This window comes from Microbacterium sp. KNMS, assembly GCF_053851835.1.
On sequence record NZ_JBSQBP010000003.1, the window covers coordinates 114,367 to 209,140 of the forward strand.

At 69.3% G+C, this 94,774-nt stretch carries 109 protein-coding genes, 1 tRNA gene and 1 other RNA gene (1 of these 111 cut by a window edge); 82 read left to right on the top strand and 29 right to left on the bottom strand.

Annotation, left to right across the window (positions count from 1 at the left end):
* The 10 genes from ACWXWW_RS03000 to ACWXWW_RS03045 form a co-directional block, all read left to right on the top strand.
* On the top strand, positions 1-111 hold the end of the coding sequence (locus ACWXWW_RS03000) for a cell division protein SepF (protein WP_271173260.1). 393 nt of this gene lie to the left of the window's left edge; only the last 111 of its 504 coding nucleotides appear in the window; its start codon lies beyond the left edge, outside the window; it ends in the stop codon at positions 109-111.
* Between the two features lie 37 nt (positions 112-148).
* Positions 149-451 (top strand): YggT family protein, encoded by a 303-nt coding sequence (locus ACWXWW_RS03005; RefSeq protein WP_271173259.1) that lies wholly within the window; start codon positions 149-151, stop codon positions 449-451.
* Positions 452-572: 121 nt separating this feature from the next.
* Entirely contained in the window at positions 573-1,205 is a 633-nt protein-coding gene (locus tag ACWXWW_RS03010) for a DivIVA domain-containing protein (protein WP_455968651.1), read from the top strand.
* A gap of 8 nt (positions 1,206-1,213) precedes the next feature.
* Positions 1,214-1,804: a signal peptidase II gene (gene lspA / locus ACWXWW_RS03015; protein ID WP_455968652.1), complete on the top strand. Its 591-nt coding sequence runs from the start codon at positions 1,214-1,216 to the stop codon at positions 1,802-1,804.
* Positions 1,801-2,724, top strand: a complete 924-nt coding sequence (locus ACWXWW_RS03020; protein WP_421075308.1) for an RluA family pseudouridine synthase — start codon at positions 1,801-1,803, stop codon at positions 2,722-2,724. Before lspA ends, ACWXWW_RS03020 begins: the two co-directional genes overlap by 4 nt.
* A 78-nt stretch (positions 2,725-2,802) precedes the next feature.
* Entirely contained in the window at positions 2,803-6,315 is a 3,513-nt protein-coding gene (dnaE, locus tag ACWXWW_RS03025) for a DNA polymerase III subunit alpha (RefSeq protein WP_271173255.1), read from the top strand.
* A gap of 91 nt (positions 6,316-6,406) precedes the next feature.
* Positions 6,407-7,873, top strand: a complete 1,467-nt coding sequence (locus ACWXWW_RS03030) for a hypothetical protein (RefSeq protein WP_455968653.1) — start codon at positions 6,407-6,409, stop codon at positions 7,871-7,873.
* Between the two features lie 81 nt (positions 7,874-7,954).
* Positions 7,955-9,268 carry a histidinol dehydrogenase gene (gene hisD / locus ACWXWW_RS03035; protein ID WP_455968654.1) on the top strand — a complete coding sequence of 438 codons (1,314 nt, stop codon included), beginning with the start codon at positions 7,955-7,957 and terminating at the stop codon, positions 9,266-9,268.
* Between the two features lie 11 nt (positions 9,269-9,279).
* Positions 9,280-9,762 (top strand): transcriptional regulator NrdR, encoded by a 483-nt coding sequence (gene nrdR, locus ACWXWW_RS03040; RefSeq protein WP_271173252.1) that lies wholly within the window; start codon positions 9,280-9,282, stop codon positions 9,760-9,762.
* Positions 9,763-9,788: 26 nt separating this feature from the next.
* Entirely contained in the window at positions 9,789-10,823 is a 1,035-nt protein-coding gene (locus ACWXWW_RS03045) for a quinone-dependent dihydroorotate dehydrogenase (protein ID WP_455968656.1), read from the top strand.
* A gap of 71 nt (positions 10,824-10,894) precedes the next feature.
* On the opposite strand, the gene ACWXWW_RS03050 is transcribed toward ACWXWW_RS03045, so the two are convergent.
* Entirely contained in the window at positions 10,895-11,464 is a 570-nt protein-coding gene (locus ACWXWW_RS03050; RefSeq protein WP_271173250.1) for a DUF3043 domain-containing protein, read from the bottom strand.
* A 48-nt stretch (positions 11,465-11,512) separates the two neighbouring features.
* On the opposite strand from ACWXWW_RS03050, the gene ACWXWW_RS03055 reads away from it, so the two are divergent.
* From ACWXWW_RS03055 to ctaF, 5 genes are all read left to right on the top strand, one after another.
* Entirely contained in the window at positions 11,513-12,907 is a 1,395-nt protein-coding gene (locus ACWXWW_RS03055; protein ID WP_455968658.1) for a M20/M25/M40 family metallo-hydrolase, read from the top strand.
* Between the two features lie 85 nt (positions 12,908-12,992).
* Entirely contained in the window at positions 12,993-13,358 is a 366-nt protein-coding gene (gene erpA / locus ACWXWW_RS03060; RefSeq protein WP_271173248.1) for an iron-sulfur cluster insertion protein ErpA, read from the top strand.
* Between the two features lie 158 nt (positions 13,359-13,516).
* A complete protein-coding gene (gene ctaC, locus ACWXWW_RS03065; protein ID WP_271173247.1) occupies positions 13,517-14,416 on the top strand; it encodes an aa3-type cytochrome oxidase subunit II in 900 nt (299 codons plus the stop codon).
* Positions 14,417-14,418: 2 nt separating this feature from the next.
* A complete protein-coding gene (gene ctaD / locus ACWXWW_RS03070; protein ID WP_271173246.1) occupies positions 14,419-16,161 on the top strand; it encodes an aa3-type cytochrome oxidase subunit I in 1,743 nt (580 codons plus the stop codon).
* On the top strand, positions 16,161-16,583 hold the full coding sequence (gene ctaF / locus ACWXWW_RS03075) for an aa3-type cytochrome oxidase subunit IV (RefSeq protein ID WP_271173245.1): 423 nt from the start codon (positions 16,161-16,163) through the stop codon (positions 16,581-16,583). The genes ctaD and ctaF overlap by 1 nt, the downstream gene beginning before the upstream one ends.
* A gap of 58 nt (positions 16,584-16,641) precedes the next feature.
* Here ctaF and ACWXWW_RS03080 read toward each other — a convergent pair whose 3' ends face one another.
* On the bottom strand, positions 16,642-17,211 hold the full coding sequence (locus tag ACWXWW_RS03080) for a dihydrofolate reductase family protein (protein WP_455968659.1): 570 nt from the start codon (positions 17,209-17,211) through the stop codon (positions 16,642-16,644).
* A gap of 84 nt (positions 17,212-17,295) precedes the next feature.
* On the opposite strand from ACWXWW_RS03080, the gene ACWXWW_RS03085 reads away from it, so the two are divergent.
* Complete coding sequence (locus ACWXWW_RS03085) at positions 17,296-18,255, top strand: D-2-hydroxyacid dehydrogenase family protein (RefSeq protein ID WP_455968660.1); 960 nt, start codon at positions 17,296-17,298, stop codon at positions 18,253-18,255.
* 67 nt (positions 18,256-18,322) lie between these two features.
* Here ACWXWW_RS03085 and qcrB read toward each other — a convergent pair whose 3' ends face one another.
* The 4 genes from qcrB to ctaE are packed head-to-tail and all read right to left on the bottom strand — an operon-like array spanning position 18,323 to position 22,553.
* Positions 18,323-20,008: a cytochrome bc1 complex cytochrome b subunit gene (qcrB, locus tag ACWXWW_RS03090; RefSeq protein ID WP_271173242.1), complete on the bottom strand. Its 1,686-nt coding sequence runs from the start codon at positions 20,006-20,008 to the stop codon at positions 18,323-18,325.
* Complete coding sequence (gene qcrA / locus ACWXWW_RS03095; protein ID WP_271173241.1) at positions 20,005-21,069, bottom strand: cytochrome bc1 complex Rieske iron-sulfur subunit; 1,065 nt, start codon at positions 21,067-21,069, stop codon at positions 20,005-20,007. Before qcrA ends, qcrB begins: the two co-directional genes overlap by 4 nt.
* A gap of 29 nt (positions 21,070-21,098) precedes the next feature.
* Complete coding sequence (gene qcrC, locus ACWXWW_RS03100; protein WP_271173240.1) at positions 21,099-21,902, bottom strand: cytochrome bc1 complex diheme cytochrome c subunit; 804 nt, start codon at positions 21,900-21,902, stop codon at positions 21,099-21,101.
* A 21-nt stretch (positions 21,903-21,923) separates the two neighbouring features.
* Positions 21,924-22,553, bottom strand: coding sequence for an aa3-type cytochrome oxidase subunit III (ctaE, locus tag ACWXWW_RS03105; protein ID WP_421075315.1), 630 nt, complete (start codon positions 22,551-22,553; stop codon positions 21,924-21,926).
* A gap of 127 nt (positions 22,554-22,680) precedes the next feature.
* On the opposite strand from ctaE, the gene trpD reads away from it, so the two are divergent.
* A complete protein-coding gene (gene trpD / locus ACWXWW_RS03110; RefSeq protein ID WP_455968662.1) occupies positions 22,681-23,745 on the top strand; it encodes an anthranilate phosphoribosyltransferase in 1,065 nt (354 codons plus the stop codon).
* 3 nt (positions 23,746-23,748) lie between these two features.
* On the opposite strand, the gene ACWXWW_RS03115 is transcribed toward trpD, so the two are convergent.
* The gene (locus tag ACWXWW_RS03115; RefSeq protein WP_455968793.1) at positions 23,749-24,654 is read right to left on the bottom strand and encodes a 5'-3' exonuclease; all 906 of its coding nucleotides are present in this window, start codon (positions 24,652-24,654) and stop codon (positions 23,749-23,751) included.
* A 176-nt stretch (positions 24,655-24,830) separates the two neighbouring features.
* On the opposite strand from ACWXWW_RS03115, the gene ACWXWW_RS03120 reads away from it, so the two are divergent.
* Together ACWXWW_RS03120 and ACWXWW_RS03125 are read left to right on the top strand one after the other, a co-directional pair.
* Positions 24,831-26,594, top strand: coding sequence for an acylneuraminate cytidylyltransferase family protein (locus tag ACWXWW_RS03120; protein ID WP_455968663.1), 1,764 nt, complete (start codon positions 24,831-24,833; stop codon positions 26,592-26,594).
* A complete protein-coding gene (locus ACWXWW_RS03125; protein ID WP_455968664.1) occupies positions 26,591-27,868 on the top strand; it encodes a DUF6716 putative glycosyltransferase in 1,278 nt (425 codons plus the stop codon). Before ACWXWW_RS03120 ends, ACWXWW_RS03125 begins: the two co-directional genes overlap by 4 nt.
* Here ACWXWW_RS03125 and ACWXWW_RS03130 read toward each other — a convergent pair.
* From ACWXWW_RS03130 to ACWXWW_RS03155, 6 genes are all read right to left on the bottom strand, one after another.
* On the bottom strand, positions 27,833-28,636 hold the full coding sequence (locus ACWXWW_RS03130) for a hypothetical protein (protein ID WP_455968665.1): 804 nt from the start codon (positions 28,634-28,636) through the stop codon (positions 27,833-27,835). The two genes, ACWXWW_RS03125 and ACWXWW_RS03130, sit on opposite strands and share 36 nt — an antisense overlap.
* Before the next feature lie 44 nt (positions 28,637-28,680).
* Entirely contained in the window at positions 28,681-29,214 is a 534-nt protein-coding gene (locus tag ACWXWW_RS03135; protein WP_455968666.1) for a hypothetical protein, read from the bottom strand.
* Positions 29,215-29,275: 61 nt separating this feature from the next.
* Positions 29,276-32,785: an error-prone DNA polymerase gene (locus ACWXWW_RS03140; RefSeq protein WP_455968667.1), complete on the bottom strand. Its 3,510-nt coding sequence runs from the start codon at positions 32,783-32,785 to the stop codon at positions 29,276-29,278.
* Positions 32,785-34,398 carry a DNA polymerase Y family protein gene (locus tag ACWXWW_RS03145; RefSeq protein ID WP_455968669.1) on the bottom strand — a complete coding sequence of 538 codons (1,614 nt, stop codon included), beginning with the start codon at positions 34,396-34,398 and terminating at the stop codon, positions 32,785-32,787. The genes ACWXWW_RS03140 and ACWXWW_RS03145 overlap by 1 nt, the downstream gene beginning before the upstream one ends.
* Entirely contained in the window at positions 34,395-35,186 is a 792-nt protein-coding gene (locus ACWXWW_RS03150) for a hypothetical protein (RefSeq protein ID WP_455968670.1), read from the bottom strand. The genes ACWXWW_RS03145 and ACWXWW_RS03150 overlap by 4 nt, the downstream gene beginning before the upstream one ends.
* A 130-nt stretch (positions 35,187-35,316) precedes the next feature.
* Positions 35,317-36,465, bottom strand: a complete 1,149-nt coding sequence (locus tag ACWXWW_RS03155; protein WP_455968672.1) for a hypothetical protein — start codon at positions 36,463-36,465, stop codon at positions 35,317-35,319.
* Positions 36,466-36,618: 153 nt separating this feature from the next.
* Here ACWXWW_RS03155 and ssrA point away from each other — a divergent pair.
* Positions 36,619-36,988: a transfer-messenger RNA gene (gene ssrA / locus ACWXWW_RS03160) on the top strand.
* Positions 36,989-37,077: 89 nt separating this feature from the next.
* On the opposite strand, the gene ACWXWW_RS03165 is transcribed toward ssrA, so the two are convergent.
* The gene (locus tag ACWXWW_RS03165; protein ID WP_455968673.1) at positions 37,078-37,695 is read right to left on the bottom strand and encodes a MarR family winged helix-turn-helix transcriptional regulator; all 618 of its coding nucleotides are present in this window, start codon (positions 37,693-37,695) and stop codon (positions 37,078-37,080) included.
* Positions 37,696-37,844: 149 nt separating this feature from the next.
* On the opposite strand from ACWXWW_RS03165, the gene ACWXWW_RS03170 reads away from it, so the two are divergent.
* Together ACWXWW_RS03170 and ACWXWW_RS03175 are read left to right on the top strand one after the other, a co-directional pair.
* The gene (locus ACWXWW_RS03170) at positions 37,845-39,122 is read left to right on the top strand and encodes an MFS transporter (protein ID WP_455968675.1); all 1,278 of its coding nucleotides are present in this window, start codon (positions 37,845-37,847) and stop codon (positions 39,120-39,122) included.
* Positions 39,119-41,593: a glycoside hydrolase family 78 protein gene (locus ACWXWW_RS03175; protein WP_455968677.1), complete on the top strand. Its 2,475-nt coding sequence runs from the start codon at positions 39,119-39,121 to the stop codon at positions 41,591-41,593. Before ACWXWW_RS03170 ends, ACWXWW_RS03175 begins: the two co-directional genes overlap by 4 nt.
* Before the next feature lie 46 nt (positions 41,594-41,639).
* On the opposite strand, the gene ACWXWW_RS03180 is transcribed toward ACWXWW_RS03175, so the two are convergent.
* Positions 41,640-42,305 carry an SHOCT domain-containing protein gene (locus ACWXWW_RS03180; RefSeq protein ID WP_455968679.1) on the bottom strand — a complete coding sequence of 222 codons (666 nt, stop codon included), beginning with the start codon at positions 42,303-42,305 and terminating at the stop codon, positions 41,640-41,642.
* Between the two features lie 135 nt (positions 42,306-42,440).
* Between ACWXWW_RS03180 and ACWXWW_RS03185 the strand changes: the two genes are divergently transcribed.
* Both ACWXWW_RS03185 and ACWXWW_RS03190 read left to right on the top strand, forming a co-directional pair.
* Complete coding sequence (locus ACWXWW_RS03185; RefSeq protein WP_455968681.1) at positions 42,441-43,754, top strand: APC family permease; 1,314 nt, start codon at positions 42,441-42,443, stop codon at positions 43,752-43,754.
* 60 nt (positions 43,755-43,814) lie between these two features.
* Positions 43,815-44,711, top strand: a complete 897-nt coding sequence (locus tag ACWXWW_RS03190) for a D-alanyl-D-alanine carboxypeptidase family protein (protein WP_455968682.1) — start codon at positions 43,815-43,817, stop codon at positions 44,709-44,711.
* Positions 44,712-44,720: 9 nt separating this feature from the next.
* Here ACWXWW_RS03190 and ACWXWW_RS03195 read toward each other — a convergent pair whose 3' ends face one another.
* Genes ACWXWW_RS03195 through ACWXWW_RS03210 form a run of 4 tightly spaced genes read right to left on the bottom strand, consistent with a single transcriptional unit; the run spans position 44,721 to position 49,199 of the window.
* Entirely contained in the window at positions 44,721-45,551 is an 831-nt protein-coding gene (locus ACWXWW_RS03195; protein WP_455968683.1) for a nucleoside hydrolase, read from the bottom strand.
* A gap of 50 nt (positions 45,552-45,601) precedes the next feature.
* Positions 45,602-46,525, bottom strand: coding sequence for a hydroxymethylglutaryl-CoA lyase (locus ACWXWW_RS03200; protein ID WP_455968684.1), 924 nt, complete (start codon positions 46,523-46,525; stop codon positions 45,602-45,604).
* The gene (locus ACWXWW_RS03205; protein WP_455968685.1) at positions 46,522-47,748 is read right to left on the bottom strand and encodes a CaiB/BaiF CoA transferase family protein; all 1,227 of its coding nucleotides are present in this window, start codon (positions 47,746-47,748) and stop codon (positions 46,522-46,524) included. The genes ACWXWW_RS03200 and ACWXWW_RS03205 overlap by 4 nt, the downstream gene beginning before the upstream one ends.
* Positions 47,748-49,199: a GntP family permease gene (locus ACWXWW_RS03210; protein WP_455968687.1), complete on the bottom strand. Its 1,452-nt coding sequence runs from the start codon at positions 49,197-49,199 to the stop codon at positions 47,748-47,750. The genes ACWXWW_RS03205 and ACWXWW_RS03210 overlap by 1 nt, the downstream gene beginning before the upstream one ends.
* Before the next feature lie 106 nt (positions 49,200-49,305).
* Here ACWXWW_RS03210 and ACWXWW_RS03215 point away from each other — a divergent pair, with 106 nt between their 5' ends.
* The gene (locus tag ACWXWW_RS03215) at positions 49,306-50,070 is read left to right on the top strand and encodes an IclR family transcriptional regulator (protein ID WP_421075330.1); all 765 of its coding nucleotides are present in this window, start codon (positions 49,306-49,308) and stop codon (positions 50,068-50,070) included.
* Positions 50,071-50,103: 33 nt separating this feature from the next.
* Here ACWXWW_RS03215 and ACWXWW_RS03220 read toward each other — a convergent pair whose 3' ends face one another.
* Positions 50,104-50,925: an aldo/keto reductase gene (locus ACWXWW_RS03220; protein ID WP_455968689.1), complete on the bottom strand. Its 822-nt coding sequence runs from the start codon at positions 50,923-50,925 to the stop codon at positions 50,104-50,106.
* A gap of 84 nt (positions 50,926-51,009) precedes the next feature.
* On the opposite strand from ACWXWW_RS03220, the gene ACWXWW_RS03225 reads away from it, so the two are divergent.
* Positions 51,010-51,552: an RNA polymerase sigma factor gene (locus tag ACWXWW_RS03225; RefSeq protein WP_324011701.1), complete on the top strand. Its 543-nt coding sequence runs from the start codon at positions 51,010-51,012 to the stop codon at positions 51,550-51,552.
* Between the two features lie 65 nt (positions 51,553-51,617).
* Positions 51,618-52,940: a hypothetical protein gene (locus ACWXWW_RS03230; protein ID WP_455968691.1), complete on the top strand. Its 1,323-nt coding sequence runs from the start codon at positions 51,618-51,620 to the stop codon at positions 52,938-52,940.
* 7 nt (positions 52,941-52,947) lie between these two features.
* Here the strand turns inward: ACWXWW_RS03230 and ACWXWW_RS03235 are convergent, their stop codons facing one another.
* Together ACWXWW_RS03235 and ACWXWW_RS03240 are read right to left on the bottom strand one after the other, a co-directional pair.
* A complete protein-coding gene (locus ACWXWW_RS03235) occupies positions 52,948-53,511 on the bottom strand; it encodes a hypothetical protein (protein ID WP_455968692.1) in 564 nt (187 codons plus the stop codon).
* Positions 53,508-54,344: an inositol monophosphatase family protein gene (locus tag ACWXWW_RS03240; protein WP_455968694.1), complete on the bottom strand. Its 837-nt coding sequence runs from the start codon at positions 54,342-54,344 to the stop codon at positions 53,508-53,510. The genes ACWXWW_RS03235 and ACWXWW_RS03240 overlap by 4 nt, the downstream gene beginning before the upstream one ends.
* A 170-nt stretch (positions 54,345-54,514) precedes the next feature.
* On the opposite strand from ACWXWW_RS03240, the gene ACWXWW_RS03245 reads away from it, so the two are divergent.
* Positions 54,515-54,587: transfer RNA gene (locus tag ACWXWW_RS03245), tRNA-Lys, on the top strand.
* 102 nt (positions 54,588-54,689) lie between these two features.
* Here ACWXWW_RS03245 and ACWXWW_RS03250 read toward each other — a convergent pair.
* The 3 genes from ACWXWW_RS03250 to ACWXWW_RS03260 are packed head-to-tail and all read right to left on the bottom strand — an operon-like array spanning position 54,690 to position 56,765.
* Complete coding sequence (locus ACWXWW_RS03250; protein ID WP_455968696.1) at positions 54,690-55,817, bottom strand: tyrosine-type recombinase/integrase; 1,128 nt, start codon at positions 55,815-55,817, stop codon at positions 54,690-54,692.
* Positions 55,817-56,314, bottom strand: coding sequence for an ImmA/IrrE family metallo-endopeptidase (locus ACWXWW_RS03255; RefSeq protein ID WP_455968698.1), 498 nt, complete (start codon positions 56,312-56,314; stop codon positions 55,817-55,819). The genes ACWXWW_RS03250 and ACWXWW_RS03255 overlap by 1 nt, the downstream gene beginning before the upstream one ends.
* Positions 56,298-56,765, bottom strand: coding sequence for a helix-turn-helix domain-containing protein (locus ACWXWW_RS03260; RefSeq protein WP_455968700.1), 468 nt, complete (start codon positions 56,763-56,765; stop codon positions 56,298-56,300). Before ACWXWW_RS03260 ends, ACWXWW_RS03255 begins: the two co-directional genes overlap by 17 nt.
* 170 nt (positions 56,766-56,935) lie before the next feature.
* Here ACWXWW_RS03260 and ACWXWW_RS03265 point away from each other — a divergent pair, with 170 nt between their 5' ends.
* The 19 genes from ACWXWW_RS03265 to ACWXWW_RS03355 all read left to right on the top strand — a co-directional run bounded on the left by ACWXWW_RS03265 (position 56,936) and on the right by ACWXWW_RS03355 (position 68,797).
* Positions 56,936-57,175 carry a helix-turn-helix domain-containing protein gene (locus ACWXWW_RS03265; RefSeq protein WP_455968701.1) on the top strand — a complete coding sequence of 80 codons (240 nt, stop codon included), beginning with the start codon at positions 56,936-56,938 and terminating at the stop codon, positions 57,173-57,175.
* Positions 57,175-57,369: a helix-turn-helix domain-containing protein gene (locus ACWXWW_RS03270; RefSeq protein ID WP_455968702.1), complete on the top strand. Its 195-nt coding sequence runs from the start codon at positions 57,175-57,177 to the stop codon at positions 57,367-57,369. Before ACWXWW_RS03265 ends, ACWXWW_RS03270 begins: the two co-directional genes overlap by 1 nt.
* 382 nt (positions 57,370-57,751) lie before the next feature.
* Complete coding sequence (locus ACWXWW_RS03275; RefSeq protein ID WP_455968704.1) at positions 57,752-58,282, top strand: hypothetical protein; 531 nt, start codon at positions 57,752-57,754, stop codon at positions 58,280-58,282.
* Positions 58,279-58,833, top strand: coding sequence for a hypothetical protein (locus tag ACWXWW_RS03280; RefSeq protein ID WP_455968705.1), 555 nt, complete (start codon positions 58,279-58,281; stop codon positions 58,831-58,833). The genes ACWXWW_RS03275 and ACWXWW_RS03280 overlap by 4 nt, the downstream gene beginning before the upstream one ends.
* Complete coding sequence (locus ACWXWW_RS03285; protein ID WP_455968706.1) at positions 58,826-58,993, top strand: hypothetical protein; 168 nt, start codon at positions 58,826-58,828, stop codon at positions 58,991-58,993. Before ACWXWW_RS03280 ends, ACWXWW_RS03285 begins: the two co-directional genes overlap by 8 nt.
* Positions 58,993-59,553 carry a hypothetical protein gene (locus ACWXWW_RS03290; RefSeq protein ID WP_455968708.1) on the top strand — a complete coding sequence of 187 codons (561 nt, stop codon included), beginning with the start codon at positions 58,993-58,995 and terminating at the stop codon, positions 59,551-59,553. The genes ACWXWW_RS03285 and ACWXWW_RS03290 overlap by 1 nt, the downstream gene beginning before the upstream one ends.
* A 110-nt stretch (positions 59,554-59,663) precedes the next feature.
* Positions 59,664-60,128: a hypothetical protein gene (locus ACWXWW_RS03295; protein WP_455968709.1), complete on the top strand. Its 465-nt coding sequence runs from the start codon at positions 59,664-59,666 to the stop codon at positions 60,126-60,128.
* Complete coding sequence (locus tag ACWXWW_RS03300; protein ID WP_455968710.1) at positions 60,122-60,445, top strand: hypothetical protein; 324 nt, start codon at positions 60,122-60,124, stop codon at positions 60,443-60,445. Before ACWXWW_RS03295 ends, ACWXWW_RS03300 begins: the two co-directional genes overlap by 7 nt.
* The gene (locus ACWXWW_RS03305; protein WP_455968711.1) at positions 60,442-60,705 is read left to right on the top strand and encodes a hypothetical protein; all 264 of its coding nucleotides are present in this window, start codon (positions 60,442-60,444) and stop codon (positions 60,703-60,705) included. Before ACWXWW_RS03300 ends, ACWXWW_RS03305 begins: the two co-directional genes overlap by 4 nt.
* Positions 60,702-61,250, top strand: a complete 549-nt coding sequence (locus ACWXWW_RS03310; RefSeq protein WP_455968713.1) for a hypothetical protein — start codon at positions 60,702-60,704, stop codon at positions 61,248-61,250. The genes ACWXWW_RS03305 and ACWXWW_RS03310 overlap by 4 nt, the downstream gene beginning before the upstream one ends.
* Positions 61,247-62,284, top strand: coding sequence for a YqaJ viral recombinase family protein (locus ACWXWW_RS03315; protein ID WP_455968715.1), 1,038 nt, complete (start codon positions 61,247-61,249; stop codon positions 62,282-62,284). Before ACWXWW_RS03310 ends, ACWXWW_RS03315 begins: the two co-directional genes overlap by 4 nt.
* A 124-nt stretch (positions 62,285-62,408) precedes the next feature.
* Positions 62,409-63,431, top strand: coding sequence for a RecT family recombinase (locus tag ACWXWW_RS03320; protein ID WP_455968716.1), 1,023 nt, complete (start codon positions 62,409-62,411; stop codon positions 63,429-63,431).
* Positions 63,428-63,919 carry a hypothetical protein gene (locus ACWXWW_RS03325; RefSeq protein ID WP_455968718.1) on the top strand — a complete coding sequence of 164 codons (492 nt, stop codon included), beginning with the start codon at positions 63,428-63,430 and terminating at the stop codon, positions 63,917-63,919. Before ACWXWW_RS03320 ends, ACWXWW_RS03325 begins: the two co-directional genes overlap by 4 nt.
* Complete coding sequence (locus tag ACWXWW_RS03330) at positions 63,916-64,188, top strand: hypothetical protein (RefSeq protein WP_455968720.1); 273 nt, start codon at positions 63,916-63,918, stop codon at positions 64,186-64,188. The genes ACWXWW_RS03325 and ACWXWW_RS03330 overlap by 4 nt, the downstream gene beginning before the upstream one ends.
* 113 nt (positions 64,189-64,301) lie before the next feature.
* Entirely contained in the window at positions 64,302-64,628 is a 327-nt protein-coding gene (locus ACWXWW_RS03335; protein ID WP_455968722.1) for a helix-turn-helix domain-containing protein, read from the top strand.
* A 112-nt stretch (positions 64,629-64,740) separates the two neighbouring features.
* Positions 64,741-65,043 carry a WhiB family transcriptional regulator gene (locus tag ACWXWW_RS03340; RefSeq protein WP_455968723.1) on the top strand — a complete coding sequence of 101 codons (303 nt, stop codon included), beginning with the start codon at positions 64,741-64,743 and terminating at the stop codon, positions 65,041-65,043.
* Positions 65,040-65,435, top strand: coding sequence for an HNH endonuclease (locus ACWXWW_RS03345; protein WP_455968724.1), 396 nt, complete (start codon positions 65,040-65,042; stop codon positions 65,433-65,435). Before ACWXWW_RS03340 ends, ACWXWW_RS03345 begins: the two co-directional genes overlap by 4 nt.
* Positions 65,432-66,124, top strand: a complete 693-nt coding sequence (locus ACWXWW_RS03350; protein ID WP_455968725.1) for a helix-turn-helix domain-containing protein — start codon at positions 65,432-65,434, stop codon at positions 66,122-66,124. The genes ACWXWW_RS03345 and ACWXWW_RS03350 overlap by 4 nt, the downstream gene beginning before the upstream one ends.
* A 78-nt stretch (positions 66,125-66,202) precedes the next feature.
* Positions 66,203-68,797, top strand: a complete 2,595-nt coding sequence (locus tag ACWXWW_RS03355) for a DNA methyltransferase (RefSeq protein ID WP_455968726.1) — start codon at positions 66,203-66,205, stop codon at positions 68,795-68,797.
* Positions 68,798-68,808: 11 nt separating this feature from the next.
* Here the strand turns inward: ACWXWW_RS03355 and ACWXWW_RS03360 are convergent, their stop codons facing one another.
* The gene (locus ACWXWW_RS03360) at positions 68,809-69,102 is read right to left on the bottom strand and encodes a hypothetical protein (RefSeq protein WP_455968727.1); all 294 of its coding nucleotides are present in this window, start codon (positions 69,100-69,102) and stop codon (positions 68,809-68,811) included.
* 56 nt (positions 69,103-69,158) lie between these two features.
* On the opposite strand from ACWXWW_RS03360, the gene ACWXWW_RS03365 reads away from it, so the two are divergent.
* The 29 genes from ACWXWW_RS03365 (at position 69,159) to ACWXWW_RS03505 (ending at position 87,138) form a co-directional block, all read left to right on the top strand.
* Positions 69,159-70,346 carry an AAA family ATPase gene (locus ACWXWW_RS03365; protein WP_455968729.1) on the top strand — a complete coding sequence of 396 codons (1,188 nt, stop codon included), beginning with the start codon at positions 69,159-69,161 and terminating at the stop codon, positions 70,344-70,346.
* A gap of 14 nt (positions 70,347-70,360) precedes the next feature.
* Positions 70,361-70,729 carry a hypothetical protein gene (locus ACWXWW_RS03370; protein ID WP_455968730.1) on the top strand — a complete coding sequence of 123 codons (369 nt, stop codon included), beginning with the start codon at positions 70,361-70,363 and terminating at the stop codon, positions 70,727-70,729.
* 111 nt (positions 70,730-70,840) lie between these two features.
* Complete coding sequence (locus ACWXWW_RS03375; RefSeq protein ID WP_455968732.1) at positions 70,841-71,242, top strand: hypothetical protein; 402 nt, start codon at positions 70,841-70,843, stop codon at positions 71,240-71,242.
* Entirely contained in the window at positions 71,235-71,552 is a 318-nt protein-coding gene (locus ACWXWW_RS03380; protein WP_455968734.1) for a hypothetical protein, read from the top strand. The genes ACWXWW_RS03375 and ACWXWW_RS03380 overlap by 8 nt, the downstream gene beginning before the upstream one ends.
* A complete protein-coding gene (locus tag ACWXWW_RS03385) occupies positions 71,545-72,261 on the top strand; it encodes a hypothetical protein (RefSeq protein WP_455968736.1) in 717 nt (238 codons plus the stop codon). Before ACWXWW_RS03380 ends, ACWXWW_RS03385 begins: the two co-directional genes overlap by 8 nt.
* On the top strand, positions 72,258-72,578 hold the full coding sequence (locus ACWXWW_RS03390) for a hypothetical protein (protein ID WP_455968737.1): 321 nt from the start codon (positions 72,258-72,260) through the stop codon (positions 72,576-72,578). The genes ACWXWW_RS03385 and ACWXWW_RS03390 overlap by 4 nt, the downstream gene beginning before the upstream one ends.
* Positions 72,575-72,802 carry a hypothetical protein gene (locus ACWXWW_RS03395; protein WP_455968739.1) on the top strand — a complete coding sequence of 76 codons (228 nt, stop codon included), beginning with the start codon at positions 72,575-72,577 and terminating at the stop codon, positions 72,800-72,802. The genes ACWXWW_RS03390 and ACWXWW_RS03395 overlap by 4 nt, the downstream gene beginning before the upstream one ends.
* A gap of 139 nt (positions 72,803-72,941) precedes the next feature.
* Positions 72,942-73,220 carry a hypothetical protein gene (locus tag ACWXWW_RS03400; RefSeq protein WP_455968741.1) on the top strand — a complete coding sequence of 93 codons (279 nt, stop codon included), beginning with the start codon at positions 72,942-72,944 and terminating at the stop codon, positions 73,218-73,220.
* A gap of 267 nt (positions 73,221-73,487) precedes the next feature.
* Positions 73,488-73,907 carry a DUF4326 domain-containing protein gene (locus ACWXWW_RS03405; RefSeq protein ID WP_455968742.1) on the top strand — a complete coding sequence of 140 codons (420 nt, stop codon included), beginning with the start codon at positions 73,488-73,490 and terminating at the stop codon, positions 73,905-73,907.
* 622 nt (positions 73,908-74,529) lie between these two features.
* A complete protein-coding gene (locus ACWXWW_RS03410) occupies positions 74,530-74,883 on the top strand; it encodes an SLOG family protein (RefSeq protein ID WP_455968744.1) in 354 nt (117 codons plus the stop codon).
* 330 nt (positions 74,884-75,213) lie between these two features.
* Positions 75,214-75,540: a hypothetical protein gene (locus ACWXWW_RS03415; RefSeq protein ID WP_455968745.1), complete on the top strand. Its 327-nt coding sequence runs from the start codon at positions 75,214-75,216 to the stop codon at positions 75,538-75,540.
* A gap of 246 nt (positions 75,541-75,786) precedes the next feature.
* Positions 75,787-76,143, top strand: coding sequence for a hypothetical protein (locus ACWXWW_RS03420; protein ID WP_455968747.1), 357 nt, complete (start codon positions 75,787-75,789; stop codon positions 76,141-76,143).
* Complete coding sequence (locus ACWXWW_RS03425; protein ID WP_455968749.1) at positions 76,124-77,182, top strand: terminase; 1,059 nt, start codon at positions 76,124-76,126, stop codon at positions 77,180-77,182. Before ACWXWW_RS03420 ends, ACWXWW_RS03425 begins: the two co-directional genes overlap by 20 nt.
* A complete protein-coding gene (locus tag ACWXWW_RS03430; protein ID WP_455968751.1) occupies positions 77,175-77,774 on the top strand; it encodes a terminase in 600 nt (199 codons plus the stop codon). Before ACWXWW_RS03425 ends, ACWXWW_RS03430 begins: the two co-directional genes overlap by 8 nt.
* A gap of 12 nt (positions 77,775-77,786) precedes the next feature.
* Positions 77,787-79,181 (top strand): phage portal protein, encoded by a 1,395-nt coding sequence (locus tag ACWXWW_RS03435; RefSeq protein WP_455968753.1) that lies wholly within the window; start codon positions 77,787-77,789, stop codon positions 79,179-79,181.
* Positions 79,156-80,421, top strand: coding sequence for a hypothetical protein (locus tag ACWXWW_RS03440; RefSeq protein ID WP_455968755.1), 1,266 nt, complete (start codon positions 79,156-79,158; stop codon positions 80,419-80,421). The genes ACWXWW_RS03435 and ACWXWW_RS03440 overlap by 26 nt, the downstream gene beginning before the upstream one ends.
* Before the next feature lie 130 nt (positions 80,422-80,551).
* Positions 80,552-81,184, top strand: a complete 633-nt coding sequence (locus tag ACWXWW_RS03445; protein WP_455968756.1) for a hypothetical protein — start codon at positions 80,552-80,554, stop codon at positions 81,182-81,184.
* A gap of 2 nt (positions 81,185-81,186) precedes the next feature.
* Positions 81,187-81,561, top strand: a complete 375-nt coding sequence (locus tag ACWXWW_RS03450; RefSeq protein WP_455968758.1) for a head decoration protein — start codon at positions 81,187-81,189, stop codon at positions 81,559-81,561.
* The gene (locus ACWXWW_RS03455; RefSeq protein WP_455968759.1) at positions 81,561-82,586 is read left to right on the top strand and encodes a major capsid protein; all 1,026 of its coding nucleotides are present in this window, start codon (positions 81,561-81,563) and stop codon (positions 82,584-82,586) included. The genes ACWXWW_RS03450 and ACWXWW_RS03455 overlap by 1 nt, the downstream gene beginning before the upstream one ends.
* A gap of 55 nt (positions 82,587-82,641) precedes the next feature.
* Positions 82,642-83,043 (top strand): hypothetical protein, encoded by a 402-nt coding sequence (locus ACWXWW_RS03460; RefSeq protein ID WP_455968761.1) that lies wholly within the window; start codon positions 82,642-82,644, stop codon positions 83,041-83,043.
* 3 nt (positions 83,044-83,046) lie between these two features.
* Positions 83,047-83,457, top strand: coding sequence for a hypothetical protein (locus ACWXWW_RS03465; RefSeq protein ID WP_455968763.1), 411 nt, complete (start codon positions 83,047-83,049; stop codon positions 83,455-83,457).
* Positions 83,454-83,879 carry a DUF6093 family protein gene (locus ACWXWW_RS03470; RefSeq protein WP_455968764.1) on the top strand — a complete coding sequence of 142 codons (426 nt, stop codon included), beginning with the start codon at positions 83,454-83,456 and terminating at the stop codon, positions 83,877-83,879. Before ACWXWW_RS03465 ends, ACWXWW_RS03470 begins: the two co-directional genes overlap by 4 nt.
* 12 nt (positions 83,880-83,891) lie before the next feature.
* Positions 83,892-84,353, top strand: coding sequence for a hypothetical protein (locus ACWXWW_RS03475; protein WP_455968766.1), 462 nt, complete (start codon positions 83,892-83,894; stop codon positions 84,351-84,353).
* Positions 84,350-84,772, top strand: coding sequence for a hypothetical protein (locus ACWXWW_RS03480; RefSeq protein ID WP_455968768.1), 423 nt, complete (start codon positions 84,350-84,352; stop codon positions 84,770-84,772). Before ACWXWW_RS03475 ends, ACWXWW_RS03480 begins: the two co-directional genes overlap by 4 nt.
* Entirely contained in the window at positions 84,769-84,978 is a 210-nt protein-coding gene (locus ACWXWW_RS03485) for a hypothetical protein (protein WP_455968770.1), read from the top strand. Before ACWXWW_RS03480 ends, ACWXWW_RS03485 begins: the two co-directional genes overlap by 4 nt.
* Before the next feature lie 3 nt (positions 84,979-84,981).
* Positions 84,982-85,491, top strand: coding sequence for a phage tail tube protein (locus tag ACWXWW_RS03490; RefSeq protein WP_455968772.1), 510 nt, complete (start codon positions 84,982-84,984; stop codon positions 85,489-85,491).
* A gap of 69 nt (positions 85,492-85,560) precedes the next feature.
* Positions 85,561-86,103, top strand: coding sequence for an NUMOD4 motif-containing HNH endonuclease (locus tag ACWXWW_RS03495; protein ID WP_455968774.1), 543 nt, complete (start codon positions 85,561-85,563; stop codon positions 86,101-86,103).
* Positions 86,104-86,188: 85 nt separating this feature from the next.
* On the top strand, positions 86,189-86,875 hold the full coding sequence (locus ACWXWW_RS03500) for a hypothetical protein (protein WP_455968776.1): 687 nt from the start codon (positions 86,189-86,191) through the stop codon (positions 86,873-86,875).
* Entirely contained in the window at positions 86,872-87,138 is a 267-nt protein-coding gene (locus ACWXWW_RS03505; RefSeq protein ID WP_455968778.1) for a hypothetical protein, read from the top strand. Before ACWXWW_RS03500 ends, ACWXWW_RS03505 begins: the two co-directional genes overlap by 4 nt.
* Here the strand turns inward: ACWXWW_RS03505 and ACWXWW_RS03510 are convergent.
* Positions 87,135-87,317 (bottom strand): hypothetical protein, encoded by a 183-nt coding sequence (locus ACWXWW_RS03510; RefSeq protein ID WP_455968780.1) that lies wholly within the window; start codon positions 87,315-87,317, stop codon positions 87,135-87,137. The genes ACWXWW_RS03505 and ACWXWW_RS03510 overlap by 4 nt on opposite strands.
* 32 nt (positions 87,318-87,349) lie before the next feature.
* Between ACWXWW_RS03510 and ACWXWW_RS03515 the strand changes: the two genes are divergently transcribed.
* Genes ACWXWW_RS03515 through ACWXWW_RS03530 form a run of 4 tightly spaced genes read left to right on the top strand, consistent with a single transcriptional unit; the run spans position 87,350 to position 93,329 of the window.
* Positions 87,350-90,154 (top strand): phage tail tape measure protein, encoded by a 2,805-nt coding sequence (locus tag ACWXWW_RS03515; protein ID WP_455968781.1) that lies wholly within the window; start codon positions 87,350-87,352, stop codon positions 90,152-90,154.
* An 18-nt stretch (positions 90,155-90,172) separates the two neighbouring features.
* Positions 90,173-90,934, top strand: a complete 762-nt coding sequence (locus tag ACWXWW_RS03520; protein ID WP_455968782.1) for a hypothetical protein — start codon at positions 90,173-90,175, stop codon at positions 90,932-90,934.
* A gap of 9 nt (positions 90,935-90,943) precedes the next feature.
* On the top strand, positions 90,944-92,083 hold the full coding sequence (locus tag ACWXWW_RS03525; protein ID WP_455968784.1) for a hypothetical protein: 1,140 nt from the start codon (positions 90,944-90,946) through the stop codon (positions 92,081-92,083).
* Positions 92,073-93,329, top strand: a complete 1,257-nt coding sequence (locus ACWXWW_RS03530; RefSeq protein ID WP_455968785.1) for a M23 family metallopeptidase — start codon at positions 92,073-92,075, stop codon at positions 93,327-93,329. The genes ACWXWW_RS03525 and ACWXWW_RS03530 overlap by 11 nt, the downstream gene beginning before the upstream one ends.
* On the opposite strand, the gene ACWXWW_RS03535 is transcribed toward ACWXWW_RS03530, so the two are convergent.
* The gene (locus ACWXWW_RS03535; protein ID WP_455968787.1) at positions 93,326-93,766 is read right to left on the bottom strand and encodes a hypothetical protein; all 441 of its coding nucleotides are present in this window, start codon (positions 93,764-93,766) and stop codon (positions 93,326-93,328) included. The two genes, ACWXWW_RS03530 and ACWXWW_RS03535, sit on opposite strands and share 4 nt — an antisense overlap.
* A complete protein-coding gene (locus ACWXWW_RS03540; protein WP_455968788.1) occupies positions 93,763-93,903 on the bottom strand; it encodes a hypothetical protein in 141 nt (46 codons plus the stop codon). The genes ACWXWW_RS03535 and ACWXWW_RS03540 overlap by 4 nt, the downstream gene beginning before the upstream one ends.
* A 45-nt stretch (positions 93,904-93,948) precedes the next feature.
* On the opposite strand from ACWXWW_RS03540, the gene ACWXWW_RS03545 reads away from it, so the two are divergent.
* Positions 93,949-94,419 carry a hypothetical protein gene (locus tag ACWXWW_RS03545; RefSeq protein WP_455968789.1) on the top strand — a complete coding sequence of 157 codons (471 nt, stop codon included), beginning with the start codon at positions 93,949-93,951 and terminating at the stop codon, positions 94,417-94,419.
* Positions 94,413-94,774, top strand: a 362-nt coding sequence (locus ACWXWW_RS03550) for a hypothetical protein (RefSeq protein WP_455968790.1), incomplete at its 3' end; no start/stop codon positions are given. The genes ACWXWW_RS03545 and ACWXWW_RS03550, both read left to right, overlap by 7 nt.

A 94,774-nucleotide genomic window follows, 5' to 3' on the forward strand; every position in this document is an offset into this window, starting at 1 on the left:
GAGCGCGTCACGAGCAAGGTCTTCCTGCTGTCGCCGGAGAACATCGCCGTCTCGGGCGACGGGGCGATCGCGCACGCCGACATCGAGTCGGCGCCGTTCGCGCAGTCGTGACGGCCCCGCACAGCCGAATCGGGCAGAATCGTACGCTGTGAGCGCACTCGGACTCATCGCGTCGATCCTGAACTTCGCACTGCTGCTGTACATCTTCGTGCTCTTCGGGCGCCTCATCCTGGAGTACATCCCGATGTTCAACCGCGAGTGGCGTCCCAAGGGAGCGGTGCTCGTGCTCGCGGAGATCGCGTACACGCTCACCGACCCTCCGATCAAGATGTTCCGGCGAGTCATCCCCCCGCTTCGCGTCGGCGGGATCGCGATCGACTTCGCGTTCGCGCTCACGATGCTGCTCTGCTTCATCCTGCTGTCGGTGACGCGGACCCTCACCTATCTCTGACCCCTCCCCGGGTCGCGGCTCGGCAACGCCCATGAGCGGCGGTTATGCTGTCAGACACGGACACGTGCCAGGTTCGTTCCCGGCCGCCGACCGAGTACTCATCGAAAGAGGAGCCAAAACCATGGCATTGACCCCGGATGACGTCGTCACCAAGCAGTTCCAGCACGTCCGGTTCAAGGAGGGCTTCGACCCGGACGAGGTCGACGACTTCCTGGATGAGATCGTCGTCGAGTGGCGCAAGACCATCGAGGAGAACGAGCAGCTGAAGGCGAAGCTCGCTCAGTACGAGTCGGGCGAGGCCGCTCCGGCTCCTGCCGCCGCCGAGTCTCCCGCCGCCGAGGCCGCTCCGGCCCCTGCCGCCGAGGCGCCCGCCGCTCCGGCCCCCGCGCAGGAGGCTCCGGCCGCTGCTCCCGCCGTGTCGTCGACCGCCACGAGCGCCGCGAGCATCATCGAGCGCGCGCAGCGCCTGCACGACGAGCACGTCGCCGAGGGTCAGGCCACGGCCGAGCAGATCGTCAGCGAGGCGAACACCAAGGCGAGCCAGATCGTCTCGGAGGCCGAGGCCAAGCAGCGTGAGATCCACGCGAAGCTCGAGAGCGAGCGCAAGACGCTCGAGGGCCGCATCACGGAGCTCCGCCAGTTCGAGCGCGACTACCGTCAGCAGCTGCGCACGTACTTCGAGACCAAGCTCAAGGACCTCGACTCGTCGGCCACGCCCGCGAGCTCGACCCCGGTCTCGGCAATCGGTCTGTAAAGCCCGTCTTGTCGGGCCGACCCCCTCTGCGTGCGGCGGCGGCCGGTACGACGATCGCGATCCTCGCGGTCGTCGTGCTGGCCGCCGACCAGTTCAGCAAGCAGCTCGCCATCCAGAGCCTCGACCCCGGGCGCACGGTTCCCGTCGTCGGCGACGCTCTGCAGTGGCACCTCGTCTACAACCCGGGTGCGGCGTTCTCCCTCGGTGAGGGCGTGACCTGGGTCTTCACCCTCGCCATGGCGCTCGTCGCGTCGGCGATCGTCTGGCTCGCGATCACGCGCATCCGCTCGCGGCTCTGGGCGGTCGTGCTCGGCCTGCTGCTCGGCGGCGTGCTCGGCAACCTCGTCGACCGGGTGTTCCGGGAGCCCGGGTTCGCCGTGGGCCACGTGGTCGACTTCATCCTGACGCCCTGGATGTGGTTCTGGACCACTCCCGCGATCTACAACGTCGCCGACATCTTCATCGTATCGATGATGATCTCGGTCGCGCTGCTCACTCTCGTCGGCATCCGCTTCGACGGCTCGCGCGAGAAGGACCGCGCCGTCGCCGAGGGCGCGCATCCGGATGACGAGGGCGCCGACGCAGGACGGCACGCGTGAGCCAGTCCCGGCGGCTGCCGATCCCCGACGGGCTCGAGGGGACGCGCGTGGACGCGGCTCTGGCGAAGATGCTCGGCTTCTCGCGGACCTTCGCCGCCGAGGTCGCCGAGTCCGGCGGCGTGCAGGTCGACGGCGTCACGGTCGGCAAGTCCGACCGCGTCTCGGCCGGCTCCTGGATCGACGTCGAGTGGCAGCCGAAGGAGGAGCCGCGGGTCGTGCCGGTCGAGGTGCCCGAGCTGGGCATCGTCCACCAGGACGACGACATCGTCGTCGTCGACAAGCCCTCGGGAGTGGCGGCGCATCCCTCCCTCGGCTGGGAGGGGCCGACCGTGCTGGGCGCCCTTCTGGCCGCGGGCGTGCGCGTCGCGACGACGGGCGCCGCGGAGCGCCAGGGCATCGTGCATCGCCTCGACGTCGGCACGAGCGGGCTCATGGTCGTGGCGAAGACCGAGCGCGCCTACACGCTGCTCAAGCGCGCGTTCAAGGAGCGCACGGTCGACAAGATCTACCACGCGGTCGTGCAGGGCCACCCCGACCCGCTGACCGGGACGATCGACGCGCCGATCGGCCGCCATCCGAGCCATTCGTGGAAGTTCGCCGTCACTCCGGACGGCAAGGACTCCATCACGCACTACGAGACCATCGAGGCGTTCCCCGGCGCCTCGCTTCTCGAGATCCACCTCGAGACGGGCCGCACGCACCAGATCCGCGTGCACATGGCGGCGCACCGCCATCCCTGCGTCGGCGACCCCCTCTACGGCGCGGATCCGACGCTCTCGGCGCGCCTCGGACTCACGCGCCAGTGGCTGCACGCGCATGAGCTCGCGTTCGCGCATCCCGGATCGGGGGAGTGGGTGCAGTTCACCTCGGAGTACCCCGCGGATCTCGCCCACGCGCTCGCGGTCCTCCGCGGCGAGTAGCGCCGTCGCCCGCCCTCGGGCGGCGCGCGCCCGACACGCCCCCGGCTCCGTGTCGGACGCCGAACGTAGACTCGAGGCATGGCGTCTGATTCCTTCGTCCACCTCCACGTGCACAGCGAGTACTCGATGCTCGACGGGGCGGCGAAGCTCTCGGCGATGACGCAGGCGGCGGCCGACTACGGCATGCCGGCGATCGCGGTCACCGACCACGGCAACACGTTCGCGGCGTTCGAGTTCTACAAGGCCGCCAAGGCCTCGGGCGTGAAGCCGATCATCGGACTCGAGGCCTACGTCACGCCCGGAACGCACCGCAGCGACAAGTCGCGCGTGCAGTGGGGCTCGCCCGATCAGAAGAGCGACGACGTGTCGGGCTCCGGCGCGTACACGCATATGACGCTGTTCAGCGAGACGACGCAGGGCATGCACAACCTGTTCCGTCTCAGCTCGCTGTCGAGCATCGAGGGCTACTACTTCAAGCCCCGCATGGACCGCGAGCTGCTGCAGACGTACGGCAAGGGCCTCATCGCCACGACCGGATGTCCGTCGGGCGAGATCCAGACGCGCCTGCGCCTCGGGCAGTACGACGCCGCGCGCGCGGCCGCCGCCGAGTTCCAGGACATCTTCGGCAAGGAGAACTACTTCGCCGAGATCATGGATCACGGCCTCTCCATCGAGCGCCGGATCATGAGCGACCTCCTGCGTCTCGCGAAGGACCTCGGCATCCCGCTCGTCGCGACGAACGACTCGCACTACACGCACCAGCACGAGGCCGATGCGCACGCGGCGCTCCTCTGCGTGCAGTCCGGCTCGACGCTCGACGACCCCAACCGCTTCAAGTTCGACGGCGACGGCTACTACGTCAAGACCGCGCAGGAGATGCGCCAGCTCTTCCGCGACCATCCGGAGGCGTGCGACAACACGCTGCTCATCGCCGAGCGCTGCAACGTCGAGTTCAACACGTCGGCGAACTACATGCCGCGCTTTCCGGTGCCCGAGGGAGAGACCGAGGAGAGCTGGTTCGTGAAGGAGGTCGAGAAGGGCCTCCACTACCGGTACCCGAACGGCGTCCCGGAGGCGTCGCGCAAGCAGGCCGAGTACGAGATCGGCATCATCACCCAGATGGGGTTCCCCGGCTACTTCCTCGTCGTCGCCGACTTCATCAACTGGGCGAAGGACAACGGCATCCGCGTCGGTCCGGGCCGCGGCTCGGGCGCCGGCTCGATGGCCGCCTACGCGATGCGCATCACCGACCTCGACCCGCTCGAGCACGGACTCATCTTCGAGCGCTTCCTCAACCCCGACCGCGTCTCGATGCCCGACTTCGACGTCGACTTCGACGACCGCCGCCGTGGCGAGGTGATCGACTACGTCACCGAGAAGTACGGCTCCGAGCGCGTCGCGCAGATCGTCACGTACGGCACGATCAAGTCCAAGCAGGCGCTGAAGGACGCCGGCCGCGTGCTCGGCTTCCCGTTCAGCATGGGCGAGAAGCTCACGAAGGCCATGCCTCCGGCCGTGATGGGCAAGGACATGCCGCTCGACGGGATGTTCAACCCCGAGCACCCGCGCTACAAGGAGGCGAGCGAGTTCCGGACGGTCATCGAGACCGATCCCGAGGCGCGCACGGTCTTCGACCGCGCGGTCGGCCTCGAGGGCCTGAAGCGCCAGTGGGGCGTGCACGCGGCCGGCGTCATCATGTCGAGCGAGCCGCTCATCGACATCATCCCGATCATGCGCCGCGAGCAGGACGGCCAGATCGTCACGCAGTTCGACTACCCCGCGTGCGAGTCTCTGGGCCTCATCAAGATGGACTTCCTGGGGCTCCGGAACCTCACGATCCTCTCGGACGCGCTCGACAACATCCGCACCAACCGCGGCGAGGAGGTCGACCTCGAGCACCTGCCGCTCGACGACCGCGGTGCCTACGATCTGCTCTCCCGGGGCGACACGCTCGGCGTCTTCCAGCTCGACGGCGGCCCCATGCGCTCCCTTCTGCGGCTCATGAAGCCCGACAACTTCGAGGACATCTCGGCCGTCATCGCCCTGTACCGACCGGGCCCCATGGGCGCGAACTCGCACACGAACTACGCGCTCCGCAAGAACGGGCAGCAGGAGATCACGCCGATCCACCCCGAGCTCGAGGAGCCGCTGCGCGAGATCCTCGACACGACCTACGGCCTCATCATCTACCAGGAGCAGGTGATGGCCATCGCCCAGAAGGTCGCGGGCTTCAGCCTCGGCCAGGCCGACATCCTCCGGCGCGCGATGGGCAAGAAGAAGAAGTCCGAGCTCGACAAGCAGTACGAGGGCTTCTCGAACGGCATGAAGGAGCGCGGGTTCGGCGAGGGCGCGATCAAGGCCCTCTGGGACATCCTGCTGCCCTTCTCGGACTACGCGTTCAACAAGGCGCACTCGGCCGCGTACGGCGTCGTCTCGTACTGGACCGCGTACCTCAAGGCGCACTATCCCGCCGAGTACATGGCGGCGGTGCTCACGAGCGTCGGCGACTCGCGCGACAAGCTCGCGATGTACCTGAACGAGTGCCGTCGGATGGGCATCCACGTGCTGCCGCCGGATGTCTCCGAGTCGATCGGCTTCTTCGCGGCCGTCGGCGACGACATCCGCTTCGGCCTCGGCGCGATCCGCAACGTCGGGTCGAACGTCGTGGACGGCATCATCGCCGCGCGCGAGGAGGGCCCCTACACCGACTTCCACGACTTCCTCCGCCGAGTGCCGATGCACGTCGCGAACAAGCGCACGGTCGAGTCGCTCATCAAGGCGGGCGCCTTCGACACGATGGGCTCGACGCGGCGCGCGCTGCTCGAGATCCACGAGCAGGCGGTCGAGTCCGCGGTCACCGACAAGCGCAATGCGGCGGGCGGCGCGATCGGATTCGACTTCGACAGCCTGTGGGATGAGCCAGAGGCCGTGCAGAAGGTGCCGGACCGCCCCGAGTGGACGAAGAAGGACAAGCTCGCCTTCGAGCGCGAGATGCTCGGGCTCTACGTGTCCGACCATCCGCTCGCGGGCCTCGAGGTGCCGCTCGCGAAGCACCGGTCGATCACGATCAGCGACCTGCTCGCCTCCGAGGACCTGCAGGATGGCGACCAGGTGACCGTCGCGGGGCTCGTCACGAGTGCGCAGCACCGCGTCGCGAAGTCGAGCGGAAACCCCTACGGCATGATCACCGTCGAGGACTTCGACGGCGAGGTCACGGTCATGTTCATGGGCAAGACGTACACGGAGTTCCAGCCGATCCTGCAGCAGGACTCGGTGCTGGCCGTGCGGGGCCGCGTGTCGCGACGCGACGACGGGCTGAACATCCACGCGCAGATGGCCTTCGTGCCCGACGTGGGCGCGCTCGAGGTGTCGGGGCCGCTCACGCTGCTCCTTCCCGAGCAGCGTGCAACCGAGCGCGTCGCGCAGGACCTCGCGGAGGTCCTGCGGCGCCACCGCGGCGAGACCGAGGTGCGCCTGAAGATGCACCGCGGGCGCACGGCGAAGGTGTTCGAGATCCCGATGCCCGTCTCGATCACGGCCGAGCTCTTCGGCGACCTCAAGGCGCTCCTCGGGCCGCAGTGCATCGCGTGAGCGACCGCCCGGCGGGCAGGGGAGTCGTGCCCGCGGCCGCGCTGAAGCGCGGCAAGTAGGATCGACCCGCACCTCGACGGAAGGACACAGGGTGAGCGACCAGTACCCCGGCTACACGCCCCAGCCCGAACCGGCGGCGCACGCGCCGCGGGAGACGAACAGCGGGCGCCCGCAGAACGGCGTCGGGCCGTTCACGGCGCGTGAGCTCATCCTCGTCATCGTCGGCGGCCTCGCGCTGCTGTTCTCGTTCTTCTCCATCGTGCGGTTCTCGTTCGTGCCGATCTGGGCATCGGGCCTCGATTGGATCCTCGGCGCCCTCCTGCCCGCCGCCGGCGCGTTCCTCATCCTGCTCCGCCGTCTCGCGCCCACGGCCATCACCCGCGTCGGATCGCTCGGCGTCGACCAGTTCGCCTCGGTCGCGTTCTCGGTGGGCGCGGTGCTGTGGGTGAGCCGCCTCGCCTGGGGTGCGCAGGGCGGCGAGTGGTTCCTCACGTGGGTGCCCTGGCTCGAGGCGCTCCTCATGCTCGCCGGGGTGTTCTTCACGGTGGTCGCCCCGTTCGTCCCGCCCTTCCGCGAGGACTTCGACGGCCGTGAGGAGAGCACCGCGCACCCCGCGGCGCGGAAGGCGCGTCCTGTCGCACGCGCGCCGCGTCCGCAGCCGGCCGCGCAGGGTGGATGGCCCCACGCGCCGGCCGGGCAGGGCGGATGGTCGCAGGCGCCGGGAGCGCAGCAGGGTCAGCACCCCTACGGTCAGCAGTACGCGCAGTCGCCGTACGGGCAGCAGCCCTATGGTCAGCAGGCGTACGGTCAGCAGCCCTACGGCCAGCAGACTTACGGTCAGCCGGGCTACGGCCAGCCCTACGGTCAGCAGCCGTACGGACAGGCGGGCTACGGCCAGCAGCCCCACGGCCAGCAGCCCTACGGCCAGCAGGCCGGTCAGCCGGGTCAGGCCGCATACGGCCAGCAGCACGGTGCCGCGCAGGACGCCTGGGTCGCTCCGGGCGCGAATCCCTACGTGACTCCGGCGGCAGCTGCTCCGGACGACGCCTCGGCGACCGAGTCCGCCGCAGCGCCCGAGGAGCAGTCGGCGCCCGAGGAGCAGTCGGCGCCCGAGCAGGCGTCGGCCGCGCAGCCTGCCGATGAGGGGCTCTACGACACGATCCTCAGCGACGACGAGCCGCGCGGTACCGAGGACGGCGTGCAGGAGACCGAGGTCTTCTCCGACGTCGAGGTCACCGAGCCCGATGCCGAGCAGCCGGCGCCCGCCCCCCATGACGGTGCCGACGAGCTGTCGCGCCTCGTCGAAGGATCCGAGGGCGCCCCGGCGGCCGATGCTCAGACGACGCAGGCCGACGAGCGTCCGACCTCCGCCCAGCCCTTCTGGGCTCTCGTCCCGGTCGAGCGCGACGTCGTGGATGAGAGCGGCGATCCGCTGTTCCGCATCGGTCCCACCGCGTGGGCCCTCGTCCTGGAGGACCGCGGCGACGTCTTCGTCGTGCGCGACGACGACGGCCGCATCGGCTACCTGCACGATGTATCCGGCGTGACGCGCGGCTGATCGCCCTCACCGACGGCCTCTCCTCGCTGCGAGGGGAGGCCGTCTGTCATGAGCACCTCGCCGCCGCGGGATAATCGATGCATGCGCACCATCGACCTCCGCGGCCGCTCGCTCACTCCCGCCGAGCTGCTGGCCGTCGTCCCCCGTGCCGCCGAGGCGCTGCAGACGGCGGCGTCGGTCGCCGTCGAGATCGTCGCCGACGTCCGCGCCCGTGGCGAGGCGTCCCTGCGGGAGCAGGCCGAGAGGTTCGACCGCGTCTCGGGGCACGAGATCCGCGTGCCGGCCGAGCACATCGCCCAGGCGGTGGCGGGGCTCGAGCCCGAGGTGCGCTCGGCGCTCGAGCGGGCCATCGACCGCGTGCGCGCGGCATCCGCCGCACAGGTGCCCGAGGGGCGTGAGACGCGCATCGGGCAGGGAGCCCGCATCATCCAGCGCTGGCAGCCCGTCGCCCGTGCCGGTGTCTACATCCCGGGTGGGAAGGCCGTCTACCCGTCGAGCGTCGTGATGAACGTCGTGCCCGCGCAGGTTGCGGGCGTCGAGAGCATCGCACTCGCGTCGCCTCCGCAGGCCGACCAGGGCGGCCGCGTGCACCCGACGATCCTCGCTGTGGCGGGCCTGCTCGGCGTCGACGAGGTCTACGCCATGGGCGGGGCCGGCGCGATCGGCGCGCTCGCAGCGGGCGTGCCCTCGCTCGGCCTCGATCCGGTCGACGTCGTGTCGGGGCCGGGGAACAACTTCGTCGCGGCGGCCAAGCGCGCCGTCGCTGGCTTCGTCGGCACGGACGCCGAGGCCGGCGCGACCGAGATCCTCGTCGTGGCCGATGACGCCGCCGATCCGCGCCTCATCGCCTACGACCTGGTGAGCCAGGCCGAGCACGACGAGCAGGCCTCGGCCGTGCTCGTCACGACGTCGGCTGCGCTCGCCGACGCGGTCGCGACCGAGCTCGCGCGCATCGCGCCGCTCACCCGCCACGCCGAGCGCGTTGCGACCGCCCTCGCGGGGGAGCAGTCGGCGATCGTGCTCGTCGACGATGAGGTGACCGCTGAGGCGTTCAGCAATGCCTATGCGCCCGAGCACCTCGAGCTGCACCTCGAGGACGCGTCTCGCGCGGCGGCGCGGTACACGAGTGCGGGCGCCGTCTTCGTCGGCGGCTTCGCTCCGGTGAGCCTCGGCGACTACCTCGCGGGGTCGAACCACGTGCTGCCGACGGGCGGGCAGGCGCGCTACGCCGCAGGACTCGGCGCGCACACGTTCCTGCGACCGCAGCAGGTCATCGAGTACGACCGGGATGGCCTCGCCGAGGTCGCCGACGCGATCGTCGCGCTCGCGAACGCCGAAGCGCTCCCGGCGCACGGCGAGGCGATCACGGCCCGATTCGCAGGAACCGCCGAGTAGGCTGACGCGCTATGCACTGCCCGTTCTGCCGCCACGGCGACTCCCGCGTCATCGACTCGCGCACGAGCGACGACGGCCTCTCGATCCGGCGTCGACGGCAGTGCCCGCAGTGCGGGGGCCGCTTCTCGACCATCGAGACCGCGAGTCTCAACGTCATCAAGCGGTCGGGCGCCGCTGAGCCGTTCAGCCGGGAGAAGGTCGTCGCCGGTGTGCGCAAGGCCTGCCAGGGGCGCCCGGTCACGGACGCCGACCTCGCGATCCTCGCCCAGCGCGTGGAGGAGTCGCTGCGGCAGACCGGGCTGAGCCAGATCGACGCGAACGACATCGGCCTGGCCATCCTCGGCCCGCTCCGCGAGCTCGACGAGGTCGCGTATCTGCGGTTCGCGAGTGTTTACCAGGCGTTCGACTCGCTCGAGGACTTCGAGGCGTCGATCGCCGACCTGCGCGCGGACCACGCGCGGCGCCGCAGCGCAGAGGCTCCGTCGGCGAACTGACGGCGGCACCCGATACCCTGGCGGGGATGTATCCCCTCCTCTTCACGCACGTCCTCTCGCGCTTCGACCCCGAGGTCGCGCACCACCTCGCCATGCCCGTGATCCGGGCCATGGGCATCCGCCCGCTCTCCTGGGTGGCGCGGGCTCTCACGCGCCCGGCCCCGGAGCTGCGCGTGAAGGCGCTCGGGCACGAGTTCCCGACGCCGTTCGGCGTCGCCGCGGGATTCGACAAGAACGCCGTGGCCGTGCGTGGTCTCGACGCCCTCGGGTTCGGCCATGTCGAGGTCGGCACCCTCACCGCGATCCCGCAGCCGGGCAACCCCCGCCCGCGCCTGTTCCGGCTCGTGGCCGACCGGGCGCTCATCAACCGGATGGGCTTCAACAACGCGGGCGCGGAGGCGGCCGCGCGGCGACTCGCCCGACTGCGCCGCGGAGGCGCCGTCGTGGGGGTGAACATCGGCAAGAGCCGGGTGGTCGCCGTCGAGGACGCCACGGCCGACTACGTCGCGAGCGCCCGCATGCTCAGCCCGCTCGCCGACTACCTGGCGGTGAACGTGTCATCGCCGAACACGCCGGGCCTGCGCGGGCTGCAGGCCGTCGAGACGCTGCGCCCCCTGCTCACCGCGGTCAAGGACGCGGCGGGGGAGACACCCCTGCTCGTCAAGATCGCGCCCGACCTGCCCGACGACGAGGTCGAGGGCGTGACGCGTCTTGCCCTCGAGCTCGGGCTCGCGGGCCTCATCGCCACGAACACGACGATCTCGCGCGAGGGCCTCATCGCCGATCCCGCGACGATCATCGCGGCGGGCGAGGGCGGCCTCTCCGGCGCTCCGCTCAAGGCGCGCTCGCTCGAGGTGCTGCGGATCGTCCGGTCGGTCGCGACCGATCCCGGCTTCTGCGTCATCTCGGTCGGCGGCGTGGAGACGGCCGAAGAGGTGCAGGAGCGCCTCGACCTGGGCGCGACGCTCGTGCAGGGGTACAGCGCCTTCATCTACGAGGGCCCACTCTGGGCCCGCAGGATCAACCGCGACCTCGCGCCTCTTCGCGCCCCCGGTCGCTGAGCTCCCGGCGCTCCGCGCCCGGAATCGCAGAAGCCCCGGAGCCGACGGCACCGGGGCTTCTGGCATGCATCTCAGACCGCGGGGTACTGGCCCCGCTTGACCTGCGCCTTGGGGAGGCGCATGAAGCGCATCTGCACCGAGCGCATCGCGGCGTACCAGCCGAGGCCCTTCTCGAGCTTGTCCTTGCCGCCGAACTTCTCTGCCGCCTTCGTCTTCACGCGCCGCGACAGGATGATCATGTCGCCCACGGCGAAGAGGATGAAGACCCAGAGCACGATGAACGACCAGTACTGGGTCGCCGGCGACGGGATGAACGTGGCGACGATGACGAGCACCATCATCGGCATGAGGAACTCGCCGAGGTGCCAGCCTGCGTCGGTCCAGTCACGGGCGAACCGCTTCTGCGGGCCCTTGTCGCGCAGGGGGAGGTACTTCTCCTCGCCGTTCGCCATGCCGATGCGGGCACGCTCCTGGCGCGCGCGCAGCTCGGCCTTCGCGGCCTGGCGGGCCTCCTTGGTGTCGGGCACGAGGGGTCGACGGCGAGCCGCCTCGCGCTCAGCGCGGGTCGGGGTGGGGCGCCCCTTCCCGACGGGGGGAGTCGCCTCGGACGCGTCGTTCTCGGCGGGTGGTGTCTTGGCCATGAGGGAACCTCGGAAGTCTCGTCGCGGGATGTACCTAAGATTACCGGCATGACCTCCCAGCTCCCTGCGGAACCCCAGCTCATCGACGCCGCGGAGGGCGGCATCCCCTCGGCGCTCGCCGATCTCGGGCGCCTCGTGCGCATTCCCGGGATCGCATGGCCGGCGTTCGACCAGGAGCAGCTGCAGCGCAGCGCGCAGGCGATCGCGCAGCTCGCGGAGGACACCGGCGTGTTCGACGAGGTCCGCGTCCGCACCGCGGCGATCCCGGAGACGGGGGAGCAGGGGCAGCCGGCCGTGCTCGCGACGCGCGCGGCGCGCAACGGCCGCCCGACGGTCATGCTCTACGCCCACCACGACGTGCAGCCCCCGGGCGACGAGGCGCTCTGGGAGACGCCGCCGTTCGAGCCGACGGTGCGCGACGGGCGCCTCTACGGGCGCGGTGCGGCGGACGACAAGGCCGGCGTCATGGCGCACATCGCCGCCCTGCGCGCCCTGCGCGAGACGTACGGCGATGATCTCGACCTCGGCATCGTCCTCTTCGTCGAGGGCGAGGAGGAGTACGGCTCGCGGTCGTTCACGTCGTTCCTCGCCGATCACGCCGAGGAGATGCGCTCGGACGTCATCGTCGTCGCCGACTCGGGCAACTGGGACGCGGAGACCCCGGCCGTGACGGTATCCCTCCGCGGGAATGCGAAGTTCCACCTCACCGTCCGCACCCTCGACCACGCGTCGCACTCCGGGATGTTCGGAGGGGCCGTGCCCGACGCGATGATGGCGACCATCCGCCTCCTCTCCACGCTGTGGAACGACGACGGCTCCGTCGCCGTCGACGGGCTCGCCGCACGCGAGGCGGAGACGCCCGCCTACGACGAGGACACGCTGCGCAGCGAGACCGGGCTCCTGCCGGGCGTCCAGCCCATCGGGAACGGCAGCATCCTCTCGCGGATCTGGAACAAGCCGTCGATCACCGTGACCGGCATCGACTTCACGAGCGTCGCGGCCGCATCGAACACCCTGTCGCCCGAGGTCACGGTCGTCGTGAGCGCCCGTGTGGCACCGGGGCAGAGCGCGCAGGACGCGTACGACGCGATCGAGAGACATCTTCGCGCCCACGCGCCCTTCGGCGCCGAGCTGGCCTTCAGCGAGATCGACCTCGGGAACGGCTTCCTCGTCGACACGAGCGGATGGGCCGTGGAGACCGCGCGCGGGGCGATGCGCGACGGCTACGGCAAGGATCCGGTCGACCTGGGGGTGGGCGGGTCCATCCCGTTCATCGCCGACCTCGTCGAGCGGTACCCCGGCGCGCAGATCCTCGTGACCGGCGTGGAAGACCCTCACTCGCGCGCGCACAGCCCGAACGAGTCGCTCCATCTCGACACGTTCCGCCACGCCGTGCTCGCCGAGACCCTCCTCCTCGCACGCGCGAACGCGCGCACCGCCTGATCGCGTCGCGCTGAGCCCGCACCCGGCGGGCGGCGGTACCATGGATCGACCCCGCCGCCTGCGCGGCCGTCCCCGAAGGAGCGTCATGACAGACACGACACTTGCGGCCGATGCCGCGACGCGCGCTCACGGCGTGAGCCTCACCGACGCCGCAGCCGCGAAGGTCAAGAGCCTGCTCGAGCAGGAGGGTCGCGACGACCTGCGCCTGCGCGTCGCCGTGCAGCCCGGCGGCTGCTCGGGCCTCATCTACCAGCTGTACTTCGACGAGCGCTACCTCGAGGGCGACGAGACCGTCGACTTCGACGGCGTCGAGGTCATCGTCGACAACATGAGCATCCCGTACCTCGACGGCGCCCAGATCGACTTCAAGGACACGATCTCGGAGCAGGGCTTCACGATCGACAACCCGAACGCATCGGGTTCCTGCGCCTGCGGCGACAGCTTCCACTGAGCCCGCCCCGCGAAAAGCCCCGCGCCACGCCGGAGCGGGGCTTTCGTGTGCCCAGACGGGCCCTGCGAACCGGGGCACGCGCTGGAAGGTTGGCCAGAATCGCATGTGCGGTTGCCCTAGACTTGAAGACGCCCTATCCACGTTCGAAAGGTGAATTCGTGCCGTCGAAACGCCATCTCCGCTGGGCTGCGATCCCCGCGATCGCTGCGGCAGCCGTCGCTCTCGCAGGGTGCACGCCCACGGAACTGCACGGATACCTCCCCGGGTTCGATGAGTCCGGGACGCCCACCACCGACCAGGCGCCCATCATCGCGTCGCTCTGGGTGGGCTCGTGGGTCGCGGCGCTCGTCGTCGGCATCATCACCTGGGGCCTCATGCTCTGGGCGATGGTCGTGTACCGCCGCCGCAAGGGCCAGACGGGGCTGCCCGTGCAGCTCCGCTACAACATGCCCATCGAGATCTTCTTCACCTCGGTGCCGCTCATCCTCGTGCTCGGCCTCTTCGCCTTCACGGCGCGCGACCAGGCGATCATCGAGACGCCGCACGAGGACCCCGACGTGACGATCACGGCGATCGCCAAGCAGTGGGCCTGGGACTTCCAGTACAACGGCGAGGCCGAGGACGGCTCGGACACCGTCTGGACGATGGGCGTCCAGGCGCAGCCCGAGGCCAACGGCGACATCGACCAGGACGAGCTGCCCACGCTCGTGCTCCCGGTCGACAAGCGCGTCACGATCGACCTGCAGTCGCGCGACGTCATCCACTCGTTCTGGATCATCGACTTCCTCTACAAGAAGGACATGTACCAGGGACACGAGAACTCGTGGTCGTTCATCCCGACCCGCGAGGGCGAGTACCAGGGCAAGTGCGCCGAGCTCTGCGGCGAGTACCACTCGATGATGCTCTTCAACGTGAAGGTCGTCAGCGAGGCCGAGTACGAGGCGTACCTCGACGAGCTCGAGGCCAAGGGCCAGACGGGCGACATCACCGACGCCTACGACCGTCTCGCCAACAACCCCGGCACCGGGGCTGCCAGCACCACGGAAGAGGAGCACTGATCATGGCGACCGTCACGGAGCGCCCGACCACGCTGCCTCCCCGCCAGGCCGCTCTCCTGAGCGGCTCGCGCGTGGAGCAGAAGGGCAACATCGTGGTCAAGTGGATCACCTCCACCGACCACAAGACCATCGGGTACATGTACCTGATCGTGTCGCTGCTGTTCTTCGCGCTCGGCGGCGTCATGGCCCTCGTCATCCGCGCGGAGCTCTTCGCGCCGGGCATGCAGATCATCCCGACGAAGGAGCAGTACAACCAGCTCTTCACGATGCACGGCACCGTGATGCTGCTGATGTTCGCGACGCCGCTCTTCGCGGGCTTCGCGAACGCGCTCCTGCCCCTGCAGATCGGTGCGCCTGACGTCGCGTTCCCGCGTCTGAACGCCTTCGCCTTCTGGCTGTTCACGTTCGGATCGCTCATCGCGGTCGCGGGCTTCCTCACGCCGCAGGGTGCGGCCTCGTTCGGATGGTTCGCCTACCAGCCGCTCGCCAACGCGTCGTTCACGCCCGGCATCGGCGGCAACCTCTGGATGCTCGGTCTCGGCATCTCGGGCTTCGGCACGATCTTCGGCGGTGTGAACTTCATCACGACGATCATCACGATGCGCGCACCGGGCATGACGATGTGGCGCATGCCGATCTTCACGTGGAACACGCTCATCACGAGCCTGCTCATCCTGATCGCGTTCCCCGTGCTCGCGGCCGCCATGTTCGCCGCCGCCTCCGACCGCATCTTCGGCTCGCACATCTACGACCCGGCGAACGGCGGCGTGCTCCTCTGGCAGCACCTGTTCTGGTTCTTCGGCCACCCCGAGGTGTACATCATCGCTCTGCCGTTCTTCGGCATCGTGTCGGAGATCTTCCCGGTCTTCAGCCGCAAGCCGATCTTCGGCTACAAGACGCTCGTCTACGCGACGATCGCGATCGCCGCGCTGTCCGTCTCGGTGTGGGCGCACCACATGTACGTCACGGGCGCCGTCCTGCTGCCGTTCTTCGCCCTCATGACGATGCTCATCGCCGTCCCGACCGGCGTGAAGATCTTCAACTGGATCGGCACGCTCTGGCGCGGCTCGGTGACGTTCGAGACGCCCATGGTCTTCGCCCTCGGCTTCCTCGTGTCGTTCGTCTTCGGCGGCCTGACCGGCGTCATCCTCTCGTCGCCGCCGCTCGACTTCCACCTGAGCGACTCGTACTTCGTCGTGGCGCACTTCCACTACGTCGTGTTCGGCACGGTCGTGTTCGCGATGTTCGCCGGCTTCTACTTCTGGTGGCCGAAGTGGACGGGGCGGATGCTCAACGAGCGCCTCGGCTATGTGCACTTCTGGATGCTGTTCATCGGCTTCCACATGACGTTCCTCATCCAGCACTGGCTGGGCGTCGACGGCATGGTCCGCCGCTACGCGGACTACTCGGAGGCCGACGGATGGACCTGGGGCAACCAGCTCTCCACGGTGGGCGCGGTCATCCTCGGCGCCTCGATGCTGCCGTTCCTCCTCAACGTGTGGATCACGGCGCGCACCGCGCCGCGCATCACGGTCAACGACCCGTGGGGCTACGGCGCCTCCCTCGAGTGGGCCACCTCGTGCCCGCCGCCGCGCCACAACTTCACGTCGATCCCGCGCATCCGCAGCGAGCGCCCGGCGTTCGACCTCAACCACCCCGAGGCCGGCGTGCCCGTGGGTGTCGGACCGGCCAAGGACGCGCCTGACGCGCCCGCGGTGGACCTCGCCGATGGGAAGGTGAAGTAATGCGCTCCAACGTCGTCATCTGGTGGCTGCTCAGCGGGTTCTTCCTGCTCTGCGCGGTCATCTACGTCGGGTGGGGGCTCGCCTACTACGGCGGCCACATCGAGTGGGTCGGCGCCGTGGCGCTCCTCTTCACGGCCTTCATGGCCGCTCTGATCGCCTTCTACGTGCAGCTGGTCCACAAGGGCCAGCACGGTGTGGAGCTCCCCGAGGATCGTCTCGACGCCGACATCGACGATGGCGAGACCGAGCAGGGCGAGTTCAGCCCGTGGTCGTGGTGGCCGCTCGTGCTCGGCAGCGCCGTGGCGGTGGGCGCCGTCTCGCTCGCGACCGCGCACTTCCTGATCCCCGTCGCGGCCGGCCTGCTGATCGTCGCCCTCTTCGGGTGGGTCTACGAGTACTACCGCGGCAACTTCGCGCGCTGAGCAGCGCACGCGCCGCAGAGGCCCCGATCCGGTTCGTCCGGGTCGGGGCCTCTTCCGTTCATGCTCGTATCGCCCGAGGCCGATACCGGACGGCGACGGCTCCTGAACCGAACTCCCGTCGGGCCACGGGCTCGAGCTCGATGCGCGCGCGCAGACCGGAGAGCAGGGTCGGTCCGCGCCCGGCGAGCACCGGGTGGACGACGAACTCGTACTCGTCGATGAGCCCCCGATCGGCAAGGGCGAGGGGAAGCCGCACACCGCCGACCCACAGGTCCTCGCCCGGCTCCTCTTTCAGGCGTTGGACCGCGGTGCCGACGTCGCCTTCGAGGAGCTCGGCGTTCCAGTCCACCTTGTCGAGGGTGGTGGACGCGATGTACTTCCGAGCGCCGTCGATGGCCTCGGCGAACGCGACCTCGGCGCCGCCCATCCATCCCGGCCATTCACCGGAGGCCGGTCGTCGCCAGGCGGACTCCATCATCTCGTACGTCACGCGGCCGAAGACGAGCGCATCGGCCCGCTCCATCTCCTCCGTCCAGTACCGCATGGACTCGTCGTCGGGCGGGAGTCCTGCCTCGTGATGGCAGCACCCGTCGAGGGTGACGTTGATCGAGTAGCGAAGCGTTCTCATCTCGGCGCTCTCTCTGCTGCATGGCACGCCCCGGGCCGGGGCGCCCGACGCCGCTCACTCTACGCGCGCGGCTAGGTTCGGAGCATGGGATCTCTTCGCCGACTGGCCGTGCTCGACGACTACCAGCGCGTGGCGGCGTCCTACGCCGACTGGGATGCGCTCCGTGCGCGAGGCGTCGACGTGGTCTTCTTCCACGAGCACCTGGGGGATGACGCCGCTCGCGCCCTGCAGGGCTTCGACGCGGTCGCGGCGATGCGCGAGCGCACGGCGTTCGACCGGGTCGCTCTCGAGCGCCTGCCGGCTCTGCGCCTTCTCGTCACAACCGGGATGGCCAACGCGTCCATCGACCTGGTGGCGGCGCGCGAGCGCGGCATCGTCGTCGCCGGGACTCCCGGCTCCGCGGCCGGTGCTCCAGAGCTCACCTGGGCGCTCCTGCTGGCCGCCCTCCGGAACCTCCCCGTGGAGGACGAGAACGCGCGCAGCGGGGCCTGGCAGCAGACCGTCGGGCGCGAGGCGGAGGGGATGACGCTCGGTATCGTCGGGCTCGGACGCATCGGCTCGCGCATCGCCCGCTATGCGCACGCGTTCGGGATGTCGGTGGCCGCGTGGAGCCCGCATCTCACGGAGGAGCGCGCCGCTGCCGCCGGCGCCGAGCGCGCGTCGACGCTGCTCGAGCTCGCCGAACGAGCGGACATCCTCTCGCTCCACCTGCGGCTGTCCGACAGCACGCGTCTCGTCGTGGGGGAGAGGGAGCTGCGCGCGCTCGGCCCGGACGGACTGCTCGTGAACACGGCGCGCGCTGGCCTTGTCGACACGGACGCTCTCGTCCGCGGGCTGACGGAGGGATGGCTCGGCGGCGCCGCGCTCGACGTGTTCGACACCGAGCCGCTTCCGCACGACCATCCGCTCGCGTCCGCGCCGCGGACCGTCCTCACGCCCCACCTCGGCTACGTGACGAGCGCGTCGTACGAGGTGTTCTATCCCGCGATCGTGGAGAACGTTCAGGCGTTCCTGGATGGCGCGCCCATCCGCGTGCTCGGCTGAGGGATCCGGTGACAGCAGAAGGGCCCCGGATCCGAGGATCCGGGGCCCTTCTGCTGAAGCCGTTGGCTCAGTGCTTGTCGTGGCCCGACTCGAGCTCGCCGTGGGCGTGCCCGTCGCCGTACTCGTGGAGCACGTGCTGCTGGTGCTCGAGCGCCGCGCGGTACTCCGTCTCGGTGACCGGAGCGAGGCGGTCCTCGAAGAACCAGCGCGAGAGGCCCGCGCGGAGCTTCTGGCCAGCCGTGATGCGGCCACGGTCGTCAGGACGGACGACGAGAGGCTCGTACGTCTCCTCCGCGACGAGCTTCCAGCGCTCGTACTCGTTCACGGGCTTGTGCACCTCGCGGTACTCGCCGCCGGGGAGGCGGACGATGCGGCCCGACTCGTAGCCGTGGAGGACGATCTCGCGGTCCTTCTTCTGCAGCGCGATGCAGACGCGCTTCGTGATGAAGTACACGACCACCGGGGCGAGGATCAGCGAGATCTGGAGGAAGAGGATGACCCCCTCCATCGTCAGGCGGAAGTGCGTCGCGATGATGTCCGACGAGGCAGCGGCCCACAGCGTCGCGTAGAAGACCACGCCGGCGGCGCCGATCGCGGTGCGCGTCGCGGCGTTGCGCGGGCGCTGGGCGATGTGGTGCTCGCGCTTGTCGCCCGTGATCCACGCCTCGATGAAGGGGTAGAACATGACGACCACGATGAAGAGGCCGAGGACGACGAGCGGGATGAGGATGCCGAACGACAGCGTGTAGTTGCCGATGACGACGTCGAGGTGCGAGGGGGCGAGACGCAGCGCGCCGTCCGCGAAGCCGATGTACCAGTCGGGCTGGGTTCCGGCCGAGACGGGGGACGGGTCGTACGGACCGTAGTTCCAGATCGGGTTGATCTGCACGAGCGATGCGATGAGCACGATCGCGCCGAACACGATGAAGAAGAAGCCGCCCATCTTGGACATGTAGACCGGCATCATCGGGTAGCCCACGACGTTCTCGTTCGTGCGGCCGGGGCCGGCGAACTGCGTGTGCTTGTTGACGATCATGAGCAGCAGGTGCACGGCGATCAGGCCGATGACGAGCAGCGGCAGGATCAGGATGTGCAGCGTGTACAGGCGGCCCACGATGTCGGTGCCGGGGAACTCGCCGCCGAAGAGGAGGTACGAGGTCCACGTGCCGATGAGCGGGATGCCCTTGATCATGCCGTCGATGATGCGGAGGCCGTTGCCCGAGAGGAGGTCGTCGGGGAGCGAGTAGCCCGTGAAGCCCTCGGCCATCGCGAGGATGAACAGGACGAAGCCGATGACCCAGTTCAGCTCACGCGGCTTGCGGAACGCGCCCGTGAAGAACACGCGGAGCATGTGGATGCCGATGCCCGCCACGAAGACGAGCGCCGCCCAGTGGTGGATCTGGCGGACGAGCAGGCCGCCGCGGATGTCGAAGCTGATGTGCAGCGTCGACTCCATGGCCGCGGACATCGGGATGCCGCGCATCGGCAGCCAGGCGCCGTCGTAGTGCGTCTCGACCATCGACGCCTGGAAGAAGAACGTGAGGTACGTGCCCGAGAGCAGGACCACGACGAACGACCACAGCGCGATCTCGCCGAGCATGAACGACCAGTGGTCGGGGAAGACCTTGCGTCCGAGGGCCTTGACGAAGCCGGACATGCTCGTCCGCTCGTCGATGTAGTTCGCCGTCGCGCCGACGAAGCGTCCGCCGAGGGGCTTCTCCTGCGGCTTGTCAGTGACGGTTGCGGTGCTCAATGACGCTCCCAGAAGCTCGGGCCGACGGGTTCGGTGAAGCCGCTCTTGGCGACGAGGTAGCCCTCGTCGTCGACGGTGATGGGCAGCTGCGGCAGCGGACGCGCGGCGGGGCCGAAGACGACCTTCGCGTGGTCGGACACGTCGAACTGCGACTGGTGGCAGGGGCACAGGAGGTGGTGCGTCTGCTGCTCGTACAGGGCGACGGGGCAGCCGACGTGCGTGCACACCTTCGAGTACGCGACGATGCCGTCGTACGACCAGTCCTTGCGCTCCTCGCTCTCCGTGAGCTGCTCGGGGAGCAGGCGGACGAGGAGAACGATGGCCTTCGCCTTCTCCTCGAGGTAGCCGTCGGAGTGCGACAGCGACGCGAGCGACTCGGGGATGATGTGGAACGCCGACCCGAGCGTGACATCCGACGCCTTGACGGGCGTGCCCTCGGGGTCGAGCACGAGGCGCTCGCCCTTCTCCCACATCGTCTCGTTGAGCAGCTGGACCGGGTCCTTGCCGTCGTTCGGGGCGAGGTTGCGGAAGAGCGTGATGCCCGGGATGATGCTGGCCGCGAGAGCCGCGAACAGCGAGTTCCGGATCATCTTGCGACGTCCGAAGCCGGACTCCTCGTTCGCGTCGGCGAAGGCCTTGACGGCGGCCGCGCGCGTCGGCTCGGAGCCGCGGGTCGTGTGGCGCTCCTCGACGAACTCCTTGTCGCTCATGATCGCCTTGGACCAGTGGATGGCCCCGATGCCGATCGCGAGCAGCGCGAACGCGATGCCGAGTCCGATGAACAGGTTGTTGTTCCGGATGGCCGACATCGTGGCGTTGTCGCCCTCGATGGGGAACAGCATGTAGGCGGCGACCGCCCAGATGCTCGCCGCCACCGAGACGTAGAACAGCGTGTAGATCGTGCGGACCGCACGGCGGTTGGCCTGCGGGTCCTTGTCCGTGATGCGCGCCCGGTGCGGGGGGAGCCCCGGGTTCTTCACGGGGTCGTCGACCGCGACGGCGAGGCCGGGAGAAGGCCGGTAGGCCTTCTCGACCGCCTGCGTGTCGTGCTCGTGTGCCATGTCGCTCTTGTCCTCTTCGTTCGCCATGCTCAGTTCGACTTCGCCGTGATCCACACCGTGATGGCCACGAGGCCGCCGATGCCGAAGATCCACACGAAGAGACCCTCCGCGACGGGGCCGAGCGAGCCGATCGTGAAGCCGCCGGGCGCCTGCTGCTCCTGCTGGTAGAGGAGAGCGGAGATGATGTCGCGCTTGTCCTCGGGCGTGAGGTTCATGTTGTTGAAGACGGGCATGTTCTGCGGGCCGGTGACCATGGCCGCGTAGATGTGCAGGGCGCTCGTGTCCTGGATGTCCGGGGCCCACTTGCCCTGGGTGAGCGCGCCGCCGGCTGCGGCGACGTTGTGGCACATGGCGCAGTTGATGCGGAACAGCTCAGCGCCGCGCGCGAGGTCGCCCTCGCCGTCGAGCACGTGGTCCGACGGGAAGTCGGGGCCGGGGGCGACCGACTGCACGTACTCGGCCATCGCGAGGATCTGCTCCTCGGTGAACTGGACCGGCTTCTGGTCGGCCTGCGGGCCCTGGGCGGCCATCGGCATGCGGCCGGTGGAGACCTGGAACTCGACCGCGAGTGCGCCGACGCCGTACAGCGAGGGGCCGTCGTCCGTGCCCTGCAGGTCGAGGCCGTGGCAGGTGGCGCAGTTCGCCTGGAACAGCTTCTCGCCGTCCTCGGCGGTCAGGCTCGTCTCGGCCGCGGTGGGCTGGCTCGTCGCGGCGACGGCCGCGGATGCACCGGCGTAGATGCCGCCGGACAGGACGAGGCCGATGCCGATGAGGGCTGCTGCGGCGAGGGGGCTGCGACGGCCGTGGGAGCGGCGCTTCTTCTCTCGTGCCATGGGGATGTTGTTGCTCCGCTCTTACTTCAGGAAGTAGATGACCGCGAACAGGGCGATCCAGACGACGTCGACGAAGTGCCAGTAGTACGACACGACGATCGCCGTGGTGGCTTCCTTGTGCGTGAACTTCTTGACCGCGAACGCGCGGCCGATGGTGAACAGGAACGCGACGAGGCCGCCGGTCACGTGCATGGCGTGGAAGCCGGTCGTGAGGTAGAAGGCCGACGAGTACGAGTCGGCGCCATACGGCATGCCCTCGCTGACGAGCTGCGCGTACTCCCAGACCTGGCCGGAGACGAAGATCGCGCCCAGCGCGAAGGTCACCCAGAACCACGGGACCATGCCCCAGCTCTTCCAGCCGTTGCCCTTGACGGTGTAGGGCTGCATGCGCTCCGCGGCGAACACGCCCATCTGGCACGTGACACTCGAGAGCACGAGGATGATCGTGTTCACGAGCGCGAACGGCACGTTGAGGAGCTCGGTGCGGCTCTCCCAGAGCTCGGGGGAGGTGCTGCGGAGGGTGAAGTAGATCGCGAACAGACCCGCGAAGAACATGACCTCGCTGCCGAGCCAGACGATCGTGCCGACGGCGACGGGATCGGGGCGCTTCACGGTTCTCGGCGCAGGGGCATACGTAGCTGAGGTCGTCACTCGTCCATTATGGCCGATATCGGGGAGTGATTTTGGCACCGGAGGGTGTGCGTCGCACCCTCCTGCGACTTAGGTTCGCCTTACAACCTGCTGGGAGACCGCCCCGCATGCGCCCTAAGATCGAGGCATGATCGATGAGCTCAGCTGGCCGTCCGTTCTGACCACGGTGCTGTCCCGTCAGGACCTCAGCGTGTCGGAGGCGACCTGGGCCATGCGGCAGGTCATGCAGGGTCAGGCGACGCCCGCTCAGCTCGGCGGATTCCTGCTCGCCCTGCGCGCCAAGGGGGAGTCGGTCGAGGAGATCATCGGCTTCCGCGACGCGATCCTCGAGGCCGCCGTGCCGCTGCCTGTCGATCCGCGCGTGCTCGACATCGTCGGGACCGGTGGCGATCGCTTCGGCACCGTCAACATCTCCTCGACGGCATCGATCATCGTGGCGGCCACGGGCATCCCCGTCGTGAAGCACGGCAACAAGGCCGCGAGCTCCAAGTCGGGCGCATCGGATGTCCTGAGCGCGCTGGGCATCGACCTGCGCCTCCCGGCTGGGGCCGTCGCGCAGGTGCTCGACGCGGCCGGCATCACGTTCGCCTGGGCCGCCGCGTTCCATCCGGGCTTCAAGCACGCGGGCCCGACGCGCGCCGAGCTGGGCGTCCCGACGGTCTTCAACTACCTCGGGCCGCTCGTGAACCCGGCGCGCGCCGAGGCGAACGCGGTGGGCGTCGCGCAGATCGAGAGCGTTCCGCTCATCACCGGCGTGTTCCGCACGCGCGGCGCGACGGCCCTCGTGTTCCGCGGTGAGGACGGGCTCGACGAGCTCACCACGACGGGGTACAGCCGCATCTGGGAGATCTCGAACGGCGACATGCACGAGTTCGACATCCATCCGCGCGACATCGGCATCCCGACGGCGCAGATGGAGGACCTCCTCGGCGGCACCCCCGAGCACAACGCCGATGTGCTGCGTCGCACCCTCGCGGGCGAGGAGGGAGCTGTCCGGGACATCGTCCTGCTCAACGCCGCGGCGGGGATCGTGGCCTACCGGCTGTCGCAGGACCCGACGCAGGCCCAGCGCAACATGATCCAGCGGCTCACCGAGGCGCGCGACGAGGCGGCGGCCGCGGTCGACGACGGGCGGGCGACCGCGAAGCTCGAGGAGTGGATCGCGGCGACGCAGCGGTTCAGCGTCGCCTGATCGTCAGCGGTCGAGCGCGTCAATCGCGCGGGCCATCGACGTCCCGAGGTTCCATCGCTCGGCGAGCTCGAGGGCGGCGGTGCGGCGCGCCTCGTCGAGCGGGCGCAGCTCTCCGTCGACGTCGCCGAGCGCAAGGTCTCTGACGACCGCGACGACCCGAGGCGCCACGTCGAGGTACGGCGCGGCGGCAAGGACCTTCGCGGCCTGCCCCTTCGTCATGCCCACGCCCTCGGCGGCGGCAGAGCGGATGGCCGCGAGATCGCCATGCGCGGCGAGCAGCGTCGCCGCCGTCTTCTCGCCGACGCCCGCGACGCCCGGCAGCCCGTCGGATGCGTCGCCGCGGAGCGTCGCGAAATCGGCGTACTGGTCGGCGCGGATGCCGTATCGCTCGAGGACGACGCCCTCCGTCATCACCTCGAGCTTGCTCATGCCCTTCACGGTGGAGATGACGCGCACCCCGCGGGCGTCGTCGACGAGCTGGAAGAGGTCGCGATCGCCCGTGACGATGTCGACGGGCATGGCGGACTGCGTCGCGAGAGACCCGATGACGTCGTCGGCCTCGTGCTCCGCCGCCCCCACGATCGGGATGCCGAGCGCGCTGAGCTCCTCGCGGATGACCGGCACCTGCGCCTCGAGGGGATCGGGGACCTCCTCCACGTCGGGGCCGGCGGCGACGACCTCGACGACGCGGTGCGCCTTGTACGACGGGATGAGGTCGACGCGCCACTGCGGGCGCCAGTCGTCGTCCCAGCAGGCGACGAGGTGCGTCGGCTCGTAGGTCGTGACGAGCTTCGCGATCATGTCGAGCAGGCCGCGGGCCGCGTTGACGGGCGTCCCGTCGGCGGCGCGCACCGTGTCGGGGACGCCGTAGAACGCGCGGAAGTAGAGCGAGGCGGTGTCGAGCAGCATGAGGCGGGGCACGTGCCCATCCTGCCAGTGCCGCCGCGTCACCATCCGTTCATGTGCGCGTCGTCCGCGGCTCACCCGCGGACCGGGGCCCGTTCACGCCCTCGGCTCACCCTGGTCGTCAAGGTGGGGCACCCGCGTCTCGCCGCGCGGGGCATCCCGCAGAGCCAGGAGGTCACGTGGAGCGCGAGCCGGTCGCATGGATCGAGTCGCCCCTGCAGCTGCTCGGGGCGGCCGAGTGGGCGCACGCTCACGGCACCGTGATCGATGTCGCGTGCCGCCTCACGACGCAGGTTCCCGAGACCGCGGCAGAGCTCTCGGCCCGGAGCGCGCCGCTCGGAGACATGCTCCCGTACTTCGGCATCCCGTGGCGGCTGCTCGCGCGTCACCGACACTGGATCGTCGGCGACGGCTTCTCGGGGCAGTTCCGTCTCGCCGCGAGCGTGCTGCGCCCCGACCGCGTGACGTTCCTCGACGACGGCGCGAACACGCTCGCCCTCGCTGATGCGCTCACGGGGCGGCGCCCCTACGCGCGCCCGGGGCAGACCGAGCGCGGGCTCACGGCGCGATTCGGCCCCTCGGCGCTCGAGCACCTGCGCCGACGCGCACACGCCGGCGGCGTCGACCTCTTCACGGCGTTCGCACTGGGCGACGAGCGCACCGCGGCGCTGGGCACGCTGGGGGTCGGCGTCGGCGCCCACGGATTCGGATGGCTGCGCGACAGCGCGCACAGCGACCGGATGAGGCGGGCCGTGGGTGGAGATCGCCTCCTGCTCGGCAGTGCGCGCCCGGTGGACGGGCATATACCGCTGCCGGACTACATCGCGTGGGTCGCCGACGAGGCGGCCGCTGAGCCGGTGACGTACCTGCCGCACCGCCGTGAGACCGATGAGCAGCTCGACTTCGTCTCGGCGCTGCCGGGTGTGACGGTCGCACGCCTCGGGCTTCCGGTCGAGCTGGTGCTGGCGGGGGCCGGGCGGCCGCTCGAGGTCCTGTCGCTCACGACGAGCGCGACGACGACGCTGTCGCTGCTGCTCGAGGGCACGGGAAGCGTGCTGCGCGAGAAAGACGGCATCGTGCGACGCACGGGCGATCCGTTCGCGGACGAGCTGCCGGGGCGGACAGCCCCGGATGAGACTGCGGCGGTCGGCGCGAGGGAGCTGGGGGGCTCCGGGGGCGCGCCGACCGCTGCGATCGACGACGCGGCGACGGCGCCGGCCGACGTCGTCGCGGTGATCCCCGCTCGCGGCGGATCGGTGGGGGTGCCGGGCAAGAACCTCCGCCGCATCTCGGGGGTCCCGCTTGTGGGCCGCGCGGTGCGCTCGGCGCTCGACGCGGGCATCGACCAGGTGTTCGTGTCGACCGATAATGCGGAGATCGCGGCGACCGCGACGGTCCACGGGGCGGCGGTGATCGAGCGTCCGGCGGAGATCGCCGGTTCGACCGCGAGCTCGGAGTCGGCGCTCCTGCACGCGCTCGACGCCCTCACGGCCCAGGGCGTGCGCCCGCGCGTGCTCGTCTTCCTGCAGGCGACGTCGCCGTTCATCGACGCCGAGGCGCTCCGGATGGCGGTGGCCGGGGTCCGAGAGGGGAATGCCGACTGCGCGTTCTCGGCGGTCGAGTCCTATGGCTTCCTGTGGCGACGGGGTGAGCGCGGGGCCGAGGCGGTCAACCACGAGGTCGGGTACCGGCCGCGGCGGCAGGATCGCGAGCCGCACTTCCTCGAGACGGGCGCGTTCTATGTGCTGGATGTCGAGGGCTTCCTCCGCGCGCGCCATCGGTTCTTCGGCCGTGTCGAGATCGTCGAGGTTCCCGAGCGCACGGCCATCGAGATCGACTCCGAGGAGCAGCTCGAGATCGCCCGGGCGATGGCGCCGCTCATCGACCGGATGCGCGTTCGCGCGGGCGCGCGGCGTCGGTTCGCGCACGCGATCGACGCATGACCACCGCCGCACTGCGGCGGGTCGTGGGGATCGCCGACACCGACTCGTACGTCAAGTGGGCGGCCGCCCTGCTGGGAACCCTTCCGGATGAGGCCGGCGAGCTCATCGTGCTGGACACGCCGCTCGTCGTGAGCGACGCCCAGCTCGAGACGGCGCTCGCGGGAAGCGGGCTCGACCGCAGCCGTGTGCGGCGCGCCGCCTTCGACGAGCTCGCAGAGCTCGTGGCGGATGCCGACGCGGTGCTCGTCGCCGCGCGCGGTCCGCTCGTGCGCGTCGTCGCGAGGGAGGTCGCACAGCTGGAGCCGCGGCCCGTCATCGTGACGGGGCTCCCGGGCATCTCCGTCCCCGCGACGTGGCTCGCGCTGCACTTCCGGCGTCAATGCGATCTCTTCGTGCTGCATGCGCATCGCGAGGTGCGTGAGTTCGCCCGGCTCGCGGAGGAGCGGGGGATCGCGCAGCGGTTCGGCCTGGCTCGCCTGCCGTTCGCGGCAGGAGGCACGCCGAGCGGACAGCCTGCGCGCGGCGGCACGGACCTCGTGTTCGCGGCGCAGGCGATCGTGCCGCGCGCGCGTGAGGATCGTGAGCTCGTCGCGCGCATCCTCGTCGACGCGGCGAAGCTCGATCCGAGTCGCCGTGTCGTCGTGAAGCTGCGCGGGCGCGCGGGGGAGCAGCAGACGCACGCCGAGCGGGACGCCTATCCGGATCTCATCGCCGAGCTCGGCGACGTGCCGCCGAATCTCGTCTTCTCGACGGAGCCGATGGGCGAGGCGCTCGACAGGGCCGAGGGGCTCGTGACCGTCAGCTCGACCGCGGCGATCGAGGCCATCGCGCGCGGCGTGCCCGTGATCGTGCTCGACACGTTCGGCGTCTCGCGCCGCCTCATCAACGTCGTGTTCGAGGGGAGCGGCCTGTTCGGCGGTGAGGACGACGTGATCGCGCGGAGCTTCCGCATGCCCCGAGCGGAATGGCTGCGCGACAGCTACTTCCACGACATGGCGGACGACGACTGGAGCGAGCAGCTCGCCGGGCTCGTGGCGCAGCGGCGGGCGGGAGCGCTCGCGCCGCGCCCGCCGTACCGGCGCTGGGGAGGCCGCGCTCGCGACGCGTGGGAGCGGCGGCTCGCACTGGGCGACGCCGACCGCACGGTCTCGGGAGCCGTCGCGTACGCGATCGGCGTGCCCATCCGCTCGGTGCTGCGCTTCACGAGGCGCATGAGACGGCGCCTCGGCGCTGCGGTCTCAGCAGCCGGGGCCCGCGGGGTTCTCGACGCATGAGCCCTCGACGAGGGCGGTGTGCGCCTCGACCACCCGCACGGGTGATCCTGCTGACGTCGCGGTGACGAGCCCGTCGACGGGATAGACGCCCCACACGCCGAAGTCGACCACGGCGCTGTACGACACGGAGACGACGACGTCGTACGAGCCGCGGGCCGCATAGGCGTGACTCGTCTGGGTCGCCGAGAACTCCGGGAGCCCGAGGTCGTTCCACGTCGATCCGCCCGAGCCGACCGTCTGCACCGTGCCGTCGCCGAAGTCGAAGGCGAACGACGCGGGGGTGAAGGTCACGGTGACCGGCAGCCCGAACAGCGAACCGCCAGCGACGTGCTCCTGAGCGGGCGCGACGACGTTCATCGGCATGCCCACGATCGCGATGCCGGCGGGCTCGGTGGTCACGCTCGGCGGAGCCGGAGCGAACGTCAGCACGTCGCGCTCGGTCAGCGGCGGGATGACCGGCGCCTCCGGTTCGGGATCCTCCTCCGCCGGCGGCTTCTCGACACGGCACTGATCCCGTGCCGCCGGCCAGTTCTCGAGCCGGCACGGCACTCGCTCCTCCTGCTGCCCCGGCACCTGCGGCAGGCCGTTGTCGCCGTAGTCGATGTACTCGTACTCCTGCTGCGGGTTCTGCTGCTGCGGCGGAGGAGCCTGCGGAATGTGCCGCTCGCCCTCGAGCTCGACGTGGTCTTCCTTGTTCTCGGTGTCGCAGTTTGTCCAGAGTCCTATATCTGCACAGGCCGGGATTGCTTCCGCTACGAGGACGTTCATCGACGGGGGCGTGAGCAAGAGGATCAAGGTCGCTGTGACTGAGGCTATTCGCATATCGACTCCGAGGCGCTCCCGGAGACATCGCTTATGCGCGCGTCAGCTTTTTCAGGACGAAGCGTGAACGTGATCTCGAGCGCTTGTAGATCTCGCCGCTCGGGATCGACGACGGACTCTCCGGACGCATCGAATGCCTGGACCTCTGAAACGTCGAGGCAGCTGATCGCGACAACCTGGTGGGTTTTCGCGTCATAGCTGACTGGTTGGAACGATTTCGTCGCGGCGTCGCCGCTTGTTGTCCAGCCCTCGGCATGGTTTCGGCTGTACTCCTCACGAACATCGGCATTAAAGTCGCCCACGGTGAGTTCGTACAGCGGCTCAAACGTGTCGGCGTTCCTTAGGTCCACGTCATTGACGGCGGTGACGTACTCGTTCCACGTCTCCTCCGCCGCGGCGAATGCCTCCTCCTCTGACGCGAAGCCGTTCGGCGTCGGCGTCGGCGCGGGTTCGGGTACGCAGCCCGCGAGCGAGATCGCGCCGGCGATCGCGGCGACGAGGGCGAGGGGCCTGCGGGGCATCATGCTTGTCACGGTAGTGCGCTCGCGGCGCGGACGCGGCAGTTATCCACAGGCCATGATGCGGTCACTGGAAGTCGCGCGAGTTGTGCTTGACCCCGACGCGGAGGTCTTCGAACGCGTCGGCGAGGAGGTTCACGACGCCCTCCGGTGAGCGCTCGAGGATGCCGCGTGCGATGAGCGCGGGGCTGTCGCGCAGCACGCGTCGGTAGCGGTTCCAGACGCCCGTCGAGCAGATGACGTTCATGAGCCCGTGCTCGTCCTCGAGGTTGAGGAACGTCACTCCCGATGCGGTCGCCGGGCGCTGCCGGTGGGTCACGAGGCCCGCGATCTCGACGCGGCGACCGGACTCGTGCGTGCGCAGCGCGGTCGACGGCAGCACGCCCCGGCCGTTGAGCTGCACGCGGTAGTGCGCGAGCGGATGGTCGTTGACCGAGATGCCCGTGGCCCACAGGTCCGCGGCCAGGCGCTCGAAGCTCGAAGGGTCGGGGAAGAGCGGCGGCTGCACCGACGCGACCGTGCCCGGCAGGAACTCCGCGCGATCGAGCGCCGCCGAGCCGGCCATCCAGATCGCCTCGCGACGGGTCATCCCGAGGCCCTCGAAGGCCCCCGCCGTGGCGAGCGCCTCGACCTGCGCCTCGGTCACGCCCGTGCGCCGCACGAGCCCGTTGAGGTCGGTGAACGGGCCGTTCGCGGCGCGTTCGGCGACGATCCGCTTCGCGGTGGCGAGGCCGATGCCGGTGACCCCGGCCAGGCCGAGGCGGACGGCGTACGCCCCATCGCGGCGGTGCGCCTCCGACTCGTCGCGCGCGCTCCGGTCGAAGTCGCCGACGGGAGGCTGGTCGTGCTCACGGCACGCTTCCCATCCGGTCGGCGCCCTGCGCGCCGCGCCGATCGTCTCGCGGCTGTGCACACGGTGCGCAGGCTCGTCGGCGCGCTCGAGGGGCTCGAGCTCCTCGGTCGCACCCGACAGATTGATGTCGGGCCGGCGCACGCGCACCCCGTGTCGACGCGCATCTGCCGTGAGCGACGCGGGCGAGTAGAAGCCCATGGGCTGCGAGCGGAGGAGCCCTGCGAGGAATGCGGCGGGGTAGTGGAGCTTGATCCACGACGAGGCGTAGACGAGCAGCGCGAACGACAGCGAGTGCGACTCGGCGAAGCCGAAGTTCGCGAACGCCTGGATGCGCCCGTACAGGTCGTCGGCGAGCTCTCCCGTGATGCCGTTCTCGGCCATCCCCGCGTAGAGCTTCTTCTTGAGCGTCTCGATCTTCTCCTGCCCGCGCTTGGAGCCCATCGCCCGACGGAGCAGGTCGGCCTCGCCCGCGTCGCAGTTGCCGACGGCGACCGCCATCTGCATGAGCTGCTCCTGGAAGATCGGCACGCCCAGCGTGCGCTTGAGCACCGGCTCGAGCTTGGGGTGGGGGTACTCGACGACCGCCGCGACGCACGCGTCGTGCGACAGATCCGGATGCTCGCGGCGGTAGGCCTCGAGGGCCGCCTTCCGCTTCACGAACGGATGGACGGCCCCGCCCTGGATCGGACCGGGGCGGATGAGGGCGATCTGCACGACGAGGTCGTAGAACGAGCGTGGCTGCAGCCGGGGGAGGAGGCCCATCTGCGCACGCGACTCCACCTGGAAGACGCCGATCGAGTCGGCGCGGCACAGCATGTCGTAGACCGCGGCCTCCTCGCGCGGGAGCGTCTCGAGCCGCCACTCCTCGCCTGTGGCCTCGCGGATGATGTCGAAGCAGTGCTGCAGCGCCGCGAGCATCCCGAGACCCAGCAGATCGAACTTGACCAGACCCATCCACGCCGCGTCGTCCTTGTCCCACTGGATGACCGTGCGCTTCTCCATGCGGGCGTGCTCGATGGGCACGACCTCGCCCACGGGGCGCTCGGTGAGCACCATCCCGCCCGAGTGGATGCCGAGGTGCCGAGGCGCCTTGAGCAGCTCGGTCGCGTACGCGAGCACCTGCTCGGGGATGTCGTGGTCGGGACCGGTGTCGACCGAGGCGCCCCAGCGCTCGACCTGCTTCGACCAGGCGTCCTGCTGGCCGGGGGAGAAGCCGAGGGCCTTGGCCATGTCGCGGATGGCGTTCTTCGGCCGGTACTGGATGACGTTCGCGACCTGCGCCGCGCGCTCGCGGCCGTACTCGTCGTAGACCCACTGGATGATCTCCTCGCGCCGATCCGAGTCGAAGTCGACGTCGATGTCGGGCTCCTCGTCGCGCAGCGCGGAGAGGAAGCGCTCGAAGGGGAGGTCGTAGAAGATCGCGTCGACCGCGGTGATGTCGAGCAGGTAGCAGACGGCGCTGTTGGCGGCGGAGCCCCGACCCTGGCAGAGGATGCCGCGGCGCCGGGCCTCCTGCACGATGCCGTGGACGATGAGGAAGTAGCCGGGGAAGTCCTTCTCCTCGATGACGCGCAGCTCCTTCTCGATGCGCGTGCGCACCTCCTCGCGGCGACCGGGGTACTTGCGGTCGACGCCCTCCCAGACGAGATGGCGCAGATGCTCCATCGGCGTGCATCCGTCGTCGAGATCGAGCTTCGGCAGCGCGGGCTTCGCGAGCCGCAGCGGGAAGGCGAGCTCGTCGGCGAGCGGCACGGTGCGCTCGACCGCTCCGGGATGGCGCGCGAAGAGCCGCGTCATCTCGGCGCCCGAGCGCAGGTGCGCCGCCGTGTGCGCGGGGAGCCAGCCGTCCAGATCGTCCATGCTGCGGTTCGCGCGCACGGCCGCGATCGCCGTCGCGAGCTGAGCGTCGTGCGGCGACGCGTAGTGCACGTTGTTGGTCGCCACGGTCGGCAGGTGCAGGCGGCCGGCGAGCGCCGCGAGAGCGTCGTTGCGGGGAGAGTCGAGCGGATCGCCGTGGTCCGTGAGCTCGACGTTCACGTTGTCGCGGCCGAAGAGCGCGACGAGGCGCTGGAGCTCCCGCCCCGTGCGCTCGAGATCTCCTCCTCCGCGCAGCGAGGCATCGAGTGCCCTCCGCACCGCGCCCTTGCGGCACCCGGTGAGGACGACCCACTCGCCGCCGGCCTGCGCGCCGAGCTCCTCGAGGTCATAGAGGGGGCGCCCCTTCTCCCCTCCGCGCAGCTGCGCGTGCGTGATCGCGGCCGAGAGCCGGTGGTATCCCTCCTCGCCGCGGGCGAGCACGAGCAGATGATCGCCCTCGGGATCGGCATGACCCTTCTGCGGCTCGGAGAGCCCGAGCGAGAGCTCGGCGCCGAACACGGTCTTGACGCTCGTCGTCTCGGCCGCCTCGGCGAAGCGGGCGAGACCGTAGAAGCCGTCGTGGTCGGTGAGGGCGAGGGCATGCAGGCCGAGGCGCTCCGCCTCCTCGACGAGGGCCTCGGGTGACGAGGCTCCGTCGAGGAACGAGTACGACGAGTGCGCGTGCAGCTCGGCATAGGGGATGGCGTCGACCGGGCGCTCGATGGGAGGCGGCGTGTACGCGCCGCGCTTGCGGCTCCACGCGGGGCTGTCGCCGCCGTCCGCTCCGGCCGGGACGGGATCGGGGCGACGCCCGCTCAGCGCGCGCTCGAGCTCCGACCAGCGCACGGGCGGGTTGTGCCATCCCATCAGGCGTACCTCCCCTCGATCCACCAGGAGTCGTCTTCCAGCACGATGAGCCAGGCCGTCTGCTCCGCGTCGACCACCTGGAAGCGGTGCGCTCGCCGCATCCGCTCGCCGTCCCATCCGCGCTCGATCACGGGCCACGGCCCTGCCCATGCCGTGATGGGGCGCCCGTCGATGACCGCGGGCGCCGCCGTGAGCAGCCCGCGGTCGTCGACGGAGACCTCCGCGCCGCCCTGGCCGGAGACGCGCGTGCGCCTCGGATGGCGGAACACCTCGCTCGGCAGCGGCTGCGGCAGCGATCCCGGCCACGGCGCGTCGCGTCGCTGAGCCGGCCGCTCCCCGTCGCCCCACGGCACGCGCACCTCGCGCTCCTGCAGCCAGCGCCCGCCGCCGACGGCAGGGGTGACGACGCCGCGGTGCCCGAGCATCGCCTGCACGCGCGACATCGCGTGATGGAGTCGCTCGTCGGGGCCCTGGCCGATGAGCGTCGGCTGGTGATGCACGCTGTCGTCGACGGCCTCGGGCTCGATGCGGACGTGCGCGATGCCGCCGACGAGGTCGCCGCCGTCGTCGGCGGCAGCCTGCAGCTGCCAGCGCACGCGGTCGACGAGGGCCGCAGGGTCGAACCGCGTGGGATGCAGCCACACGCGCTCGCTGCGCGTGCCGCGGTCGTCGGTGAGGATGATCCGGGCCTCGGTGCAGACGAGCCCGGCTTCGCCGAGGGCGGTGCAGACGTCGTCGCACGTCTGGCGCACGGCGAAGGCGATCTGATCGGCGAGCTCGAGCGGCGGCTCGAGATCGAGCTCGCGCGCGAGCTCGGGCGGCGGCGTGCGCGGCTCGACGGGACGGGAGTCCGCGCCGCGTGCGAGATCGTGCAGCCGCACGCCGTGCTCGCCGAGTCGTGCGCGCACCTGCTCGCCGTCGAGCGCGGCGAAATCGCCGAGGGTCTGCACGCCGAGCTTCGCGAGCAGCCCCACGAGGGCGTCGTCTTCGATGGCCGCGATGGAGAGGGGTGCGAGGAAGTCGGCGGATGCTCCAGGCGGCACGCAGCGGACGGGGGCGTCCGCGCGCGTCAGGCGGGCGGCGCGCTCGGCGGTGAAGACGCCGTCGGCGACGCCGGCGCGGGCTCCTGGGAGCCCCATCGCCGTGAGCGCCTCGATGAGGGCGAGGGCGGCGGGCTCCTCCCCGCCGTAGAAGCGGGCGGGGCCCCGAGCCCGCACTGCGGCGAGGCCCGGCCGCAAGGGCTGCACGCCGGGGGTGAGCTCGTCGAGGCGCGTGAGCACGGGCAGGAACGCGCGCTCGTCGCGCCCCGGATCGGCCGGGGCGAGCTGCAGAGAGGGGCAGGCCGCCTGCGCGTCGCGGCGGCGCTGTCCGCGGCGCACCCCCTCGGCGCGCGCCGCCGCCGAGCAGGCGACCACGCGGTTGGCATGCAGGATCGCGACCGGCGGATCGGCGGCGACCGTCGCAGCGGCGGTCGCCGGCGCGGCGGTCGCGGGAGTGCTCGCCTGGCGTGCCAGCGGGTCGCGTGCGGCCCGGCGTGCCGCGTCGCGCGACACGGTCCGCAGGTGCGCGGTGACCGGCCAGTCCGGCAGCCACACGACGATGGCCCTGGTCATCCGACAGCCGCCAATCCGCGTCGCGCCGCGCGCGTCTTCTGCTCGGCGCGGGCGAGCACCGCGCGAGCGCGCTCGGCGCGTTCGGCTGCCGCCGCGTCGATCCGCTCCTCCGCTGCCGAGACGGGCACCACCGCGGGCACGAGAGCCGGGCGGGGCACCGCGACAGGGGCGCCCTGCGGCCCGGGCAGCTGCACGCGCACGCGCTTCGGGACGGGGGAGCGCCGCCCCGACGACGACACCGTGACGGTCCGCGCCGTGAGCAGACCGTGGCCCTCGCCGAGGCCGGACCACACGGGATCTTCGAGGTGCAGCGTCGCCTCGGCCTGCGGCCATGGCCCGGTCACGAGCAGGACGCCGCCTCGGTCGCGCAGTCGCGCGGTCAGGCGCGCGACCTCGGCATCGCGCGGGCTCCCGGCGGGGCGCACCGCGACCACGGGGAAGACCTCGGCGATCGCCGACACCGCGGCGAGCCAGCGGTCGCCGGGCTCGGGGACGAGCGCGAAGCGCGACAGGTCGACGCCCGCGGCCTCGGCCGCCTCCGCCGAGAGCTCGGGCATCCCCACGACCGCGCACCAGGAGCCCGCTCGCGAGGGCTCGGCGAGCAGGGCCAGCAGCAGACTCGCCGCGGGGTCGAGCGTGTAGACGGCGCCGGGGCGCAGGCCTCCCTCGGGGAACAGGGGCGCGAGCGCGTCGTGCACGGGCAGTGCCGTGACGCGGGCGCTCGCCCGCTGCATCCTGCTGATCTCGGTCTGCAGCCGCAGCACCTCGACCGGAAGCGCCATCCCCATCCCACCATTCTAGAAAGTATGTTCTAGCTCCGCCAGAGGAGTTGTTCGAACACTATTTCCAGCCTCCGACATCGCGGTCGAGAGGACGGTGAGAGGGGAGAAGGGGTGCTGGTCGCCTCGGAGATCCGCCTCAGCGGGCGCCGAGGAACGCGCCGTCCGCCGACCCGATGAACGCGTAGTCTGCGTAGCCGTCGCCGAAGGAGATCGAGATGCCGACCGGGGCGCCCTCCTCGTAGCCGCGCTCGACGAACATGTACGGCCCGTCGACGAGCTCGTCGCGCGTCAGGCCGGCCTCGTCGAGCGCCTGCGCGAGCAGCTCGGGGAACGCCGCCCACGCGATGTCGTCGAAGCGGAAGCGCTCCGCATCGGGGTTCTCCGGCTGGATCGACGCCGGCCCCTGGTTCTCGACGGCGCCGCCCCGGTAGAAGAAGGTGTCGAACCGGTCGGAGCCCGGTGCGGTCGCCATGTCGGCGGACACGAACTCCTCGTACACGAGCACCTGCACCGTCTCATCCGTTCCCGCGGCCTCCTCGATCGCGGCGAGGGCGCGCTGCACGCGCCCCTCCGCGAACATCGACGCGTGGTCCTCGCCGGTGATGATCGTGAGCGTCTCGGCACGGACGTCGTCGGCCACCGGCACGAGCACGGCTGCCGCACCGGCCAGGGCGAGCACCACGTAGGCGGCGATCCGCCATCCGCGGCCCTTCGGGCCTGTGCCGATGATCGGATCCCCCTTGCGCCTGCGCGGTGCGCGCTCTGCGCCCAGCACGACCGGGCCATCCTGCCACTCGGCCACGTGCTCGCGTGCGGGCAGGCGCGACAGCCGCGCGGCATCCGGCACCTCGTCCTCGATGATCGCGACCTCGGGCGCATCCGCCTCGAGGCGCGCCACGGTCACGGATGCCCCGGGCTGGTACTGCGGGATCCGCACGATGTCGACGAGCTGGCGGATGGTCGTGCGGTAGGCGGGGCGGTCGGCCGGCGCGACCGACACGTCGATCTCGCACACCGGCTGGTCGTTGATCGTCGTGCCGGTGCGGCGGAGCGCGTCGATGCGGGCGGGGGCGAAGCGCCCCGCGGCCCTGGCGGCTTCGATCTTCTTCGGATGGAGCCCGGCGAGGGAGCCCATCGACCGCGCGACGAGCACGAGGGGGAAGAGGATCGACAGGACGATGATCGCGGTGATCCAGATCCACGTGAAGCGTTCGCCGACGAAGATCGAGAAGAGGAGCGCGGCGACCCCGGCTCCGAAGACGAAGGACATGAGGAGCCTGATCACGCTTCCACGCTATCGACATCTGCCGACGGGCGGATGACCGGGGCGCGCGGGAATGCGGGGGCTCGGGATGTGTTGTAGTCTGTAGTGCTCGGGGAAACCCGAGGTGACAACTCCACAGAGCGACAGCGGTTCCCTTCGCGAGAAGGATTCCCAGGGGCTGATCGGTTTCGACAGTGCTTGCGAATCTGCGAGAAGCGGGCCGAGGATGCAGGGTTATCTCGTAAACGCTCCCTGCGAACCAATAAGTGCCGAATCCAAGCGCACTGACTTCGCCCTCGCTGCCTAAGCGAGCCCGATAGTCCGTCAGACCGTGGTTGATCCCGACACGGACTCTGGCGTCATCTAGGGATCTTGCTGCACGGCGGTGTCGGGACGCCGTGCGGGACTCTTTCTCGACTGGGCTCGTCGACTTAGGTGTCTGTGACAAAGGTCGGAGCCGAGCAGAACGCTTTCACAGACTGCGCCCGGAGAAGCCCCAGAGACTCAGCGCTGGACGGGGGTTCGATTCCCCCCAGCTCCACCGATCGCTGTCGCGACGACGAAGCCCCTTCCCTCGCGGTTCATCCGCGGAGGAGGGGGCTTCGTCGTGTGCGGTTGCGCGGCTGTCGGAGCTTATCGGCCGGACAGCGTTGCCTGCGGAGCGTCTTCGGTGTGATCCGCGTCCTCGAGCGGCTTCGGTCGTGGCGGACGCACGCCGGACGTGCGCTCGATCGCGTGGTCGAGGCGGTCGTCGATATTCGCGACGAGGCGCACCACGAGCGCCTCGAGCTGCGCGAAGTCGTCGTCGCTCCAGTCGCCGAAGATGACGTCGTACGCCTTGGCCGTGACCGCGACGATGCGCTCGGCCACCTCTCGTCCCGCGGGGGTGAGTCCGACGACGCTCTGTCTGCCGTCGTCGGGGTCGGGCATCCTGCCGACGAGTCCGGCGACCTCGAGTCGACGGACGATCTTGCTCACGTTCGATCGACCCGTCCCGATGGCATCGGCCATGTCGGTGGGGCGCGCGGTCGTGCGGTAGATCAGCTGGTTGAGCAGCAGGAAGGCGGGCATGTCCTCGGGGAGGGGGAAGTCGCTCTCCTCCATGATCGACTCGCGCACGGCCGTCGAGTTCATCGATGTCACGAGCGCCTGAAGGGCGATGGAGAAGTCCGCCCCGCGGCCGCGCAGCAAGGGGGTGGAGCTCGCCTGCACCTCCCGCAGGTCCACGCTTGCGTGCGGTCTTCTCGCCATGGACCCAGTATGCATGGACGAGGTGAGCAGATCGATGATTGTCCTCAGGACAATGAACGTGTACAGTTGCGGCGTCGCCAGAGATTGATTCGTTTCACATCGACGGCTCACCCGATGGCCCCAGGGCCAGCTCTTCAAAGGAGAAGCTCGTGTCACAGCTCGCACAGGACCGCAGGAACCGTCCCTGGTGGACAGCCGTCGTCTCGGGGATGGCCTCGTACATCGACGCGGCCGCGATCGTCAGCTTCGGCACCGCCATGGTCCTCTATCAGGCGGCGATCGGACTCACTCCGGCCGAGATCGGGCTCGCGTCGGGCGGCCTGACGCTCGGCATCGCCGTCGGCGCGATCGTCGGCGGGAGACTCGGCGACCGGTTCGGACGCCGCCCCGTCTTCACGGTGACGATGATCCTGATCATCGCCTCCGCCACGGCACTGGCTCTCGCCGGCTCGTTCCCGGTCATCCTCGCCGCTGCTCTTGTGCTGGGAGTGGCGACCGGCGCGGACCTTCCCGTCTCCCTGTCCACGATCTCCGAGGCTGCCTCCGACGACAACCGCGGCCGTCTCATCGGCTTCTCGCATCTCCTGTGGGCCGTCGGCATCATCGCGTGCTCGTTCCTCAGCGCGGGTGTCGCGAGCCTCGGCCAGCTGGGCGCTCAGATCCTGTTCATCCACATCGCCGTCGTCGCGGCGCTGGTCATGGTCGGGCGTCTCACGATCCCCGAGTCGTCCGCCTGGCTCGTCGCCCGCGACGAGCGTCGGCGCGGCATCCAGACGGTCCGCGCCGACCGCGCCTCAGTGAAGGACCTGCTGCGCGGCCCGTATCGAACGCCATTCCTCGGCCTGCTCGGGTTCTACGCGCTGACCAATCTCGCTGCGAACACCGGCGGCCAGTTCGGCTCCTACCTCCTCGTGAATGCCGGAGGCGTGGATCTGCAGACGGCGACCCTCATCGGGCTGCCCTTCATCCCTCTCGGCATCTTCGGTGCGCTGTGGTTCATGAAGATCGCGGACTCGCCGAAGCGGTTCACGTACTTCACGGTCGGCGCCGTCTGCTGGGTCGCCTCCCAGCTCGTGTACGCGGTGTTCGGCGTCAGCCTCCTCACCGCGATCATTTCCGGGCTCATCTCGATCGCCGGAACCTCGTTCGCGTTCGAGGCGATCATGAAGGTCTGGACGCAGGAGCAGTTCCCGACGCTCGTGCGCACCACGGCGCAGGGGACGATCATCGCGGTCGCGCGACTGTTCGCCGCTGCGCTCGCCACGGTCACGCCTCTGCTCGTGGAGATGAGCCCCAACCTCTTCTACCTCTTCCTCGCCCTGGTCATCGCGGTCGGCTGCACGATCGCCTGGGTCGTCTTCCGCACGCGAGACCGTCACGACGAGTTCGACACCGAGGACGAGGCGGACAAGGTGGCCATCGCATGACGGCCGGGACTTTCATCGCCGCACCGACTCCGGGCGGGCAGCCGGCACCCTACTTCCGCCGCGAGGTCACCGTCGAGGAAGGGCTCGAGCGCGCGACCCTCTCCGTCACCGGGCTCGGGATCGTGGAGCCGTTCGTGAACGGCGCACGCGTCGGCGACGAGGTGCTCGCGCCAGGCTGGACGTCGTACCGTCATCGGCTCATGGTGTCGACCATCGACGTGACGGAGTACCTCCGCCCCGGTTCGAATGCCGTCGGTGCGATCGTCGGCGAAGGATGGGCCGTGGGGCGACTCGGCTGGGAGTGGCAGCGCGAGCTCTATGCGGACCGGCCGGCGCTCTTCCTCCAGCTGGAGCTGGATTACGGGGAGCGGACGGAGACCGTCGTCACGGACGGCACCTTCCGCGTGGGCACGGGCGCGGTCTGCGAGAACAGCATCTACGACGGCGAGACGCACGACGCGCGGCTCGAGCCCGTCGGCTGGAGCGAGCCAGGGTTCGACGACACGGGATGGGTCGCCGCCGAGCGATTCGAATGGGACCTCGACACGCTCGAGTCCCCGACGGCGCCGCCGATCCGGCGCATCGAAGAACTCGCCCCGGTCGCGCTGCGCACCAGCCGATCGGGCCGTGTCATCGTCGACTTCGGGCAGAACATCTCCGGATGGGTGCGCTTCGCCGTCGAGGGTGAACCGGGACGGATGATCACCATCCGGCACGCGGAGATCCTCACGCCCGAAGGCGAGCTCGAGACGGAGACCAACCGGACGGCCGAGGCCACCGATCGCTATATCCTGCGCGGCGGCGGCACTGAGGTCTGGGAGCCCCGTTTCACCTTCCACGGCTTCCGCTATGCCGAGGTGGACGGATGGCCCGGAGAACTGAGCGCGGACGCCATCCGCGCGGTGGTGGTGCATTCCGCGATGAAGCGCACGGGATGGTTCGAGACGTCGAATCCGCTGATCACGCAGCTGCACTCCAATGTCGTGTGGTCGATGCGCGACAACTTCGTCGGCGTTCCCACCGACTGCCCGCAGCGCGACGAGCGTCTCGGCTGGACGGGGGACATCAACGCGTTCGCCCCGACGGCCACCTACCTCTTCGACGTGCGGGGCGTCCTCGGCTCCTGGCTGCAGGACCTCGCCGCCGAGCAGCAGGAGAAGGGCTTCGTCCCGTGGGTGGTGCCGGACGCACTGTCGCAGCCATCCTCGCCGACCGCGCTGTGGAGCGACGTGGCGGTCAGCCTGCCGTGGACCCTGTACCAGCAGTACGGCGACGTCGAGATCCTCCGCCGCAGTTACGCCTCCATGACGACGTTCATCCGACAGGTCGCCGCTCTGCTCGATGACGCCGACCTCTGGAGCTCGGGTTTCCAGTTCGGGGACTGGCTCGATCCCGACGCGCCGGCGAGCAACCCCGCTGCCGCGAAGACAGATCGGCACCTTGTCGCGACGGCGTTCCTGTGTCGGACGACGCGCGAGATGGCGTCCACGGCGCGACTCCTCGGTCACGAAGACGACGCGTCAGAGTTCGGCTCGTTGGCGGAGCGCGTTCGGGACGCCTTCCGGCGGGAGTACGTCACCGCGTCCGGCAGGCTCGTCACGGAGTCGGCGACCGCGTACGCGCTCGCGATCACCTTCGGCATCCTCGATGACGATCAGCTGCAGAAAGCGGGGGACCGGCTCGCCGAGATCGTCGCACAGCGCGGCTTCCGCATCTCCACGGGCTTCGCGGGGACGCCGCTCGTGACGGACGCGCTCACGCGAACTGGGCACGTCGACGTGGCCTACCGCCTTCTCCTCGAGGAGGAGTGCCCGTCCTTCCTCTACCCGGTGACGATGGGCGCCACCACGATCTGGGAGCGGTGGGACTCCGTCCTCCCCGACGGCACCGTGAACGCGACAGGGATGACGTCGCTCAATCACTATGCGCTCGGTGCGATCGCCGACTGGCTGCACCGCGTTGTCGGCGGTCTCGAGAGCGTCGCCCCGGGATACCGCCGCGTGCGCATCGCCCCGCAGCCCGGCGGCGGTCTCACCTGGGCGCGCACGGCGCACGACACCGATCACGGCCGCATCCAGGTCTCCTGGCGCATCGAGGATGGCGAAGCGAGCGTCGACGTCGTCGTTCCCGAGGGGGTCGAGGCCGATGTCGTGCTGCCCTTGAAGGAGGGGGACGCGGAGCTCACTGTCGGCGCGGGCACCTACTCGTGGACCTACTCGGTCCCGCCGGGCTACGGCGGAACGTCGTCTGCGGTGACGATGGACTCGCCGATCAGGGAGCTGGCGAAGGACGAGGCGATCTGGGGCGCCGTGGTCGAGGTGCTGCATCGCTTCTTCCCGGGGTTGCCCATCGACGCCTCGACGCCGGAGGCCGCCGCGATGTCGTTGAACGACGTGCTGCAGTACGTGCCGGGAACCTCCCGTGAGCTCGAGGATGACTTGAAGAGCGCTCTGAGCGCCACGTCGGTCTGACGTTCGAGTGTTAGAGCGGGGGCGCCTCAGGTGCGCCCCCGCTTCGCTACAGGCGCTTGAGAAGCTCGGCCTTCTTGGCCCCGAACTCCTCGTCCGTGAGGATCCCGGCATCGCGGAGCGAGGCGAGTCGCTGGAGCTGTCCCGCGATGTCCGGTGCTCCCGTATCGGGCGCGGCGGGTGCTGCATGCTCGACGACCACGCGAGTGTCGCGTCGGGCCTTGAGCTCCTCCATCGCGTCGAGAATGGCGGCCCGGAACTGCGCGGCCTCATCCTTGCTGACTCGGAACGTGATCGAGTTGACCGCGCCGCCCGACGCGGTCTGCACCTCGACGGCGTAGTACATCAAGCCGTCTTTGCGGCTGTTGACGTTCGTGACGTGCTCGAGGAGCACCATGTCGTGCTCGTCCTTGCCGCCCTTCACGCCTGTCGCGAGCAGCGACATGCCGCCGGTGAGCGCGCCCGCCGTGATCTTCCCCGCGGAGAGGCCGCGAGGGCGCTCCCACTCGAGCCGGTTCGGCCACAGGCGGACCTTCGCATTCTTGCCGTCGATGTGGCTGACGAGCTCGAGGATTGGCTGGGGGCCCGCGAGCGAAGGCTGCGCGGGCTCGTCGCGGTTGGCCGCGATCAGATCGTGCTTGGCCTTGTCCAGTCCTGCCTGAGCCTGGCCGACCGCCTGCGAGGCGGCATCCTTCACCTTGTCGAACAAGCCCATATGTCATCCTTCACGAGGTGGGTACTAGTACCCGCGTACTGTATCGGAGAACCGCCGTTCCGCTCCGCCCATCGCAGGTGCGCCCCGCCTCGTCAACCCCGCGCGCGGGCGCCGCGTCGCGGACAGGATGGTCGGATGGCGATCGACTCTGACACCGGAACGCGACTGCGAAGGGGCATCACCACCCCGCTGCTGTTCGCCTTCATCCTCGGCGACGTCCTCGGCGCGGGCATCTACGCGCTCATGGGCGTGCTCGCCGAGGAGGTCGGCGGCATGCTCTGGGCGCCGCTTCTGCTCGCCCTGCTCATGGCGCTCCTGACGGCAGGATCGTACGCCGAGCTCGTGACGAAGTACCCGCGCGCCGGCGGCGCCGCGGTGTTCGCCGAGCGGGCGTTCCGCAACCGGCTCGTGTCGTTCCTCGTCGGGTTCAGCATGCTGGCGGCCGGTGTCGTGAGCGCGGCCGGACTGGCCCTGGCGTTCGCGGGGGAGTACCTCGCCACCTTCGTCGAGCTGCCCGCGGTTCCCGTCGCGATCGCGTTCCTCGCCCTCGTCGCGGCGATCAACGCGCGCGGCATCCGCGAGTCCATGGGCGCGAACGTCGTGATGACCGTGATCGAGGTGAGCGGTCTCGTCATCGTCGTGGTCGTCGTGGGCGTGCTCCTCGGAGGAGGCGGCGGAGACCTCGGGCGCGTCACCCAGCTGCCGGATGGCGCGGGCGGAGCGGGTGCGATCCTCGCGGGAGCGATCATCGCGTACTACTCCTTCGTGGGGTTCGAGACGTCGGCGAACGTCATCGAGGAGGTGAAGGACCCGACCCGCTCGTACCCGCGCGCGCTCTTCGGCGCGCTCGCCGCGGCGGGCGCCGTCTACGTGCTCGTCGGGCTCGCGAGCGCGATCGCGCTTCCGCCGGAGGAGCTGTCCTCCTCCACGGGACCCCTCCTCGCGGTGGTCGAGTCGACCGGTGTGGCCGTCCCCTCGTGGCTGTTCAGCGCGATCGCCCTGGTCGCGGTCGCGAACGGAGCGCTCCTCACGATGATCATGGCCAGCCGACTCACCTATGGCATGGCGGAGCAGGGGATGCTGCCGGGCGCGTTCGCGCGGGTTCTCCCGAACCGGAAGACGCCGTGGGTCGCGATCGTCGCGACGACGGTCGTCGCGATGGCGCTCACCCTGATCGGCGACCTCGCGACGCTCGCGGAGACCGTCGTCCTGCTCCTCCTCTTCGTGTTCCTCAGCGCGAACATCTCCGTGCTCGTCCTGCGTCGCGACCGCGTCGGCCATCCGCACTACCGCGTGTGGACGTTCGTCCCCGTCCTCGGCATCGCGTCGTGCATCGTGCTGCTCACCCAGCAGCGCCCGATCGTGTGGGCCTTCGGCGCCGCTCTTCTCGCCCTCGGCGGCGTGCTGTACGCGGTCGCCCGCTGGACGAGCCGCGACCGCGCGCGCTGAGTCCGCGGATTCAGGGACATCCCGGATGTCCGCGCTCCGCCTCGCGGGACACACTGGAGTGTGATCACCTCCTCTGTCCGTCGGCCTGCGGCCATCCGCATCGCGATCGTCGTCGCGGTGCTCGCGGTCGCCGCGGCGCTCATCGTCGGGCTCGTCACGTGGGCGTCGAAGGCCTCGTCGTCGGCGGTCGTCGACGGCATCGACTGGCCGTCGCAGGGGCAGGCCGCCGTCGCGATCGCCGATGGGGACGTCGTAGCCAGCTCGGACGCGCCCGTGCCGATGGCGAGCATCTCGAAGGTCGTGACGGCGCTCATGGTGCTCGAGGAGCGTCCGCTCGAACCCGGTGAGCAGGGCGGCGACTACTGGTTCACCGAGGAGTGGGACATCGCGTACCGGGACTACATCGCGCGAGGCGAGTCCGCCCTGAAGATCCCGGTCGACGGGATGCTCACGCAGCACCAGCTGCTCCAGGGGATGCTGATCGGCTCCGCGTGCAACTACGCCGACATCCTCGTGACGAGCATCTGGGGTGACGAGGCGGCGTTCGCGACGGCCGCGGCCGCCTTCGTATCCGAGAACGGCCTCGACGGGATCACGTTGGTCGAGCCGACCGGCATCGACACCCGCAACACGGCCACGCCCGAGGCGCTCATCGAGCTCGGGCGCCTCGCGCTCGAGAACCCGGTGATCGCGGAGATCGTCGCGACGCCGTCTGTGGACCTCCCGGGTGCAGGGGTGGTCGAGAACACGAACGACCTGCTCGCGGATCCGGGTGTCGTCGGCATCAAGACCGGCACTCTCGAGGGCAGCAGCCTGCTCTCGGCCAAGGATGTGCCGGACGGAGACGGCGGGACGACCCGCGTCTACGCGGTCGTGCTGGGGCAGCCCGACGACGACGCCCGGTTCACGGCGTCGCGGGAGCTGTACGCGCAGGTCGAGGCGTCGGTCGCGGAGTGAGCGACCGGCTCAGCGCGCGGCGAGACGGAGCCGTGCGAAGAGGTCCTCGATGATCAGGCGCTCGTCGAGATCGACGCACACCAGCTCGTGGGGGAGCGATCCGGGAACGGTCCGCGTGCGCGCGTGCCGGAGCGCCGTGAACGCGAGCGGCGCGCTGTCGCCGAGCGGCCAGACCGGGTCGATCGCGACCCCCTCGGGAAGCGGCAGCTGCTCGTAGCGCTCCCACAGCCATCCGCCGAGTGCTCCGGAAGACGTCAGCCGCTCCTCGAGCTCGGCGACCGAGATCGCGAGCAGCCGGTACGTCTCGGCCGGGAAGCGGATGACCTCGAGCTCCGGCTGGGCGAAGACGAACGTCGCCGCGCCGGCATCGGTGTCGCGGTTGTACTCGAACCCGTCGCCCTCGAGCAGGCCGCCGACCCAGAGGAGGCGAGTCCGCTCGACGACGTCGGGCGCGAGGCGGATGGCGTCGGCGACGTTCGTCAGCGGGCCGCCGCACACGACGGTCAGCTTCGCGTCGGGCGTCGCCTGCGCGGCCGCGTCGACGATGAGCCGCGCCGCGGGGGTCTCGCGCGGGCTGCCGTCGAACCCTGTGTCGGCTCCCGCTGCGAGCGGAAGAGGCGCCTGTGCCATCCGCGTCAGGAGCTCGGCGGCGAGCTCACGGCCGCCCTCCGCGGTGCCCTCGGATGGGCCGAACATCGGGTTGAGGAACGAGCTCGTGACCCCGACGACGTCGTCGGATGGCGAGAGGAGGTGGTGCGCGAGCGCCACGAGGCCATCCGGGTCGCCGCCCCAGTCGTTGTCGACGACCATCCGCCCTGCTGTCGCGATCGCATGCCTCATCCGCGCCTCCGCTCCGCTGCCGTGGATGAAAACATTACACGTTTTATGTTTTAGTCTGGCGCGTCACCGACCACCCACGGGAACGCCTTCGCCCGGCTGCGCGCGCCGGAGCGCGCTCGCGACCGGTCGGGCTCGCCGAGCGTCGTCGTGATCTCCTCACCGAGGCGGATGAGGGTGCCGAAGGCGTCGGGAGTGAGCCAGTCGGGGCGGAAGGCGAAGGCGAGGTCCTCCAGGGCGGTGTTGCCGGAGGCGCCCGGCGCGAACGGGCACCCGCCGAGGCCGCCGAGCGCTCCGTCGACGACGGTCGCGCCGCCATCCGCTGCCGCGGCGGCGTTCGCGACGCCGAGGCCCCACGTGTCGTGCCCGTGGAAGACGACGCCGAGACCGGGGCGCGCGGACGCGGCCAGCGCGACGCGCGTGCGCACCTCTGACGGATGGGCCTGCCCGAGCGTGTCGCAGACGACGACGTCGACAGCGCCGTCGGTGCGCGGGTCGTCGAGGATGCGCGCGAAGCGCTCGAGGGGGACCACGCCCTCGAAGGGGCACGTGAACGACGTCGCGATGCAGAGCTGCACGCTCCCGCCGACCTCCGCGGCGGCCGCGATCGCATCGGGCATCGCCGCGAGCGAGGTCTCGGTGTCGCGGCCGATGTTCGCCTGATTGTGGCTGTCGGAGGCCGAGAAGCAGTACTGGAATCGCCGGACACCCGCCGCGGCGGCGCGCTCGACGTGTCGCGGGGTCGCCACCCAGACCCAGACGCGGTCGCGCTCCTCGGGCGTCAGCGCGGCGACGACGTCGAGGGTGTCGGCGAGCGCGGGCACGAGGTCGGGGCGCGCCATCGAACCCACCTCGATGTGCTCGACGCCGAGGGCGAAGAGCTCGCGGACGAGCTGCACCTTCCGCTCGGTCGGCAGCGGCCTGCCGACGAGCTGGAGGCCGTCGCGGAGCGTGACGTCGCGGTACTGCAGGGTCATCGGAGGTCCTCCTCGTAGGCGTCGATCCGCGCGTCGTCCCAGCCGAGCTCGCGCAGCACGTCGCGCGTGTGCTCGCCGAGATCGGGCCCGACGTGCGCGATGGGAAGCGATCGCCCGCCGAACACGGGCACGATGCCGGGGAATCCGACGCCCTCGCGGACGCCCTCCCCGTCGTCGACGTCGAAGCGCTGGATCATGTCGCGCGCCGCGTACTGCTCATCGGCGCAGACATCCTCGGCCGTGTAGATCGGGCCGGATGGCACGCCCGCGGCGTCGAGCACGGCGAGCGCCTCCTGGCTCGTGAGCGTGGCCGCCCACGCCCCGATTGCGTCGTCGAGGCGATCGCGCGCGGCCCACCGGCCCTCGTTCGACTGGAGGTCGGGCGCGGAGGCGAGGTCGGGTCGGCCGATCGCCGTCATGTACCGCTGGTAGATGGCATCTCCGTTGCCCGCGACGACGATGCTCTTGCCGTCTGCGCACAGGTACGCGTTCGACGGGGCGATGCCCTCCATCCGCCCTCCCGTGCGCTCGCGCCGGACACCGTACGCCTCCCAGTCGGGCACGAGGGACTCGGTCACCGACAGCATCGCCTCGTTGAGCGCGACGTCGATCACGCGATCGCCGAACGGCGTCTCGCGCAGCCGACCCGCGTCTCGCAGACGCGCGAAGAGCGACATCGCGATGCCGAACGCCGCGTAGATGCCCGCGATCGTGTCGCCGATCGAGACCCCCGTGCGGCTCGGCGGGCGCCCGGGCTCTCCGACGAGCTCGCGGAAGCCGCCGTACGCCTCGGCGACGGCGGCGAAGCCGGGCCGGTGCGACAGGGGGCCGCTCTGGCCGAACGCGGAGATCCGCGCGACGATCAGGTCGGGGTTCGCCTCCTCGAGCGCGGCGGCGTCGAGGCCCCACCTGTCGAGGGTGCCGGGGCGGAAGTTCTCGAGGAGCACGTCGGACGTGCGGATGAGGTCGAGCACGATCGCGCGGCCCTCGTCGCTGCGCAGATCGACCACGACCGACCTCTTCCCGCGGTTGATCGTGCGGTAGAGCATCGAGGTCTCGCCGCGGTGCAGACGCCAGCGGCGCAGCTCGTCGCCCGTGCGCGGCCGTTCGACCTTGATCACGTCGGCGCCGAAGTCGGCGAGCAGGCGCCCTGCCGTCGGCGCCGCGATGTAGTTGCCGAGCTCGAGGACGCGGACGCCGTCGAGGGGGCGGAAGTCAGACATCAGAGGAACACCGCCAGGACGAGGGTCATCGCGAGCGCGATGACGGAGGCGAGGGAGACGCCCACGGTCACGGTCTTGAGCGCGCCGCGCACGGACTGCCCGAGGAACGACTGCAGCAGCCAGAACGTGTTCGAGGTGACGTGCACGCAGAAGAGCGCTCCGGCGCCGGCCGCGAGGGCGATGAGCAGCGGGTCGAGCCCGAGGCTCGTCGCGACCGGCGCGATGACACCCGCCGCGGTGATCGCCGACAGGGTGACGGAGCCGACCGCGATGTGGAGCACGGCGGCCATCACCCAGACGACGAGCAGGGGAGCGAACGTCGTCGCCTGGAAGTATCCCTGCAGGATGGCGCCGAGGTCGCCCTCGGAGATGACGGCGGCGAGCGACCCGCCGACGCCCGTGAGCACGAAGATCTGCCCGCCGTCCTGGAAGCCCTTCACGAGCGACTTCTCGATGCGCTGCGTGCCGACCGCGCGGCGCCCGATCATGCCGGTCGCGATGACGGCGAACAGCAGGGCGATGACCGGATTGCCGATGAACTGCATCGCCGGCACCTCGATCGCCAGGACCGTCAGCACCGCCTGCGCGGCGATGAGCAGGAGGGCCATGAGCATCGGGGCGAACAAGAGCAGGAGCGGCTGGTCGCGCTCGGTGCGCTCGGCGACGGCCGTGTATCCGTGCGGCACGCCGCCCAGCGCGGTGCGCACCGTGCCCGTCCGCGTGCGATCGATCCGGGGCGACGAAGCGGATGGCGCGGTGTCGGCCGAGCCATCCGTCGCGTCCTCATCGGTCGGCTCCTCGACGATCGCCTTCTCGTCCTTCTCGGGGTTCCAGAAGCCGAGGCGGAAGGCGATCGTCATGAGCATGATCGTGAGGATCACGGTCGGCACGACCACGACGAGGCCCCCGATGAGCATGACGCCGAGCGGCACGCCGAGGAGGCCCGCGAGCGCGACCGCCGCGAAGCCCGGCACCATGAGCACGATGCCCGTCTCGAGGCTCACCGCGAAGACGACGCCCATGATGCCGGTGCCGTTGCGACCCAGGCGCGGGGCGATCCGGCGCGCGAGGGGTGCGGCGATGACGATCATGACGTCGACGAAGATCGTCTGCAGGTAGGTCGCGAACGACAGGCCCAGCGCGTAGGGCACGCCGCGCTTGCCGAACATCCGCAGGAGGCCGTCGACGAGCCGTGTGATCGCGCCCATCTCGTTGAGCATCGCTCCGATGAGCACGCCCCACGCGATGAGCAGGCCGGCTTCCATCATGACGTCGCCGAAGCCGCGGGTCATGGTCGTCACGGTGTCGACCGGCCCGAGGCCGGTGAGCAGGCCGATTGCGGCCGCACCGACCGCGAGCGCGATCACGGGGTTGATGCGGAATCGCACGATCGCGAAGACCACCCCGACGATGACGAGTCCGACGACTCCCAGCGTGTACCACTCGTTCACAAACGGCCTCTCCCTTGAAGCGTCATCCTGCTCCTGCTCTGATCCCACACTGTAGGAGCAGTCTCACGATGTGGGCAAACCGGCGTCCGGTCCCTAGGATCGCCTCATGGCCGAACAGCCGCTCCTCGTCCTCGCGAAGATCACCGCCATCCTCGACGCGTTCACGCTCAGCGAGCCGCTGCGGACGGCGAGCGAGATCCGCGCCTCGACGGGCCTGCCCGCGTCGACCGCGCACCGGCTGCTGGCGAACCTCGTCGACCACGGGTTCCTCGAGCGCGAGGGCGAGCGCTACCGGATCGGCGTGCGGATGGCGTACTGGGCCGGCCCCGCGACCCGCGCGCGCGACTTCACGGAGCTCCTGACGCCGCAGCTGCGGGCGCTGCGCGACGAGACGGGGGAGACGGCGTGCTTCTTCCGCGTCGAGCAGGGCGCGCGGGTGTGCGTGGGCGTTGCGGAGACGCGCCACGGTCTCAAGCGCGAGATGTACGTCGGGCGCATCCAGCCGCTGCACGTCGGCAGCTCGGGTCGCGTGCTCCTCGCGTGGACCGACGGTCTGCTCGACGAGGTCGCGTCGGGGGAGCTGCCCGCGCTGACCGAGGCGACCATCACCGACCCCGACGTGCTGCGTGCGGCCGTCGCGCAGACCCGCGCCGCGGGCTACGCGATCACCGTGGGCGAGCGCATGGAAGCGGCCTCGGGGCTCGCGGCTCCCGTCTTCGACCAGCACGCGGCCCTCGTCGGCGCGCTCACCGTCATGGGGCCCACCCTCCGAATGCCCGTCGAGGTCTGCGAGCAGCTCGTCGACGCGGTCGTGACCGCGGCCGACGCGCTCACGGCGGCGTTCGGCGGGCGCAAGCCCAGCGCGGCCTGAGCGCGCCTCTCGGCCGGATCAGGTCCATCCGCCTCAGTCGAGCGAGGGGTCCCGGCCCGTTCGCAGGCCCGACTCGAGTGCGGCGATCGCCGCGAGATCATCCGCGTCGAGCTCGAACCCGAGGACGTCGATGTTCGCGCGGATCCGCGCAGGGGTGACGGACTTCGGGATGACGACGTTGCCGAGCTGCAGGTGCCACCGGACGACGACCTGCGCCGGGGCGACGCCGTGCTTCTCGGCGATGCGGGCCAGGGCGGGGTCGTCGAGGAGGCGACCGCGCGCGAGCGGCGACCACGCCTCGGTCACGATGCCGTGGGCGGCGTGATACGCACGCAGCTCGGCCTGCGGGAGGAGAGGGTGCAGCTCGACCTGGTTCACGACGGGGGCCACGTCGGTCTCCGCGCGGAGGCGATCGAGGTGCGCGATCGCGAAGTTGGAGACGCCGATCGAGCGGGCCCGCCCCTCCTCGCGGATCCGCTCGAGGGCGCGGTAGGTCTCGACGTAGCGGTCGCGCGAGGGGATCGGCCAGTGGATGAGGTACAGGTCGACGGTGTCGAGGCCGAGGCGATCGAGACTCGCGTCGAACGCGCGCAGGGTCTCGTCGAAGCCGTGGTCGTCGTTCCACACCTTCGTCGTGACGAAGACCTCGTCGCGGGGGATGCCGCTCGTGCGGATCCCCTCGCCGACGCCGCGCTCGTTCTCGTACAGGGCGGCGGTGTCGATGTGGCGGTACCCCGCCTCGATCGCGACCCGCACGCATTCGGCGGCATCGGCATCCGGGATCTTGTACACGCCGAGACCGAGCTGAGGGATCGAGCGTCCGTCGGAGAGGGGGATGAGCGCGTGCGACGTCATGCCTCCACTCTGCCGCAGGCCGCGTGCAGGATGTCGGCGCGTCGCGTGCAAGATCCGCGGGCGTCGCGACAGAGACATGGTGTGATGAGCGTGCGCACCGCAGCGGAGGATCCGCCGGCCGAGGGAGGCACGATGCCCGACGACCTCGCCTGGTTCACGGCGGTCGTGCGCGCCCACGCGACCGCGCTGGTGAAGTACTTCGCCCGGCGCGGGCCCCGGCAGGATGCCGAGGACCTCGCGTCGGACGTCTTCGCGGTCGCATGGCGGCGACGTGCCGACGTGCCGCGAGGGGCGGAGCTTCCATGGCTCTATCGCACCGCCGAGCTGACCCTCGCGAATGCGCGTCGGAAGCACGTCGACCTCCCGGTCGAGACCCTGCCCGAGTCGGGAGCGTCTCGCGTCGCCGACGATCCCGAGCTGCACGCGCTGTTCGACGCCGAGCTGCGCGGTGCGCTCGCCGCGGTGGGGGAGCGGGACCGGCGGATCCTCCTGCTGCACGCGTGGGAGGGGCTCGACGGCGAGGAGCTCGCGGCGGTGCTCGGCATCTCGCGCTCGGGCGCGGACGCCGCGCTCTCGCGGGCCCGAGCGCGGCTGCGTGCGGCGTGGGGCGAGCGCCTCCGGTTCTGATCCCGCCGCAAGATCCGGCCTTCCCGCCACATAGGCAGGGAGAGCGAGCTTTCCAGGAGGACGCCATGAACGCGCATGACCAGGACCCGGTCGACCGCCTCCGCGCGGCGGACCCGGCAGCGGATGTCGAGCCCAGGGAGGGCTTCGCCGACGCGGTGATCGCAGCGGCGACCGCGGAGGGCGCGGCGCCGGTCGATCTGGACGCCGAGCGCGCTCGCCGCGGATCGAAGCGGATGGCCGTGCTCGCGATCGCGGCCTCCGTCGCGCTCGCGCTCGCCGTCGGCGGGCTCGCGGGCTACGGTCTCGCGGCGGGCCAGGCGACGGCCGGATCGGGCACCGGCTCTTCGGACGCCGGGGTCTCGGATGGCGACGGTGCGGCACCGCCGATCTCGCTGCCCGGAGAGGGCGGCCCCGCGCAGGGAGGCGCACTCGCCGATCGGGGCGCGGCGGAATCCGGTTCGCAGGACCTCTCCGCACAGTCGTCGGACACGAGCTACCCGTACGGGTACTCGTCGCGGAGCTCGTTCCGGTCGTCGATGCTGCTCTCGTCGAGCGGCGGCCGGGCGGCTGCGTATGCCTACGACGCTGCCGCGTCGTCCACTGCGGAGAAGGTGGGCGCCTTCGCCGCGGCTCTCGGCGTCGAGGGCGCCCCGGAGATCCGCGACGGGATGTGGGTGGTCGGCCCGCAGGACGGCAGCGCTGCGTCGTTCAGCGCGAGTCTCGACGGCACTCTCGGCTTCTGGTTCTGGAGCGGCGGGGATCCATGGGCGTGCGGTGAGGCCTGCGTCGCCCCGGAGGAGGGCCCCGCCATCGCCGCCGCGCGCGACCTGATGACGCGGCTCGGAGAGGACCCGGCCGCGTACGAGTACACGTCGGAGACCTGGGAGGGGTCCGCGACCCGCTCGGTCTCGATCTGGACCGTCATCGATGGCCAGCGCATCGATAGCGCCCTGCACCTCGACTACGCCGCCGAGGGGATCGTCAGCGGATACGGCGCCCTCGCCGCCATCGTGCCTTTCGGGGAGTACGAGGTCGTGAGCGAGCAGGAGGCGTTCGAGCGCCTGTCCGATCCGCGCTTCGGTGCTCAGCTGACGACCCTGCCCGAGGCGCTGCGCGAGGGCGTGGCGGGTGAGGAATGGACGCCGCCGACCGCGGCGCCGTCCCTGCCGGAGCCGGGCGCGTCGGTCTCGTGGAGCGTCAACGACGTCGAGATCGTGTCGGCACGCCTCGGGCTCGCGAGCCACTGGCAGGCCGATGGGTCTGTGCTGCTCGTGCCGACGTACGAGTTCACCGACTCCGCAGGCGGAACGTGGAGCGTCATCGCCGTCGCCGAGTCTGCACTGGACTTCTCCGCGGCGGAGGGCAGCCACTACGGCTGGATCGAGTGACGCCTGCTCAGCCGCGCCACGTGATGACGGCGAGGCCGCTCTTCGTGTCCGCGAGCGCGACCCATCCGTCGCCGAACGCGTACGTCATGCCGTACCCCCGCTCATCCGCCCATTCCGCCGAGGGCATGCTCTCGGTGAGGTAGACGACGCCGTCGGCCTCCTCGCGCTTCCAGCCCTGGTCGGCGAGGTACCCCTGCAGCTCGGCGGAGACATCCGCCTCGACGGGAGCCCATCCGTACATCTGGACGACGTCGGTCGCACCGGCCTCGAAGTCGCCCCACGTGCAGCTGACGCCGCCGGGCACCTCGGTGGGGCCGACGTAGAACGGATCGGTGCGCGCCGTCCACCCCAGTTCGGCGAACTGGTCGACGAGCGCGGGCGCGATGATCGTGTCGCAGGTCGGCGCGCCGCCACCCGCACTGGAGGCGCCGCCGTTCGCGGATGATCCGCCGTCGGACGGCGTCTTGGGCGTGAGCGGCGAGGCGCAGCCCACCAGCATCGCGGCGGCGACGAGGAGGGTCGCTCCCGCGGCGGCGAGGGAGCGCCGAGTGCGGGCCGCCCCGGTCGTCACGTCGTGGCCTGCGGTGGGGCGGCGAGGAGCTCGAGGAAGGCGTCGTGGAGGACGCCGTTGGTCGCGAGAGCCGAGCCCTCCGCGATCGTCGGTGCGCCGTCGAAGGAGGTCATGCGACCGCCGGCCTCGGTGACGATCGCGGCGGCAGCTGCGAGGTCGTACTCCTTGACGTCGAACTCCGCGACGAACTCGAGACGCCCTTCGGCGAGGAGCATGTACGACCAGATGTCGCCGTACGCGCGGTCGCGCCACACACGCCGGGTCAGGGTGATGAGCTCGTCGAGGTGGCCCGCGTCGTCCCACTGCGCGATGCTCTGGAAGCTCACGCTCGCATCGTCGAGATCGGCGACGTCGGACACGCGGATGGGCCGCGGCTCGCCGCCGTCGACGCTCGTCCAGGCGCCGAGGCCCTCGGCCGCCCACCAGCGGCGGCGCATCGCGGGGGAGCTCACGACGCCGAGGCGCGGATAGCCCTCGATGTCGAGGGCGATCATCGTGCCCCATGCGGGGACGCCACGGAGGAAGTTCGCCGTGCCGTCGATCGGGTCGATGATCCAGCGGCGAGGCGCGTCGTCGTCGCGGCCGTACTCCTCGCCGAAGATCCCGTCGTCCGGGCGCTCGGTCGCGAGGATGTCGCGGATGGCGCGCTCGGCGGCCAGGTCGGCGTCGGTCACGTGGCTGCGGTCGGCCTTGCGCGAGACCTCGAGGTCGGCGGAGTCGAAGCGCGGCAGCGTCTGGGCGTCGGCGGCGTCGGCGAGGCGGAGGGCGAGCGCGAGATCCTCGTCGAGGCCGGCGCGAGCGGGGGAGGTGGGAGTCGACGAGGGGGAGGTCACCCGCTCAGGATATCGGCGCCGTCGCGACCGACCCTGAGGTTCAGAGCACGCGTGAGGGGTGCACAGGAGACGCACAGGCACGCCCGGGCGCACCTCGATTCGCGCGGGCCTGGCGAGCCTGGTAACGTAGTCTCTCGGTTCGCAGGGAAGGAATTCCCGGAGAACGGAACGCACCTCTAGCTCAATCGGCAGAGCAACTGACTCTTAATCAGTGGGTTCAGGGTTCAAGTCCCTGGGGGTGCACGGATCAGCCTCGGTCACTCTCGCCAGTGACCGGGGCTTTTTCGCGTATACGGGCATGTCAGCGGCGAGCGACCGTGTCAACTCGCCCCGCGGATCCAGTACTTACCCAGCACTTTCGAACATGGAGTCGATGACTTCAGCGAAGTTCGCGATCTGCTTCTCCCGTTCGACGTAGTACTGCACCGTGATGTCCTCCGAGCCGTGCCCGAGCTGCGCTGCAGCGGCCGCGAGTCCGACCTTCCGGTCGAGATGAGTCGCGACCGCGCGGCGGAAGTCTTTCGGTACCCGACCCTTGTACACCGAGTCCGCGATCGCATCGCGCCACTGTCGCCGAGCATTCGCCGGCCACTTCCACGTCCCCGTCGATGAGGGGAAGAGCTTCTCGTGCTCGGCATTCACCCGGCGTTCCGTGAGAGTGCCGAGCAGCGTGGCTGGCAACTTCAGCCCGCGGTGACCCGCCTCCGATTTCGGGTGGTCCTGGCGTATCAGCTTCCCCGTCTCCGACGACTGCACGAGCGTCCCCGTGATCCGGAGGATGCCCGCCTCGAGGTCAATGTCCTCCCATCGGATCGCGAGGGCCTCACCGATTCGACAGCCCGTCGCCATGAGCAGCGACGACAGGTCGAACAACTCCGACGTGTGGTTCGCGTCATAGTCAGCGAAGAGCCTGCGCAGCGCGTGGATGTCCTCTAGCGAGATCACCTTCACAGCTCGCTTCGTGGGGGAGATCGGCATCGTGTCCTGTGCTGGGTTCTTCGACACCGCACCCTGCCGGACCGCGAGCTTGAACATCGCGACAAGCACCGTGCGCGCCGTCCTCGCCTGCGACGGGGTCACCATCATGTCCTTCAGGAACCGGTCGAGACGCGGGACCGTCGCCTCTCGAAGCCGGAGCTGTCCGATGCCCGGCTTGATCTTCGACTCGATCGACGTCCGGTAGGTGTTGTACGTCCCGTGCGGAGTCTTCTTTAGCCGCAGCTCTTCGAGGTGCTTGTCTGCGAGGTCCGCGATCGTGGAGTCGCTCGAGAGCAGGTCGGCCTCGGTGCTCAGCTTCGCCTTCAGCGCCTCAATCAGATTCCGCTCCGCTGCGGCCTCGGTGCGTCCGTTGCGCTGCATCTGGCGCCGCCGACCCGTGGAGTCCCGGTAGTAGGCGTACGCGATGGGCTGACCGTTGATCGTGGCTCGGCGGATCTTCCCCCACGTCTCGAGGATGAGCGGTGGCCGGGGCATCAGGCCACACTCGCTTCGTGGTCGAGCTCGATCTTGTGATCCCACTGGCCGGCACCGTCACGCGGCCGCACGTACACGGTGTCATCGAGGCGAAGGAGCAGACGCTGGAACGCCTCGACGATCTTCACCGTCACGCCGAGGTCGAGCGCCATCGTCGGGATATGCCCGCCCCGGTACTCCTCGACCTCCCTGTAGCAGCTCACCGGGATCAGTAGCCGTGCCGCCCATTCATCGGCCCGGCGCTCTTGCTTGCGATGCACGGGCCCGAACATCGTCGGGAAGTCCATGTACACCACGTGCGCGATCTCGTGCGCGAGAGTGCTCACCCAGAGCCTGTGCGCCATGTCCGGTTGCAGACGGATCGTGCGCGTCTCGTGGTCGGTGTCGCCGTCGCGGGGAGGGTGAATGTGGCTGAGGTCGGTGTAGACGATCCGGTACCCGAGGTAGTCAACGAGGTCGAGCAGTCGGGCTCGGATGTTGTTACGCGTGCCAGCCACCTTCGTCCTCTCCTCGGTCCTCTTCGCGTGCGCGGGCGACGCGGTCGTAATCCCGCTGGCGCCCGAGGTCCTCATCTTGCGTGGCACCGGGGACATTGGCCGCGAGCTCTTCCTCGATCGTGAGCTCACCGGTGAGGTCTGCGCTCGCTTCTCCGGCCTCGAGCCTGCGGACGATCTCGCGCGCCAGCTCGAGGTCCGTGTACTCCGTGATGCTGTGCATGCGCCCGAGGTGGTTCGCTTCCTCGGCGGTGATGAACCCGACGCCCACGAACACGTCGGACATGTCGAGGCTGTAGGCGCGGCAGATCTGGACGACCGTTTCGACTGTCAGCGAGGTCGTGCCGTTCAGCTGTCGGTTGAGCGTGGACGGGTCGATGCCGGCGGTTGCGGCGATCGCCCGGGTGCTGCGCGCTCCGGTGACCTCGAGCAGGTAGTCCTTGCGGTTCGTCATGCGGATCAGTTTGTTGCACTTTTGCCACACTGTCAACCTGAACCCTCGCGAGATTATGCAGAGCCCGTGAGTGATTGTTCATCACTGTGTCAATCCTGCTCCAAAACCCGTTGAGAGTGTGGCAAGCTTGCTTCACAACGAGGCAAGACTGACACACGAAGGGATCAGGGATGAGCGTCGCAATCCGCATCAAGCCCGGACTGGTGGAGCGTCTCCGCGAGACTCGCGGGATCCGTTCCGAAGAGGCGTTCGCCCGTCTTATCGGCGCTGACCGCACGACTCTCCGGCGCGTCATGAACGGCAGCCAGCCGTCGGGCGCGTTCATCGCGAGCTTCTGCGACGCGTTCGGGCTCGGGCTCGGTGAGGCATTCGAGATCGTCCGCACCGAGGCTCTCAAGGCGGTTGCGTGATGCCCACGGAACCGTGGTGCGACGAGCACCAGGTGTCGGACCACACGGGTATCCCCGTCTCGACGTTGAGGTCGTGGCGGAGGAAGGGGGCGGAGCGGGTGCTCCCGTTCCACAAGATCGGGTCTCTGGTTCGGTATCGCCTCTCTGAGGTGGATCAGGCGATCGAGGCGCGGCGCGTGGACGTCGCGGCCTAGTTCAGCCGCTGCTCGGCTACCGATGCGCTCGCAGATCGGTCGGTAGCGCTATTCGTCGCGCCTTCCGGCGGGCGGAGACAACAACATACGCACGCTCACACGAACACGCGCCGGGGATTCGCCGGTGTGGACGTAAGGACCGCCGTTCTGGCGGGCAGGTAGCGGATAGCCCCGATGACGGGCGTGCGGAGCTGACGGGACGCGTGAGTCCCGAGTCGTGGCGGTAGGTCCCGTCACGCGTTTCTGGTTGCTGATGGACCACTGGACGAGCCCTGCGGGGCCGGGTGGTGAAGGCGCAGCGCGGAGCCGTTTGGGGTTGTCCGGGTTCGATTCCCGGCCGCGCACTTGGTCAGCGACGGATGTCGTACAGGGAGGTGCGCCCATGGCTCGAGGGAGTCAGAACAGGACGAAGGACATCGAGAAGTTCTTCCGGCAGCTCGGCGGTCGCCGTGGGCGCCGGGAGCGGGACGGCACGGTGTGGGTGTTCCCGGATGGGGCGGCGAAGTTCGTTCGCGATTCGGAGCCGGGTTTGGCCGCGAGCCGGGCGATGCAGTGGGCCGCGGAGAGGTACGGGCAGCCCGCGCCGGCGTACGAGCCGGGGGAGCGGGTGCGGCGGCGTGAGGCGCCGGTGCTGGATCTCGAGCGGGTGGTCGCGTCGGAGCACGCGAAGGAGCGGATGGCTCTGATGCGGCGGCAGGACGGGCGGGCGACGTTCCGGGATCTGATGGCGACGCTTGCTTGCCCTGTGCGGGTCGTGTGGTCGGAGACGCACGGTTCGTGGGTGTGGGTGGGTGGACGGTTGGCGGTTCCGGTTCGTGTGCGGGCGGATGGGTCGGCGGTGATCTTGTCGGTGCTGTGGGCGACGGGGGATCTGTGGGCGGAGAACCCGCGTCCTGAGCGGGTGGCGTCGTGATGGCTGCGGTCCGTGTGGGGTCGCTGGTCCTGATGCTGGTGTGCCTCGCGGTCGTGTGGGTGCGGGGGCTGTACGACGGCGTGTGGCTTCTGGGGCTGGTCGCGGGCGGTGTCTTTCTGTGGTCGGTCGGTCTGTTCTCTCGTCGCTTGTGGTTTGGCGATGACCCGTGTCCTGAGCCGTCGCGGCTCGATGTTCTCGACCGCGGTGCGGTCTCGGTGGAAGGCGGAGTGATGGATGAGTCGTTAGCGGGTCGGGTGACGGTCCCGGTCGCGAGGCAGGTGCTGTGGGTGCTGGGGGATGACCTGGGGCACATGCCGTCGAAGGGGTTCTGGCGTGTCCGGCTGATTCAGCTGGTGCAGTCGGTCGTGGGGAACGAGGCTCCGGCGGCGCGGGATGCGTACCGGTCGCTGAGCGAGGAGTTCCCGGAGTACGTGGCTGCTGTGGAGGCGGTGACGGGTCCGACGGGTGCTGTCGACCCTGAGCCGTTGCGGCGGTTGGTGAAGGCGGCTGAGGCGCGGCTTCGTGACCTGTCGGCGGTGCGTCGTGGATGAGCCGGTGAGGGCGTCGGATGTGGCGCGGTCGGAGGAGCTTCTGCCGGTGTTGCGGCGGCGGTCGCCGGAGGATGCGCGGGACTTGTCGAACGCGGTGCTGGGTGTGGTGCTGTTCGTGGCGACGGTCGGGCTCGTGCTGTTCATCGGGGCGGTGGTCTGATGCGAATCCTGACGGTTCGGCAGCCGTGGGCGTGGGCGATCATCCACGGCGGGAAAGACGTCGAGAACCGCACCCGCAACCTCGCAGGGAGCTACCGCGGCCTCGTCGCGATCCACGTCGCGGGGAAGTACGCGGAGTCGCGCCTCGAGCTCGAAGCGCTCGAAGTGGCGATGGAGCACTACTGCGGGACCCGGTGCGACGGCTACGTGAACCACCACCCCTGGTTTCGTCACGTCGGGCACATCATCGGCGTCGTCGACCTCGTCGACGTGCACCGTCCTCTGTGGGACGACTCATGCGGCGAACCCGGGGAGGGCGTGTGCTCCCCGTGGGCGGAGACCGAAGGTTGGCCGCACCATCTCATGCTCGCGAACCCGCGTGCGCTGGACGAGCCGATCCCGTGGAAGGGGGCGCTCGGGCTCCGCAAGACGGACTTCGGCGTAGAGGGTGACTGGCTGGTCGAGTACCACGAGCCGTGCAAGTACCCATGCGCAGGGGTCTACGGGTGCCCGCCGTCTTGCGGCATGGAACCTCTCGGGCGTCTGGTGCCGACGACATGATCGCGCACGTCACGGGGCTGGACTTGTCCCTCGCGGCGTCCGCGGTCGTCGCGATCCGGCAACCGGACGGGGTGGTGCGAACGTCGCTGCACCTCGCTACGTCCCCGCCGATGGCGCGCGGGTACAAGCCGTCTCTCGCGGAGTGGGTGAAGCGGCAGACGGATGTCGCGCATGACGTGCTCGCGCATGTCGAACCGGGCGGGCTGGTGGTCGTGGAGGCCCCGTCGCACGGCTCCCGGTTCGGGAACCCGCACGAGCGCGCGGGCCTGTGGTGGCGGGTCGTGCAGTACCTCGTCAGGCGGGGCGACCTAGTGGCGACCGTGGCGCCGAAAACGCGAGCGAAGTACGCGACCGGGGATGGCAACGCGGACAAGCGGAAGGTGCTCGCGGCGATGCCCGCCCGGTACCCGTTCGTGCATGTCCGGGACGACAACCTCGCGGACGGGCTCGCGCTCGCCGCGTTGGGGTGGCGGGCGCTCGGGCGTCCCGTCGAGGCGATCTACGAGAAGTCGATGGATGAGGCCGTCCGCACGGTGCGGTGGCCCGAAGAAGTGGAAAGGGCGGGGACATGGTGAAGCTCAAGGCGAAGCTGCCGAAGGACGACGCGAACGGGCTGGACGCGTACGAGCAGGAGCTGGTCGGCAACCTGCGGAACGGGCGCACGGTGCCGGTGATCGCGCTGCTGGCGACGGAGGACGTGTTGGCGCGCAATCAGGTGCCGATCGCGGTGATCGCGGATATCGAGACGGTCCCGGAGGGGTCGCGTGAGTACGTGCTTCAGCTGATGGGGACATTCAAGGCGGACCGGACGGGTGCGAAGCAGGGTGCGGTGCAGCTGGATCTGAACGAAGAGGGCGACGTGGAGTACGTCGGTGAGGGGGACGAGCAGTGAGCGAGAAGGTGGCGCCGGTTGCGGTGCAGCGTCCGGAGTTCTCGGTGACGGACCGGGTGATGTCGACCCGTCGTGGCCGTCGTCTGGGGACGGTGAAGGGCATCGTGCGGCTCCCGGATGGGGGCGTGGAGTACGTGGTGCGGTGGCTGGATGACGACTCGAAGTCGCAGGTGCCGGGGGAGCGGCTTGTTCGGCGGTTCACGTCGCAGTCGGTGGCGTTCTCCCCGAAGCGTGAAGAGCGAGAGGACGTGGCGGCATGAGCATGTTCGCTGCGAGCAACGGCATGCGCGTCTGGCGCCCGGCGGAAGGCCAAGGAGCAGTTCAGATCAACGGGGTGTTCCCTGACGCGACGACCATCTCCGCTCTGGATGCGGAGGCGCTGGCGGAGTTCTTCCGGGCTGAGGAGGACGACCGCCTTGGACGGTGGCGGTGGCCCGACAACCCGGACTACGTGGTGTACCCGCAGCACTCGGAGGGTGGCGGTCGACCCGACTCCTTCCGCGTCTTCAAAGAGAGCACCGGCAACACGTGGAGCTATGACCTGGAACACCTTCGGGACACCGAAGGCGAGCCGTGGGACGCCGCTCGCGCCTACTTCGACGCTCACCCGCAGCGGAAGCCGTGGGAGGACGCGAAGCCGGGTGATGTGTGGGCCTTCGAGGTCGAGGGCGAGGAGATGTTCGCAGCTTTCGCCATCGAGGGTTTCCTGAGTGTCGATTTCGTGACACCCACAGGGAAGCCGGTCAACCTCCGGTCGTCCGTGCTCACCTCCGCTCGCCGAATCTGGCCGGAGGAGAAGGCATGAGCGCGCAGACGTACATCGCCCCGGTCATCGCGGACCTCGAAGCCCGCGCCGGCGCATCCGACAAGGACCGGGAGCTGTGGCTCGCGGAACGACGACAAGGCGTCACCGCCACCGAGATCCGCGACATGTACCTGGAAGCGCACGGGCGGCGCAGCTGGACGACGAAGCAGGGCCTGATCGACCGCAAGCTCGGACGGGTGGCTGAGGTCGAGGACCTGTCGAACGTTCCCGTGGTCGGCTGGGGCAACTACCGGGAAGGTCACATCGCGGAACAGTTGCGCGGTGAAGGGTTCCGCCCCGAGTCGCGCGTGTTCCACCACCCAGAGAACTCCCGGTACCTCGCGTCCCCGGACGGCATCGCGGTCGACTTCGACGAGCAGATCGACGTGCTCGAGATCAAGACCGCCGCGTACGACCTGCCGCCCGGGTCGCTCGCGCTGGACCGCAAGGGCTACGCGATCCAGGTGCAGTGGGTCATGTTCGTCATCGGCGCCCGACGGTGCCGGTTCGTCGTCGAGGAGCGCATCACGACCTCGGACGGGTTTGAACCGGGTGAGCTGCACCGGCACTGGATCGAACGGGACGACGTGCTGATCGCGGAGCTCGTGAAGCTCGCGGACGAGTTCCTCGCGGAACTCGACCGGCAGCGCGACGAGGGCGCACCGGAGATCGACGAGGATGTGGACACGCACGCCGTGAACTACCTCCGCGGTCTCGCCGCTGAGAAGGAGGGCAAGGCACTCAAGGAGGCGTCGTACAAGGCGCTGTTGGCGGCGAAGAAGTCGCAGACGTCGGCGCTCGCCAGGGTGACGTACACGCCGCCGAAGCCGGGCGTGACGGTCGAGGTCGAGGAGGTCGACTACCGGGCGGCGGAGGCGGCTGCACCGGAGTTGCTCGCGAACCTGCGGGCGGCTCAGAAGGTGTGGGACGACCACTGCCAGGCGTTCACGAAGACGGTCGAGTCGACGGGTCCGGCGTCGAGGGAGAAGGTCACGGTCACGGCCGTGAAACACGCGAAGGAGTCGAAGGCGTGAGATCGAAGAGTTGCTCGATCGAGTGCGCATGCATGTGCCATGACACGGGCGGCGGAGTGACCGCGGAGCACGGAGACAACGGGCGTTGCCCCTCCAAGGAGGGTCTTCCGCTCGTCCACCCCGCGTGGACATCAGAGACAGAGAGGACGCGGGCAGCATGAGTACCGCAGTAGCTACCCGCGAGAACGCGGGCACCAACCTGGTGATTTCGTCGGAGCAGACGTTCTTCAACGACGCACAGCGCGCCGCGCTGGTCCAGATGGGGCTGGGCGACGCACCCCGGGGAGACATCGAAGCGTTCTTCCACCAGGCGAAGCGTTCCGGCCTCGACCCCTTCGCGCGGCAGATCTACATGATCGGCCGACGGTCGAAGGTCAACGGCCAGTGGGTGACGAAGTACACGATCCAGACCTCGATCGATGGGTTCCGCGTCATCCGCGACCGGAAGGGCACCTTCCGGGGCATGGAGGAGCACTGGTGCGGCGCCGATGGCATCTGGCGCGACGTGTGGCTGGAGAAGGCGCCGCCCGCGGCTGCAAGGATCACTCTGCACCTCGAAGGCTTCAAGGTCCCGATTACGGGCGTCGCGAGGTACGACGAGTACGTGCCGCTGAAGGACGGGCAGCCGACCGGTCAGTGGGGGAAGATGCCCGCGCTGATGACCTCGAAGGTTGCGGAGGCGCTCGCCCTTCGGAAGGCGTACCCCCAGGACTTCTCCGGCCTGTACACGTCGGACGAAATGGCGCAGGCCGACGTCGCTGAGGCCGATCATCGCCCTCAGACGCTCCACGATGTTCACCGCGGGGGCGGGGGCGAGCACAAGGCTCCCGAGCAGGAGGCTCCGGATACCTCGCCGAACGGTCTCGAGTATCGGGACATGGCTGACGACTGGATCGGCCAGGCGACGGCGGCGAAGTCGCGTGCTGAGCTGCGGCCGATCTTCGAGGCGGCACGGCAGGCGGGCGACCTGAACGTCGCTGTCCGGCTCGACGGCGCGGCGGAGGACATCGCGCTGGGCGCGTACTTCTACCAGCTGCGGGAGCCGCTGCCGGAGGAGACGCCCCGCGAGGACGTGGTGGAGGCGGAGGTCGTTGACGAGCCGGTCACGGCTTGGGAGACGGCGCCGATTCCCGACGGTGAGTCGTGACCGGCCAGCTTCCACCGCCGCCTGAGTGGGTGGCTCAGAGGGCCCTCAACCTGATCGGGTTGAGGGCCCTCGACATGTCCGACCCGCTGCACGAGGACCTCGCCCGATCAATCTACGAGCTCGGCCCCGGCGCATCGGACGGAGTGGTGCTGCAACGCATCCGGTGGCACTTCGCCTGGTACCTGAAGCAAGCCGGGCAGGAGTTCGCGGAAGCGAAGCTCGCGTACGACCACTACGTCGACCGTCGCACCGTGGAGTTGCGGGCGGGGGAGAAGCCGCCGTCTCGTGCTGAGGCGGAGCAGATCGCTCGGGCGGAGGACGACGCGTACGCGGCGAAGCTGCGGTACCTGCTCGCGGAGCAGAGGGAGCGCGCCATGAGGAAGCTTCTCGATTCGGTGGAGTCTGCGATCGACCTGTTCCGAACGGCTCGAGCTGACGAGCGGAAGGCAGACGCGGCCCACGCCCACGGGTACGGGGGTGGGCTGTGACCGCCGCGGTCGATGAGGACACCCGGATCCTCGAGGGCCTCGACTTCGACGTGCCCTGCTCGTCCGCGAAGGGCGGCAGTCACCCGGCGGATTTCGTCGCGTCGTGCCGCATGTGCGGGACGACGCTCGGGTTCATCTGCCGGACGCACCTCGACGCGAACCGGGAGTACTACACGTTCCCCCGCGGCGTGAAGTGCCGGACCTGTCTGACTGCGCGGGATGAGTTCGATGACCTGGTGTCGGTGACACCGCTGGGAGGTAGGTCGTGATCTGCGAGGTCTGCGGGAGGCGGATGCGCGGGTACGCGGTGCTCGCGAAGGACGCTCCGGGGACGGTGCCGCGCGGTGGTCCTGGGATCTGTCAGAGCTGCCAGAAGAAGCGGGTGTCGTTCACAGAGGCGGAGCAGGACGTGGACGGTGCGTGCCTGGCGGTGAAGGTGCTGCTGCGCCCGTCGACGTACAAGCGGTTCCGGGAGATCGGTGAAGCCCGGGGCGTCGAGGTGGGTGTGCTGCTGTCGACGCTCGCTGACCGGGCTGTGGCGCAGAAGCCGAAGCGGAAGCCTCGCGTGTCGCTGAGCCCGGAGCAGGTGGCGGAGGCGGCGCATCTGCGGGTGCTGGGTCGTTCGTATCGGGAGATCGCGGGCGAGCTCGGCACGAGTCACACGACGGTTCGGAAGTCGCTCGAGCGACAGAGAGAAGCAGTGGCATGAGCGGCGACAAGATGCGGCGCGGGGTCTTCGTGATCCTCCCGCGAGAGAACAACCAGCGGGCGCTGATCATCGTCATCGGCCCGTGGGAGATCTGGATCCGGAAGGAACGGCCATGAACCGCACGGACATGATGATCGCCACCGAACCGGTCAACGAGGGCACCGCGTGGACTGAGGCGTCGTTCATCCTCCCGGAGCCGTGGGTGCGGGATGCGCTGTGCGCGCAGGTCGACCCGGACATGTTCTTCCCGAACCACGGCGACGGGGACAGCGCGGCACCCGCGAAGAGCGTGTGCCGGAAGTGCGACGTGAAGGCGCAATGCCTCGAGTATGCGCTGCGCACCCGCCAGTCCGTGGGCATCTGGGGTGAGACGTCCCCGCGCGACCGGGCCCGGATGCTGAGGGACGCGGCGTGACGGCTGAAGCTCTCGTCATCGCCCGCGACCAGGGGTGCTGTGCCCGGTGCGGGCGGCACGTGGCCGGGATGCAGCGGGGACGGTTCTGGTCCATCCATCACCGCCGGCCGCGCGGTTCCGGTGGGTCATCGCTGACGTGGGTGAACGGCGCCGCGAACCTGCTGATCCTCTGCGGCAGCGGCGTGACCGGGTGTCACGGGGAGGTGGAGTCGAGGCGCGCGTCGGCGCGGATGGACGGGTTCCTGATCCCGCTGAACGGGGTGCAGGTCGCGGAGGACGTGCCGGTGCGTCACGCGCTGCACGGGCTTGCCCGGTTGACGGACGACGGCGGGTGGGTGCCGGTGCTTCGCGGCCCGACACCCGACATGGTGGATTGGAAGGAGGCTGCGTGAGCTACAAGGCGACGCACTGGGCGTGGGAGACGGACCTGCCGATGACGCAGAAGTTCGTGCTCGTCGCTCTCGCAGACATGGCCGATGAGGCGCACTCGTGCTTCCCCGGGCAGGAACGCATCGCCCGGATGATCGGCGCAACGGACCGGACGGTTCGGGCGGCGTTGACGAAGCTCGAGGCGGATGGGTTCCTGACTCGCATCGAGCGGCGGGGCTCGGACGGATTGAGGACTTCGGACAGGTACGTCCTCCACGTCAACCGGAAAATGCTTCCGGTAGTGGAGTCACCGGAAGATGACGACAGGGTCACCGGAATCTCACGTCGACCTCACCGGAAGGAGATTCCGGGTAATCACCAGAGAACCACTAGAGAACCATCAGACTCATCGCCTCGCGGCGATGGAGGGTTCGCGGAGTTCTATCTGGTGTACCCGCGGAAGGTCGGCAAGGAGGCTGCGAGGAGAGCATTCGAGAAGGCCGCGAAGAGCGCGGGCCCGGACGTCATCATCGCTGGCGCTCGCCGCTTCGCTGCTGACCCGAACCTCCCGGATAAGCAGTTCATCCCTCACCCGGCGACGTGGCTGAACCGTGGGTCGTGGGAGGACGAACCTCTCCCGCCCCGACAACAGGGGTACGTGCCGCCTCCGGCGGATCAGTTCGGTCAGGACGAGTGGCTGTACCGGTCCTGACCCCTAGTAGATGAGCGCTCGAGACGGTCCAGGTCTCGAGCGCTCTCCCATTCGAACAACTACAGAGAGAAGCATCCGATGGGTTCTCCCATTCTGTCCGAATCGTTCCGATCGCTGCCGACGGTCAGCTACGAGGAGCTCCTGCGCGAGAAGGTCGCGTTCGACAAGAGCTTCGGCTTCGAGGTCGATGACTCGGCCCTGTCGCCGGTCCTGCTGCCGCATCAGCGCGACATCGTGAAGTGGGCTGTCCGCGGTGGGCGACGTGCGATCTTCGCGAAGTTCGGTCTCGGCAAGTCGGTCATGCAGCTGGAGATCCTCCGGCTGATCCTCGACGACGCCCGGTCCGACGCCGGGTACGGGCGTGCGCTGATCGTCGCGCCGCTGGGTGTGCGGGGCGAGTTCATCCGGGACGGCCGGGACCTGCTCGGCGTGGAGGTCCGGTTCGTGCGTCGCACGGAGGACGTTGACCCGACGTGGTGGGGCATCTACGTCACGAACTACGAGTCCGTGCGTGACGGGAAGCTCGACGTCACGATCTTCGACGCGGTCAGCCTCGACGAGGCGTCGGTGCTGCGCTCGTTCGGCTCGAAGACGTACCAGGAGTTCCTCGGTCTGTTCGACTCGGTGCCGTACCGTTTCGTCGCGACCGCGACGCCGTCCCCGAACCGGCACAAGGAGCTCATCCACTACGCCGGGTTCCTGGGGATCATGGACACCGGCCAGGCGCTCACCAGGTTCTTCCAGCGGGACAGCTCGAAGGCCGGCAACCTGCGCCTGTACCCGCACAAGGAGCGCGAGTTCTGGCTGTGGCTGAACACGTGGGCGTGCTTCGTGCAGCGCCCCTCGGACCTCGGCCACTCGGACGCGGGCTACGACCTGCCGGCGCTGTCGATCGACTGGCATCAGGTGCAGGTCGACCTGCAGTCGGACGAGGTCGACCGGGACGGGCAGGGTGTGCTCGTGCGTGGCGGCGCGATGTCGCTGCAGGGTGCGGCGAAGGAGAAGCGGGAGACGCTCGCTCAGCGCGTGCACGAGCTGCTCGCGATCGTCACGGAGCATCACCGCTCCGAGCCGGACGCGCAGATCATCCTGTGGTGCGATCTGAACGACGAGCAGACCGCCATCGAGCGCGCGCTGACGGCGGCTGGCCTCACCTACTCGTCGGTGCATGGCGGGCTCGATGACGTGGAGGCCGAGCGCCGCATCCAGGCGTGGCGGGAACGGGAGACGTACGCGCTCATCGGGAAGCCGGTGATGCTCGGGCAGGGCATGAACCTGCAGCAGGCGAACGTGGCCGTGTTCGTGGGCGTGACGTACAAGTTCAACGACACGATCCAGGCCGTGCACCGCATCCAGCGGTTCGGGCAGCAGCGGGCGTGCACCGTCCACCTGATCTATGCGGAGACCGAGAGCGAGATCCGCGACACCCTCCTGTCGAAGTGGGAAGAGCACGACCGCCTCACCGACACCATGTCGGACGTCATCCGCGAGTTCGGCCTCAACCCGGCCGCGATCTCCGCCGAGCTCACCCGCACGATGGGTGTCGAACGGCGCGAAGAGACCGGCAGCGAGTGGACGATCGCGCACAACGACTGCGTGCTCGAAACCCGCGACCACATGGAGGACAACTCCGTCGATCTCATCGTCACGTCGATCCCGTTCTCGAACCACTACGAGTACACGCCGAGCTACAACGACTTCGGGCACACGGACGACAACCTGCACTTCTGGCAGCAGATGGACTACCTCACGCCTGAGCTGCTGCGCGTGCTGAAGCCGGGCCGGATCTACGCCTGCCACGTGAAGGATCGCATCCAGTTTGGAGCGGTCACGGGCGCCGGCATCCCGACGGTGTCGCCGTTCCATGCCGAAGCGCTCGCGCACGGGCTGAAGCACGGCTTCGACTACATGGGCATGATTACCGTCACGACCGACGTCGTGCGGGAGAACAACCAGACCTACCGCCTCGGGTACACCGAGATGCGGAAGGACGGCTCGAAGATGGGCGTCGGATCGCCCGAGTACATCCTCCTGTTCCACAAGCCGCAGTCGGACCGTGCGAAGGGGTACGCGGACGAGCGGATCACGAAGGAGATCCAGGACTACTCCCTCGCCCGCTGGCAGATCGACGCCGCCGCCGACTGGCGATCGTCGGGTGACCGTCTGCTCGCGCCCGAGGAGCTCGCGGCCCTCGCGCCCGAGGTGCGGTCGAAGCTGTTCAAGAAGCAGTGGCGCGAGAACGTCTACGACTTCGCCGCGCACGTCCAGACCGGCGAGGCCCTGGCAGCGAAGAACGCGCTCCCGTCGACGTTCAAGAGCCTCGACCCGGGCTCGTGGCGCGGCGACGTGTGGGACGACGTGAACCGCATGCTCACCCTCAACGGCGAGCAGTCCCGGCGCGCGCTCGAGTTCCACATCTGCCCGCTGCAGTTCGACATCGTCGACCGGCTCATCGAGCGGTTCTCGAACCGGGGCGAGCTCGTGTTCGATCCGTTCGGCGGTCTCGGCACCGTGCCCCTCCGGGCCCGAAAGCTCGGCCGCCACGGTCGTGCAGCCGAGCTGAACCCGACGTCGTTCCGTGACGCGGTTATGTACCAGCGGGAGATGGATCGGGAGCAGGCTACGCCGTCGCTGTTCGACCTGCTCGACCTGGAAAGCGACGCGGCGGCGTGAGCGAGTCGCCGCTAGTCCTGGTTGTTCTCCGGAGCGAAGATCCACCAGTGCGGCTGGTCGAGAGCTTCGGCGAGCGTGGCAGCAGGGTTGCCATGAGTTCGGCCGGAGTCGGAAGCCAGTTCAGCCTCGGTTCGATCCGACCACACGGCCTCCACGTAGAACCGTGTATCGCCGCCGTCCGGTCCGCGGTCCGCGACGGTAACTGTGGCAGGGCGGCCGCCGAAGTACACCTCGTAGGTGGTGAGGTGCACGGCCGAGTGGGCCTCCGTCAGGTTGTTGAGGAAATCGATCATCTGTTGGTGCATGCCCGCACTGTATCGGCGCTCGACTCGGACACGCCATCGTCAAGGGAGGGGCGGGGATGACGGACATGAACGCCGAGCGGGCGGTAATCGGGTCGCTGATCGCTGACTCGTCGATGCTCCGCGAGGTCATGACGGAGTGCACCCCGGCGGACTTCTACGACAAGCGTCTGGGGGAGATCTACTCCGGGGTCATGCACATGCAGGCGACACGGGAGCCGATCGACCTGCTGACTGTCGAGGCGCACCTGCTCGAGTGGGGCATCCGGGACATCCACATCGAGCACCTGTCCGCATGGTCAGGTGCTGTCCCGACGCCGAAGAACGCTGGCATGTACGCGCAGCAGGTGCGTCGGGAGGCGATGGCCCGAGGGCTTCGAGCGGTCGCGGCTGCGATGCAGGAGAACTCGCAGGCGATGCCGCCGGAGCAGGCGATCTCAACGGCGATGGGTGACCTGAAGCAGTTGCGCGAGCATCACGTCGCGGACGAGCTGCGGGCGATGTCGCTGGATCAGGTGCTGACGCAGGAGGTCGAGTACGACTGGGTGGTCGACGGGCTGCTCGAGCGTCGGGACCGGGCGATGTTCACCGGGGGTGAGGGTGCCGGTAAGACGACGCTCCTGAGGCAGATGGCGATCACGACGGCGGCGGGGGTGCACCCGTTCCGGGAGTACCCGATCGAGCCGCGCAACGTGCTGGTGATCGATGCGGAGAACACGGAGAAGCAGTGGGGTCGTGAGACGCGCAGGTGGGCGGGGTCGATCAACGTGCTCGAGGGCACGGACCCGTACAAGCGCCTCCATCTGGCGTGTGTGCGGCGGCTGGATCTGACCCGGGACATGGATCTGGGGATGGTGCACCGGCTGATCGACAAGCACACCCCGGACCTGCTGCTGATCGGCCCGCTGTACCGGTTGGTGCCGCGGGCGATCAATTCGGATGATGACGCGGCCCCGTTGCTGGCGGCGTTGGACACGATCCGGGATCGGGGGATCGCGATGCTGATCGAGGCTCATGCGGGGCATGCGACGAATCCTGCGGGGGAGCGGGATATGCGGCCGCGTGGGTCGGCGGCGTTGATGGGGTGGCCGGAGTTCGGGTATGGGCTTCGGCGGTCGAGGAAGAACCCGTTGCATGTGGACATGGTCCGGTGGCGTGGTGATCGTGATGCGCGTGGGTGGCCGGCGAAGCTCGGGCGCGCGCAGGTGGAGGGGACGCAGCGGTGGCCGTGGCGTCCCGTGGACTGAGGAGAGGTAGAGGAATGGCGAAGATCACGGTGGAGAACGCGGTCGTGGACCGGACGTTCACAACGCAGTTCGGGCACGGGGTGGCCGTGCACGAGACGTTCGAGCGGAAGGACGGCGCGGAGGGCAAGAGCTACTTCACGCTGTGGTTCAAGGACGACCCGGGGGTCGTGCAGGGGCAGGTGATCTCGGCGTCCGGGTTCCACGGGGTCAAGGTGCGGGAGTACGAGCACAACGGGGAGACGCGGCACACGGCTGACGTGTCGGTGCGTGCGGCTCGGTTGATCGGGTCGGCTCCTCCGATCCCTCCGGCGCCTGAGCAGGCGTCGCAGGACCAGTGGGGCGCTCCGGCGTCGGGTGGTGGGTGGGATGCTCAGCCGTTCTGAGTGTCCTGCTGTTGTGAGGGCCGTTCCTGTGGGGAGCGGCCCTCTTCCGTTGTCCGAGGTAGACGAGTGCGAGTTGCCGGGGTATGACGACTGGCGGAAGGACTGGGACGAGTGAGCGAGTACAGCGAGATCGTGCAGCAGGTGGCGCGGTTCATCCAGGGTCGTGACGCCCGCCTCTATGGGGCGGTGATCCGCGGTGTCGCGCATCCGACGTGGGATGAGGCGGAGCTCGCGCAGGAGGAATACCTGCGGGAGGCGGACGGGATCGTGAAGGCATTCCAGGTGTTCGGTTGGGGGCCGACTGACGCATCCCAGCCGGTCACCGAGGAGCAGGAGTGGGAGTACGGCGTCCGGCACGTCGAGGTGGACGGCTGGGTAGATACGGACCCGCATCCGAGCCGCCGGAGTGCCATGGACGACTACAGCACGTGCGGGATGAATTGCGCGCTCGTGCGTCGTCGTCCCGCTGGCCCGTGGGAGTCGGTCGAAGCGGACGGAGAGACGGATGGCTGACATCATCCAACGGCTGCGGAAGGCCGTGGAGATCGCGCGGAGCGACTCCTTGACGGTCGAGAGCGACCGGTGCGTCGGGAAGGCCGAGGAGGACGCGATCGAGGCGGAGCGGGTCGAGCTCGAGGCGGTGCGCGACGAGGTCACGGCGCTGCTCCGCGCGGTCGCTGACGCATGGAACGTGGAGGGCCGGGAGCCGGTCCACCACCGGAGGCAGCAGACGCGGCTGAGGCTCGAGTGGCCGGTCCTCGCGGCCGCGGTCGAGAACATCGCGACGAGCCTCGCAGACGAACTCGGGGAGAGCGATGGGTGACGAGCTCGAGGCGTGCGCGACGGAATGCACGGAGACGATCGACGGGGTCGAGCACTACCGGGAAGCGACCCACGGGCACCTGTGCGGGTCCTGCTACGGCCGCATCCTGTACCGCCTGAACGAGGCGCCGGTGATCGTGCACCTGCTGAGGTCGCAGCTGCACACGATCGGCGCCGTCGACACGGAAGCGGTGAGGGTGGGCGGTTCGAAGGAGACCCCGTTGCCGTTCCGGGACGGGCACCTCGAAGCCGCCGACGAGGTGTTCTCCACCCTCGCGAACTGGGCCGTGTCTCACGCGTCCGCGATGGGTGTCACCGCCAGCCTCCCCGCTTGGCTGAGACCGCTGATCGACATGGAGAAGGACGCCAGGCACCTTCCCGCGAATCTGACCGCTCAGACGGCCGCACAGCGAACCCGCGACCTCACCGACTGGTTGCGGGAGTGGGCGGAATCGGTCGCATGGTCGATCGTCCCGGCGTCGTTGAAGGCGTATCACGACGACGTCGTGGACCTGATTCACCGGTGCCGGTCGCGGGCGGGGTTGTCGCGGCCGCGGGTGAAGGTCGTGGACCGGACGGGGTGGGTGTGTCGTTTGTGTCTTCACCCGGAGGGGGAGATCGATGTGCCGGATGTGGGGCCGATCGTTGCCCGGTGCAAGGCGTGCGGCGCGGTGTTCCCGATGCCCGAACTCGAAAGGACAGCAGCATGACCAACGAACGAGCAGGCAACGTGCGCGAGGCGCTGGCGGGGATGATTGCCCCGACGGCCCTCGGCCCGGGCCTCGCGCGCGCTATCGCGGATGCCGTCCTGTCGCGTTTCGACGTGACACCGAAGGGGCAGGCACCCGCCGACGTGGCCGCGCTCATCGCGGAGGCGCTGAACACCGCCGCCAGCATCCTCGACGGATTCGCGGGGACGTGTCTCAATGCTGAATCCGCCGCTGAATTCGTGCGCGCACAGGCCGCATACGCCCTGGAGCGGGCATCCCAGCCGGTCACCGAGGAGCAGGTGGAGGATGGACGATGAGCGCCGACGAGACGAATGGCGAGCCGTTCATGCCAACCAAGGGGGAGCGCAAGGTCGCCCGTGTCCGGGAGAACGCTTGGAAGGCCGCGAACAGCCGTAGCAAGAACTCGGCATGGATGGCTGGGTTCGTGGCGGGCGCACTCTGGTATCGCGCGACGAATGGGAACGAGGCTCACCACCCTACGGCTGCATCGGCCGAAGCGGCACGGGAGGCGGGACGATGAGCGAGAAATCCGTCCGGCGATGTCCACACGGGTTTCATCACCCCGAATGGCCGCACTCTTGCGACGGGTGCTGGTGCGAAGGCGAAAGCGACCGCCGCCTCTACGGATGGCCCCACGACACAACCCCTGAGGAGGACCGATGAGCGCCGACGACAACACGCCGACCCCGGACTTCGCGCGCACGGCCTATTGGAACGGGTCCGGTCGTTCGCCCGAGGAGTTCGACCGCATGCTGGACGCCGAGCGCGAGAAGGCACGCCAGGAGGAGCGCGAACGGTGCGCGCGCATCGCGGACAGCTTCGCCATCGAGGTCAATAACCGCGCCATCTCGGACGACCTGGCGGCTTGGGCTTCGGCAATGGGGAAGTACCGCGGCGCGCAAGAAGTGGCCGCCCGGATCAGGGAGGGGGAACCGTGAGCACCGAGCCGCCGAACGACACCTGCCGACCATGCGATGGTGTCGGTTACCTGGTCGACGACGAGGGCCGTGTCATCGGAGAATGCCTCGCCTGCGACGGAAGAGGCTGGCGATGACCCGCCCCATCCTCTGCACCCTCGGCATCCACACCTGGTACCGGCGGTACACCGCAGACGGAGAACTCCGACGCTGGTGCACCCGACACAACTGTCAGCGCCGCGACCGCATGGTCGACAACGGCACCACGACATGGTGGGAGAGATCACGATGACCAGACCACAGCGAGTGCAGCTGTCCCGCCGGAAGGGGTGGCGGAAGCCGGAGAACACGGTCGTCGTCGCACGGCCGTCGAGGTGGGGCAATCCGTGGATCATCCTCCTCCCGGGTGGGCGGGCGCTGGCCGTCCAGCGCTTCCGAGAGATGTTCACCACCGACCGAGAGGCCCACGAGGCGTTCCGATACCCGAACGTCGAGGACATCCAAGCCGAGCTCGCAGGGAAGAACCTCGCGTGCTGGTGCCCGCTCGACCAGCCCTGCCACGCCGACGTGCTGCTCGAGCTCGCTAACCCCCAGCACCTGTGCCCCGAGTGCAAGGCCGGCAAGCACGGCAACTGCGACGGCACCGCATGGGACGACGACGCCGACACCCTCACCACCTGCACCTGTACCCACGAGGCCAGTGGATGAAACCTGGTACACCCTGAGGCAAGCCGCGAGACGCGTGAACCGATCCCTCCGCACCATCCGAAGGTGGGTGAAGGGCACGCCAGACCGCGAAGGGATGCCCACCCGCCTCATCCATGGGCGCCGCGAAGTACGAGAAGACATCCTCCTCGCCACCTACCGCGAACGACTGGCCGCATGGCCACCCCAGCAGTACAGAATCCGCGCACACCTCCGCGCCCTCGAAGAACAGGAGAACTGACCAACACGCCACGGCGTGTCGCGATTCACGCCAGCAGTACTGTCACCCCTTACATTCAGAGTGAAGCAAAACGCTCAAACAGCAAACGCCCCGACGGAGAGCCCACAGCGGCCCTCCCCGGGGCGTTTTGCGTGCCCGCACTCTTTCTTCGCCAGTGCAGCCGCTCAACGGTCGGCAGGGCACCGGCGGGCCGGGACCTGAGAGCACCCCGGCCCGCCCCTTTCGTCTCCTCCCAGCAGCGCACCGGATCACCGGTGACGGCCTGGTCGAGGGGTGCGCGACGATCGCGCACGAATAGCGCGACGCCGCGCAAACAACTGAACACCGCGGAGCCACGTAACGGTGAGGCCGCGACCCCCCAACACATCGAGGGAGAGACTGAGCATGGGCAGGCGCATCCTTGTCACAGGCTCCCGCACCTGGGACGACCGAGAGACCATCGCCCAGGCTCTCGTGGATCACGGCGTGTACGGCGACACTCTCGTCTCCGGCGCGTGCCCCACAGGCGCCGACGCCATCGCTGAGCGCGAGTGGTCTGAGTTCGGCCCGGTCGAGCGGCACCCCGCGGACTGGCGCGCGCACGGCAAGCGGGCAGGGTTCATCCGCAACGCCGAGATGGTCAAGCGGGGCGCTGACATCTGCCTCGCGTTCATCCGAGACAGCAGCCGCGGTGCGAGCATGACTGCCGACCTCGCCGAGAAGGCAGGCATCAGCGTCATCCGATACGAGATGCCGTGAAGGTCTGTGCCGAGCCTGGCTGCCCGACCCTCGTCACCTCCGGTCGATGTGACCAGCACCGCCGCGAGAAAGAACGGGCACGAGGCACACGCCAAGCCCGCGGGTACGGCAACGAACACGACCGCCTCCGCGCCGCATGGGCACCCAAGGTCAAGACAGGCCGCGTCAGATGCGCCCGCTGCCACATCCGCATCACCCCACACGAACCGTGGGACCTAGGCCATCAAGACGACGACCGGTCGAAGTGGACCGGCCCCGAGCATCGATTCTGCAATCGGTCCGCCGGTGGCAGAGCAGCACACCAGTAGCGACAGGAAGAGAGGGCGCCCCGTGGCCCGCATCCAGATCCTCCCGCTCCCGCCCGTCAAGAACGGCGAGTACGAGCGCACCCCGTTCATCCTCATCCTCGACAAGCTCGACGACCCACTCCCCAACGCGGTAGAGGACCACCTGAGAGCGGCGACAGGAGCCGACCTCGTGCTCGCCTCAATGGGAGAGATGGAAGCCTCGGGACAGCTCGAGCTCACCGAAGAGCAGCGCGACGCCCTCCTGCAGCACCTCACCAGCGCCCCCGAGCGCGAGACTCGCGTGCACGACATGCGCTACACCGACGCACACGAGCACATCCAGCCCGGACGACCCCTCGACACCGCCTGACCACCCGCACACAGGGTGGGGGGATGCCCCGCCCAACGCCACCCCACCGGACCGCCGGGGAGGTGGCAAAACCTGCGAGCGGAATCAAAGACTTCTCCGGGGGTGGTGTTGATGCCGCGTGGTGGTGCTCGTTTGGGGGCTGGGCGTCCGCCTGAGGAGGGTTCTCTTCGGGAGGCGGTGCGGATTGAGTCGGGGCTGATTCGGACGCTCCCTCGGGCGCGTGGTGGTCAGGCTCCGGCGTGGCCGTTGTCGAAGGCTTCGGCGCGTGAGCGTGAGGTGTGGCGGTCGCTGTGGAAGAAGCCGCAGGCGATCGTGTGGGAGGAGCAGGGGTCGGAGCGTCAGGTGGCGATGTACGTGCGTACGTCGGTGGAGGCGGAGGAGCCGGGCGCGACTGCTGCGCTGCGGTCTCTGCTGCTGAGGCAGGAGAACGATCTGCTGTTGACGCATGCGGCTCTGCTGCGGGCGGGGTTCCGTATCTCGACGTCGGCTTCGGTGGCGCCGGTCGCTGTGGCGGGTAGCCCGGCGACGGTGGCGAAGCAGAAGGTGATCCCGGATGCCCGCAGAAGGTTGAGGGCTGTGGAGGATGTCGGACCCGACAGCTGACTTCATCGTCGACTTCCCGACGCTCGGGTATCTGCAGTCGAATTGGGTGGCGTGGCATTGCCCCATCCCGGATGGCTTCCACAAGGGGGAGCCGTTCATCGAGACGGACTGGCAGTTGTGGTGCACGGCTAACGACGGTCGTGTGCGTGAGGGCACGCCGTGGCGTCCGGAGAACCCGATCAAGAACCAGGCGTTCACGTACCGGCGGTCGCTGGTGGTGGGGCCGCAGAAGTACGGGAAGTCGCCGTGGGCGGCGTCGAAGGCGCTGACGAAGGCGCTGGGTCCTGACCTGTTCGCTGGGTGGGCGCAGGGTGGGGAGAAGTTCGACTGCCGTGACCACGGGTGTGGGTGCGGGTTCGTGTACGAGTACGAGCCTGGCGAGCCGATGGGCATGCCGTGGCCGACGCCGCTCGTGCAGCTGATGGCGACGTCGGATGACCAGGTGGACAACACGTGGCAGCCGATGCTGCAGATGATCCGCAACGGGCCGTTGTCCGAGCGTGTGCGGGCGGGTGAGTCGTTCGTGCGTGTCGGTGACGAGGGCCGCATCGACAAGGTCACGTCGAGCGCCCTGTCGCGTCTGGGCAACCCGACGACCGGGTTCATTCAGGACGAGACGGGTGTGTACACGAAGACGAACGGTCTCGTGAACGTGGCCCGCACGATGCGTCGAGGCACGACCGCCATGGGTGGTCGGGGTATCGAGCTCACGAACGCGTGGGACCCGGGTGTGGAGTCGACCGCGCGGATGACGTTCGAGTCGATGGCGTCGGACATCTTCCGGTTCTTCCGTCAGCCGCCGGCGCACCTGTCGTACAAGAACAAGCGGGAGCGCCGGAAGATCCACGCGTACGTGTACGCGGGGGCTTCGCACATCGACCTCGACGCGATCGAGGCGGAGGCTGCGGAGCTGATCGAGACGGACCCGGCTGAGGCTGCCCGGTTCTACGGCAACAAGCTGGTTCGCGGTCAGGGCGCGTGGCTGCCTGAGGGGCTGTGGGAGGGCGCGTATGCCAAGCCAACGGCTCTGGTTGCCTAACCCACCTGACGGTACTGCGATCTGTCTCGGGTTCGACGGGTCGATCAACAACGACACGACCGGGATCCGGGCGCAGACGATGGACGGGTACGCGTTCACGCCGCGCTGGGGGCCGACGCCGGACACCCCGACGTGGTGGAACCCGCTCGAGCATGGTGGGCGCATCCCTCATGGCGAGGTCGACGCGGCCGTCGACGAGCTCTTCTCCCGGTTCTCGGTGGCGCGCATGTACTGCGACCCGGAGGACTGGGAGACGGACATCGAGGCGTGGGCGCTGCGTCACGGCGAAGAGAAGGTCATCGTGTGGCCGACGAACTCCGTCAACCGCATGTACCCGGAGATCCGTCGGTTCGAGGCGGACCTGCGTGAGGGCCGGATCAGCAACGACGGGTGCCCGATCACCGAGGCGCACATGGCGAACGCGAAGAAGGTCGGCAAGCCCGGCCAGAAGTACATCCTCGGCAAACCGAACGAGACGCAGAAGATCGACCTCGCGATGTGCTCGATCCTCGCGAACGCGGCAGTGCGCGATGCGCTGTCCGCGGGCTGGACCCCGCCGAAACCGAGAAGCAAGGTGCGCGTCTGGCGCTGAATGGAGGCGGCTGTGACCGATCTTGATGACGCTCTCCGGCTCGCGCGGATGCTGGACCGGGAGAAGCGGCCGCTCGAGAAGAACGACGCGTACTTCGAGGGTGAGCAGCCTCTCCGGTTCCTCTCGCCGATCCTCGAGAAGGAGCTCGGGTTCCGTCTCTCTCCGATCGTGATCAACCTGGCGCTGTTCGCGGTCGACGTGTACGACAACCGCCTCGACATCGAGGGGTTCCGTGTCGGGTCTGGCGCGGAGGTCGATGACGAGCTGTGGGAGACGTGGCAGGAGAACGAGGGTCCGTTCATCTCGCAGCAGGCGCACCGCGAGTCGCTCGCTCTCGGGCGGGCGTACGCGATGGTCGGCGCCGGCGAGAGCGCTGATGACGCCCCGGTGATCACGATCGAGTCGCCGTTCGACGCGATCCACGAGGACGACCCCCGCACCCACAAGGTGCGTCACGGCCTCAAGCGGTGGACAGACCTGGACAAGACGAAGTGGATGACGCTGCTCCGCGGCGACGGGTCCTCGATCACCTGGCGCCGGAAGGGCCGCGAGTGGGTCGAGGAGACGGGCGACGCGACCGAGGCGAACGAGCAGAAGCTGTGCGCTCTGGTGCCGCTCGTCAACGACCCGCGCGTGCTCGGGCGGGCTCGTGCGGGGAAGTTCGACCAGCGACTCGGCCGGTCGGTGTTCCACCCGATCATCAGCCCGCTCGACGGGCTGAACAAGTTCGCGAGCGACATGATGGTGTCCGGCGAGTTCCACGCGCTCCCGCGCCGCTGGGCGACGGGCCTCGACGAGGACGATTTCGTTGACGAGGACGGGAAGCCTCTCAGCACGTTCTCGATGATCGCGGGCCGCATGTGGTCCACGGATAACGACAAGGCGACGTTCGGTCAGTTCCCCGAGGCGGCGCTGTCCAACTTCCACGAGACGATCAAGCTGCTGATGCAGATCGTCGCGATGCAGCTGGGCCTGCCGGCGCACTACCTGCTGTTCCAGGGCGACAACCCGCCGTCAGCGGACGCGATCCGCTCGTCGGAGGCGCAGCTGGTGAAACGGGCGGAGCGGAAGCAGCAGTCGCTGTCGACCCGGTGGGAGCAGGTGCAGCGGCTGGTGCTGATGGAACTCGGCCGGTCGGGTGAGGCGCGTCCGAAGATGATCGAGACGGTGTGGCGTGACCCGTCGACGCCGACGATCGCGCAGAAGGCTGACGCGATCGTGAAGCTCGTGCAGGCGAAGGACAGCTCGGGCCGTTCGATCCTCCCGATCGAGCAGGCGCGCAACGACCTCGGCTACACGGACATCGAGCAGGGCCACATGCGCGACTGGGATCAGAACGCGATCCAGGACGCGCAGCTCACCGCGGCGATGAGGGAGCTCGATGATGCTTCCCAGATCGTCAGCTGACCAGTACCGGGTTCAGCAGGGGATCAGCACGAAGACGGCCGCGGCGGTCGGCAAGCTGTGGCGGCGGATGGGTGATGACTTCGACCCCTCGTGGGAGCGGGTCGGGCCGCGGATCCTGTCTGTCGTTGAGGCTGGGCGGCGGGCGGCGGTAGCTCAGGCGATCCCGTACACGTCGGAGGTGCTCCGGGAGACGGGACAGCTGGATGAGGCGGTCGGGGCGCTCGCTCCGGACGCGTTCCTGTCTGCGGCGCCGGACGGTCGCGACCTCGAGTCGCTGTACGCGGAGTCTGTCGTGAAGGCGAAGACGGCCGTGGGGCAGGGGATGACGGCAGGTGCTGCGCTAGCGCAGTCGGGCCGGTGGCTCACGATGGTGACGCTCACGACCCTCGCTGACACGCGACGGATGGTGTACCAGGCGGACATCATCCAGCGGCCCACGGTGACGGGGTTCGTCCGGATGCTGAACCCGCCGTCCTGCTCGCGCTGCATCATCCTCGCGGGGAAGTGGTTCCGGTGGAACGAGGGCTTTCAACGGCACCCGCGGTGCGACTGCCAGCACATCCCCGCGTCGGAGAACGTCTCCAGTGACGTCCGCACGGACCCGTACGAGATGTTCAAGTCGATGTCGAATGAGCAGCAGGAGGCGGCGTTCGGCCGTTCCGAAGCTCGCGCGATCCGTGAGGGCGCGGACATCTACCGGGTCGTGAACCAGTCGGTGCGGAAGCTCCCGACCGCGAACTCCGCGATCGACCGCATCTACCGCACCGCGGGGACGCGGACGAACGCGATCCGCATGCTTCGCGAGCAGGGGTTCATCCTTGATCGCGGGCAGGTCGTCGTACCGCTGTCGCCCGGTGTGCGGACGGACGCGCAGGTCCTCGCCGCCGGCCGTGGCCGCGGCACGGTGGCGATCGCAGGGCGCACGCTCACGACGAACCGTGCCGCCCGCTTCGACGCCGTCGCGACAGGGGAGAGGGACGTGCTCCGCCGGTCCACGATGACCGCCGCGGAGCGCCGCCTGTATGACGCGCACTACCGGTTCGAGTACGCGCTGCGCACCGGCACGATCCCGAGGGCGATCGGGCCGTCCAGCGCCGACCGGTTCGCGAACCCGATCCCCGCTACCCCCGAACGTCTCGAAGAGCTCCGCGCGGTTCTGCAGCGGCAGGTGGCGGGGCTGTTCGACCGGGGCAAGCCCGAGTCTGTGCGCCGTCTGGCGCGCGCTCTGGGCCTCATCTGACGGGCGGCGTCCACGCGGCGCCGCCCCACATTCTCCCCACCGCCTGGTGGAAGCGCTACGCGAGCGTCTCGCGGTGCCCGACGGGGCTTAAACGGGGCCGACGGGCCGTAAACGGAAAGGTCACACACGCATGAAGCGCAACGCATTCGGTCAGCTCATCTACTCGCCGTTCCTCCGGTTCGCGGTTGAGGGTGGCGAGGGAGGCGGTGGAGGCGACGGTGCTGGCGGCAACGCTGGCGACGACGGCTTCAAGCCTCCGGCATCGCAGGAGGAGCTGGACCGCATCATCGCCCAGCGGGTCGCTCGCGCTGAGCGGAACGCCCGCGAGGACGAGCGCCGCAAGCTCGCGCCCAAGCCCGAGGACAAGCCCGCGGGCAAGGACGACGACAAGGGCGGCGAGAAGCCGGCTGGTGTCTCCGGGGATGACGTCGACAAGCGCATCGCTGACGCGCTGGCGGCGAAGGACCTCGAGCTCGCTCTCGAGCGAGTCTCCGACCGTCTCGACAAGGCGCTCGAGGGGCGCGCGTTCTCCGCGTCGAAGCTGTTCGCTCTCGACCGGTCGCAGTTCGTGAAGGACGACGGGAAGACCGTCGACGACACGAAGATCGCGGACTGGGTGAAGGCGAACTCGACCGAACCGGCGGCGCCCTCGCGGCGTCTGCGGGCTCAGGGAGAGCGCGGCAGCGACGTCGTCGGCGGCAGCGTTTCGGCGGGCCGTGACCTCTACGACGAGATCCACAAGAAGAAGTCTGGAAAGGACTGATCATGCCCAAGCTCCGCACGGAGAACTTCGGCGCCGGTGATCAGACGTGGCTGGGATCGACGCACGGCATCCGTAACGCTCGGACCGCCGTCATCGACATCAGCACGTTCACCGCTGCCACGCACTACCCGGACGGCTACCTCCGTTCCGGCACGGAGGTCAACGCCGCCAATGAGGCCGCTGTGACGCCCTACACGGGTGCCGCAGGGGAGCAGCTCGGCTACCTCCTCACCGACCAGAAGGTGAACGGCGCTGAGGACTTCGGCGCGCCGATCCTCCGCCACGGCATCATCAACATCTCGAAGCTGCCGATCGCTCACGTCGCATCGACGGGTGCGAGCGAGGCCGGCTTCACGTTCGTCGGAGGTAACGCCTGATGGCTCTCTGGACTGATCTCATCGAGCCCGCGGACCTCACGGGGTACGCGCGGGCGTCGCTCGAGGACTACGAGGCGTCGAAGGGCACCCTCGCGCGCTTCCTCCCCAACCGGGAGGTCGCGGACACGGTCGTGCGTTTCATCTCGGGACGCAAGGGCCTGGTCGAGGAGGCGCGTTACCGCGCCTACGACGCCGAGCCCGAGGTCGGCAAGGGTGAGCCCGGCAAGCGGACGATCCTCGAGATCCCCGCTGTCGGTCAGAACATCCCGGTGTCGGAGTACGAGCAGCTGCGCACCCGCAACTCGGGTGGCGACGCTGGCGACGACCTGATCCGTCGCTCGATCTTCTCCACCACGGACCGCGTCGTGCGCGCGGTCGCGGACCGCGTCGAGCGTCTCCGCGGCATCGTCCTCGACACGGGCATCGCGACGATCCCCGAGCTCGGCGCAGCGGACAACTTCGGCCGCTCCCCGTCGCACTCGGTGACGGCGCCGACGCTCTGGTCGGACCCCACCGCGGACCGTCTCGCGTTCCTCGAGCAGATCTCGGACGTCTACACCGCCTCGAACGGTGTCGACGCGGGATCGATCGTCATGTCCAAGCGCGTGTTCCGCGCGCTGGCCGCGGGCGACCAGTTCCGCATCCAGCTGAACAACGGCGCCTCCCAGCCCGCCACGGCGGACCAGGTGCGCGGTCTCGTCACGGGAGCCGGCCTGCCGGACATCATCCTGTACGACCGTCGCACCGCGTCGGGCAAGGTCATCGACGACTCGAAGCTGTTCCTCCTGCCCGCCCCGGTCGACACGGACGACTGGGAGGGCACGGAGCTCGGCGCGACGTTCTGGGGTCAGACCCTCACGTCGACCGACGAGCGGTACGGCATCGAGCCGGCCGAGCAGCCGGGCATCGTCGCGGGCGTGTACCGCGGTGAGAAGCCGCCGCTCATCGCCGAGGTCATCTCGGATGCGATCGCCATGCCGGTGCTCGCGAACGCGGACCTGAGCCTGGCGGCGAAGGTCCTCTGACCCGTCGGGGCGGGGCGTCGTCTGGCGTCCCGCCCCTTCACGGAAGGACATGAACATGGCGAAGATCCGCGATGACTTCGAGGGCATCACGATCGTCCGTGTCGGGACGGTCGACAAGATCCTGAAGGCCGGCGACAAGGTCCCGAAGGGCGTGACGGTGGGCGACCACCTGCTCGCCCCGAAGGGCACTGACGCGGAGCCTGCACAGGAGCCGCAGGAGCCCGCTGGCGACCAGACCGGCGACACCGGGACCGGCGACCAGGGGACGGGCGACGAGGGAGCTCAGACGGCGCTGACCGCACCGCCGAAGGCAGGTGCAGGGTCTGGCACGGACGTGTGGCGCGCGTACGCGGTCGAGGCGGTCAAGGCGAACGGCCTGAACGTCGAGATCCCGGAGGGCGCGACCCGCGCGGACATCATCGAGGCGCTCGAGGCGGCTCAGATCCCGACGGAGTGACCGATGGCCTGGCCGACCGTCACTGTCGCTGATGTCGAGTCCCGGTGGCGAGAACTCACTCCCGAGGAGAGGTTGGTCGCGGCCAAGCGCATCGCTGATGCGGAGGCGGAGCTTCGGATGGAGCTGCGCCTCCGCGGCGTAGACGGGACACCCACGTTCGCGACGCCGGAAGAGCTCGCGGACTGGACGAACCTGTACATCGCGACGGTCGTGGAGTCCGTCAAGCGGGTGCTGGTGAATCCGGACGGGTGGCTGGAAGAGCGGGAAGAGATCGACGACTACGGTCGCACCCGCCGCCGCGACCAGACCGTCTCGACCGGGCTGCTGTACTTCTCCGACGACGAGATCGACAAGCTCGTGCCGCGCCGGCGCCGCAAGCGTGGTTCGTTCACGATCCACCTGGGGCAGTCGTGATCGGGTTCACCCCGGACATCCTCACCAGGGGGCGGGAGCTCGCCCGCACGAAGATGCGCGCGACCGTCGTCATCCGCCGTGAGGGCGATCCGGTCCGGAGCGAAGAGACCGGGGAGCTTGAGCCGACGTGGACGGTGATCTACCCGGCGGGGCCCGCTGAGCTGCGGATCGGGGACAACGACCCGCGCAACGGCGACTCGGTGGGCGAACGGTTCTCCGTGCAGGGGCCCGTGGTCGCACTCCCGGTCGACGGGGCCGAGGCTGCCGCTTCCGCTGCGGTCGAGTTCGACGACGTGGGCGAGGTGCTCGCGGACCCCGACAATCCGGCGAACGTGGGGCTCCGGTTCCGTGTCGACGGGCAGCACGTCAAGTCGCTCGGCACCGCCCGCCGCCTCCCCGTCGAGGTGCTCAGTTTCGCGTGAGAGGAGCCGCCGATGGCTGACGAGATCCGCATTGACAACTCCGACTTCTCGAAGCTGAGCGCCGACCTCGGTGACGTCCCGGAGAACACCGGGAAGTACGCACGGCAGGCGATCGAGGTCACCGCCCGGAACGTGCGGGACACGGCGCGGGAGAACGCGAAGGGCATGGACCATGCGCCGGCGTTCCCGTACTCGATCACGTACGACATCGGCGCGACCACGAACCAGACGGTCGCTCAGGCGGCTGCGTCGGTCCTCACCGGCGCGACGCAGGCGACCTCGTCGACGCTGTTCGCGGAGATCGGGCCGGACAAGGACCGCCCGCAGGGAGCGCTCGGCAACCTCATCGAGTACGGGTCGGTGAACAACCCGCCGCAGGGCATCATGCACGGCGCCCTGCAGGCGAACGAAGCCGACTTCGAGAAGGGCATCGACCGGGCTGTCGATGACGCGCTGAAGGGCCTCGGGCTGTGACCGAGCCCGACCTGATCGAACGGCACGTGAAGCCGCTGCTTGCTCGACTCCGGTCGGACATGCAGCTCGCGACGTCCGTGTTCGAAGGGGACGTGACGGGGGAGCCCACACGGTACGTGAACGTGTGGCACGACACCGGGTTCTTCGAGACGCGCACGATCCTCGGCGAGCACCAGGACGTCGACATCACCTTCACCATCCACGCGGTCGGGAACGACCGGTGGCAGGCGACCTGGGTCGATGGCCGCGTCCTCGCGCTGCTCAACGATCACATCCTCACCGTGCCCGGCAGGCGGTGCTTCGCGCTCGCTCCGGCCGGTACCCAGCCGGTCACGAAGGACACGACGGTGAGCCCGCCGAAGTTCTTCGCGGTGCGGCGCTACATCCTCCATTCGATCCCAGTAAGGGAGATCCCATGACCCGCTACATGCGCGTCAAGAACAAGGTGACGGGTCACGAGTTCGACCTTCCCGTGGAGAGCTTCGACGACTCGAAGTACGACGCGGTGAAGTCGGACCGGTACCCGGAGACGAGCCGACCCCGGCGACCCTTGCCGAACCTCAGCAAGGGCGGCACCGCCGCCCGCCGTAACGCCAGCCCCGTGGACACCGAGAAGGAGAAGTAAGCCATGCAGCGCATCCCTACCGCCGTGCCCTCGCTGGGCACGCGCCGCGCAGTGTTCATCCCGGGCACCGTCGGCAACATCGAAGCGATCACAGTCACCGAGGTCACCGCGGGGGAGAACATCTCCTGCTACCTGACTCGGCAGAACGGGTTCCAGTCGGGTCTCACGGAGAACGTGACCGCCGACGCCCGGTACTGCTCCGTGCAGGACTTCGAGACGCCGGGCACCGTGTCCCGCACCCTGAACGTGCAGTACACGTTCAACCTCGGCACCCCGGCCGATGACGAGGCGCGCATCGCGCTCGCGCAGGGCACGGTCGGTGTCATCGTCCACTTCCTGCAGGTCGATGAGGACGCGACGACGTTCGCCGTGGGCGACTGGTACGAGGCGGTTCCCGTCCGTGCCGGGGTGCAGGCGGTTGTCCCGGTCGAGGACAACGCCGTCGATCGCATCACGCAGAAGCTGTTCGTCACCGGCGAGTGGGTGTCGTTCCGCCAGCTGGTCGCGGCGTGACCGGGTGTCCGGGACCGTATCCGCGGTCCCGGACACCGATCGCCAACCGCGTTTCCGGGAGGGACAGCCATGAACCAGGAACTTTGGCGCGCGATTCCCGGCTACGAAGGCCTCTACGAGGTCAGCAGCGCCGGCGAAGTGCGCAGTCTCGATCGGGTGAGGGCGTCGGACGGTGCGCTCATCCGTGGTCGGGTGCTGAGCCAGGGGCAATACGGCGGGTACCGACAGGTGAACCTGTCACGCGGCGGTGTTGTCACGAAGCATCGCATCCACTCGCTCGTTCTCTCCACCTTCGTGGGGCCTCGCCCACACGGCGCGGAGGGTTGCCACAACGACGGTGACCCGTCGAACAACCGACTCGAGAACCTCCGGTGGGGCTCTCGGTCCGCCAATGCGATCGACTCGGTGCGGCATGGCACACATGGGCGCATCCAACGGACGCACTGCCCGCGTGGGCATCGTCTCGAGGTGCCGAACCTCGTTTCGACCTTCCTGAAGCAGGGACGCCGGAATTGCCGTTCCTGCGCTGCTGAGCGAAACCGAGCACGCCGCGCTGGCGAGCCGTTCTCGCAGGATCGCGCGGACGCGTTCTTCAAGCAGCTCGTCGCCTGACGCCCTCTACTCCTGCCGCCCGGTTACACGGGGCCGGGCGGCAGGTTCTCCCCGTGCACCCGTGACAACTTCCAAGGAGTGACCCGTGTCTGATCTTCTCTCTCGTCTCGAGTCCCGCACGATGCCGTCTCAGGACGTGCTGATCTGCCTCGACTTCGACCTCCTGAACGCCCGCGATGAGGCCATGGCCGGCCTGTCCCGGGCACAGTCCGCTGCTCGCTCGCAGAAGCAGGTCGAGGACGACCGCCTCGCGGGCGGCACCGCTGAAGCCCCGATCGTGACGGCCGCGAAGCAGCTCGTGGCCGAGCTCGAGGCGCAGATCCGGGACGCGTCGATCACGCTCCGCATCCGTGGCGTCGACCGGCACACGTACAACGGGTGGATGCTCGAGTGCCCGCCCCGCAAGGGCCAGGACACGGGCCGGTTCAACCCGGCCGTGTTCTTCATGCACGCCGCGAAGAACAGTGCCGTGTACGTGGACGCGCAGGGCGACGAGCACCCGATCTCGGATGACGAGTGGGCGGCGATCAACAAGTCCCTGACCGACGGTGAGCACGACCGGATCGCGCAGGCGGTCATCAACGTGAACCGCACGTCGGGGCAGGTCGATGTCGCCCCTTTCGTGAACGCCTCCGAGAAGACCGTGGACTCCTTCGGGATCTCCGGGTCGCGCGCTCGCTCGGGATCGCGCCGCGCCGCCTCTGGGGCTGGGAGCCGAGCGAAGTTCACGAAGAGCTCGTCGACGAAGAGGGGCGCCGCGTCGTCCGAGTGACGCGCGAGCCCGAGTTCGACGCTGAGCAGCACGCGCTGCTCGCGGCTCTCGAAGAGCACGAGCGTGGGCTGAATCAGTACGGCATCCCGTTGGATGAAGCGACTTCTCCTGACGCGGATCCGGACAACCCGCACGCGAAGTTCCACTACGACGTGCGCGTGCTGCGTGACTTCTCCGCTTCGGCTGTGGAAGCACGCGAGCAGGAGTTCAAGGAGCATCCGTCACGGGCGCGCATCTTCGCGCCTGTGCGGGTCGATCACTAGTCGGAGAACTGGTTGATGAACCAGCCGACGATGCCGGCGACGAACCCGATCGCCGTGACCGTGCCGCCGAGCACGAGCATGCCGCTCTGGTCGAGGACGCCTGCCATGACGAGCACGACGATCCCGACCGCGACGACGGCCATGCCGATTCCGGCTATCCGCGCCCCGAGCTTCGCCATGCGCTGAGCATACCCACTGACGGGAGGTCGACATGGCCGATCGGTCCGTCAAGGTCAGTCTGATCCTGCAGGCGCAGGGCTACATGCAGGGCATGGACGCCGCTTCCCGGAAGACGCGGGAGACGGGCACCGAGCTCGAGAAGCTCGCGCAGAAGCGGGACAGCTTCAACCAGCTCGGTGCGGCGGCTGTCGGGTTCGGCGCGGCGGTCGGTGTGGGCGTCGGCATGGCCGTGTCGTCGTTCATGGACTTCGACCAGCAGATGTCCGCGGTCCAGGCGGCGACGCACGAGACAGCCGCGAACATGGATCTGCTGCGCGATGCGGCGATCGACGCGGGCGCCCGGACCGTGTACTCCGCCTCCGAAGCGGCGGGCGCGATCGAGGAGCTCGCGAAGGCGGGCATCGCGACATCCGACATCCTCGGCGGTGGGCTGGATGGCGCCCTCGACCTCGCCGCGGCCGGGGGGATCGAGGTCGCACGTGCCGCGGAGATCGCCGCGTCCGCGATGACCCAGTTCGGGCTGAAGGGCACGGACGTCACGCACGTCGCGGACCTTCTCGCCGCGGGTGCGGGGAAGGCGCAGGGCGGCGTCGAGGAGATGTCGGACGCGCTGAACCAGTCGGGTCTGGTCGCGGCTCAGATGGGCCTCGACCTGGACGACACGGTGGGGTCGCTGACGATGTTCGCATCGGCCGGTCTGCTCGGGTCCGACGCCGGAACCAGCTTCCGGAACATGCTTCTCCGGCTCGCGAACCCGACCGGTGAGGCCGCCGATCTGATGAAGGAGCTCGGGCTCGACTTCTACGACGCGCAGGGCCAGTTCATCGGCATCGAGGGCGTGGCAGGGCAGCTCGAGACGCGACTGAAGGGTCTGACGGAGGAGCAGCGGAACGCGGCCCTCGCGCAGCTCTTCGGGCAGGACGCGATCCGTGCCGCGTCGATCCTGTACGAGGGCGGCGCGGAGTCCGTCGAGAAGTGGACGAACGCGGTCAACGACGCCGGGTACGCGCAGGAGACCGCCGCGACGCGACTTGACAACCTCAAGGGCGATTGGGAAGAGCTCACCGGCGCGATCGATTCGGCGTTCATCACGATGGGCTCCGGAGCGAACGGGCCACTGCGCGAGCTTGTGCAGGGTCTGACCGGGATGGTCAACGACTTCAACGCGCTCCCGGACTGGATGCAGCAGGTCGGCCTGATGGCTGGTGGCGCGGCGAGCGGTATCGGTCTGCTCGCTGGCGGGGCGCTGCTCGCGATCCCGCAGATCGCGGACTTCAAGGTGGGCCTTGAGACTCTCGGGCTCACGGGCGACAAGGCGAAAGGCCGGCTTGCTGGCCTCCGCTCGTTCCTCATGGGCCCGTGGGGCATGGCGATGGTCGGCGCCGTTCTCGGCGTCGAGGCGCTCAAGTTCGCGATCGACCAGGTGTCGGCGTCGTCGGAGGAGATGCAGAACAGCCTGAAGACGGCTGGTTCCGCGTCGGACATCATCTCGACGGGCGGGCAGGGGTCGCAGCTGAAGTACTGGCGCGACACGGCCGCTCAGCTTCAGGACCTCGACGGTGTGCTCGAGCAGTCGATCGCGCAGTGGCAGAACCTGTGGCTCCGTCTCACCCCTCAGGGTGCGGACACGAGCGCCGCTGAGCGGACGCTCGCCGGCATCGGTGAGGAGCTCGGCGCGCTCGCGCAGTCGGATCTCCCGGCGGCACAGAGGGCGTTCCAACTGCTCGCGGACGAGACGGACGGTTCGTCCCGGAAGCTGTGGGCGCTGCTGTCGCTCATGCCGGACTACAAGGACCAGCTGGTCGAGGCGGCGACGGCGCAGGGCATCAACGTCACGGCGCTGTCGGAGGCGGAGAGGCAGCAGACGCTGCTCGCGCTCGCTCAGGAGCAGGTGACGGAAACGGGCGTCGGCGCTGAGGAGCAGGCGCGCGCACAGGCTGACGCGCTCGCCGGGCTCGAAGGGGCCGCGGAGGACGCGGAAGGCAAGGTGCAGTCCCTCGCGGACGCGATCCGCGGGTTCGGTTCCGCGGAGATGGACACCCGTTCCGCGCACCGGGAGTTCGAGCAGGCGGTCGATGACCTGACGGCATCGATCGAGGCGAACGGCGGCATTCTGGACCGGTCGACGGAGGCTGGCCGGGAGAACGAAGCCGCGATCGACGCGCTCGCGCAGCGGACGCTCGATCTCGCCGCGGCGACGCTCGAGCAGACGGGCAACGAGGAGGACGCGGCACGCGTCATCCGGGATGGGCGTGCCGCGCTCGAGGAGAAGCTCGAAGCGTTCGGGATCACGGGCGAGGCGGCGCAGGCGTACATCGACAAGCTCGGGCTGGTGCCGGAGAACGTCGACACGGCCGTGACGCTGACCGGTGTCACGGAGGCTGAGTCGGCGCTCGAGTGGCTGGCTCGGACGCGTGAGTCTCGCATCGTCGTGTGGGCGGAGGACGGCGAGTCCGGCCGCATGGGGAACCGGATCATCACACCGAACGCGACGGGCAACTACTTCTCCGGCGGGAAGCCGAAGGAGTTCGCCGCGGGCGGGTACGCATCTGGGATCTACCCGTACACGCCGGGCGGGATTCACAAGTTCGCGGAAGCGTACGACGAGGCGTACATCAGCCTCGACCCGGCTATCCGGGAGCGGTCGCTGGACATCTGGGAGCAGACGGGCGTGGAGCTCGGCGCGTTCCGGCCGGCGCCGGAGTACGTGCTCGCGGGTGGCGGTGGCGGGCGTGAGTCGGTCACGTACGCGCCGGTCATCAATCAGCGTCCTGGTGTGTCTGACCGGCGTATCGCGCAGGTCGCGCAGGAGGAGTTCGCATTCGGACTCGGGTGAAGTCGAGAGGGGGCCGTGATGGCCGATGAGTTGCTGATCACGACCCCTCTCGGCTTCATGGCGTACGGGCATGAAGCGCCCGGCGTGCGCTGGACGGTGTCGAAGCTGACGGGCTGGATCGAGCGCGGTGGGGTGAAGCAGAACCGCGAGGAGCGGCCGTGGGGCGACGGGGATTTCCCGGCGCCCACCTTCCGGCAGGCGAGGCTTCCCGCGTGGGAGGGGCTGTGCTTCACCCACTCGGGAGTTGAGCAGCAGAAGGCTCAGGAGCTGCTCGAGGCTGTGCTCGGGAACGGTGCTCTGACACGGTTCTCTGTGCAGGCTCCTGCTGGGCTGACGTGGGCGGACGCGCAGTTGGATAGCGAGCCGACGTTCGAGCCTGTCCGCTACGGGGAGGCGCTGAGGTACCGAGCCCGCATGTACGTGCCGGGCGGCTACCGGTACGGCGAGGAACGCACGTCGGCTTCAGGGCAGGTCGCGTTCCACCGTGGGACGGCTGACGCTCTCCCTAGTTTCGAGGTGACCGGGTCGATGCCGTCCGGGTACGCGATCCAGTCACCCCTGGGGACGTTCACCGTCACACAGGCGCTCGCGGCCGGGCAGAAGCACACGATCGACTTCGCCGACGGCGGGCTCGTGTACCGCAACGGCGTCCTGCAGCGCGGCGTGTACGCGCACCCGCGCAATATCTGGGCGGTTCCGAAGGGGCCGGGCATCGAGCACACGCTCGTGCCCGTGTCGGGCTCCGGGTCGCTGGTCGTGAAGGTGACCGACACGTTCTGAGGGGGTCGCATGGACCGCGGATGGACGGCATACATCCATGAGGTGCGGTCCGGGCAGATCGAGATGCCCGTGGAGCTCTCCCGGAACAGCGCGACGACGATGCTGACCGGTGAGGGCACGGGGACGCACACGATCCGCGCGCATGGGATCTCGCGGACGCTGCTGAAGGAGATCACCGACGGCAACAGGTTCGGGATCGCGATCGGGTGGGCGGACGACCCGACGTACTGCGCCTACCAGGGTGTGATCCAGGCGCGCCGGCTCATCGATGACACGGGCGAGTGCGTGCTCCGCACCCGCGAGCTCCCGTCCGCGATGTTCGATGACCGCACGTTCTTCGGCGTGAACCAGTACGACCCGGTGAACGGGGCGCTGAACGTCCTCAACAAGTCGTACGAGGGCGCGGTGCGAGCGTTCCTGCAGGCGTGCATGGCGCCGTCGAGCGAGTGGCTGTTCCCGATCGACCTTCCCCCGGATGGGGCGGGGACGTTCACGAAGAAGGCTCGGCACGAGGAAGAGCTAACGCTTCACACGCTGCTGAACATCGTGCGCGCGATGGGGCAGGAGATCGACTTCCGCCCATACTTCTCGGGCGACCAGGTGCGGTACCGGACACGGGTCGCAGCGAAGATCGTGCACTCCGCGGTCACGGACCTCGCTGCTCGCGCGCCGGGGTCGATCGTCACCGGGCTCGAGCGCGAGGACGACTGGACCGACGAATACACCGGCGTCGGTGTGTTCGGAAACGGCCAGGGCCAGGTGCGCCCGTACGCGTACGCGCCACAGACCGGGTCGGGCGCAACGCTCAAGCCGGTGCGGGACTCGTTCGTCACCTACCCCGACATCGAGGTACCTCAGGGGCACCCGGACGACCCGGCCAGCATCGCCGCGGAAGCCGCCGCGATGGCCCGCCTACAGGACGCCGCGAACGCGGAGTACGCGAAGCACAAGGGCCCCACCGAAGCGACGAAGATGCAGCTCGCGATCTGGGGGCAGGGGCCGCAGATCGCGGAGCCCGGACGGATCCTCGACCTCTGGTCATACGGCGGGCTCGCTCTCGACGACGGCCTCACACGCAAGCGGGTCACCGGTCTCCGGTTCGACCTGTCCACGATGATCAGCCCGGAGGTCGAGGACTATGCCGCTTGATCCTCTGGCCAAGATCCGCGAGACGCTCGCGAAGCACGACGCGATGCTGCGGTCCCGGTATCTCGAGCGGTCGTCGATCACCGACGGCATGATGACGTTCATCCGCGGGCGACTCCGGCTCCTCGGGGGCGCGGTTCTCGAGATCGTCGGGAACGTGGTCGGCTCAGGGATCTTCAACTGGTCCGGGCCCTGGAACATGTCCGGCAAGGGCACGATCACCGGCAACGTCGACTCCACCGGCGTGTGGAACCAGGACGGTGACGCGAACTTTACCGAGGACGTCACGATCCAGAAGACGCTCGACGTGTCCGCCGAGACCACCCTGCGAGGCCTGACGAAGCTCCTCGCGGATCTCGTCGTTCAGTCGGGCGGGCGCATCATTGTCGGCAACGTCACGATCTCTCCGAACAACAACGGCACGATCACAGTCGGCGTCGGGAGCGCCCGGGTTGTGGTCGAGGGATCGACCGGGAGGATCCGGGCGGGCAGCCTCACGATCGACCCGACCGAGGGCGGCGGGGCGGTCGTGTTCGACAATGGCGCCCAGGTGTACTCGAACCCGACGAACAACCAGATCGAGATGTTCTCCGGTGATGTCCACGTCACTCTCCGCGATGGGCAGGCAGCCGTTGCCTCGGGAACCAAGTCGATCATCCTTCAGGAAGCCGGCAACCCGAACCTCGCGGAGGGAATCTACGCTGTCGGTGTCCCGAACGGGGCCGGGGGCTCCTACCTGGGCCTCGACTCCAACAACCGACTCGTGAAGCTCTCGAGTGGAGGCGGAGGCGACCCTGGCAACCCTCCGGCGGGAAACCCCGACGGATACATCTGGCCCGCGGATCCCGCGGTCTACGGAATCTCCGACGACTTCGCCGCGCACGTCGCTCGCGGGTCCGCGGAGCCCGGAGTAGACGTCATGACCCCTGTCGGGGCGCCGCTATGGGCGCCGGGGCCTGGGACAGTCACCGCGGTGCAGACGAGCCCTGCAGGAGCGACGGGACGCTATGTGACGTTCGTGACGGATGCCGGCGACTGGTTCCGATTCCTGCACAACTCGAGCATCGTCGTTTCCGTCGGGCAGCACGTCGAACAGGCCACCCTTCTGGCTTACACCGGAGGCTCCGGTTTCGGGTCGGAGGCGTACTACGGGCCCCACACGCACATCTCGTTCAAAGCGGGGTATACGGGCTCGTTCCCAGGGGCGAGCGCTCTCGACGACTTCGAGGCCTACATGGCAGCCGCTTAGTCGGCGTACTCGGCGCAGACGTAGTAGCCCGCGTCGGTCGCGAACTGCTCGAGCTGTTGCTTGGTAGCACCAGAGAACGATGCCACGGTGTCGTAGTCGCCCTGAGCCCGGGCGGCGCACACGATCTGAGCCTGCTCGAGGATCTCATCGGCGGACAGCTCGAGGTTCGCGAGATCACGAGTCTGCGTCATGAGGATGAGCCCTTCCTCGCCCGCGCTGTGTGTGGGTGAGGGCGACGGGGTCGGAGTGCCCGTTGGCGTCGGCTCCGCAGTCGGCACCGCGCTCGGGGTCGCATCGGGCGCCGGCGTTTCGGTGGCCGCGATGGTCTCGACCGGCGCGGGGGAGTCCTGCGTGCTGAGGGCGTAGGCGCCGATCGCGCCGCCGCCGACGAGGACCGCTGCGGCGGTGATGGTCGTGGCGAGGGTCGCGCGCTTCATGAGTTCTCCCGGACGTCTTCGGTGATGAGCAGGCGGATGCGGCTGCTGGGTGTTTGCCCGTTCTCGCGGGCGAGTTGGGTGAACGCCTCCCAGAGGTCGTCCTCGATTCGGACCTTGCGGATCGGGGTCTCTGGCATGCGACAACTGTAGGCCCAGTGTGGCCACAAATCAAGGAGGATTCCATGCCACTCGTGACGATCACTGGGAACCTCAGGGACCACGGGCTCAAGGTCATGCCAGCCCAGTTCCAGCAGCGACTGTGGTTCAAGCCGAACAAGGGTCACATCCGGAGCTCGTATGCGATGGATGGGGACCGGGTGTACGCGGACCTGCAGTCGTCGGGGGCGTTCTCCGTCGATGTGTGGTCGGAACCGTCTGACCCTGACCTTTGGTACACGCTGTGCACGGACTGGCTGCCTCCGGGGCAGGAGCTCGAGCCGACCGAGGAGCGGGCGCGCGGCTACTTCGAGTGGCCCGTGAAGATCTTCCCGGACGTCGGGGGGCCGATCGGTGACCTCGTCGACATCATTCAGGGGATCGGGCTCGTGTACGTCTCGACCGACGTGCACGCGGGGATGTCGCCCGTGCCCCGCTACCAGTTGGCTTACAACCCGTCGACGACGTGGCTTTATCTGAGGGAGATCTCATGGTGACTGAGAAGCTGACGCCCATCAGCTACCTGCGTGGGCCGGAGGGCGCGAAGGGCGCGAAGGGCGACACGGGGACGTTCGCAGACGCGAACGCGGTGTCGGTGCCGGCGAATCAGCCTGCCGAGGTGTTCCTGACGGGCCCGGAGACGGCGAAGGTCGCGAACTTCCGCATCCCGCGGGGCCTTCCGGGTGTGAACGCGGTCGCGGCGGACGAAGCGTACGCGACGTACGTGGCGGCGCTCGATTCCCAGACCCGCGCGGCGCTGGAGAACGTGTTCACCCCGAAGGGTGTGTTCTCGGTCAACGTGGAGGACGTCGGCGCACCGATCGACGGGGCGGGTGATGCGGGTGCTCCGAT

What these genes read in the sequence shown, in the direction of transcription:
- ACWXWW_RS03010 (WP_455968651.1), top strand. Translation starts at nt 573, where the DNA reads ATGGCATTGACCCCGGATGACGTCGTCACCAAGCAGTTCCAGCACGTC.
- dnaE (WP_271173255.1), top strand. Translation starts at nt 2,803, where the DNA reads ATGGCGTCTGATTCCTTCGTCCACCTCCACGTGCACAGCGAGTACTCG.
- hisD (WP_455968654.1), top strand. Translation starts at nt 7,955, where the DNA reads ATGCGCACCATCGACCTCCGCGGCCGCTCGCTCACTCCCGCCGAGCTG.
- nrdR (WP_271173252.1), top strand. Translation starts at nt 9,280, where the DNA reads ATGCACTGCCCGTTCTGCCGCCACGGCGACTCCCGCGTCATCGACTCG.
- ACWXWW_RS03045 (WP_455968656.1), top strand. Translation starts at nt 9,789, where the DNA reads ATGTATCCCCTCCTCTTCACGCACGTCCTCTCGCGCTTCGACCCCGAG.
- ACWXWW_RS03050 (WP_271173250.1), bottom strand. Translation starts at nt 11,464, where the DNA reads ATGGCCAAGACACCACCCGCCGAGAACGACGCGTCCGAGGCGACTCCC.
- ACWXWW_RS03055 (WP_455968658.1), top strand. Translation starts at nt 11,513, where the DNA reads ATGACCTCCCAGCTCCCTGCGGAACCCCAGCTCATCGACGCCGCGGAG.
- erpA (WP_271173248.1), top strand. Translation starts at nt 12,993, where the DNA reads ATGACAGACACGACACTTGCGGCCGATGCCGCGACGCGCGCTCACGGC.
- ctaD (WP_271173246.1), top strand. Translation starts at nt 14,419, where the DNA reads ATGGCGACCGTCACGGAGCGCCCGACCACGCTGCCTCCCCGCCAGGCC.
- ctaF (WP_271173245.1), top strand. Translation starts at nt 16,161, where the DNA reads ATGCGCTCCAACGTCGTCATCTGGTGGCTGCTCAGCGGGTTCTTCCTG.
- ACWXWW_RS03080 (WP_455968659.1), bottom strand. Translation starts at nt 17,211, where the DNA reads ATGAGAACGCTTCGCTACTCGATCAACGTCACCCTCGACGGGTGCTGC.
- ACWXWW_RS03085 (WP_455968660.1), top strand. Translation starts at nt 17,296, where the DNA reads ATGGGATCTCTTCGCCGACTGGCCGTGCTCGACGACTACCAGCGCGTG.
- qcrA (WP_271173241.1), bottom strand. Translation starts at nt 21,069, where the DNA reads ATGGCACACGAGCACGACACGCAGGCGGTCGAGAAGGCCTACCGGCCT.
- qcrC (WP_271173240.1), bottom strand. Translation starts at nt 21,902, where the DNA reads ATGGCACGAGAGAAGAAGCGCCGCTCCCACGGCCGTCGCAGCCCCCTC.
- trpD (WP_455968662.1), top strand. Translation starts at nt 22,681, where the DNA reads ATGATCGATGAGCTCAGCTGGCCGTCCGTTCTGACCACGGTGCTGTCC.
- ACWXWW_RS03115 (WP_455968793.1), bottom strand. Translation starts at nt 24,654, where the DNA reads ATGCTGCTCGACACCGCCTCGCTCTACTTCCGCGCGTTCTACGGCGTC.
- ACWXWW_RS03125 (WP_455968664.1), top strand. Translation starts at nt 26,591, where the DNA reads ATGACCACCGCCGCACTGCGGCGGGTCGTGGGGATCGCCGACACCGAC.
- ACWXWW_RS03130 (WP_455968665.1), bottom strand. Translation starts at nt 28,636, where the DNA reads ATGAACGTCCTCGTAGCGGAAGCAATCCCGGCCTGTGCAGATATAGGA.
- ACWXWW_RS03135 (WP_455968666.1), bottom strand. Translation starts at nt 29,214, where the DNA reads ATGATGCCCCGCAGGCCCCTCGCCCTCGTCGCCGCGATCGCCGGCGCG.
- ACWXWW_RS03140 (WP_455968667.1), bottom strand. Translation starts at nt 32,785, where the DNA reads ATGGGATGGCACAACCCGCCCGTGCGCTGGTCGGAGCTCGAGCGCGCG.
- ACWXWW_RS03145 (WP_455968669.1), bottom strand. Translation starts at nt 34,398, where the DNA reads ATGACCAGGGCCATCGTCGTGTGGCTGCCGGACTGGCCGGTCACCGCG.
- ACWXWW_RS03150 (WP_455968670.1), bottom strand. Translation starts at nt 35,186, where the DNA reads ATGGGGATGGCGCTTCCGGTCGAGGTGCTGCGGCTGCAGACCGAGATC.
- ACWXWW_RS03165 (WP_455968673.1), bottom strand. Translation starts at nt 37,695, where the DNA reads ATGGCGAGAAGACCGCACGCAAGCGTGGACCTGCGGGAGGTGCAGGCG.
- ACWXWW_RS03175 (WP_455968677.1), top strand. Translation starts at nt 39,119, where the DNA reads ATGACGGCCGGGACTTTCATCGCCGCACCGACTCCGGGCGGGCAGCCG.
- ACWXWW_RS03180 (WP_455968679.1), bottom strand. Translation starts at nt 42,305, where the DNA reads ATGGGCTTGTTCGACAAGGTGAAGGATGCCGCCTCGCAGGCGGTCGGC.
- ACWXWW_RS03185 (WP_455968681.1), top strand. Translation starts at nt 42,441, where the DNA reads ATGGCGATCGACTCTGACACCGGAACGCGACTGCGAAGGGGCATCACC.
- ACWXWW_RS03195 (WP_455968683.1), bottom strand. Translation starts at nt 45,551, where the DNA reads ATGAGGCATGCGATCGCGACAGCAGGGCGGATGGTCGTCGACAACGAC.
- ACWXWW_RS03200 (WP_455968684.1), bottom strand. Translation starts at nt 46,525, where the DNA reads ATGACCCTGCAGTACCGCGACGTCACGCTCCGCGACGGCCTCCAGCTC.
- ACWXWW_RS03205 (WP_455968685.1), bottom strand. Translation starts at nt 47,748, where the DNA reads ATGTCTGACTTCCGCCCCCTCGACGGCGTCCGCGTCCTCGAGCTCGGC.
- ACWXWW_RS03215 (WP_421075330.1), top strand. Translation starts at nt 49,306, where the DNA reads ATGGCCGAACAGCCGCTCCTCGTCCTCGCGAAGATCACCGCCATCCTC.
- ACWXWW_RS03220 (WP_455968689.1), bottom strand. Translation starts at nt 50,925, where the DNA reads ATGACGTCGCACGCGCTCATCCCCCTCTCCGACGGACGCTCGATCCCT.
- ACWXWW_RS03225 (WP_324011701.1), top strand. Translation starts at nt 51,010, where the DNA reads ATGAGCGTGCGCACCGCAGCGGAGGATCCGCCGGCCGAGGGAGGCACG.
- ACWXWW_RS03230 (WP_455968691.1), top strand. Translation starts at nt 51,618, where the DNA reads ATGAACGCGCATGACCAGGACCCGGTCGACCGCCTCCGCGCGGCGGAC.
- ACWXWW_RS03250 (WP_455968696.1), bottom strand. Translation starts at nt 55,817, where the DNA reads ATGCCCCGGCCACCGCTCATCCTCGAGACGTGGGGGAAGATCCGCCGA.
- ACWXWW_RS03260 (WP_455968700.1), bottom strand. Translation starts at nt 56,765, where the DNA reads ATGACGAACCGCAAGGACTACCTGCTCGAGGTCACCGGAGCGCGCAGC.
- ACWXWW_RS03265 (WP_455968701.1), top strand. Translation starts at nt 56,936, where the DNA reads ATGAGCGTCGCAATCCGCATCAAGCCCGGACTGGTGGAGCGTCTCCGC.
- ACWXWW_RS03270 (WP_455968702.1), top strand. Translation starts at nt 57,175, where the DNA reads ATGCCCACGGAACCGTGGTGCGACGAGCACCAGGTGTCGGACCACACG.
- ACWXWW_RS03275 (WP_455968704.1), top strand. Translation starts at nt 57,752, where the DNA reads ATGGCTCGAGGGAGTCAGAACAGGACGAAGGACATCGAGAAGTTCTTC.
- ACWXWW_RS03290 (WP_455968708.1), top strand. Translation starts at nt 58,993, where the DNA reads ATGCGAATCCTGACGGTTCGGCAGCCGTGGGCGTGGGCGATCATCCAC.
- ACWXWW_RS03295 (WP_455968709.1), top strand. Translation starts at nt 59,664, where the DNA reads ATGGCGCGCGGGTACAAGCCGTCTCTCGCGGAGTGGGTGAAGCGGCAG.
- ACWXWW_RS03300 (WP_455968710.1), top strand. Translation starts at nt 60,122, where the DNA reads ATGGTGAAGCTCAAGGCGAAGCTGCCGAAGGACGACGCGAACGGGCTG.
- ACWXWW_RS03310 (WP_455968713.1), top strand. Translation starts at nt 60,702, where the DNA reads ATGAGCATGTTCGCTGCGAGCAACGGCATGCGCGTCTGGCGCCCGGCG.
- ACWXWW_RS03315 (WP_455968715.1), top strand. Translation starts at nt 61,247, where the DNA reads ATGAGCGCGCAGACGTACATCGCCCCGGTCATCGCGGACCTCGAAGCC.
- ACWXWW_RS03340 (WP_455968723.1), top strand. Translation starts at nt 64,741, where the DNA reads ATGAACCGCACGGACATGATGATCGCCACCGAACCGGTCAACGAGGGC.
- ACWXWW_RS03355 (WP_455968726.1), top strand. Translation starts at nt 66,203, where the DNA reads ATGGGTTCTCCCATTCTGTCCGAATCGTTCCGATCGCTGCCGACGGTC.
- ACWXWW_RS03360 (WP_455968727.1), bottom strand. Translation starts at nt 69,102, where the DNA reads ATGCACCAACAGATGATCGATTTCCTCAACAACCTGACGGAGGCCCAC.
- ACWXWW_RS03365 (WP_455968729.1), top strand. Translation starts at nt 69,159, where the DNA reads ATGACGGACATGAACGCCGAGCGGGCGGTAATCGGGTCGCTGATCGCT.
- ACWXWW_RS03370 (WP_455968730.1), top strand. Translation starts at nt 70,361, where the DNA reads ATGGCGAAGATCACGGTGGAGAACGCGGTCGTGGACCGGACGTTCACA.
- ACWXWW_RS03380 (WP_455968734.1), top strand. Translation starts at nt 71,235, where the DNA reads ATGGCTGACATCATCCAACGGCTGCGGAAGGCCGTGGAGATCGCGCGG.
- ACWXWW_RS03385 (WP_455968736.1), top strand. Translation starts at nt 71,545, where the DNA reads ATGGGTGACGAGCTCGAGGCGTGCGCGACGGAATGCACGGAGACGATC.
- ACWXWW_RS03390 (WP_455968737.1), top strand. Translation starts at nt 72,258, where the DNA reads ATGACCAACGAACGAGCAGGCAACGTGCGCGAGGCGCTGGCGGGGATG.
- ACWXWW_RS03395 (WP_455968739.1), top strand. Translation starts at nt 72,575, where the DNA reads ATGAGCGCCGACGAGACGAATGGCGAGCCGTTCATGCCAACCAAGGGG.
- ACWXWW_RS03400 (WP_455968741.1), top strand. Translation starts at nt 72,942, where the DNA reads ATGAGCGCCGACGACAACACGCCGACCCCGGACTTCGCGCGCACGGCC.
- ACWXWW_RS03405 (WP_455968742.1), top strand. Translation starts at nt 73,488, where the DNA reads ATGACCAGACCACAGCGAGTGCAGCTGTCCCGCCGGAAGGGGTGGCGG.
- ACWXWW_RS03410 (WP_455968744.1), top strand. Translation starts at nt 74,530, where the DNA reads ATGGGCAGGCGCATCCTTGTCACAGGCTCCCGCACCTGGGACGACCGA.
- ACWXWW_RS03425 (WP_455968749.1), top strand. Translation starts at nt 76,124, where the DNA reads ATGTCGGACCCGACAGCTGACTTCATCGTCGACTTCCCGACGCTCGGG.
- ACWXWW_RS03440 (WP_455968755.1), top strand. Translation starts at nt 79,156, where the DNA reads ATGATGCTTCCCAGATCGTCAGCTGACCAGTACCGGGTTCAGCAGGGG.
- ACWXWW_RS03445 (WP_455968756.1), top strand. Translation starts at nt 80,552, where the DNA reads ATGAAGCGCAACGCATTCGGTCAGCTCATCTACTCGCCGTTCCTCCGG.
- ACWXWW_RS03450 (WP_455968758.1), top strand. Translation starts at nt 81,187, where the DNA reads ATGCCCAAGCTCCGCACGGAGAACTTCGGCGCCGGTGATCAGACGTGG.
- ACWXWW_RS03455 (WP_455968759.1), top strand. Translation starts at nt 81,561, where the DNA reads ATGGCTCTCTGGACTGATCTCATCGAGCCCGCGGACCTCACGGGGTAC.
- ACWXWW_RS03460 (WP_455968761.1), top strand. Translation starts at nt 82,642, where the DNA reads ATGGCGAAGATCCGCGATGACTTCGAGGGCATCACGATCGTCCGTGTC.
- ACWXWW_RS03465 (WP_455968763.1), top strand. Translation starts at nt 83,047, where the DNA reads ATGGCCTGGCCGACCGTCACTGTCGCTGATGTCGAGTCCCGGTGGCGA.
- ACWXWW_RS03475 (WP_455968766.1), top strand. Translation starts at nt 83,892, where the DNA reads ATGGCTGACGAGATCCGCATTGACAACTCCGACTTCTCGAAGCTGAGC.
- ACWXWW_RS03485 (WP_455968770.1), top strand. Translation starts at nt 84,769, where the DNA reads ATGACCCGCTACATGCGCGTCAAGAACAAGGTGACGGGTCACGAGTTC.
- ACWXWW_RS03490 (WP_455968772.1), top strand. Translation starts at nt 84,982, where the DNA reads ATGCAGCGCATCCCTACCGCCGTGCCCTCGCTGGGCACGCGCCGCGCA.
- ACWXWW_RS03495 (WP_455968774.1), top strand. Translation starts at nt 85,561, where the DNA reads ATGAACCAGGAACTTTGGCGCGCGATTCCCGGCTACGAAGGCCTCTAC.
- ACWXWW_RS03510 (WP_455968780.1), bottom strand. Translation starts at nt 87,317, where the DNA reads ATGGCGAAGCTCGGGGCGCGGATAGCCGGAATCGGCATGGCCGTCGTC.
- ACWXWW_RS03515 (WP_455968781.1), top strand. Translation starts at nt 87,350, where the DNA reads ATGGCCGATCGGTCCGTCAAGGTCAGTCTGATCCTGCAGGCGCAGGGC.
- ACWXWW_RS03520 (WP_455968782.1), top strand. Translation starts at nt 90,173, where the DNA reads ATGGCCGATGAGTTGCTGATCACGACCCCTCTCGGCTTCATGGCGTAC.
- ACWXWW_RS03525 (WP_455968784.1), top strand. Translation starts at nt 90,944, where the DNA reads ATGGACCGCGGATGGACGGCATACATCCATGAGGTGCGGTCCGGGCAG.
- ACWXWW_RS03530 (WP_455968785.1), top strand. Translation starts at nt 92,073, where the DNA reads ATGCCGCTTGATCCTCTGGCCAAGATCCGCGAGACGCTCGCGAAGCAC.
- ACWXWW_RS03535 (WP_455968787.1), bottom strand. Translation starts at nt 93,766, where the DNA reads ATGAAGCGCGCGACCCTCGCCACGACCATCACCGCCGCAGCGGTCCTC.
- ACWXWW_RS03540 (WP_455968788.1), bottom strand. Translation starts at nt 93,903, where the DNA reads ATGCCAGAGACCCCGATCCGCAAGGTCCGAATCGAGGACGACCTCTGG.
- ACWXWW_RS03545 (WP_455968789.1), top strand. Translation starts at nt 93,949, where the DNA reads ATGCCACTCGTGACGATCACTGGGAACCTCAGGGACCACGGGCTCAAG.